This is a genomic window from Tenacibaculum ovolyticum DSM 18103 (genome assembly GCF_000430545.1).
Taxonomy (GTDB): Bacteria; Bacteroidota; Bacteroidia; order Flavobacteriales; family Flavobacteriaceae; genus Polaribacter; species Polaribacter ovolyticus.
In genome coordinates, this window is sequence record NZ_AUMF01000009.1 from 1 (window position 1) to 115,343 (window position 115,343).

Here is a 115,343-nt window from a genome sequence, read left to right on the forward strand (position 1 = left end):
AAAATATAATAACAACCTTTTTAATGAACTTTTGCTAATCTTAAACCTATGTTTTTCCCTTAGCGGGTGCAAATATAGATTCCTTTTCTAACATAGCAATGCTTTATTTTATCTTTTTTTTGAAGTATTTCTCTTTATACTGTTTATGAACACATTAAGCAACCATATTATTTTTTAAAACTTAAGCCTTATCTATTTTTCTAATGCTGCGTGAGGGATTGAACGGCTTGTTTGAGCTCTTTTTGGCATAATTCGCCAAAAAAGCGAGTAGTGAAAGCCCGACATTTTGGAAAAATGGCATGCCATAACATATATTATTCTTTAAAAAACGACTTCCTTCTCTTTTTATTTCTTCTAGATTTCTTCTTTCTTAATCTTTTAAACATCTTTTTGCACTCCTCTACATTAACTTTATCTCCAAATAAGCTTACTAAAATTTAATTATTCTAATATATAATTCATACACTACTCAAAAAGTACATTTATAAAAATGCATTAGATCACAAAGGATTAAGTTATAAAAAACTCTTAGTTATTTAGTAATTGAAATACATTTACTTCTAAAATTATAAATAAAACGACATTTATAAACATAAAAAAACTCCCTATAAGGAGTTTTTTATGTTTATAATATTGAGAAGGATCTATTTAAAGAAACTATCTACAAATTCGAATTTATTAAATACTTGCAAATCGTCTATCCCTTCTCCTACACCAATATATTTTACAGGAATTTTAAATTGATCTGATATACCAATTACAACTCCACCTTTTGCTGTTCCGTCTAATTTAGTTACTGCTAATGACGTTACTTCTGTCGCTTTTGTAAACTGCTTTGCTTGTTCAAAAGCATTTTGTCCTGTAGAACCATCTAAAACCAATAACACATCATGTGGCGCATCTGGTATTACTTTTTGCATTACTCGTTTAATTTTAGTTAATTCATTCATTAAATTAACTTTGTTATGTAAACGACCTGCTGTATCAATAATAATAACATCTGCATTTTGTGTTACTCCTGATTTAATCGTATCAAAAGCAACAGACGCAGGATCTGACCCCATTTCTTGACGAACTATAGGCACCTCTGTTCTATCTGCCCAAACTTGCAATTGATCAATTGCTGCTGCTCTAAATGTATCTGCTGCTCCTAGAACAACTTTTAACCCTTTTTTCTTAAACTGAGAAGCCAATTTACCTATAGTTGTGGTTTTACCAACTCCATTTACTCCTACAACCATTATTACATGTGGCTTATTCTTTTCAGGAATTGTAAACTCGGTATCATTTTCTGTATTTGTTTCAGAAAGTAAGCCTGCTATTTCTTCTCTTAGAATTTGATTTAATTCATCAGTACCAACATATTTATCTTTGGCAACTCTTGCTTCAATTCTTTCAATAATTTTTAATGTTGTATCTACACCAACATCGGAAGAAACCAATATTTCTTCTAGGTTATCTAAAACATCATCATCTACCTTTGTTTTTCCTGCAACGGCTTTAGATAGTTTAGAAAAAAAACTTGATTTTGTTTTTTCTAATCCTTTGTCTAATGTTTCTTTTTTCTCTTTTGAGAAGATTTTCTTAAAAAAACTCATAGTTAAATTTTACAATCATTTATATAGCTTAAAAACTATACCAAACTTATTATATGGTCAAATTGTCATTAATGCGGTTACTATTAATTTAAAACAGGAAACTTTGTCCAAAGTTATTGCAGTAATTAACTTAAGGGTAACGCTCAAAAATACAGATTTTTTAGCACAAAAAAAAAGCTACTCTCTAATGAAAATAGCTTTTATTTATATTGTAAACAAGTATTAATTTTTCGCGATAAAATCTTTTACTTGTGCAGGATCCATAATTGCCTCAACAAATGTATAAGCTCCACTTTTTGGAGATTTAACCATTTTGATAGCTTTAGTTAATCTTTTTGCGCCTGTTTGTAACGATGCTACTGATTTCTTTGCCATGTTCTAAATTATTTAATTTCTTTATGAACTGTCATCTTCTTTAAGATAGAATTAAATTTCTTTAATTCCATTCTATCAGGAGTGTTCTTTTTATTTTTTGTAGTAATATAACGTGAAGTTCCTGGTTTACCAGTTGCTTTATGTTCAGTACATTCTAAAATCACCTGAACTCTATTTCCTTTTTTTGCCATCTCTGTAAAATTTTATCTGGTAAGGAATTACTTAGTTAAAAAACCATTTTCTCTAGCGTTTTTAATCACAGCAGAGATTCCTTTTTTATTAATATTTTTTAACGCAGAAGCAGATACTTTTAAGGTAACCCACTTATCTTCTTCTGGAATATAAAAACGCTTAGTCATTAAATTAGCGTTAAACTTTCTTTTAGTTCTATTTAAAGCGTGAGAAACATTGTTCCCAACCATTGCTTTCTTTCCTGTTAATTCACAAACTCTAGACATCTTCTTGACAGTTATTAGTGTTATTTCTAAACGAGGTGCAAATATACAAACTTTTCATAGAATAAAGCAAAATATTAATAGTTAATTTTTAAAATATTTTCACTTAATAACTCTAATGCTTTTGTAACGGTTCTATTTATTACTTTTTCTCTTGGCTGCCCAAAGTTAAACTCCTCTACTTCAACGTTATCTTTTGTAGCTATTGCAATATAAACCAATCCTACACTTTTATCATTATGATCGGTAGTCGGACCTGCATTTCCAGTAACAGCAATTGCATAATCAGTTTTTAACTTTTTTAAACAACCAATTGCCATTTCTTTCGCTACCTCTTCACTTACAACAGTAAAGGTTTTTATAGTTTCTTCTGAGACTCCTAAAAGTTGCTGTTTTAATTCAGCTGCATATGTAATAAAACCTCCCTTGAAATAAGCTGAAGATCCCGCTACAGAAACAAGTTCAGCCGCTATCTTCCCTCCTGTTAAGCTTTCTGCAACACTTAATGTTTTATTATATTTTTTTAATAAAACACCTGTGCTTTTTTCTATTAATGCATCGTCATCATAGCCTACAATAACATCTGATATTAATTTATTTAATTCTACTATCTTTTCTTCAACTTCCTTTCTTAAAACCTGTTCATCATTTCCTTTTGCTGATATTCTTAATCGAACTTTACCAAATGAAGGTAAATAGGCTAGTTTTATATATTCTGGCAACTTATTTTCCCAATCTTCTATTCGCTCTGCAATAACCGTTTCACCAACACCAACTGTCATTATTGTTTTATGCAGAATAAATGGCAGCTTGAATTCTTCTTGAATTCTTGGCAATACTTCATTTGTCATTAATCCTTTCATCTCATAAGGCACCCCTGGCAGTGAAACGAAAACGGTATTATTTTCATAAAACCACATTCCTGGAGCTGTACCAAATTGATTTACCAACAATGTGGCTTTAGATGGTAATTGAGCTTGGTATTTTTGAACATCATTATAGGGGTGTCCTATTTTTTTAAATAAATTCTTAATTCGTTCAACAACTTCAGGATACTCAACAACTTCATTGTCATTAAAATATTCTGCAATTGTTTTTTTTGTTATATCATCTTTTGTTGGACCAAGCCCTCCTGTTAATATTACAATATCAGCTCTGTTTTCAGCTTCTTTTAAAGCATTTAAAATATGCTGCTTCTCATCTTGAATAGATGATATTTGATATACAGATACCCCTATTTTATTTAGTTCTTGCCCTATCCATTGTGAGTTTGTATCTACAATCTGTCCAATAAGAATTTCATCTCCAATTGTAATTATTTCTGCGTTCATTAATTAAGCGTTTTTATTCTTTTTCTATTTTATTTACTTAAATCATTTTTTTGGCTTCTTTCTTTTTCCTCCATTTAATTATTAAACCGAGAAGAACCAAAATAGACAATGCAAACACAACTATTTCAATTATTAATAAATATAAATTAACATCTCCATAACTATAATAATCAGAAAAACTTCTAATCAAATAATCTATAATCAAAATTGAAAGAAAAAGAAGCCCCCAATAAGATAAAAAACCAATAAAAAAATACAAAATAATGTTTTTCAAATATTTACCAGCAACAACTGAATAAACCACTCCTAGTAAAACACTTAATATTATAATTAATGGTTGCACTTTTAATATTTATTTAATTTTTATATGAAAAGCTTTCTTATCTTCAATAACACCTGTTAAAGTGTCATTCTCTTCAACTTTGCCAACTCCAGCAGGTGTACCCGTAAAAATAACATCTCCTTTTTTTAATGTAAAATATTGTGACACATAACTTATTAACTCATCTATTTTCCATAACATAGAATCAGTGTTTCCATCTTGAACTACTTTATCATTTTTATGCAACTGAAAAGAGATACTATCTAAGTTAAATTCTTCCTTTGGATAAAACTCTCCAATAACAGCACTACCATCAAAAGCTTTTGCTTTTTCCCAAGGCAGCCCTTTTTCTTTACACTTTGCTTGTACATCACGCGCAGTAAAATCTATACCTAAGCCTATTTCATCATAATATTTATGTGCAAACTTTGGTGAAATATGTTTTCCTACTTTATTTATCTTAACTAAAACTTCTACTTCATAGTGAATATCATCAGAAAAAGCAGGTATAAAAAAAGGCATCTTCTTAGGAAGTATTGCTGAATCTGGCTTTAAAAAAACGACAGGACTACCTGGTTTTTCATTTGCTAATTCTTCGATATGTTTTGCGTAATTACGCCCAATACAGATTATTTTCATATTACTCTATTATGGTATCCATGTTTTAGGAAAGTTTGGTTTTCTTTTTTCTAGAAAAGCATCTCTACCTTCTTTTGCTTCTTCAGTCATATATGCCAAACGCGTAACTTCTCCTGCAAATACTTGTTGACCAACCATACCGTCATCAGTTAAATTCATTGCAAACTTTAACATTTTAATCGATGTTGGTGATTTTTCTAAAATTTCTTGTGCCCAATCAAAAGCAGTTTGCTCTAATTCGTCATGAGGTACGACAGCATTTACCATTCCCATGTCATAAGCTTCTTGTGCTGAATAATTTCTCCCTAAAAAGAAAATTTCACGTGCTCTTTTTTGCCCAACCATTTTGGCTAAATATGCTGATCCATATCCAGCATCAAATGAAGTCACATCTGCATCTGTTTGCTTAAAAATAGCATGCTCTTTACTTGCTAAAGTTAAATCACAAGTAACATGTAAACTATGTCCACCTCCTACTGCCCATCCTGGCACTACGCAAATTACTGCTTTTGGCATAAAACGAATTAATCGCTGTACTTCTAATATATTTAATCGGTGATAACCATCCTTACCTACATACCCTTTCTCTCCACGTGCATTTTGATCTCCTCCTGAACAAAAGCTCCAAATCCCATCTTTTGTCGATGGTCCTTCAGCTGATAATAAAACAACACCAATATTAGTATCTTCATGTGCATCTTGAAAAGCATCTAACAATTCAGATGTTGTATGCGGACGAAATGCATTACGTACATTTGGGCGGTTAAACGCTATTCTTGCTACGTTATGTGATTTTTTATAAGTAATATCTTCATACTCTTTGGCAACTTTCCATTGAGGTTGTATCATAATTTTAAAATATTATCGTTAATAAAGTAGCGCAAAAATAACATAATAACTTTGTTTTTCTTTTCTATATTTGAACGATATAATATAATACCTTATGAAACATCTATATTTTTTAATCTCTTTACTAGCAAGTACTAGTCTTTTTTCTCAAAAAATAATTAATGAAACTATTAATTCTACTGAATTTAATAAAGGTAGGGCTATAAAAATTTACATTCCAGAAAACTATGAGCAGGATGAAACTATTAGTTATCCACTAGCTATTGTTTTAGGCGACCAGTATCTTTTTGACATGTATGTTGGTAATGCAAAATTATATGCTAATACTGACAAAGCTCCGAGACAGATAGTGGTTGGAATTAATATGAGAGATACATATTCTAAAGATGTTTCAATTATTCCATCTAATAATGCTTTAACTGTTCATGCCAAAAAATTTCAAGATTTCATAAAGAAAGAATTGATTCCACACATGGAATTAAATTACAGAACTTCACCTTTTATGACTATAACTAGTGAAGGTAAAGGAGCTGATTTTATTACTTACTTCTTAAAAGATGCTGACCCTATTTTTAACTCTTTTATCTGCATAGCTCCTAAATTGACTAAATTCAGTGGTAGCAGAATAGAATCATACTCTTTAAAAAGATTAAGTTCGATTGATAATACTTACTTTATATATGCTAGTAATAACCAAAAGTATATAACAGCTAAACAAAATGATCGTTTTAGTGAAATAGGTACGTATTTATCTTCTTTTGATTCTAAGAACATGCATATAACTTTTGATAAATTCACAAACGCACCTAATCACCTATCTGTTATAGGAGAAACAATACCAAGAGCTTTTGAAAAAATGTTTTACTTGTATGCTAAAATAACCAAAAGTGAATTTGATACAAATATTAAAGATCTAGATCCTTTAAAAGCTATTAAATATGTTGAACAAAAATATTTAGACATTCAGTTTTTATATGGTTCTAATTTAAATGTTCGATTAGATGATATATTTGCTATTGAAGGAATTGTAATTGACAAATTAGATGGTGACTACCTACGTGTTCTTGGTGATTTTGTTTCAATTAAATATCCTGACTCTCATATTGGTGATTTTTATGTTGGTAAGTATCATGAGCTAGGGAAAGATTATGAGAAAGCTGAATTTTATTACAAAGCTGCTTTTGGTAAAATGAATCCTTCTGATCCTAACGCAAACGCCTTTTATGAAAATATTAAACGTGTAAGTGATTTAAAAGGTAGTGAACCTAAAGAAGAAATTATTGAAGATATACCAGAGGAAGAAAATAAAGAAGAGAACGAAGAAGAAGAAGAACAATAAAAATTTCACAAAAAAAATCCGCTACATTAATCAATATAGCGGATTTTTTATTTCAACTTATACAATATCTTTTCTAATTTAAAATAACCATAATAAAACACCCTTTTTTCATTTCTATTTCAACATAAAAAGAAACCATAACTAAGGCTATTCTTTAGTTTTATTATTCATATAAAGAAAAAAATCATCATTTTATTTTACAGTGATTTCAAACAAGGACTGGTATACGTTTTACTTTATTAATTCGATTCTATCTTCTTTTAAAAGTATTTTTTTATCCTTATATAATCCTCCAATAGCCCTCTTAAAAGCTTTCTTACTCATCTGTAATCTAAATTTAATTGACTCAGGAGAGCTTTTATCAGTAAGCATTAAAAACCCTTTTTCATCTAATTTACGTAAAATTACATCTGCATCAGTATCAATTACATTTCTAAAACCTTGTGGTCGTATAGAAACATCTATTTTACCATCTTCCCTAATGTTTTTAACATAACCATAGGTTTCCATACCTTCTTCTATATCTTGGTATACTTCGCTATTAAATAATAAACCATCAAACTCATCATCTATTAAAACATTGTATCCTAATGGAGTTTGCTCAATTATTTTCAAATTTACCTGATCCCCTTCTTGTAATTCCATTTTATAAGTTTTTAAAATAGTTCTTTAAAACTACGTCATTTATTTCTTTTGGAGTAAATATCTCCAATATTTTTGGCTGATTTGAGACTGAATACAAATCATTCAATCCAATATTTAATTCTTCTAAATTTGAAACTGACGTATAATCAAAATTATACATTTTTGCCAAATGCTCAGCCGTTAAGCTATGTGGTGTTTCAAAATAGTTTGTTGCATTTGTTGTTGATGGCCCTGGAATAAATCTAAAAATACCTCCACCAGCATTATTTAAAATAATAATTCTGAAATTTTTTGGTGTATTTTCATTCCACAAAGCATTACTATCATAAAAAAAACTCAAATCACCTGTAATAAAGGTTGTTGTTTTTTTACTTGCAAAAGCTGCTCCAATTGCTGTACTTGTACTACCGTCAATCCCACTTGTTCCTCTATTACAAAAAACACGTAAAGTTGAATTTAAATTAAACAATTGAGAATATCTAATTATAGAACTATTACTTATTTGAACTTGAGAGTTATCGGGTATAAATTTTAAAATTGCTTCAAATGCTTTTAAATCTGAATAAGGTGCTATTTTCAAAAAACTCTCATGCTTTACATCTCTTATTTTTTTTTCTTGAAGCCATTTTGATCGATAATCCCCTTTTAAAGAACAAGAATCTGAACACGACAATAAATTCATTAAAAAATGATAAGGCTCTTCTTGTACATGTTCAGACAAACAAAAAAAAGTATCAAGCTTCGTTAATTCATCTACATGCCAATGGTACTCAGGCGAATACTTCCTTAAAAACTGTTTTATTTTTTTTGAAACAACCATACCCCCCATTGTTATTAAGAGATCGGGTTGTAAATCGTTAAGCTGATCTTCATTTAACGGAGCTATTAATTTATCTATCGAATTAATAATTTTATCTCCATTTATATTTGATGTAGTTTCAGTCATAATCAAAACGGTCTCTTCATCAGAAAACTTGGTAATTATTGACTGTAAATCTTCTGAGGGAAAATTAGCTCCTATTAAAATTATTTTTTTAGAAGCTGAGTTCCAAATAGAGTTTAACTTATCATAACTTATAGATTGTTTCACTTTCTTCGCAATAACGTAATCAAAATTAAAAGTAGTTAACTCTTCAACGGTATCATATAATGGCTCATCAAAAGGAACATTAATATGTATTGGTCCTTTTTTAAAAACCGCTACTTGCAAAGCTTCCTCTAATAACTTTTTATTATTTTTTAATTGATTTTTTGATTCTACTAAATTTACTGAAAATAAAATATGATTTTCGAATACATTTTCTTGTCGAATGGTTTGCCCATCACCAATATCAATTAGATGCTTAGGTCTATCCGCAGAAATTACAACTAAAGGGATATTACTATAAAAGGCTTCTGCTATTGCGGGATAGTAATTTAACAGTGCTGAACCCGAAGAACAAACAACCGCAACAGGTTTTTGATTTTGCTGCGCAATGCCCATAGCAAAAAAAGCAGCACAGCGCTCATCAACAACACTCAACGTTTTTATATTTGGGTGATTTGAAAACCCTATAGTTAAAGGAGCGTTTCGTGATCCTGGAGATATTACAACTGTATCAACATTATATTGATTACATGCTGAGATTACTAATTGTGCTAGTTCTTTTTTTGGGAACATTTTCTTAAATTACAAGGCTGCAAAGTTACAAAGTCAAAAAGTTATAATATAAAAAAAAGTCAGAAAGTAAAACATTTTCTACTTTCTGACTTTTTCTCTCAAAAACCAACGATGTTGATTAATTTCCTTTTTTATAGTCTGCTAAGAATTTAGCTAAACCAATATCTGTTAATGGATGCTTTAATAACCCTTCAATTGCACTTAACGGCCCTGTCATTACATCAGATCCTAATTTAGCACAATCAATAATATGCATTGTATGACGTACAGATGCAGCTAATATTTGTGTATCAAACATATAGTTATCATAAATCTGACGTATTTCTGATATTAAATTTAATCCGTCTGTAGAAATATCATCTAAACGACCAATAAATGGAGAAACATATGTTGCTCCTGCTTTAGCTGCTAATAATGCTTGTCCTGCAGAAAAAACTAACGTTACATTTGTTCTTATTCCTTTATCAGAAAAATATTTACATGCCTTAATACCATCTTTAATCATTGGTAATTTAACAACAATTTGCGGGTTTAATGCTGCTAATACATCCCCTTCTCTTTTCATGCCTTCAAAATCAGTAGAAATAACTTCGGCAGAAACATCACCATCTACAATCTCACAAATAGCTTTGTAATGATTTATAATATTTTCTTCTCCTGTAATTCCTTCTTTTGCCATTAAAGATGGGTTTGTTGTTACTCCATCTAAAATACCTAAAGCTTGTGCTTCTTTAATCTGATCTAAATTTGCTGTATCTATAAAAAATTTCATCTATGTATATGTATTATCTTATTGTATTATTTTTTATTTAAGAACCTGTTTTCTAAAACGTTCCAAATTTACAATTTATAATGATTCATTAATAATTTTTCATAAATTTTATCTGGTAAGATTCGTTTTAAAACTACTGAAAACTTCTCCATAAACCCACCAATTTTATAATGTATTTTGGGATTCTTTTTTTCAATTATTTTATGAATTTCTTTTGCCATCACCACAGGGTTCATTCCTGAACTTACATGACTATCCATCAATGCTAAATTTTCTGTATATTTTTCTTTGTATGCTGACTCTTCAAACACAGGTGTATGATATCTTCCTGAAGCTATATTTGTTTCAAAATCTCCTGGAGCTACATTTATAACTTTAACACCAAAGCTTTTCACCTCCATACTCAATGCTTCTGTCACCAACTCTAAAGCCCCTTTACTAGCTGAGTAAATTCCTCTAAATGGTAACCCCATATATCCCGCTATTGAAGTTACATTTATTATAATTCCTGATTTTTGCTTGCGCATTTGGGGTAATACTGCTTTCGCAACATCAATTACTCCAAAAAAATTTGTATTAAAATTATCACGCATCTCATCGGTTGGAGTATCTTCAATAGAACCAGTTATACCTTTACCCGCATTATTAATCAAGACATCTATTCTCCCTTCTTGCCCAATAACTTCCTTTACTGCTAATTCTATTGTTTTAGAATCTGTAACATCTAAAGCAACCATAGCAAAAGGTAAATTTAATTTATCAGGATTTCTACTTGTTCCATAAACTGTATAATTTTTAGCCTGTAAATAAGTAGCTATTGCTTTTCCTATTCCAGAAGAAGCTCCTGTTATTAATATAACTTTCGACATTGTGATTATTTTATACAAATATCTTAAAGTTACCAACAATAAAAAAAGACTTTAAACACTTATATTAGCAATCCTTTGTAAGAACATAATTATCATGAATAAAACATTAACATTTAGCTCTTTATTTTTTCTTATCAGTTTTAATTTATTAGGGCAATCATCATTATTTGAACACTCTGAAAATTTCACTCGCCAAGATTCTTTGCGAGGCACGATAACTCCTGAAAGAATTTGGTGGAATTTAACTTATTACCATTTAGATATTACTGTAAACCTTGATGAAAAATTTATACATGGAAAAAACACTGTACAATACAAGGTATTAAAACCCCATAACGTACTACAAATTGACCTACAGGCACCTTTAAAAATAACAAAGGTAGTCCAAAATGGACAAAAACTAAGGGTTATCTCTGAAGGTAATGCTCATTTTATTCATTTAAAAGAGACTCAAAAAACTGGAGATTTAAACTCATTAGATGTTTACTATGAAGGTAATCCTAAAATAGCAAAACGCGCTCCTTGGGATGGTGGTTTTTCTTGGAAAAAAGATAGTAATGGTAATCATTTTGCAGCAACTTCTTGCCAAGGATTAGGAGCAAGTGTTTGGTGGCCAAATAAAGATCATATGTACGATGAAGTAGATAGTATGGCAATTAGCGTACGTGTTCCTAAAAACTTAATGAATATTTCTAACGGAAAACTTCGTAAAACAGAACAACACAAAGACAACACAACTACTTATCACTGGTTTGTAAACAACCCTATTAATAACTATGGTATAAATGTAAATATTGGAGATTATGTACATTTTTCAGAAAAATACAATGGTGAAGATGGTGTATTAGATATGGATTATTATGTATTACGAGATAATCTAGAAAAAGCAAAAAAACAATTTAAGGATGCTCCTAAAATGATGAAAGCTTTTGAACATTGGTTTGGTAAATATCCTTTTTACGAAGATGGTTTTAAACTTGTAGAAGCGCCTTATTTAGGAATGGAACACCAAAGCTCTGTTACTTATGGTAACAAATATCAAAATGGCTATTTAGGAAGAGATTTATCAGGAACGGGCTGGGGCTTAAAATTCGATTTCATTATAATTCATGAATCTGGACATGAATGGTTTGCTAATAATATTACGAATAAAGATATTGCTGACATGTGGATTCATGAAAGCTTTACAGCCTATTCTGAAAACTTGTTCTTAGATTATTATTACGGTAAAAAAGCCTCACAAGAATATGTTATAGGAACTCGCAAGAGTATTCAAAATGACATTCCTATCATAGGACAATACGATGTAAACAAAGAAGGTTCTGGAGACATGTACTACAAAGGAGCCAACATGCTACATATAATTAGAACCTTAATTAACAACGATAAAAAATGGCGAAAAATTTTACGTGGATTAAATAGTGAATTCTATCATAAAACAGTAACAACACAACAGGTTGAGGAGTATTTAATAAAAAAATCTGGATTAGATTTAACAAAAATTTTCGATCAATATTTACGTACTATTAAGATACCTAATTTTGAATACAAAATAAAAGACGGAAAACTTTCTTACCGTTGGAAAAATGTTGTTAACGACTTTAACATGCCTTTAAACATTATAGTTAACAAGAAATTACAACAACTTAAACCAACAAAAAGCTGGCAAAAAGCAACAATTAATGCAGACGACATAAAAGTAGATATCAACTTTTATATAACTGTTAATAAAATCTAATAACAGTTTGCTTTAATTATAAATAAACAAAAACTCAAGAAAAGCATAAAAAAACCGTTACTAAATAGATTATAAATCTGTTTAAAAAATAAATATAGATTTTTAATCTATACACATACATAAAAACAGTTTTATATTAATTAGAAAATTACTTTTGACCTCTAAATATTACGATTATGTCAGATGTAAAAAATTTACCTGAAGGGATTCTACAGAAATTAGAAATACTCAAAGAGCAATTAACCACCGCTCGCGACACTTTCTTAGGATACCCAGTATCTAAAGACTTTGATTACTCAGCTTTAAATGAGTTTTTTAAATTTCCTATTAACAATTTAGGAGATCCGTTTGAACAAGGAACGTATCGTGTACAAACACATGAAATGGAACGCGAAGTGGTTGCTTTTTTCGCTAAACTATTTAGAGCGAACCCGAAAGATTTTTGGGGCTACGTAACCAATGGGGGCTCAGAAAGTAATTTGTATGGTTTATACCTTGCTAGAGAATTGTTTCCGAAAGCTATTGTATACTATTCAGAATCGACTCATTATAGTATTCGAAAAAACATTCATTTACTAAACATTCCAAGCATCGTTATAAAGTCTCAAGAAAATGGTGAGATTGATTATGAAGATTTTGAAAATACAGTACGAATGAATCGTCATAAACCTGTAATTGTTTTAGCTACTTTTGGTACTACAATGAAAGAAGCAAAAGATGATGTATCTAAAATAAAGCGAATTTTAAGTGGTTTAGCTATTCAAGACAATTACATTCACTGTGATGCTGCTTTGGCTGGTTCATACGGACCTTTTATGAAACCTAAATTACCTTTCGATTTTATTGACGGAGCTGACAGTATTTCTATTAGTGGTCATAAATTTATAGGTTCACCGATACCAACAGGTGTATTAATGGCTAAACGCTCTAACAGAGATCGTATTGCTAAAGGAATCTCATACATAGGTTCTTCAGATACTACAATTACAGGTTCTCGAAACGGGCATTCACCTTTATTTTTATGGTATGCACTAAAGCAACTAGGTATAAAAGGCTTACAAAAACGTTATCAAAATAGTTTAGAAGTTGCTGAGTACTGTGAAAACGAACTAAAAAACATTGGTATTAAAGCATGGAGAAATCCCAACGCTATTACTGTTGTACTACCAAAAATGCCAAAAAGTATTAAAGATAAATGGCAATTAGCTACTGAAGGTGATATAGCTCACGTGATTTGTATGCCTAACGTAACTAAAAATCAAATAGATAATTTTGTTAACGATGTAAAAAACTGCTCAGAGCCTGTTGTTGAAGATGAGTTCTCTTTCGATTTTTCATTAAGTTAACTCAAAACAAATACGGATATTTCTTATAATAAAAAAGCACACTTTAAAAGTGTGCTTTTTTATTCTTAAGCTACCGCTACAATATTACTAAACGGAACTTCTCTTGTATCTCTAAAAATAATTGTTTTTTCAGAGAGCGTCCAAACAGAAGCCTCTACTTTTTTTAAACCAGTATGGTCAGTGTAAAAAATTTGGAATTTTTCCTTATTCAGGTTTCTTAAAAAAAAGACTTTTCGTTGTCTTATAAATTCGTTTACCTTCTCTATTTCATGCTCTAACACATTAATTTTAGGGAATTTTAATAACTTAACTTTGCCGTCATCGACAAGCATTGCTTTATTTAAAATCATACAAACGGGGAGTTTGGGGTTATACTAATACACATGACATTAATATCAATAGGCAAATATACATTTTTTTATCAACAACTGTTAATAACTTACTTAATTGTTTGTTAATAACTTTTAATTACAAAATAACGTAATTAACAAAACAAATAAAAATCAATAAAAAAACACTCCTTTTTCACCCAAAAAAAACAATTGATTTTATGTGTTTACCCAACACATTCATAGATCACGAATTTATTATTTGTTTTCACTATCTCCACCTCTGCAAAAACTTTCTTTAAATGCGTTTTATAATTTAAATGAGAATTAGCTACCAATAAAAATCGCCCATCCTTCTTTAAACAGTTTCGTACCCCTTTAAAAAGTAACACAGAAACCTCAATATTATTTTCATGCTCAAAATGAAATGGAGGATTTGAAACTACTAAATCAAAACTCTCTCTAGCCACCCCTTCTAAATTATCCCCACAAACAAACTGTGCCCTTTCACCATCTATATTCAGCTCAGAAGAAGCAACTGCTAAATTAAAGTCATCAACCAATGTTACTTTGGCTTCTAAATTTTGACGCAAAACTTCAAACGCTATAATTCCATTACCCGAAGCAACATCTAATACATTTAACTCATTAGACTGTACTTGTATGTTTTCTAATAAAAATCGTGTTCCAATATCCACTTTCCCTGAAGAAAATACTCCATAATATTGCTGAAGAAAATCACCATCCCAATCAACTTTATTCACCAAATCCTTATACTTAATACCTTCTACAGGAGCTTTTAACACAAGTAATCGTGCTTTTTTCCAAGCTTTTGACTGTACAACTTCACCAAAATACTGCTCAGCTACCTTAATAAAAGAAGTAGAGAAATGCTTTGTCATAAACCCGCAAACAATTTCCGTTTCACCATCAGCAGCTTTATGTATTTGCTGTAAAAAAACCTCAAATAACTCTAATGATTTTGGAACTTTCATTAATGCTAAATCAACTTTTCCTAAATCTTGTAAAGGGGTTTTATAAACAACATCAGTGGATAAATTATTCAATTCTAAATTATGAACAATTGCCTTTTGCTGACTCGCATACGTCCAAACAGTCACCGGATTCTTATTACTCAATACAGAATTCCAAATTCCGAATCTATCATTAAATAAATGTATTTTGTTTTGTTTTTTATCTGTAATATAATCTAACACCAATAACTCAGCATTACTCCAAGCACGCAGTGATTTATCTTCTGTTTTTGGATAACGCGCTAATTGATACTCTTTAGAATTGAACAGTAATTTTGTTTCCAATAGTTGTATATTTTATAATTATCTATATTAAAAAATTCTCTTAGAAATGCCTTTAATTTAAATTATATATTTCTTTTAAAGATGTAATATCCCCAGCCTTATTTCTCCTAAAAACATCTTTCGATTTAACATCTGAAATTGACTGCTTCCCCATTGCCGCTACCACTTCTTTTACAGCAGCAATAGTTTTATCATGGTAATTCTTAACCCTAACATTCTTATCTCCAACCACTAAAGCCCCAACTAAATCATCATCTTGCGTTGCCACACCAACAGGACAAGTATCTAAATTACATTCTCGCGCTTGAATACACCCCAAACTAAGCATAAAACTACGTGCCATACCAATAACATCAGCACCTAGAGCTTTATACTTAACAATATCAAAAGCATCAATTGCTTTACCACTAGCAATAATTTTTATTTGCTCTTTTAATTCATACTTTTTCAGCATTTTATTTACAAAAGCCAAACCATCTAATAATGGAGTACCTACATAGTTAGAAAATTCTATAGGAGCAGAACCTGTACCTCCTTCACCACCATCAACTGAAATAAAATCAGGGTAATTATTAGTTTCAGAAAAGATTTTTATCATTTCCTCTATCTCATCGTTATCACCTACACAAAATTTAATCCCCACTGGTTTTCCTTCTGACAGGTCTCTTACTTTTTGAATAAAAGAAATCATTTCTTTAAAATTAGAGAATGCAGCATGGCTAGGTGGAGAGTCCACTCTTGTAAATGGTTCTACTGAACGAATTTTCGCAATCTCTTCTGTATTCTTTTTTGCAGGCAAAATACCTCCATGACCTGGTTTCGCTCCTTGAGAAAATTTAATTTCAACCATCTTTACCTCAGGTCGAATTGCATTTTCTTTAAAAATAGCTTCATCAAAAACACGTTTTCCTTCTACACTTTTTCCCGCACCAAAATAACCTGTTCCTACTTGAAAAATTAAATCACCTCCCTGTAAATGATACGGAGAAATACCACCCTCACCAGTGTTATGTGCAAAATTTGCCATTTTTGCTCCTTGATTTAAAGCTGTTATTGCGTTTTTACTTAGAGAGCCAAACGACATTGCTGAAATATTAATTATTGATGCTTCATATTTTTGAGTGCATTTATCAGAACCAACCAACACCCTTTCTCCTAAGATATGATGATGATCTTTAGGAAACAATGAGTGCTTTACAAATTCATATCCTTTTTCATACACGTTATGCTGTGTACCAAACGGAACTGTTTCTATTTCCTTTTTTGATCGTTGATAAACAAGACTCCTCTTTTCACGGTTAATTGGCGTTCCATTTAAATCATCTTCAATAAAATATTGTTGAATTTTCTCACGTTCTTCTTCAAAAACCCATCGCAAACGAGCAACAACAGGGAAAGACCTCATTAAAGAATGTTTATTTTGTAGAAAAGCATCATATAATGCTAACAAAGTTACAGCTGAAGCAATTGTTAAAAGAATATAATTTCCCATATCAGGAATAAAATAAACCAACACTCCACATAAAACATTAACAACAATAATAACCGTTAAAATAGTATCTCTCATTTTTAAGAATTTAGGTAGCTAAAATACAAGATTTCTTACATAAAAAAAGCTCTAACAATTGTTAGAGCTCTTAGATATCTTAGATACTTGAAATTATTTTTTAAACTTCGAGTATTTATTTTTAAACTTATCAATACGTCCTGCAGTATCTACTAATTTAGATTTACCTGTATAGAAAGGGTGAGAAGTTCTTGAAATTTCTAATTTTATTAATGGGTACTCAGTTCCCTCTACGTCTAAAGTTTCTTTAGTGTTAGCAGTTGAACGTGTTAAAAATACATCTCCGTTAGACATATCTTTAAAAGCTACCATTCTATAATTTTCTGGATGTATTCCTTTACGCATCTTAAATGACTTTTAAATGTTGTTTTATTTTTTTATCAAACACTGTAAAAATGGTAAAGTTTTACACCGAAGAATATTCTTTGGTTGTTTGAGGCTGCAAATTTAACCATATTTTTTAATTTTCAAACAAATAAATTGTTTTAATTTGTAGTGTAAATGAATAAATTAGAATTCAAACTATAAAATATGCGTATTTATACATACTTTGCCTTAGCTTTAACTACAATTATAATTACTTCTTGTGGTCAATCAGAATACAAATTTAAGTTAAACACCTCTAAAAAAACAACTTTAGGACAAAAGGCTGCTATTAAATTTGAACAACTTAAAGGAAAAGAGATTGATTCGGTACATTTATTCGTTAATAATAAACGAGTAAATAAAAATGAAACTAGCTTAGCCATCAATACTTCTAACTTTGGTGTTGGTAAGCACACTGTTACAGCATTGGCTTTTTACCCTGGTAAATCTAAAAAAGTAAGTAATTCAATTGAAGTATTTGCTAAAGACGCTCCTACTCTTTATGGTTTTAAAATTATAAATACCTACCCGCATGATAGTAAAGCATACACACAAGGACTAGAATATAATAATGGGTTTTTATATGAAACAACTGGTCGTAGAGGAGAATCTTCTTTAAGAAAGGTTGATTTAAAAACTGGAGAGGTTTTGCAAAAAATTGATTTAAATAAAAAATATTTTGGTGAAGGAATGTCGATCGTTAACAATAAAATTTATTGGTTAACATGGCAAGCACGTAAAGGTTTTGTATATGACTTAGATACTTTTAAACAAATTAATGAGTTTAACTATAACCGTAGTAATGAAGGTTGGGGCTTAACACATGGCAATGATGAATTAATAAAGTCTGATGGATCAAACAAAATTTGGTTTTTAGATACTAAAGATCAAAAAGAAAAAAGAGCTATACAGGCTTACACAAATAAAGTTTCTTTAAAAAGCTTAAATGAACTAGAGTGGATTAATGGAAAAATTTATGCAAATTATTGGCAAAAACCTTTAATTGCAATTATTAATCCTGATAATGGAATTGTTGAGGGGATTATTAATTTAACTGAATTAGTTAAAGAAATGGAAAAAACGCAAAAGCTAGTTGATCAAGATGATGTTTTAAACGGTATTGCTTTTGATAAAGAAAATAATCGTTTGTTTGTTACGGGAAAACATTGGTCTAAATTATTTGAAATTGAATTAGTTAAGAAATAATATCTTAGCCTTTTAAATATTAATTAAACGAACTAACATTACTTTTTATATGAGATATTCCCTTCAAATTTTATCAATTATTATATTAATTATTGTTAGTTCGTGTAGAAAAGATTTTAATACGGTTCCTAACTTCGGAAAACTTGAATTCTCTAAAGACACAATTTTTTTAGATACTATTTTCAGTAATATTGGTTCCGCTACTTATAATTTAAAGGTATACAATAGAAGCAGTAAAGCTATTACAATTCCTGAAATAAAATTAGAAAACGGAATTAACTCTAATTATCGTTTAAATGTTGATGGTATTTCTGGAAAAACCTTTAAAGACATTGATATTTTAGCAAATGATAGCATTTATGTTTTTGTAGAAACTACCATTAATTTTAGTACTGTTACAGATCCATTACATACAGATAGAGTATTATTTGATAACGGAAATAACCAACAAAATGTAGATTTAGTTACGTTAGTACAAGATGCTAATTTCATTTTTCCTAAAAAAAATAGTTTAGGAATTGAAACCTTAACTATAGACGGTAAAGATTCTAAAATACAAGGTCGTTTTTTAACAGATACAGAGCTTACCTTTACAAATGAAAAGCCTTATGTTATTTATGGATATGCAGCTGTTCCTTCAGATAAAACATTAACGATTAATGCTGGTGCTAAGATTTATTTTCATAAAAACTCTGGCTTAATCGTTAACAAAAAAGCTAGCTTAAAAATTAACGGAACCCTTAACAATAAAGTTACTTTTGAAGGAGACAGGCTAGAACATCGTTTTAGTAAAGTACCTGGACAATGGGGAACTATTTGGATGATTGCAGGTAGTAAAGAAAATGAGATTAACCATACATTAATAAAAAATGGAGTTGTTGGTATTTTAGTCGATAGTATAGGGGCACTCACCTCTCCTACTCTTACGATAAAAAATTCTGAAATTTACAATAGCGCTAACTATGGTATCTTAGGGAGAAATACCAATATTAAAGGTGAAAATGTTGTTATCGGTGACACTGGGCAATCATCTTTAGCTTGTACTTTTGGTGGTACTTACAATTTTACACATTCAACTTTTGCCAATTATTGGAACAATAGTTTACGTCAATTACCAGCTGTTTTAGTTAACAATCATTTTAGTTATACAAATGACAACAATAAAGAAATAACACTAACAAGAGACTTAATTGCTGCAAATTTCACAAATTGTATTATTAATGGAAATAATAATATTGAATTTATTTTAGACAAAGTTGGTAATGAATTATTTAACTACAATATTGAAAATTCAATGATTCAATTTAATGATTTCAATAATTCATTTACTGATAATATTGAAATGAAATTTGATGACACAACGCATTATCAAAATATTATTTTAAACGGTAATCCTCATTTTAAGGATGTTTCTAAAAATGAATTTATTATCGGAGAGGAAAGCGATGCTATTAATAAAGCTAGGGCTTCATCTATATCAGAAGACATATTAGGAGTAAACCGATCTTTAAATCCAGATATAGGTGCATATCAACATGTTATTTTTGATTAAAACTTACACCCTTTATAACTTTCTTAAATTGATGTTTTTCATCTACAAAAAAGGCAATAGAAATGTATGTTTTTTTCATTCCATAAAAACTCTTAAAAACAGCTTTTTTATTTAAATGAAGAATAATATTATGCGTATCTAAATTACCAAAAGGAGAAAAAGGAATAATACTTTTATCAGTTGGTAAATCTTTTTCTGTTAAATCAATACTTTTTATATTTTCGAAAGGAATTACAGCTTCACCAAAAAAGCCATATTTTAAAGTTAATATTTTACTTGTTAAATCAACTTCAATAGGGATTTTCGATAGAGAGCGCATTAAAGAAAACAACTGTAAACATGTGTAAATACTTAAAACAGTTAACAACCAAGCAACAATAACATTCCATCTTAGCACCAATGCGTGAACAGCAATTGTTTCTATTAAAACAACTAACATTAACCCCATAATAATTGATACAGAAGTTCCATTTTTATGATAAGAGAATTCATTTTCTTTTAACGTTCTCTTTTTCCAAGCTAAAAACCCATAATAAACAACAGCTATTTCAGTAGCTAAAAATTCTCCTATTTTATTTGGAAAAACAGTACCAACAGCCTGTTGCACCGAATTATAAAACACTAAATGATTATGCTGTTGTTTTTTTAATTCTTGAATAATTTTTCTTGCTTTAAAAATTAAAAAACTAAATACCCCTAATTCAACAACAGGTAAAACAAACGTTTTTATTTGTGATAAAAATGACTGGTGCTGTTCTGGAATCATTATACTAGCAATAACAATTCCTATTACGAATAAGGTAATAACAGTAATTTTAGGAATTTCCTTTTTTCTGATAATTAAAAAATAAACAAACGGAATTGTTATCAGTAAATCTAACGTAATACCTATTGATAATTCTTTTGGATACTCTATAAAGAAGGATGAGTTTATTACTAAAACCAATGTTGATATTAATAACAATGGAATTCCTAAAACAAAAAAATAATCACGGGAGATAAACAATTTTTTCATACTATTTAACTTTACAATTAATGCCTATCTATTAGATGCTTAACTTATTATTTTGTTACATTTTTCACATCTATTTTTTCTTATAAACAATTCCATTTTTCATAACAAAAACAACATTTTTCATTGTATGTATATTTTTGGTTGGGTCTTCATTAACTGCTATAATATCAGCAAAAAAATCTTTTTTAACCTGGCCTACTTCATTTTCCATTTTTAAAATTTCAGCATTTGTAATAGTTGCCGCCTGTATAGTTTCCATAGCTGGCATGCCCACTTCTACCATATAACCAAATTCTTTTCCGTTATTTCCATGCTTAAAAACTCCTGCATCTGTACCAAAAGCAATACCCACTCCTTTTTTATATGCCCTTGCAAATGTTCCTTGAATTTGTGGACCAACCGCTAATGCTTTTGGTACAACAATATCTGGATAAAATCCTTTTACTTTAGCTTTCTCTTCAACTTCTTTTCCTGCTGTAATGGTAGGGACTAAAAAAGCATTATGCTTTTTCATCAATTCCATTGTCTCATCACTCATATAAGTACCATGTTCAATCGTTTTTACTCCACCAATAATTGCACGTCTCATTCCTTCATCACCATGTGCATGAGCAGCAACATGCATACCATAATCTTTAGCAGTGTTACAAATAGCTTTTATCTCTTCTATAGTAAATTGTGGATTATCACCAGATTTAGCAACACTTAACACTCCTCCTGTAGCAGTAATCTTAATACAATCTGCGCCATTTTTATAACGTTGACGTACTGCTTTTTTAGCATCCTCTACACTATTAACTACCCCTTCTTTTGGTCCAGGATTTCCTACTAACTTTCTACTACTACCATTTGTTGGATCTGCATGACCTCCCGTAGTTGCTAATGATTTTCCTGCTGTAAAAACTCTTGGCCCAGGTATTTTTCCTGAAGCAATTGCCTTTGCTATTGAAATATTTACACCACTCCCACCTAAATCTCTTACTGTTGTAAACCCATTTAACAACGTTGTTTTAGCAAAACCAACAGAATTAAAAGCAATATCTGCTTCATTTAAAGTATATCTATTCAATCTTGTTTTTCTATCAAACTCTTGTTCTATGTGCACATGCATATCAATCAATCCAGGCATCACAACTTTATCTCGTAAATCAATTGTTTTTGACGTTTTATCTCTAGGCATTATATAACCATCAAAAACCTTTTTAATTTTATTTTCTTTAACTACAATGGTTTTTTCAGATTGAATTTTCCCTGACTTTGTATCTATTAACTTTCCACATAAAATATATGTATTCTGACCAAAAGAATAGGTTACAACTAATAAAAAAACAAGTAAAAAATTGATTTTCTTCATTATAAAAAATTTAATTAGAACTATAAATGTATGAAAAAATTGAGTAGATTGCTTCTTTAATTTATCCTATTAAATGAAGAATATTGTAATTACAGGAACCAGTAGAGGTATTGGTTTTGAATTAGCACAACAGTTTGCTAACGAAGGGCATAACGTTTTAGCATTATCGAGAAATACTGAGCCTTTAAAAAAAATAAATCATAAGAATATTACTACAATATCTGTTGACTTATCTAATAATGAAGATTTAAAAAAAGCAACTACTTTCATTAAAAAAGAATGGAAAACTGTAGATATTTTAATAAACAATGCAGGAAAACTAATTAACAAACCTTTTACTGATTTAACAACAATTGATTTTGAAGAAGTATATAAAGTAAATGTTTTTGCTGTTGCTGAATTAACAAGACAATTAATTCCGTTTTTTACAAAAGGAAGTCATGTAGTTACCGTTAGTTCTATGGGAGGAATTCAAGGAAGTATGAAATTTCCTGGTTTAGCTGCTTACAGTTCTGCTAAAGGAGCTGTTATAACATTATCTGAATTATTAGCTGAAGAATACAAAGAGCAACAAATAGCATTCAACGTTTTAGCTTTAGGTGCTGTGCAAACCGAAATGCTAGAAGAAGCTTTCCCTGGTTATGTAGCTCCTTTATCTGCTAAAGAAATGGCTAATTACATTTTTGAATTTTCATTAACAGGAAACAAATTTTATAACGGAAAAGTATTACAAGTATCTAGTTCTACTCCATAAAACAATCTATATTTTTCTTTGTACAAAACACTTATAAAATATATTCCAGAAAAAGCAATTCCATTAGTTGAGTATTTAATTAATGAGCATAAGATTAATCTTAAAATTGTAAATCAACGGCAAACCAAACATGGTGATTTTCGGACTTTTCCGAACGGACAAACACAAATTACGGTTAACAATAATCTAAATGAATATCAGTTCTTATTAACTCTAGTTCATGAAATCGCGCACCATGTTACGCATAAAAAATTTGGAAGAGTACAACCCCATGGTAAACATTGGAAAACAGTTTTTCAACACTTAATGCTACCTTTTTTACGACCAGACATTTACCCTAATGAAATTCTTCCTTACCTAGCTAATTATTTTAAAAATCCTAAAGCAAGTACTGATACCGATGTTAATTTATCTTTAGCTTTACGAGGTGGAAAAGCTGAAAGTGGAAAAAGCTTTATATTTGAGATACCAAACGGAACTGTATTTCAATTTAAAGATACATTATATAAAAGAGGTAATAAACGTAGAACTCGTTATGAATGTTTAAATTTAATGAACAATCAAGTGTATCTTTTTAATCAAAATGCAGAAGTGAAGCTAGCAGCTTCAAACATATAAATAAAACTCCTAACTTTTAGGAATTATAATTAACTATTATGAATAAGAACTATTACGCAGTAATTATGGCAGGTGGTGTTGGTTCAAGATTTTGGCCAGTAAGTACCGAAGAATACCCTAAACAATTTCATGATATGTTAGGTACAGGTGAATCACTAATTCAACGTACTTTTAACAGAATTAATCAATTAATACCATCAGAAAACATATTAATTGCCACTAATGAACGTTATGAAAAGTTAGTCTTAGAGCAACTTCCAAAAACCACAAGAAAGCAATTATTATTAGAACCTACAATGCGTAACACCGCCCCTTGTATTTTATATGCTGCTTTAAAAATTCATAATCAGAATTCAGATGCTGTAATGCTAGTTGCTCCATCTGATCATTGGATTGAAAACGAAACTGAATTTTTAAAAAATATTAAAACGTCTTTTGAGGCATCTGCTAATAATGATAATTTAATGACTTTAGGTATTCAACCCAATTCACCTAATACAGGTTATGGATACATTAAATTTGAAGAAAACTCTTCAGATATAAAAAAGGTTAAGAATTTTACTGAAAAACCTAATCTTGAAACTGCTAAACAATTTTTAACTAGTGGTGATTACTTATGGAATGCGGGTATTTTTATTTGGTCAACTAAAAGTATATTAAATGCTTTTGAAAAACATTTACCTAAAATGTTAAACGTTTTAGATGACGGAAACAATGTTTACAATACTGACTTTGAAGACGATTTTATAAAAAATAATTATGCCAAATGTGAAAACATTTCTATTGATTACGGAATTATGGAACGTTCTAACAACGTACATATTTTACCTGTAGATTTTGGGTGGAATGATTTAGGAACCTGGGGATCTTTGTATAATAAATTAAATAAAGACTCACAAGAAAATGCCGTTGTTGGTGCTGAAACTATTTTTAGGGATGCTAACGGAAATATGATTCGTACTGAAAGCGGTAAAAAAGTAATCGTTCAAGGTTTGAATGATTATATTATTGTAGAAAAAGGTGATACACTTTTAATTTGTCCTCGAAAAGATGAGCAAGATATTAAACAAATTAGTGCAGCAGCTAAAAAAACATTTTAGAGATCAGTATAATTACTTATATTTTAATTGAAACATTTTAAGGAATGTCTGGCTGAGCGCAGTCGAAATCTATTTTTAACAGGTTAATAGTTCTCGAAACTACGTTTGCGACTTTCAATCAAATTGTTATTTGATTTCAGTAATACTCGAACTGACAACAAGAATTACGATACTCTGGTTAAATAAGCTTTATTTACAACCATTTTATATCTGAATTGGTATTAAAAAGAAAACGAAGCTAAAAGGCTTCGTTTTCTTTTTAATACTTCTTTATAATAGCTTCAAAGAAAGTATAATAATCCTTTGGCATATAAGCCCCCTTTTTCTTCCCTAAAACATCTCCGGCAGTGTTTATCATAACCACTGTAGGAAAAGCATATACTCTATACTTATGTTGCAATTTACTATTTACCTTTTTTGCTTCTGAAGAAACAAGATATCTACTTCTAGGAAAATCGGCTTTATAAAGTACTAAATTTGCCGCTGAAAAATCTTTAAATTTATCAGCATGAAATAATGTTCTATCTACTTGCTTACATGGTGGGCACCAATCTGAGCCTGTAAAGAAAATTAAAATAGGTTTATTCTCATTTTTAGCCTTTTCAATAGCTACATCAAAAGATGTTTCCCATTTTACACTTTCTTTCTCTTTAGCCATATTCGTTTCTTGTGAAAAAGAAACACTACATACTAGACACAAGATTAAATTTAAAACAAAATTTCTCATTATATTTATTTTTTTTCAATTTATGTTATTCAAAAATAATACCAATATAATAGCACTACCTATTTATACTATTGACTATTAATTCATCAAATAATTCTCCTTTATGCAAAAACTCACTTTTAATTGAGATATATGATACATCTTCAACCTTACCTTCTAAACGCATATAATCTTTTTCAGTAGTCACTATTATTTTATTCGATTGTGGTAGTTCTTGAAATTCTTTTTCAATTTTCTTTATATCACTTTCAGTAAAATCATAATGATCTGGATACTTTAAGTGCTTATAATTAATTTCGTTTTTATCCAAATACTGTAATAATGAATTTGGGTTTGCAATTCCTGTAACCAACAACACTTCTTTTTCTTTTAAATCAGAAACTGTAAGTTCTGAATCTATTCCTTTTAAATTCTCATCATAAGAAATTGTAGTAAAAAATAATTGTTGATTTGTTTTAAGCTGCATCTTATCTCTTACTTCTTCTTTTCCTATTTCTGATAAATCTTCAGGACATTTAGTAACTACTATTATATTTGCACGGTCAGCCCCTCTTTTACTCTCTCTTAAATTACCTACAGGCAAAATAAAATCATTTGTATACAAATCATCGTACTTTGTTAATAAAATATAATGACTCGCCTTAACTTTTCTATGCTGATAAGCATCATCTAATAAAACTATTTGTGGTGCTACTTTTCTTTTTAATAACTCTTCAATTCCGTTGGTTCTATTTGCATCAACAGCAACCGTAACTACCTTTTTAAATTTTTTATAAAATTGCAAAGGCTCATCACCAACATCTGTGGCAGAATGATTATCGTTTACAACTTGAAACCCTTTTGTTTTTCGTTTATAACCACGACTTAAAACTGCAACTTTGTAATCGTCTTTTAATAATCTAATTAAATATTCTATTTGTGGTGATTTTCCTGTTCCTCCTACACTTAAATTTCCAACTGCAATAACAGGAATATTAAAAGAGGTTGATTTTAAAATACCTGTATCAAAAAACTTATTACGAACTGTAGTTATAATATCGTATACAATAGCAAACGGAAACAATAAAAATCGAAGTAATTTCATTGTATCAAAAGTAAAAATTATTTCGATAACGCAACCTAAATCAAGCAATCTTTAAAACTTAATAGATTTTATTGTCATTTTTCGTCGTAATAACAAGTTTTAGTAACTTTGAAGTATCTTTATAAACTATAAAAATGCAAATAAAAGACGTTACAAATTATATTGAAAAACTAGCTCCGCTATCTTATGCTGAAGATTTTGATAATGTAGGATTACTTATAGGAAGTTATACTACAGAAATAACTGGAGTTTTAGTTACTCTTGATACTTTAGAAGAAACAATTGATGAAGCTATTGCCAAAAAGTGTAATTTAATTGTAAGTTTTCACCCGATTGTTTTTAGTGGTTTAAAAAAAATAAATGGAAACAACTATGTTGAAAGAGTTGTATTAAAAGCTATCCAAAATAATATTGCAATTTACGCTACTCATACAGCTTTAGATAATGTGAATAATGGGGTTTCTGCTAAAATGTGTGAAGTTTTAGGTTTACAAAATTGTAAAACATTAATTCCTAAAAAAGGAATTATAAAAAAACTCACCACCTATGTTCCATTAGCCAACGCTGATAATTTACGAACAAACCTTTTTGAAGCTGGTGCTGGTAATATTGGTAATTATAGTAATTGCTCGTTTAATGTTTCTGGAAAAGGGAGTTATTTAGGCAATGAAAAATCGAATCCGACAATAGGAGAAAAAGGAAAGTTCATGTTTGAAGAAGAAACATGTATATCAGTAACTTTTAATAGTTATTTGGAAGGAAAGATACTTAAAACATTATTTGAATCTCACCCATATGAAGAAGTCGCTTATGAAATAGTTACTCTTGATAATAGCAATCAAAATATAGGTATGGGAATGATTGGTGAGTTTACAACACCAATGAAAGAAAAAGATTTTTTAACTTTCGTAAAGAAAACATTTAAAACTGACTGTGTTAGATATTCTGAATTATTAGATAAACCTATTAAAAATGTTGCTGTTTTAGGTGGCTCTGGTAGCTTTGCTATAAAAAACGCTATAAATATGAATGCAGATGCTTATATTAGTGCTGATTTTAAATATCATGAGTTTTTTAAAGCTGAAAAAAGAATATTACTTACAGATGTTGGACATTATGAAAGTGAACAGTTTACAAAAAATCTTTTGATTGATTATCTTCGTAAAAAATTTAGTACTTTTGCAATTATTTTAAGTGAAAAAAGTACAAATCCAATACACTATATATAACAGATGGCAAAAAAAGAAGTAACGGTAGAAGAAAAATTAAGAGCGTTATACGATTTACAGTTAATCGATTCTAGAATTGACGAAATCAGAAACGTTCGTGGTGAATTACCTTTAGAAGTTGAAGATTTAGAAGATGAAGTTGCCGGATTAAACACAAGACTTTCTAAGTTAAAAGAAGAATCTAGTAGTTTAGATACTGATATTAGTAATAAAAAATTAGCAATTACAGAATCTAAAACATTAATTGCTAAATACGAAGAACAACAAAAAAATGTTCGTAACAATCGTGAATTTGACTCTTTAACAAAAGAAATTGAATTTCAAGAATTAGAAATTGAATTATCTGAAAAGAGAATTAAAGAATTTAAAGTTAAAATAGCTCAGAAGAACGAAGTTATTGACGGTAGTAAAAATAAATTGAAAAAGCAAGAAAGTCATTTAACTCACAAGAAGAATGAGCTTGATGCTATTTTAAAAGAAACTGAAAAAGAAGAAAAGTTACTAAAAGAAAAATCAGTAGAGTATGCAGAATCTATTGACGATCATTTATTAGCTGCTTATAATAGAATTCGTTCTAAAGTAAGAAATGGTTTAGCTGTTGTTGCTATTGAACGTGGTGCTGCTGGTGGTTCTTTCTTTACAATTCCACCTCAAGTACAGTTAGAAATTGCTAACCGTAAGAAAATTACAATAGATGAGCATAGTGGTCGTATATTAATTGACGCTGCTTTAGCACAAGAAGAAAAAGAAAAGATAGACAACTTATTTGTATAGTACTCTTTTCATTTCAAGATATAAAAAAAGCTCTCGTTTTCGAGAGCTTTTTTATTGCCATATTTTTTTTATCAACTATTCTTTTTTAGAACTAAGAAATCCTACTGCAATAAATCTATTATCTTCAAATTTAGTTGAACTAGACTGCACTTTGGTTACTCCATGAACTGTTTCTGAGGCAAAAGCTAACAACAAATTATCTTCGAAATCAATTGTAAAAACAGGTTCAGTATCAGGGTTACTTGATGAATTCTTTCCGTCAAACACTTCAAGATCTCCACCCAAAAACACCTTAGGAACGCTATTAAAATAATATAGAATTGAAATATCGTATAACCCATTCGTTGAATCTGAATGTGGGTTTCCATAATGACCATCTGGACAGTTAACAAATGTTAATTGAATATCTGAAGTAGTAAACGATTTAATATTTAATGCTTCCAATAAAGATGGAAGTTGTTTAATAATGCTTTTACTCAATTTTTTATATGCTTTTTGAGTAAGACTAGTTTTTACCTTATTAACTTTATCTGAACTTAAATCTAAAAATCTTGTAGCTTTAATATCTGGTAAAAGTGGGTTATAATTTTTAAACTCATCTTGCTCTACACATACAGCTTTATACAAAGCATCTCTTTCATTTACAGGTAAGAAATTTGGAACAGAGACTACTTTTATAGACTTTGATACAAACACTCTTAAATCCCCTTGTTTCTCTTCTTTAAATTGATTATCATTATTTAATGATTCCATAGTAAGTTCTTTTATTGCAAAATATATTTTATGCTCTTTTCAGTAAGTCATAAAGTAAATCTCAAAGACAAAAAAACTCGAACCATATGATTCGAGTTTTTTTATTTTTAATAATTAAATTAATAATTTAACTTTTTAATATAGCTCAACTTTGTTTTCCAAACGTCTAACTGATCTTTAAATTCTTGAATTCCTTTACGAACGTTTATAACTAAAGGGTTATCATCTTTAGCGTTTGAGAAAAAACCTAGGTTGTTTTCTAATTGCTGCATATCTTTAACCGTTTCATCTATTTTTTTACGAATAAAATACTGTTCGTTATCTAGTTTTTTATGGTCTTCTTGTGCTAAGTATGATTCTACAACATTTTTAAACTTCATCATTTCAATGTCGCTTTTACTCATGTTTAAGTTTCCTAAATGGGCATCAACAGCTTTATTAAATTTCTCTTCTAAATGACGTCCGTTTCTTGGCAATACTCCTATTGCTCTCCACTTAGTAATACGTTCTTTAATATCCTCTAAAGTTAAGTTTTCAGAAACCTTCATTTCTTCTACAAACTCTTTTTTTGCCTCTACAATTGCTAATTGTTCTTTATTCTGCTCATTTTTCTGAGCATGTAATCTATCAAAGTAGTAATTACAAGCACTTTTAAAACGCTTCCAAATATCATCAGAAAATTTTCTTGGCACATGTCCTATCTTTTTCCAATCAGATTGTATACGTTTCATTGTATTCGTTGCCTCTTGCCAATCTTCGCTATCCTTTATACTTTCGGCAAGCTCAATCAATGCAATTTTACTTTTTAAATTGTCATTCTGCGTACTTTTTTCTCCTTTATAAAAAACATTTTTTGAGCTGTTAAACTTTTTAGTTGCACTTTTAAATTGCTGCCAAACTGCTTCGCTTTTATTATATGGTAACTTACCTATGTCAAAATATTTTTTACGTAATTTTTCTAACTCTACAATACTATTTTGCCAGTCGTTATGTGATTTATTATTTGATGTATCAAATGCATTAATTTCAGCGACTACAGCCAACTTAGCTTCAATCATTTCTTGATACTTAGATTTTAACTCTTTAAAGTACTGATGACGTTTATCATGTATTTTTTTTGTAGCTTCACTAAACTTATCCCATACATCTTCTCTGTGCTCTTTACCTACAGGTCCAATTTCTTCTTTCCATAAACGGTGTAAGTCTTGTAAATCTTTAAATGCTATATTTACATCAGTAACTTCATTTAAAGCTTCTGCACGGCTAATAAGTTTTAACTTTTCTTCTAAATTATGTTTAAAGTCTAGTTCTCTAAAATCTTTATTTAAATGTAATAAATCATAAAAACGCTCTACATGATGATGGTATATTTTCCATGTATCATTATATTTCGTTTTTGGTACCGCCCCAATTGTTCTCCACTTTTTTTGAATTTCTTGAAACTCATTATACATGGTTTTAGGATCAGCATTTATAATTAATGCTTTTAACTCATCAATTAATCCATTTCTTTTATCTAAATTTTCTTTTAACTGCTTTTCTAACTGACCATAATAAGCATCTCTTTTTGCTTTATACTCACCTAATAACTTATTGTATTCTGATTTTATAGGGCTAGAAAATTGAAAATCGATAGAATTTCCTCCTTCTGCTAAAAATGCTTCTTTTTTTTCGGCTAATAATGCTCCGAATTTGGTATTAAATGCATTCTTAAGAGAATCTACATTCGCTTTTAATTGTTGTATTTGGTGATTTCCTAATAACTTTCTTAATTCATCTACCAATGTTTCCAACTCCATAGCAGCATAATCAAGCATTTTAATTTCATGCTTTTCATCTACCTTTTCAGCTTCATTAGCTACTTCATTCTCTACTTCACTCACTGCTTTATAAGTTTCTTTACTTACTACAGCAGTTTCTTCAGTAATTGGTTGTTGTAATTTTTCTTCGTTATTTTCTAACATATCTACAATGTTTAAGTTCCTATTTAGTTTAGTTATAGTTTATAAAGATACGGATTCTTATAGAATACCAAATTTTATTTTTAAATTACATTTACTATTTATCATTCCATATTTTCCAAGCTTTTTCTGCTTGTTGTTCTAACATCTCTAGCCCATTTTTTACTGTCGCTCCATTTTCTTTTCCTTTTCTTAAAAAAGAGGTTTCAGCTGGGTTATATATTAAATCGAATAATAAATGTTTTTTTGATATAAATTGATAAGGTATATCAGGACAGTCATTAATATTAGGGTGTGTACCTAAAGGAGTACAATTAATTATTACATGATGAGATGCTATAAGCTCATTATTTAAATCTTTGTATGAGATTTGTTTCTTATCTACTGGGGTTCTCGAAACAAATTTATATTTAATCTTCATTTTTTTTAACACAAAGGCTACTGCTTTTGAAGCACCACCTGTACCTAAAATTAAGGCTCTTTTATGATGTTCTTTTAATAATGGTTTTAAGGATTTTTTAAAGCCATAAACATCAGTATTAAATCCTTTTAACTTTCCTTTTTTAGATATTTTTATAGTGTTTACAGCTCCTACTTTTTGTGCTGTTTTATCTATCTTATCTAAATAATTAAAGACGTCTAATTTATAAGGGATAGTTACATTTATTCCTTTTAAATCTTTTTTGTAATCTTCGATCTTTAAAGAAAGTTCTTTTATTGATTGAATATCGAAGTTAATATACTCGCTATTTTCAAGTTCTAATTCTTTAAATTTTTCAGTAAAATATCCCTTTGAAAATGAATAGGAAATATTTTTTCCTACTAAAGCATAAACATGTTTATTTTCTTTTTTTCCCATAAAAATCTATTATTAAAATTAAAACAATACCAAAAACAATAAAACCAATAGAAATCCAAGTTTCTCTCAATGAAAAATCAGGAATAAATCGTTCATAATTTTCAACAATTTTATTTCCTTTTTGATCAAATAAAAACGACTCGTTGTTTACTTTATAAATTGTTTTTTTCCAAGGCCAAACAATCCCCAAAGAACCTGTAATAAAACCAATTATAAGGGCTGTAACTATTTGATTCCATCTTTTTAAAACATAACCTAGAACATGTGACATAGATACTAATCCAAAGGCCGATCCTAAAGTAAAAATTGTTATAATTTTTAAATACCTAATTTTCACTTGATCTTTTAACACCTCAAAATCACCAGATAAAAGACTGGTTACAACACTACCCAATACATTAACACTATCAACGAGTAATAGCACATAATTCCCTAATAATATTAAAATAAAGGAACCTGAAAAACCAGGTAAGGTCATTCCTGAAACTCCAATAATACCACAAATAAAAACAAACCATAGGTTATCGTTTTCTTTTGCAGGCGTCATAAAACTAATCATTACTCCTAAAGAAACTCCAATTATTAAAGCCATCATATTCTTAGGCCTCCAATCATTAAAATCTTTTGATATGTAATAAATTGAACCGATAATCATTCCAAAAAACCACGCCCAAACATATAATTCATAATTTTTTAAAAAATAGTCTAAAATTAAAGAAATACTAAAGTAACTAAACATACTCCCTAACATGACTAGGACTAAGAAAGGTAGATTAATATATTCAGCAAAACTTTTAAACCGTCCTTTAAAAAGTAACTTAAAGGCTTTTCTATTTATTCTTTGAAAAGAAAAAATAAGTTCTTTGTAAAACCCCATTACAAATGCAACCATACCACCAGAAACTCCTGGTACTTTATTCGCTGCCCCCATAACTAACCCCTTAAAGAAAAGAGTTGTTTTTTGTAATGGTGTACGCTTGTTATACATTTTATTAAATAATTATGAGTCTTAAAATATGCTGTTTTATTTTTTTACAGCCAATTTTTCGAGCACTAAAATTAATGCAAATCCAGCAACTATTAATAAAGAAGCATAAATAAATTTTGGATCACCTTCATACGCAAAAGGCGACACTGATAACTCATTAAAAGGTACCTGCTCTCCATGAGAATTTGTTCTAAATGTTAATACTTTTTTCCATGGCCATATTTTGTTTAATGAACCAATAATAAAGCCTGTTAAAACAGCTAGGGTATAATTTTTATAATTTGCAAACAAGTATTTTAAAATTCGAGAAAAAGATAACAAACCTAAAATCGCACCTAAACCTACTGCAGCTATCGTAGTAAAATCTCTATTATTTATTGCAGCTAATACAGGTTTGTAAGCTCCTAAAAGCACTAAAATAAAAGAGCCTGAAATGCCTGGTAAAATCATTGCACATATAGCTATTGCACCAGCAAAAAACATAAAGAGTGTTGATGAATTTTCTGATACCATAGGATTTAAGGTAGTTATATAATACGCTAAAACGGCTCCAAAAAAGAGTAATACCAAAGCTATATAGTTCCATCGTGTAATTTGTTTCGCTATATAAATAACACTCGCTAAAACTAAACCAAAGAAAAAAGACCACAATAATATCGGGTGACTTACTAATAGCCATGAAATTACTTTTGCTAAAGAAACAATACTTATAAAAATCCCGATAAAAAGTGATGCTAAAAAATTACCGTTTAATTGTTTCCAAGCAGCTTTTAATCCATCCTTTTTTAAAGTTTTAAACAAACTTAAATTAACATTACTAATTGAACTTAGCAATTCTTCATAAATACCCGAAATAAAAGCGATCGTTCCTCCAGAAACACCAGGAACTACATCGGCAGCTCCCATTGCCATTCCTTTTAGCATGATTACTGCATATTCTTTATTTGTTCTGTTCATCTAATTCTTTTTTTGCTTTTGTTTTAAACTTTATTAACTTATTTTTTTTAAGTTTTAAAGTGTCTTTTTTTATTTTTTTACTTTTTTTCTTCAGACCTATTTTTTTACCAAGCTCAGATAAATTATTAAAATTAACTTGATATGAAAGACCAATACCTTGTGTATATCCTTCTTCTTCTGTTGAATATTGCACCTCATTTTGTCGGTTAAAGACATTAGCTCTTAGGTTACCTTCTTCATTTAATAACACCTCTACCTTTAGCTCACCAACAACACTTGTTTGTGTATTTGCACCTACAGGCACCCCTAATTTACCATTTACTAGCACTCTATCACCAAATTGTGTTGAAACAGAAAAATCTACTTGGTCATCAGACCTTAAATCATTCACATCTCCATTATCCCCTTGCGTATATCCTAATCCAAGTTGAAATTTATTCCCTTTACTATTTAACATGTTAGTTAAAATACTTGATGCTATTTCTGATGCTGTACCTGTTAAACCTGATGCTGCACTATTACCAATAGCATCTTCATTATAAAAAGTACCAAAAGCTAGTAAAAACGAGAAGTGTTGCATTTTCGTATTCAAATCATTTCCGTTTAAAATAAATTCTAATTCTGAAGCAACTGTTGAGTTTGCATTCGGAATTTTTATATCAAACTCTTGTTTTGAATTAAATAAACCTCCTGTAATCTTTGTATATAAATCAATTGGAATTTTTCGATTCGAATTAATATTATCTAGTAATTGTGCTGGATTTGCTTTTGTTCTATATATTGCTGTTAAAGCTAATTCTGCATTATATGGATCTCCGTTCCAAGAAATTGAACCTCCTTTTTGAACAATAAATGGTTTAGATATTCCTGCATATTTAAAATTGTATAATCCTTTGTCAATTTCAAAATCACCGTACATTTTAAACTTTCCAAGTGTGTTTATATCTATTCGTAAATTTCCTTCTCCACTTCCTTTTAACTCACTTCCTGAAACTTTATCAATTACCACTTGGGCTACTGCATCTTTTGTTACTTCTAAATTTATTTTTAAATCTAAACCTTTAATATCTTTTACGTATTTATTTAACTCTTCATCTTCTGGTTTACCTGTTTTAAAACGTATTAACTTGTAATTATCTATTGTTTTTACATCATTTAAAGGTATTACAAACACAGTTCCTTTATTTGTTTTACCTTCAATGACAATATCTAAATTATTGGTAAGCCCCCTAATTTCTGCATTTCCATCTAAAAAGCCAGTTCCATAATACGATGACTCCTCTGATTCTTTAGTATCTAAAACCAATAAATTTTCGGTATCAATATCTAATTTAAGATACCATTCTTTAAAGTTTTGATGTGCTATATAACCTGATAAAACTCCTTGCGTATTATGTTTTGTATCTTCTAAAAGAATATTACCTAACTTAAACTGTTGTTTATCTAAAACGATACTTGTATTACCTTTTAAATCAAAATCAATATTTAAATACGGAAAAGTTAAACCTGCTTCTTCAAAATTTAATACTCCTTGAAAATCAGGATTATTTAAAAATCCTTTTGCAGTAAAACTTCCTGTAACCTTACCTCTAAGTTTATTTAAAACATTTTCTCCTAATGGGCTAAATGCTGCGATTTCATATTCCTTCAAAAACACGTTCAAATCAACCGTTGGTCTCTTTCCTGAAAAATCTACTCCACCTGTCGCAGAAATATTTTTCGCTTTTTCACTAATTAAAGAAAGGTTAACATCATATTTTTTATAAGAGTTATCCCCTGTAATATTTAATGCTAAATCTCCTTGAGAAAAATCGTTTATTTGAAATTCTTCAATTAATAAATTTCCTTTTGGCTCTAATTTTACACCTTCTTGTTTAAAATCTACAACCCCACTTAAATCTCCTTTTAAATTTAAATTATCTATAAGAGGTAAAAAACTTTCTAATTTTACTTTATTAAAATTAGCTTGTAAATCTTTATAAGTACTGTCTCTAACAATTCCTTTGAATTTAATTTTTTGCTTTCCTGATTCAAATACAAATGGACTTATTGCAAAATTATTTTTCTTTAAATCAAGTACTACTTTATGATTCTTGTCTTGTTTTTTATTTATAACCCAATCAAATCCTTTATAATTAAGTGTTGACTTTTGAATACCTACAACCGATTTTTGTAATTCGTTAATTGTATAATAAAAATCTAAATTAAAGCTTTCTGAATAGTCTTTACCTCCTTTAAAAACCGATTTAAAATACAGTGTATCATTTTGGGTTCTGTTTAATAGGTTTAACTTTTCTATATTATAATACTTCGTATTAATTTTACTTGCTGTTAAATGCGTATTATATAATGGATTCTTAGTATCCATCCTTAACACTACATTTTCTATAACATTTTTATACGCTTCTACTTCTGGAGATGTAAAAGTTAATTTTAATGCTTTTTTATCTGAATTAATTCTTCCTTTTAATCTTGTGCTATTACCAATAGATATTTCTGGTAAGAAAACATCTATAATTTTATTATAGATAGAAAAATCAAATTCTAAGAACTGATTTGGAGCTACCTCATGTGGTCGATAATTTGTATAAACGCTTCCTAATGCGTTTTGCGTAATTGGTATTAATTCATTAAAACTAAACTTACCTTTTAATTCTCCTTTAACAATGTCTTCTGAATTAACTTCTATTGTCTTTATACTGTCTTTTACTGATGATTTTATCTCAAATTTTTTAAATAAATAATCTTGTTTTTGATTTGTATATACTAAGTTTTTAAATGTTGCTTTACCTACAATATCATCAAACGTATTTCCTGAAATGTTTAAATTAATATTCCCTTTTAATTCAGCAATACTGTCACGAGTAAAAAGATTCGTCTTTTTTAAATCAACCTTAGCAATATTTGCTATAAAATCAAATTTATTTACTGCTGATGAGAAATCGGCTAAACCTTCAAACTTCAATTTAAAGTTATCATCTTCCGAAATTAATAAGCCATCAAATTTTTTGTTCTGAAACTGACCATTAACGTTTAAATCCTTGTAATCATATTTATTAAAACCTAAGCTACTAACTTTTCCTATAATAACTGTATTTACATTATTCACATTAAATCCACTACCATTTACATCAGCTTTTAATGAAATTTTTCCTAAAAGCGGATCGTTTGCAAATATTCCTAAATCAAAGTTTTTAAACTCAACTTCTCCTGTATAAGTCGCTTCATCAATAGTATCAATATTTGTTAACTGAAGATCAGAAATTGTAGTACCAATTTCTGAATTTACTGAAACAGTAGCATCCATCTGCTCAGGCGTTACTCTTACAATTCCTTGAAGCGTAAAATTACCCAATCGCTGAAATTCTGACGGTAATGTTCTACCCAATAAATTTGGAAATACATTTTTTAATTGAAAATAATTTGCCGTAACATTATCTAAATCTGCATCAAAAACAAAACCTCTACTTGTTTTAATAGCATTAACAAACCCCATGTTTCCAATAATCTTCATTCCTTTTTTAGAATGAATTTTAATATTATCAGCACTAAAATTATTTAAAACACCATTAATATTTCCTGTAAAGTATAAAATATCGTTTCCACTTAATTCCTTGTAAAGCTTTGTTAAATCTTTTATTGAGAGTGCGCTTTTTAAAAACGAAGCCTTAATATTTACTTTATCATTAAAATGAATTAGGTCTTTTCGTTTATATGTTAACTTTATATCACCTTCTACTTTCGAATCATTATCTGTTTCTAATGTTGTTTTATAAAATTGCATATATTTTTTGGTATACACAAAGTTTGTAGATAAATTAGTTACATGAATACCTCTATTCTCTGTAAAAGACATTTCTCTTAATTTAAGAGCAACATCGGGTCCTTTTATTGAAAAATCGAGTAAAGTTCCACTTGCACTATATGCTGCAAATTGCAATGGTTCTTTTTTATTTTCATCAAGTAATTTATATGTTAAATTAGTAAGTGTAATCTTATCACTGTTTAAAAGAAAAGGTACTGACAAACTATCTTTTGGTTTATCGCTATTAAAACTCTCAATAAAAATAGATAAATTATCATTCTTCTCTCCTTTATAAGTTTTCATATTAAAATAAGTTCCGGCTAAGGAAGCCTCTCCCAAATTAACATTATTATCTAATACACGTTTTGCATTTAATAGAGAAGTACTTAAGTTTTGAACAAAAATAAGCGTATCGTTATGATGGTCTCTAATTTCAATTTCTTTTAATTGAACACTTAATAACCAAGATAAATCGACTCTCTTTACAACAATGTTAGTGTTGTATTCTTTATTTAGCCAATTAGTTGCTTGTTCTGCTAGTTTACTTTGAACAACAGGTAGTGATAATAAAATAATAAGCAAGAGTAAAAAAAGCAGCAAGTACTTTAACCATTTCCATATTATTTTAACTATTTTTCTGATGATCTCCTTTATCTTTACTGACTAACAAATGTAATCAGCTAACTGCAAAAATGTTGCCTTATTTTAAAGAAATATCAATTTTAACGAAATTCTAACGCAATATCAATATTTTTGCAACTTAAGACCATATATTTTGAGTAAAAAAAACAGTTATATATTAGGAATAGAAAGCTCTTGTGATGATACAAGTGCTTCGGTAATTTATAATGGTAAAGTATTAAGTAATGTTGTTGCGAACCAAGAGATACATGCTAAATACGGTGGTGTTGTACCAGAATTAGCTTCACGAGCACATCAACAAAACATTGTTCCTGTAGTACAGCAGGCTATTGAACAAGCAAACATTACTAAACACGATTTAAATGCTATTGCATTTACACGTGGCCCTGGTTTAATGGGCTCGTTATTAGTAGGTACTTCTTTTGCTAAATCTTTAGCTTTAGGGTTAAACATTCCGCTAATAGATATAAATCATATGCAAGCGCATATTTTAGCTCATTTTATTGATGAAGAAGACTCTAAAAAACCTCCTTTTCCATTTGTATGTTTAACCATTAGCGGAGGACACACTCAAATTGTTAAGGTTACCAATCATTTTGAAATGGAAATCTTAGGAGAGACCATTGATGATGCCGTTGGTGAAGCTTTTGATAAATCTGCCAAAATATTAGGTTTACCTTATCCTGGTGGTCCTTTAATTGATAAGTATGCACAATTAGGAAATCCTAAAGCATTTCAATTTACAAAACCAAAAGTAGGTGATTTACAATTTAGTTTTAGTGGCTTAAAAACAGGTATTTTACGTTTTATACAGCGTAATGTAAAAGAAAACCCTGATTTCATTAAAGAAAATCTACATGATATTTGTGCTTCTATTCAGCATACTATTGTTGAAATATTAATGGAAAAATTAAAAAATACCGTTAAACAAACCAATATAAAACATATAGCTATTGCTGGTGGAGTTTCTGCAAATTCTGAGATTAGAAAACGTTTAGCTCTAGCTGAAAAGCACTGGGGATGGACAACCTATGTTCCAAAATTTGAATACACCACCGATAACGCTGCAATGATTGCCATTTCTGGTTATTTAAAATATTTAATTAATGATTATTCTAACATTTCAGTTACTGCTAAAGCACGATTAAAAGTTACTGAATAACGCTTTATAAAACCACCCTAATGAACAGTTTTAAAAACAGATTACTATTTAATATCACGTACTACTTTTTGTGGGTTGCTTATTTTTTATTCGCACGTTTTTTATTTTTATCTTATTATTTTGATAAGACCTCCGAGTTAGGTTTTATTACAACACTTAAAACTTTTTTATATGGAATTCAGTTAGATTTTTCTTTTGCAGCTTACTTAGCCGCAATTCCATTTCTAATTATTCTTTTTTCAATATGGATTCCAAAAAAAATTATTATTAACTTAATAAAAGGATATACTTTCCTCGTTATTTTTGGTGTTAATCTATTTATGTTAATTGATATCGTTCTATACAAATCATGGGGGGTTCGTATAGATTCTACATTAGTAAGCTACATTAACAATCCTAAAATAATGTTAGCTTCAGTTTCTACAACGCAACTTATTGGAGGGGTTTTAATTTGGATTATTATTTCTCTCTTTGTGATATATTTTTTTAATAAAATTTTAAATAAAATTAACGCTCATCTAACTAAAGGTAAATTTTTAGAAGCTCCCATTTTTCTTATAATAATTGGAGCTTTAATTATTCCGATTAGAGGTGGTTTTGGGAATATCCCTATTAACCAAAGTAATGTATATTTTTCTACTAAAATGTTTGCTAATCATGCTGCTGTAAACTTTATCTGGAATTTCGCCAACACTTTAGCCCACAAAATAGACGACAAAAACCCATATGTACATTACAAAACTGATACTGCGCAAAGTATTATCAATAAAACTAGAAATCAACTTTTAATCGGTTCAGATTCAATTTTAAAAACGAAAAAACCTAATGTTATTTTAATTGTTTGGGAAAGTCTTTCCGCTAAGTCTGTTGGTGTTTTGGGAGGCAAACCAAATGTTACTGAAAATCTAAATAGGCTCGCTAAAGAGGGAATTTTATTTACTAATTTTTATGGTAATGGCGATAGAACCGACAAAGGAGTACCTGCTATTTTAAGTGGTTATTATCCGCAACCAACTAAGAGTATCATGAAAATGCCTAATAAATCTAAATCACTACCTATGCTTACCCGAGAAATGAAAAAATTGGGCTATTACACTGGTTTTTATTATGGTGGTGATAGTAATTTTGGGAATATGATTACTTATTTACGAAATGGTGATATTGATAGAATTGTTGACGGAACTGAGTTTGATAAAGAAAATTGGAATTCTAAATGGGGAGCTCACGATCATATTTTTTTAGATCGCTTTATGAAAGATTTATCTGAACCAACTTTAAAACAGCCTTTTTTCGAAATCGGATTAACACTTACAAGTCATGAACCTTACGAGTTTCCTGATGAGTATAAATTTGGAAAAGACTCTCAAGAAAACTTATACATGAGTGCCCAAGCATATACCGACAAAGCTATTGGTAAATTTATTGAAGATGCTAAAAAACAACCTTGGTGGAATAATACCTTAATCGTAATTATGTCTGACCATGGTCATCCGCTACCAAAACACAAAGGATATTTTAATTCTCCTAAAAAATTTCAGATTCCAATGGTTTGGCTGGGTGGTGCATTAGCTAAAACAGGTATTACAGTAAATAATTTTAGTGCGCAAAGTGATTTTGCTTATACTTTAACCAATATGTTAGGTGGTAACTCAAAGCAGTTCGAAAATGGTAAACATATTTTTAATGCTTCTAACAGTCAATATGTACATTTTGTTTTTAATAAAGGTTTTGGTACCATTTCTAAAAACGGAACATTTGTATATGATTATGTAAGTAATAAACCAGTGATAAAAGAAGGTAACTATCAAGAATTAGATACACTAGGAAAAGCAATAAGTCAAGAGGCTTATCAAGATTTTTTAGGTAGATAATCTGGTATAACTCTATTAATAACTCAACATAACTAGTAGAAAAAATATTAAACGCAATTGAATCAAACCACATGAAATATACCTATATTCTAATTTTAATCATTATAGTTTTCAGCTGTAAAACAAAAAACAAACAGGAATCTGAAAATCAAAATATTAAAATTGATAACCCTGAATTAATTGAAATTTGTAAAAATGATCAAAACGATAGAAAAAATTATAATATAACTTGGTTAGAAATCGTTAAGAAAGACAGTCTTAGAAGAAAAAGAGTTGATATTATTTTAAACTCTAATAAAATTAAAACTGCGAAGGACTATATGAATGCAGCAATGGTTTTTAAACGTGGGAACGACTCTATTAATTTTCTAAAAACAATAACTTTAATGAAAGAGGCTATTAAATTAGATAGTACAATTAATAAATTGCCTTTAGCTGAAATAACAGACAGATATTTATTGAGCATAGGAGATCCTCAAATTTATGGAACCCAATTTTATAAAGAAGCATATAATAAACCTTGGGTTCTTGCTAAAATTGACACAACCAAAATCACAGATAAGGAAAGAGTTCAATTTGGTGTAGAAACATTAGAAAAATTAAGAGACAAGCTTAAACATATGAATGGTGTAGATCACAAGCATGATCACTAAAAAATACAATAATATATATTTCTGATTTAGAAACTATACAACCAATAGAAATAGAGATTTATTAAGTGTAACTAAAACCTTAAAAATAGATACAAAAGCAAAACTATTCCCTTTTTTTATTCTTAAGTGTCAATAAGTTATTTTTTATACAAAATAACATTGTTATTCATTACCATGTTATTTTGTATAAAAAATGAAAAAGATTGAAATAACAAAAGAAACCCAATCAACAAGAAAACAAATATCATTTATATACTTTTGTTATATATCTGTACTATTGCTAATCATTACAAGTATTTTAAATTTGTGGACAGCTTTAACTTCATTAGGAGCATTTTTCTTATTTTTAATTTGTCCGTTTTTAACAGGGATAATAGCTTATAAAAATTATAAAAAAACACAAAGTTCGAAAACTCATAAAAAGCTATTCTACTTAGCTTTTTTCTATTCAATGGGGATTTTCATCACAATAATAATTGCTAAAATATTTTAACTACATAGTTATCTAGTTGAAACTCTTTACAATTCTCAGGTATTTTGAAGATAAAAAATTCTCAATTCTAAATAGCATCATCATCATCAATAATACACTCTCTAATTAAAAATGCAACTTCATTATACACTTCACTGAAGGCATTATTAATAATTTATCCTGGAAGCTATAGTATTCCTGACAAAAAATACACAATGAAGTTCAACAACTTTAATCACCTAATTGTTAACCAAGTAAGCATATGTATTGAATTACATCAAGATGCTATTAAATAAAAAAAGCATAAGGCTATGCCAGATAAAAGGATATAACACGGATTAAAATCTTATTCAGTTCAGAGTGTTAATATTATCTTAAAGTAAAAAAAAACACAATATCCTTCTTAATAATACGTTTTTCTTAATTCTTATTGATATTTAATCTAAATAAAAATAATATTAAAATGAAAAAACCCTTCGAATTTAAAAAAATGACTTTAATTAAGTCACTAGTAATTATGTTATCACTAATAACTTTTGGTTCTTGCCAAGTAGAAGAAGATAACGATATTGTTGAACCTTTAAACACAAGTGCAAGACAACAAAATAAAACAGTTAATTTAAAAGTAATGAGCTACAATGTTTTTCAATTACCAGCTTCTGCTATTTTCTTCGGAAGAAGCGGAACTGGTTATGCAGAAGAGGATAGAGCGCGAGCTTTAAATCGCGCACTTATTGACCTAGAACAAAAAGGAGACGCTCCAGATGTTCTTGCTATTCAAGAAGGATTTAATCAGAGCATAGAAACCTATCTCTTTAATACTGTAGAATTCCAGAAATTATACCCGCATAGAACTAGACTCTTAGGACTAGTTTGTGACGATAAGATCTCAGGAGATTGTGGAACTCTCGCTACCAGTCCTCTCTATACTAATGGTGGACTTGTAATTTTTAGTAAATACCCTATTGAAAAAAAAGCTGAACATGCTTGGAATTCGAAAATAATAGATACATATGAAGGATACGCTAATAAAGGAGTTACCTATGCAGCAATAAGAAAAGATGGAGAATTATTTCATTTTTTTAACACACATACAAATTCAGAACAAGTAGGCTATCCTGCATCAGCTGTTAGAACAAACCAGTTTCTTGAAATGAGAGAATTTAAATCGGGTTTAAAAATACCAATATCTGAGCCTGTTATATATCTTGGAGACATGAATGTTGAAACCCAGCTTGAAAAAAGGACCATGGAGAGGTTTTTAGATGCACAATCAAATTTCGAATTGCAACCAGGGGCAGATGGTACTTATTCATTTAACAACACAGTAGTTAAAAATACGTACCATACACATGCTGACGCTGATCATACTTATAATAAAGTATTAGATTACATATTATATAGTAAAGTTCATAAGCTACCTAACGGAAATCCCGTAATGAGAATATCTTCTCTTCAAGCGCGTGGACCAGCATACACAGGAGATATTTCAGATCATAATCCAGTAATTACAGATTTTACATATCATTACTAATAAACATAATTTATAAAATAACATTTTAATATTAATAAGTTTAAATCCCCCAAAAATGAATTCATTTTTGGGGGATTTTTAATATAGAGAGAAAGGTCAATAAATAATTACCTATATTTTAATTAAAACTCCTTGAGGAGTATCTGATTGAGCGCAGTCGAAACCTTTTTTTAACAGACTAATAGTTCTCATAAACTTCGTTCGTTAGTTTCTGCCATTTTAATATCAGAAATGCTTAAACTTATAATAAAAATTGCGCCACTATACTTAAAAAAAGCTAGCTAATTATGTCTATTTTTACTACTGACTTCTATAGAATAAATATTTAAAAAAGTTGGTTAAACTTCTATTTCAACTTTGCTTACATTTTTCAAATCTAACATCTACTATAATTTGAAATGGTATAAATATTAACACCACCTTTTTCATATCTGTATCTTCAAAAATATTATTGGCTAAACCTGCTATAAAACCAGCATATAATTTTTCATTGGCTAACGAAAAAAATAACAATACCTTATTTTTTTTTTAGTTTTTAATACATCAAAAACGTTTTTTAAGATTCTAAACAGTTTTTACTTAACAACAAAGTCAAATTGATTTTTTTAAAACTGTTTTTTAATTAAAGTTGTTTTAAAAAATTCAAAAAAGCATTTTAAAAACCAAACAAACATAAAAAACCTATTTTAAAAGTAAATTTCATCTTTTTTAATCAAAAAAACAATTAAATTCATTTATTTCGTAGTAAAATTAAATACAGTATGTCTTCAAAAAATATAGCAACTAATTTTAATGAGTCTACAAAAGCATTTGTATCTCCTGAATATATTCGTAATCGTTTTTCTACGGTTATGTCTAATATGTACAAAAACGAAGTACCTCTTTATGGTGAATTGCTTGATTTGGTTCATGATATTAACGACAATGTTCTTACAAATTCTAAAGAAATTAAAGAGCAATTAACAAATACAGGAGAAATTACTCGACTAAATATGGAGCGTCATGGCGCAATTCGTTTAGGTAAACCACATGAACTATTTACAATAAGACGTCTATTTAAAGTTATGGGAATGTTTCCTGTTGGTTACTATGATTTAGCACCTGCTGGTGTTCCTGTACACTCTACTGCATTTAGAGCTATTGAAAACACAGCGCTTAATCAAGCTCCTTTTAGAGTTTTCACCTCTTTATTACGTTTAGACTTAATTGATGATGATCAGCTTCGTGATAACGTTGATACTATTTTAGAAAATCGTACTATTTTTACAGAAAAAGCATTACAATTAATTGAAAAATCTGAAAAAGAAGGTGGATTAAATAAAGAAAATGCTGAGACTTTTGTTCAAGAGGCATTAGAAACTTTTCGATGGCATGATACTGCTACGGTAGATAATCAAGTATACGAAGCTTTATTAACTCAACACAGATTAATTGCTGATGTAGTTGCTTTTAAAGGCCCTCACATAAACCACCTAACACCTAGATCTCTAGATATAGATAAAGTACAAACAAGTATGGAAGCTCGTAGTATTCCTCCAAAAGATAATATAGAAGGCCCACCTACAAGAAAATGTCCAATTTTATTACGCCAGACTAGTTTTAAAGCGTTAACTGAAAAAGTAACTTTTAAAAATAGTCTTGAAAATGGAAAAACAGGAGAACACAAAGCCCGTTTTGGTGAAATTGAACAACGTGGAGTAGCAGTAACCCAAAAAGGACTAGATTTATATAATGAATTATTAAGTAAAACACGTAAAGCAATTGGTGGATCACCAACTGCTGAAAATGCCGCTGAATACAACGAATTATTAAAAGAAAATTTTAAAGCTTTTCCTGACAATTACAATGAATTACAATTAGAAAAACTTGCCTATTTTCATTATTTCACTAGCAATAAAATAAAAAGTATAGCTAAAGATAAAACGTATACTACAGCAGATGTAAATCAATTATTAAAAGACGGATATTTAACTATAGAACCTATGGTTTATGAAGATTTTTTACCCGTAAGTGCTGCAGGAATTTTTGCTTCAAATTTAGGTACAGATGATGCAAAACGTGAATACGATGGTTCTTCAAATCAATCTTTATTTGAAAAAGATTTAGGAGAGCCTGTTTATAAATTAATGAAATGGTATGATGACATGCAAGATGAAACCATTCAAAAATGTTTAGTACAAATAAATGCTTAATATTAAATTATATAGCCGAATATCTACATGTTCGGCTATTTTTTTTGCAAAAGAGATTATCTTTACGTTAAATTAGGCTCATTTCTGACAAAAACATAACAAAACTATTCTTTTGAAAAATCAATTTGATTATATAGACCAGCAAATTTTATCAAAACTACGTTCTGATGCACGAAAGGCTTATTCGCAAATTGCTGAAGAACTAAAAGTATCTAATTCGCTTGTACATCAACGAATAAAGAAACTTACCGAAGCAGGGGTTATTCAAAATGCTGAGTTTATTTTAGATGAAAATAAACTAGGCTATAAAACAAAATCATACACTGGTATTCGTTTACGTGAAGCACGATTTGCAAAAGATGTTATGAAAAAACTAGAAGAAATACCTGAAATTACTGAATGTAATTTTGTGTCTGGTAACTATGCTATTTTCATATTAATTTATGCCAGAGATAATGAGCATTTACAAAAAATATTATACGATAACGTCCATTTAATAAACGGTGTAGCAGGTACCGATACTTTTATTTGTTTTGACACCTGCTTTAAAAGGAATATCCCTATTGAATAATAGAAAAATGATACAACACACACAATTATCAGCATTAGAAAAAAAACTAAAAGGTGAATTGTTTTTTGATGATTTACATAAAACTTTATACGCTACTGATGCTTCGGTTTATCGTAAGATTCCATTAGCAGTTGCCTACCCTAAAAATGCGAAAGACATTAAGCTATTAATTACTTTTGCAGCTAAAAACAACATTACTTTAATTCCAAGAACAGCTGGGACTTCATTAGCAGGACAATGTGTTGGTGATGGAATTGTAGTAGACGTTTCTAAATACTTTACTGATATATTAGCTTTTGATGAGCAAAATAAAACCATTACTGTTGCCCCAGGTATTATTCGTGATGACTTAAATAGGTTTTTAAAACCTTTCGGATTATTTTTTGGCCCTAATACCTCAACCTCTAACCGTTGTATGATTGGTGGAATGGTTGGTAATAATTCATCTGGAAGTACCTCAATTCGTTATGGTGTTACACGTGATAAAGTAATAACGATTGAAGGGCTATTATCTGACGGAAGTGATGTTACCTTTTCTGAAATCACTTCGCAAGAATTCAAACAAAAAAAGATAGAAAACTCTTTAGAAGGAAACATTTATAAAGCAATTTATAAAGAACTTTCTCAAGAAACTATACGACAAGAAATAATAAACGAATTTCCAAAACCTGAAATTCATAGAAGAAATACAGGGTATGCTGTAGATGAGTTTTTAACATCTGATTTATTTGGTGGAAACGAAACTACAATTAACCCTGCCAAATTCTTATCAGGTAGTGAAGGTACTTTAGTTTTTTCAACAGCAATTACAATACAGTTAGACGATCTACCTCCTACGCACAGTATTATGGTTTGTCCGCATTTTACAAGTGTTAACGAAAGTTTAAAAGCAACGGTTACTGCTATGAATCACAAACTATATGCTTGTGAATTAATGGATAAAGTAATATTAGATTGTACCAAAAATAATCGTGAACAAGCTAAAAACAGATTCTTTTTACAAGGTGATCCAGAAGCTGTATTAATGTTAGAAGTTTCTGCTAATACTATTGAAGAGGCAGAAATACAAGCTGATAAATTAATAGAAGACTTAAAAATTAATAATTTCGGATATCACTACCCAAAAGTTTACGGAGAAGATATTGCTAAAGTACATTATTTACGAAAAGCTGGTTTAGGTTTATTAGGTAATATTGTAGGCGATATGAAAGCCGTTGCATGTATTGAAGATACCGCTGTTGCGCTAGAAGATTTACCAGAATATATTGAGGAGTTTACTCAAATTATGGATAAATACCAACAAGATGCTGTGTATTATGCGCATGCTGGTGCTGGTGAATTACACTTACGTCCTATTTTAAATTTAAAGAAACAAGAAGATGTTGTGTTGTTTAGGAAAATAACAACAGAAACAGCTGAATTAGTTAAAAAATATAAAGGTTCGTTTAGTGGTGAGCACGGAGACGGAATTGTACGTGCAGAATTTATTCCATTAATGATAGGTGATAAAAACTATCAATTATTACGTAGGATAAAAAAAGCTTTCGATCCTAACAATATATTCAATAAAGGAAAAATTACAGATGCTTTTCCGATGGATAAAAGTTTACGTTATGAAGTAGACAGAAACGAACCTATTATAAAAACCATTCAAGATTTCTCTAATAGTGAAGGTATTTTAAAACTTGCTGAAAAATGTAACGGTTCTGGTGATTGTAGAAAATCTCCTGAGGCAGGCGGAACTTTATGTCCGAGTTATAGAGCAACACGAAACGAGAAAGAAACAACGCGTGCAAGAGCAAACATGCTACGTGAAGTATTAACAAATAATACTGCTGAAAATAAATTTGATTCTAAAGAATTAAAACAAGTTTTAGACTTATGTTTAAGTTGTAAAGCTTGCGCTACTGAATGCCCAAGTAATGTAGATATTGCTGCGATGAAAGCAGAATTTTTATATCAGTATCAAGAAACTAATGGTTATTCTTTTAGAAGTAAGTTATTTGCTAACAACGCAAAATATAACAAACTAGGAAGCAAAGTTCCTACAATTACAAACTTCTTCACGAACACACTTATAGCTAAAAAAGTAATGGGTGTTGCTACAGAACGTACGGTTCCTAAATTAGCTAAACAAACTTTAGCTGCTTGGTTAAAAAACAAAAACATTACTTCGAATACTAACGATAGTTCTTCTAAAAAAATAGTTTATTTATTTAATGATGAATTTACCAATTTTTATGATGCTGAAATAGGAAAAGACGCTGTAATTGTTTTAGAAAAACTAGGTTACGAAGTAAAATATATCGATCATGAAGAAAGTGGACGTAGTTATATTTCAAAAGGTTTTTTAAAAGAAGCAAAAGAAATTGCAAACAAGAACGTTACTATTTTTAAAGATTTAATTACTGATAGTTCTCCCCTTATAGGTATAGAACCTTCAGCAATTTTAACTTTTAGAGATGAATATATTCGTTTGGCCGATGATAAAGTTACAGCAAAAAAGATAGCTAAAAATGCAGTTACTTTTGAAGAATTTTTAGCTACTGAACATAAAAAAGAAAATATAAACACCGCATTATTTACAACTAATTCTAAAACACTTAAAATTCACGGACATTGTCATCAAAAAGCATTATCAAGCACACATGCTTCATTTGCTATTTTAAATATTCCAACTAATTACAAGGTTACTATTCTAAATACAGGGTGCTGTGGAATGGCAGGCTCTTTTGGTTATGAAAAAGAGCATTATAAAGTAAGTATGCAAGTTGGAGAAGACACCTTATTTCCTAAAATTAGAAATTGTACTAATGATACCGAAATTGTAGCAGCAGGTACAAGTTGTCGTCATCAAATTTACGATGGTACAAAACGTATTGCTAAACACCCTATTAGTATTTTAAAAGAAGCTATAACATAAAGTATTGATTATTAGCTTATTATTTCATATATTTAAGAAGTAACTTAAAATAATAATAATTATGAATAGTAATAAAATAATAATTAGCAATGCTTTATTAATTTTTGGAGGAATCGTAAGTTTTTTTTTATTAATGAAAATTTTTGGCCTCGATAATATTTCTGAGCTAAGATTTTTAAATTTTGCCTTTATTCTTTGGGGAATAAATAACGCCATACGAACAAATATGAATAAAAATGAAGCATCCTTGTACATTCATAACTTTTCTGTAGGAATAGGAACTTCTGTAATTGCAGTCGGATTATCGGTTATTGGCCTGATTATCTATGTGAATTTTATAGACCCTAACTTTATGTCTATATTAGAAAACTCTGCCTTTTGGGGGCAAAATTTGAGTTTAAGTTTAGTTGTTTTTGCATTAGCTATTGAAGGAATAGCTTCTTCAGTAATTTGTTCATTTATATTAATGCAGTATTATAAAAACTATAAAAAGGCAATTACAATCGCATAATTTAAACTAAAAAAGGTATTATAATTACTCCATAAAAAAGCCTCAGATTAATAATCTGAGGCTTTTTTTTATTATTCTTTGTTTTATATACTATGGCTGAATCACTTGCTCTTCAGCTAATAATCCAAAAAACTTATCTAAATTAGGTAGAATAACGATTTTTGTTCTTCTATTTCTAGCTCTATTAGCCCAAGTTTTATTGTCAACTAATGGTAAAGAAGATCCTCTACCTGATGCTATTAATCTACTTGCATCAATACCATATCTTTTTTCTAAAATTCTAACTATAGATGTAGCTCTTTTTACACTTAAATCCCAGTTATCTTGTATTACTTCATTGTGAATTTTTCTAGAATCAGTATGTCCTTCAATCATTACATCCATACTTGGTTCAGATTTAATGATATCTGCTAACTTTTTAAGTGTTTTGTATGCCTTACTGTTTACATTATAACTAGCTGTTTTAAATAGCATTTTATCTGAAATAGATATCATTACAACAGTCTTGTCAATATTTACATTAATATCATCTGAGTTTTCTAAATCAGCAACGTTTATTGACTTTTTTAACTTATAAGAAACTGCAATATTCATAGAGTCTTTTAAAGTCTTAGCTTTTGCTAATTCAGCTGGATCTACGTTTGCTAAAGTTTTACGCATTTTTACTTTCATAGAGTTAGATATCACTGCCCCTTCGACCATATCTAATTTTACATCATTCTCTTTTTGTAAACCTGAATTGATTCCTTTTAAAGAATTTATTTTTTGATTATAATTATCAACTCTTTTTTCGATTTTCGAAAACTTAGCTTCCAATTGTTCTTTTTCTAAAGCTGTTCTTTGAAGCGCTCCTTTTGTAGATTTATACTGTTGTTCTAATTGAACATACTTTTTTTTAGAGACACAAGAAGTTGCTAATACTACAACTAATAATAGAAGGAAATTTTTTTTCATTACTGTTAATTTAATTTATTTGTAATTGTTAAACATATTTTTATTTATTTTAGTATAAAAAGCTTCTTATTTTTTATTTAAAAATATCTCAGCCATCATACAACGTGCACTTCCACCACCACAAGTTTCAATGGTATCTAGTGATGAATGAATAATTTGATTGTGTTTTTTTATTTTTTGCAATTGATCTTTTGTTAATGAATTATATGCTGATGAGCTCATTATTAAAAAACGCTGCTCCTCTTCTCCCTTTACTTGTAGCATATTTCCAGCAAACTGTACTACCTGCTTTTCAGTAATAGCAATAACTTCTTTTTTATCACTTTTTAATTGTTTTATTAATTCTTTCTTCTCTTTTTTATCATCTATTGCCTCTAAACAAACGATTGCAAAAGTTTCGGCAATACACATCATTACATTTGTATGATAAATTGCTTCTCTTTTTTCATTTACAGTCTGATTCGCAATAAAAATTATTGGAGTATACTCAAAGTCTTCACAAAACTCAATAAATAACTCTTCCGCTGCTCTAGGAGATAAAGCGCAATATGCTTTTCTATTTGCACGATCTAAAATCATACTTCCAGTGCCTTCTAAGAAAAAACCTTCCTCCTCTGCTTCAGAGTAATCTATTACATTTTTTATTTCAAAGCCGTTTCCTTCTAAAGTTTCTAATACATCTTCACGTTTTTCTAAACGTCTATTTTCAGCAAACATCGGATAAATAGCTACATCGCCATTTTCATGAAAAGAAATCCAATTATTAGGAAACAATGCATCTGGTGTATCTGGTTCTTTGGTATCATTAACAACAACAACACAAACACCTACCTCTCTTAATTTAATTACAAAAGCATCAAATTCTTGCTGTGCTTTTGCATTAATTGTAGTAGGTAATGTGTTTAACAATTCTTGCTGATAATAATTATTAACGGCTGTTTGTTCGTTCATTCTAAAACTAGCTGGACGAACCATTAAAATGGTATTTGTAGTTTGTTGCATCTTATTAGAAATATTTTATTTTTTCTTACTTATTATATCTGCTAAATAACTAGCATCTTTAGACACTCCTCCTAAGGTTGCAGATCCTCTGGTAAACATCCATGGTAAACCAATAAAATACAAACCTTCAATATTACTTACTCCTCTGTAATTTTTAGGATAACTATTTCCATCTAACTCTAAACCTTCAATCCATTTAAAATCTGGACGGTACCCTGTTGACCAAATAATATTTTTTATAGTAGCTATTTTACTTTTCTCAAAAGTAATATCATTATTTAATGCATCTTTTGTTCTACCTACACAAATCACATTTTCTCTAGAAAGAATTTCTTTAACATCTGTTCCAATAACAGGCTGTGAAAAAGAACTGATTTTTTTCCCGATCCAACTATACTTACTATAACTTAAAAAACCGATTATTGTAAACCACCACCATAATGTTTTACCTAAAAACTGCTGTGGTAGTGATTTTACGGTAGTATCTCCAGAAAAATAAACAGTTCTAGAACTGTCTTTAGATATCTCATTTAAAATTTGATAACCAGAATCACCACCACCAACAACTAACGTATCTCCTTCTTTTAACTGCGATACTCTTTTATAGTAATTGCTATGCATTTGAAGTATATCTGCTGATATTTTAGTATGACAAGGAGGCGTATATGGAATATGAAAAGGTCCTGTAGCAATAATTACATTTTTCGCTTCAATTTTACCATCTTTATAGATTACCTGAAAACCTTTTTCTGTTTTACGAACAGATGTTACTAAGGTTTCAAATTGTACAGGAATATTAAATTTCTCAACATATGTTTTAAAATAATTACTAACATCAAATTTAGTAGGATAATGTCCTTTTGGAGCATCAAATTTTAAACCTGGTAAATGATTATACTCTGTTGGAGTGAATAATTTTAAAGAATCCCATCGATTTAACCAAGAAGCTCCAATTTCCTTTTCTCCATCAAGAATTAAAAATTCCTTATCCATTTTTTTTAAATGATAAGCCATAGATAATCCCGACTGTGCCCCTCCAATTATTATATAATCTAACATTCAGTCTCTTTATTATTACTTTTTCAAAGGTAAAACTATAAAATCTTACTTATTAAGTATAATTGTAATATTTTATTATAAAAGCCTCATTTCTTACAATACTTTATAAATTAGATACCTATTTATTACTAAATAGTATTTTACTTTTAATAATTTTATTGCTTGAAAAAAAAGGTTAATCTTTTTAATATAAAATCATATAGAAATGGAAAAATTATCTGGTAAAAAAGCTATAATTACAGGAGGTAGTAGAGGTTTAGGTAAAGCTACTGCAATTGCTTTTGCTAAACAAGGTATAGATGTTGCTATTACTGGGCGAAACGAAGAACGCTTACTTAGTACTGTTACAGAATTAAAAACATACGGTGTACAAGCTACTTATGCTACTTTTGATGTTAGTAATTATAATGAAGTAAAAAAAGGAATACATGATATCATAACTACACTTGGTACTGTTGATATCTTAGTCAATAACGCTGGTATTGCTGCTTTTGGTACTTTTAACGACATGAAAGTAGAAGATTGGACACAGATTATACAAACCAACTTAATGGGAATGTATTACGTTACCAAGGAGGTTTTACCTTATTTAATTGAAAAAAATGAAGGTGATATTATTAATATTTCTTCTACTGCTGGTTTAAGTGGTAATCCTACTACCTCAGCTTATTCTGCTTCAAAATTTGCTGTAATGGGTATGTCTGAATCATTAATGAAAGAGGTTCGTAAAAACAATATTAGAGTTTGTACGCTTACGCCAAGTACTATTGCTTCAGATATGTCTTTAGAATTAGGAATTACAGATGGTAATCCTGAAAAAGTATTACAGCCTGATGATTTTGCTGAATTAATTGTAGCAGGTTTAAATTTACCTAGAAGAGCTATGCTTAAAGGTGCCTCTTTATGGTCTACCAATCCATAAACATTAAAACGATGCGTTTCCCTTTTTTTATTACTAAAAAGGAAACGCATCGTTTTTAATTCTTATTTTTTAAAAAAAGAAATTATCTTTTTAAAGAAGCTAGGTACTTTGTGTTCATTTGCAGCTTCTGTACTATTACTTGCGTATTTTGCTACATGATTTTCTTTATAAGAATGTGCTTTTAAAATAGCGCTCACTTGACTTTTATACTTAACTCCCTTTATTTTATCTACTTGATAAATATAGTTTGCGTAACCATCAATTTCAGCTAATACATTAAGCCCACCATTCCATGTTTTTCCTTGTATTCCTTCTTTTTCTATTTGAAACAATAAAGCTCTAAAACGTTTTAATGATTTCTTATTTATATTCAGTTTTTCATTAACTACAATACCTGTTACCTCTTGTCTTTCATTACGTTTCATAATTCGTAATTTATCAGGATGCAACTTAAAATTTTCTTCTTTAATAATTTTTTTAGAATATTTTAATATCGCTGTAATATATTTAAACTGTTCTTGATTCCCCGAAAAAGTAGTATCATCAACATAACGAGAATACGTAAAACCATATTTAGTAGCCAAACCATCTAATCGGTAATCCATTTTACGACATAAAATATTTGTTATCGCCGGACTACATGGAGATCCTTGTGGTAAAAACCGATCGCCTCTTTGTGTAAAATAGTTTTCTCCTAATAAAGAAAGATCTAAAATTTTAGATTCGGAACATAATAATGAAAAGATTACTGCTAATTGCTCTGAATATCCTAACGATTTAAAAACTCCCTTTATTCTTTTATAAGTTACTGATGGGAAAAAGTTTTGTAAATCTTGATTAATAACTACCGCTTTATTTACATGAATTTCAGCATTACTAACAATAGATCGTTCTTTTACACAACCATGCGCCTTTTTGTGAACCGTTACTTTATTTAAAATATTTTCTAAAATAAAATGTTGTGCTCTTTTTAATCGAGGCATTGGAGCAGAAATTAATCGGTATCCTCCTGATTTCTTTGCTACTTTAAATCGTTTATAATGATGAATCTTTGAATTTTTTCTAGAAAAGGCTAAAAATCGGAGTTCATTCACCGTTATTTTCATAGCTTCAGCTAACTCTTTTGCTGACTCATAAATTGGTAAATCGTTTTCTTTAAGTCTTGCAACATTCGTTTCTGTATCATTTAATTGATGAGAATATCCATCACCTATATAAACAATCTCTTCTTTTTTGGTTTGCTGCCACTTTGCTGCTTTTTCCTTACGGATTAACGCTCTCTTTAACGCAGTCTCTTTTTGTTTTTCTTTTGATAGCTTCTTTCTTTCTTTATGCTTATTTGCTATAAAAGCTTCTGTATCTTCTATAGCCCTCTCTTTTTTAACAAGTGCTGTTAAATTATTTGAAAGTTCTCTTTCTTCTTTTAAAAATGCGTTTGCTTTTTCAAAATCTACTTCATTATCACCCCAAAAACCTAATCGTTTCATTTCTGAAAGAATAAATTCATCTTTAGATGATTCTTTAATTTTATCGTAAATTTCTTGTCTTCTCGTAGCTGAATTATCCATAACAAAAAAAGTAGCAATAAGATGTATATTTTTTCCCTTCGTACAACTCTAAAGACTGAATTGAACAACTCCAGTGAAATTAGCACTATAGCATTATTTCACTTCGAAGAAGTATAACCGGAAATAGTGCTATAGTGCTAATTTCACAAGTTAAGTTCGAGTCAGTGACGCGTTCGGTGTCTGTAAGCTAGATTGGCGATACACCAATCAAATTGCAAGGTTTTTATCTTATTACTACCAAGGTTTAAATATATTAATTATTTTTATCAAAAGTGATTCTTGTTGCTAAAATATGCTCACAAGGTCCTTTTGTCATTTTATTCTGATGATAGTAACTGCAAGTACACTTAGCGTCAATGATTTGCAAATCATTATTTATATGTACACTCGTTTTATAATTGCCACTTACTATCGCTTCTATCTTTATATTATTGGTATCACCATCTATTTTTAACTCTGAAACAGCTCCTGACTCCATTAATTGGTACGCTGTTTTATCTATTTCATTCGAAAAACGTAACGATTCTAAATCAATTCCATCTTTCTTTAATTCTCTAATTCTATATACGTTGTTCTTTAAATCGTAGACTACCTTTCCTGCTTGTGTAAAAGTTTGTAACGATTGCTGTACAACCTTTTTATCTAAAGCCAAATTCTTTGCTAAACTTTCTTCCGTATTAAACCAATCTTTACGCAACGCTAAATAAATACTCTGCATGGTGGTTGCAGGTACTTGCCCTCTTGGAGAAAGCAAATCTAAATTTGTAGTTTGCGTCCAATCATTAGCTGTCCAACCAGACAAGCCTAATGTAAAATACATATCGTTTGCCAAATGTGCTATATAAAAAGACGGCATACCACTACCCAATAAATGAACTGTAAACTTATTCGTAATTGGCAATAGTCTTTCTAGAATGGTTATTCGTCTTCTTCCCCAAACTCTAATTTCATGTGCTTCATTACCTTTATATATAGATTTCAAACATGCAATTTCTATATTCCAAGGCTCAAAAACAGCTACAATAGGTTGCCCAGGTTTTAATATATATTTTATAGCTCTTGGTCCTTTTTTCTCTTTGTGCCTTTTTAATACAGCTATAAAATTAGCAATATCAACAGCATCTAAATCAAATGATACTTTATCACTTGTCATAGCGGTACTTACTTGTAAAAAACCGCGCACCCAACTATCTGGTAAATCAATTTTAACCTCTCTATATATATCTTCTCCTGTTGTTTTTACATCAAAACCTTTAGGATCTATTTTAAATTCTGTCTCTTTATAACTACGTATCTTTTGAAACTCATTATACAATGTCTTTGAATAATCAATATTTGTAGTACCACATTCAAACTCACTTATGTTGTTAAAAACATCATAACCACAAGATAATTTTCCATAAACAGATTCATCTTTACTAAAGCATTCAAAAAATACCTGATCAGGATGTACTGTAATCACAGGATCTAGCACTAACCAAGCTGCATAATCTCTTGTATATAAATACTTAAAATATTTTCGTTGTGCTTCGTAAAAAGGCTTTGTAACTTCTTCTCTCTTAGATCGCAATTTTTTTAATTGCTCCTGAATATTTTTTACGTCTGTTTTTACACCAGCTAATGCTGCTGTTGCTTCTGCTACCCAAATATCTTCTTGGCTCTTTAACCAAGCTAAATATTCTGTATTGTCTTTAGGTTTAAAATTAAAATCTGCTGTAACAACGCTATGCAAAGTTGAAATAGCTTCTCTAAAAGGAATTTTTTTATCTAAAACTCCTACAAAATAAGTAGGTTCTCTTAATACATCTGGCGCAAAACTAACCCCTGTAGAAGACATACTGTTATTGACACTACTGCTACCACTATATTTAAAATTAAATTTCATTCTTCTTCTTAACTTTATTTAATTAATAATGGTATTGCTACATCTGAGTGCTTTTCAGAAATAGTTAATAATATATCTATAATTTTATCTTTATCAGTAACCGTTTTGGTATCTAAAATGGTATTTAAAATTCGTACTGTCATTAAAGCTACTTCTTTATGTTTTTCAGATTCTTTTTCTAAAAAGGAATACACTCTGGTTTTTGTAGCTCTGTTTGAGTTTATATAAAACAAGGTCGTTTTAAAGTAATCTTCTAATTTTAAAATTACCGCTACATTATCCGAAGCGTAAGTGTTTAAATAATTGGTTGTAAAAAATTGCATGCTCTTTGCAGGATGTTCTTGTAAGCTAACAAGTAAAGGCAGTCCTTTTTCTTCTGAAAAATGTTTTACCGCCATACTTCGTCCTAAATGTTGCACTTGCTCTTTTACGTGATCACATACATATAATAACATTTGTACAGTCCAATTTTTGGCATCTATATGTTCACTAAAATAATCACACCCCCAGTCAATAACATCTTGCCAATTAGTATTAAAAATAGGCAATGCTTCTTCTAATTCGTAATTTACCCTAGCTACGTTATTTTTAAAGTAAGTTTCTAGTCTTGTTCTTATAGAAAACACATCACTATGAGCTAAACGTATTAAATCTGACATACTTAAGGCACTCATGCTTATGTTACTTTCAAAAATCGGAGTTCCTAGTTTTTGTGCAAATTCATATTTTGACAGCACTAATGTTATTATTCCTTCTTTTGATAACTCTTTTAAATCAGCTCCGTATAATTGTATTAGAGTTTCATAACAATTCTCATGCAAGCCTTCATAACTTTCAGCTTCTGTTATATATGCTAATAATTGTTTTAATAAACTATCTTTAAACTCGCTATCTAATTTTGTTAATTTATCAACCGTAGGTCGAATTGCTTTTCTTACTTCTGAATATTCAGAAAAACAGAAACTAACGATGTCTTCTTTGTTTTTTATTAAATATTTGTCAGGAAAGTGTGCTAAAAGTTCGATACCCGCACTTCTTAACACTTCTTCTTCTGACGTTATATATTCTTTATAATTTTCTTTAAATAAATCGTAAGCGGGCGTAGCGTTATGTTTTGCTAAATTAATTGCGAATAATTTATTTGTTACAGAATTTGAAGCTGCTAATTCCACTATTTTTTTAACAGGGGTATCACTTAATAACTTACCAAATAAAGTATTCCCTATTAAATTGCTTACAGCTATTAAAAAGCTAAATGAGTAAGTAGACGCTTCTTTAAATAGTTCTTGCAAATAATCTATTGCTATAATCGTATCATAGGCTACACTATTTTTATATACTTCTGTTAAATATTTTATTACCAAAATCTCATCGGTAAGTAGTAACTCTGTAACTAATGAAGTATTTATTAAATAAGATGCTTCGTATTTTTGTAACCATTTTAAACCTAAGGCAACTGCTTTATCATTTTTAGATGCTAAAAGCGTTATTAAAATAATTTTTTCTGGTTGACTTGTTGCATATTTTGCTTCTAACAATGCTGTTACTAACTCTAATACCTTTGGATGTTTATGAGCTAGTAATTTTGAAAATATTTCGTCAGATAGGTTTTCTAAAAAATGAGCGTTATCTTTTATTATACGTAAACAAAAATCTACTGCAATTGTACTTTTAGCATTTGCTAGTATGTATAATACTTCAGTTGGTTTTTGATTCCAAACACTAGACAACATTTCTTCTCTTACAACTTCGTTAGTTGTACTTTCTATATAATACCACTTATTCTTTTGCTCTTTAAACCTACTAGAACTACCATACAAAATATACATTAAAGCAGAAAATTGATGGTATTTAGGATAACACTTTTTTTCTATATCGTAATTTCTTGTTGCAGGATTATAAACATAATCATGCTCTACACGCTCAGTTACTTGATCTCCATCATCATCTAAAACACATAGTATATCAGTGGCATATTGAATATAGGCTTCTTGATTTTCAACACTTAAGTTGTATATATTTTTATAACTGTTTTTAGTAAAATAATCTTTTGTTTTACCAGAAAAAGCTATTCCTGGGTTTTGTTTTTTCTTTTCTTCAAAAGCATAAACCCATTCTCCTTTTACACTTGGGTAATCAGAAGTATAACCTGCTTTACCAATTGCTATTTGTTTAGCTAATAACGCAAAAAATCGAGTATCATTTATTACGCAAGCTGCTCTATATATATAACGTATCGATTTAAATGTATTTACTTTTAAAGGAACTTTTTCTAATAATTTAAATAATTCATCTCTTAAACTATCATTATCATACGCATATAAGTATGCATAAAATAAGAACATTGGGTTTCCTTTATTATTTCCTACAAACTGTAACGCTAAAGATGTTATTTCTTCTTCCGAAATATGTTTCCTAACCTCAGCATGTATTATTTGTTTATCCTTAACACTTCCGTATCGTAATATATAAGCACAAGCTACTCTACCTACAATTGTTTTTAAGTTATGATCTTTAAAAACAGTTAAAATTTCTGTTACGTAATTGGCTTGGTTAAATTCTGCTAGTACATTAATTGTATTGTACTGCTCAAATTCATCTGATGAGTGGATAAATTGAGCTATTTGTGGTATTGCTTCTCTAATTTTTAAAACGCCTACCCTCGCAATAATTTTAGATACTTTCCAATTTCTTGTATAGGTACCTTTAATTGATTGATTTAAGTATTTTAAAATTGTTTCTTTTCTTGCAGTATTTTCGTCTTTATGTAAACTTTCAGTTACTTTAATTGCTTCTTGCAAGATTTCTGAATAGCCTTTCTTTTCCTTACTTTCTACTAAACTATTAAAAGTTTTTTGGGCTTCTTCATAAGATACAGGAAAAACAGTTTTTGTGCCTTCTCTTAAATTTGCACCTCTTCTACCATACCTAAAGTTTACAACAAATAAATCTTGACTCTCGCATAAATCTACTTCATAAACTTTGTCTGATTTTTCGTCTGAAAAATATAATTTTTTCTGTTTAATTAATTTCAAGCTTTATCTTTTTTTACACTCTAAATATATAACTTATTTAGAACAAGATAAATTTCTTTATATATCTTTTTACAAAAAAATAATTACATCAAACCTCCTTTTAAGTTTACGAAACTCATCCCTAAATTTTCATCTTCTAAAAACACTATAGCTCTTTTACTTCGCATACCTGATTTACAATATACTACGAGTGGTTTATCTGTTTTCAACTCTTTAAAACGTTGTTGTAATTCTCCTAAAGGAATATGTTCTCCGTTAATATGATTTTGTTCACGTTCCCAATTTTCACGTACGTCTAATAAATTATACTTAGCTATATTATTTTGTAAATCATCAAGAGTAATTTCATTAGCTACATTTACTCCAAAAACAAACGGAATGGTAGAGAAAGCCAATGATATTATTAAAAACAAAACCATAAAATAACCACTTACACCTATTTAGAACAAATAAACAAAGATCTTATGAGTTTTTTAGAGCATTTCAATCTATACAGAAGACATGGTAGTCTAAGAGGGTAACTTAATGTAAAAACACCTTTTAACGCAGTAGAAGAATGGTATAGATTAGGCCCTTAAACATTTAAAAAAGACACTAAAAATTTAAAATAAATGTATTAAATTTGAATCAATAAACTCGATAAGTTGTAACGAACAACCTTGTGAAAATTAACACATAAGTTTTTAATATTTATTATCTAAAAACAAAATTTATTTATGGAACTTAGAACCGAAATCCTAAATTTTTCACTAAAAATGGAAGAATCTATTAATACTCTTCTTCTTGTTTACTTAGGGATAGATGACAAATCTAAAACTAAAAATTTTGGCAATAAAGCAGGTATAAGTTTCAAAAGTAAAATAGATTTACTTTATGATATTAATGTTTTATCTCCGGAGGAACGCTTAAATATTGAATTACAAATGAATTTTAGAAATAAGTTTCTACACGATATTAATTGCGATACTTTTGTTGTAACGTTACAACATTTTGATAATGGAATAAAGAACAGGTTCTTTAAATTTTTAGACAATAAAGAGGCTTCTCAAGATGAAAATTCTTACAGAAAAGCTTATCAAAAATTATTTGAGAATAACACTAAGGTTACTGAAAAGAAATTTAAAGAAAAAAGAGGTCAGATTATTAAAAATGGTGAGGTCATTAATTCTCTTATAGGAATAAGTAAACGCTTATTTATATTATCTAATAAACCAATTCAGGAAGTAATTTTGGTGTTAGACAAAAGTGATTTAGAAAAACCTAAACAAGATGACACTTTAATTAAAATAAGAAAAATCTGTGAAGACTACCCAAATAAGGTTCATTCAGATTCTGAATTAAAAATATTTAAAGATATAGTAGGAGATGCAATCAATAACAAAATTAATCTAAAAAATTTATTGAGTTAATTTGAAATTTATGCATTCTAATAAAAACGAAAAATACTTTTCTGTCTTGTAATAAGGCCTATAAAGAATGAATAAAAGAACTTCACATCCCTCCTTTTAAGTTTACGAAACTCATCCCTAAATTTTCGTCTTCTAAAAATGCTATAGCTCTCTTACTTCGCACACCTGATTTACAATATACTACGAGTGGTTTATCTGTTTTCAACTCTTTAAAACGTTGTTGTAATTCTCCTAAAGGAATATGTTGTCCGTTAATATGATTTTGTTCACGTTCCCAATTTTCACGTACGTCTAATAAATTATACTTAGCTATATTATTTTGTAAATCATCAAGAGTAATTTCACTAGCTACAGCTTTTATACCACAGAAAAAGTCGTAATCTTTTTCTAATTCAGTGATCTCTATATTTGCTGATTTTTCAAATTTCAATAGCATTTGACGCATACTTAAGGTATCATACATCAATAATTTATTTGCTAACACCTCACCTATTTCTAAAATAATTTTAATCGCTTCGTTTGCTTGCAAGCTTCCTATAATTCCTGGTAACACACCTAAAACACCAATTTGTGAACAGTTTGGTGATTCATCTGATTTTGGTGGTGTTGGGTATAAACATCTGTACGTAGCACTTCCTTTATAATTAAAAACACTTACTTGTCCTTCAAATTTAAAGATGGCACCATACACCAATGGTTTGTTTGTTATTACCGCAGCATCATTTGTTAAGTATCTTGTGGAAAAATTATCACTTCCATCTACAATTACATCATATTTATTGAATAATGAAATGGCATTTTTTCTCGTCAATTTTTCTTTATAAATAGAAAAATCTACAAACGGATTTAATTTTGATAAGCGTTTTGCTGCTGTTGCTGCTTTTGAAACGCCAATATCATCAATTGTGTATAAAATTTGACGTTGTAAGTTACTTTGATCAACTACATCATCATCTATAATTCCGATGTTTCCAATACCTGCTGCTGTTAAATATTGCAATACAGGGCAACCCAATCCACCAGCTCCTATAACCAAAACCTTCGCTTGTTTTAATTTTAATTGCCCTTTTTCTCCTATTTTATCTAAAATAAGATGACGGTTGTATTGTTTTTGTTCTTCGTTTGTTAACATCTATAGAATAGTTTACTCTTTGTCTTTAAACTTAAATGTTTTTAATGTTTTCTCTAAAATTTCTTTTTGATTATCATCTACAAAAGACATGATTAGATTAATACTAAAACCATTACGAATGGTTGTAAAATATTTTTGCTTGATATTAACCCCTGCATATTCTATACTAAGACTCATTACGTAAAAATTTTGTTTATTAATTTCTACTTCTTCAATTTCATTATCATAACCTTGGTATTCGATTTTCGATTGTTTTAATAGCTTTTTTGCATTAAATAAATAATCAGCCCCTGTTTTTATACCTGGGGCAAAATCTAAATTTTCTACCAATAACATAAAACCAGGATTATATTCAACCGCTGCACCAACTTCATGTTGAAATACTGTTAATAAATAAGCAGAATTAACTTCAGATGCCTTTACTATTGCTTCTAAATTTTTATCTTCTCCAATAACCACTTTTTTACCTATCTCTCTAATCTTATCTGTTTGCTCCTTTGTTTGAACAATCCAACCTGATGGTACTTCCATTTTAAAATCAAAGAAAGAATTGCTGTAGACATTATTTTCAACTTTTCCATAATCAAAATCTTTTTTATCTACTAGTTTAGTACATTGAGTACTTATTAAGCATGCCAATAATACTGTAATTAAGATGATTTTCTTTTTCATAATTCTTTTTTTATTTTAATTCACTAATTCTTAAAGGTTTCCCAATCCTTCCAAACCACTTCTAAACCTTGGTTTTTCAACATTTTAACAACTTCCTCTGTACTTCGTTCATCAGATATTTCAAATTGTTCTAACGATTGTGGTTCTACAACGTAACCTCCTGGATTTGTTTTAGATTCCGCACTAATTGATGTGGCTCCTAAATTAACAATATTATTTCTAAAAACCTCGCTTTCTCTAGTTGACATTGACAATTCTACATCTTCATCAAATAAGCGAAAAGCACAAATTAATTGTACTAAATCAGCATCAGTCATTTCAACCTTTGGTTCTAGTCCACCTGAATGTGGTCGTAACCTTGGAAATGAAATAGAATACTTTGTTTTCCAATATGTTTTTTGTAAATATTTTAAATGCAATGCTGTAAAAAAACTATCGGCGCGCCAATCTTCTAATCCGAATAAAGCACCCAATCCTATTTTATGAATTCCTGCTTTCCCTAACCTATCTGGTGTATCTAAACGATAATTAAAATTAGATTTTTTTCCCTTCGGATGATGTTTCTTATACTCTTCTCTATGATACGTTTCTTGATATACCAATACTGCATACAACCCTGCTTCAATTAATGATTCGTATTCATCCTGATCTAAAGGTTGCACTTCAATCGTAACATTTGAAAATTGAGAACGAATTAATTCGATTGCATTTTTTATATATGCAACACCAACTGTTCTATTAGCTTCACCTGTGACTAACAAAATATGATCATACCCTTTTTCTTTTAAAAAAGCGACTTCTTTTAATATTTCAGTATCAGTTAAAGTACGTCTAGGTATTTTATTCGTCATACTAAAACCACAATATGTACAGATATTCTGGCATTCATTACTTAAATACATTGGCGCATACATTTGTATGGTATTACCAAATCGTTTTTTAGTAAGCAAACTGCTCTTCTGTGCCATTTGCTCGATATATGGTCGAGCTGCTGGAGATATTAATGCCTTAAAATCTTCTAAATCAAGTTTATCTTTTGATAAAGCAAGCTCAACCTGAACAGTAGTTTTGTGAAAAATACTTTTTAAGGTATCATCCCAATTATAAGTATCAAAAAAATCTTTAAAATTACTCATTGTTTAATTTAAAAACGATGTTAACGGACTACTTGCTTCTGCCTCTTGTCTTATCGGTGCTAGTTTTGCTTCATACGCCATTCTACCAGCTTCTACTGCCATTTTAAACGCTTTTGCCATTGCTACTGGATTTTGAGATACTGCAATAGCAGTATTTACCAATACAGCATCGGCTCCTAACTCCATTGCATAAGCTGCATGAGATGGTGCTCCAATACCTGCATCTACAATTACAGGAACATTAGATTGTTCTATAATTATTTCTAAAAAATCTTGTGTTTTTAATCCTTTATTACTTCCTATTGGCGCACCTAATGGCATTACACATTGTATTCCTACCTCTTCTAATCGCTTACATAAAACAGGGTCGGCATGAATATAAGGCATTACTACAAATCCTAATTTCACCAATTCTTCTGCCGCTTTTAAAGTTTCAATAGGATCGGGTAATAAATACCTAGGATCGGGATGTATTTCTAATTTTACCCAATTAGTTTCCAATGCTTCTCTTGATAATTCTGCTGCAAAAATTGCTTCTTTTGCTGTTCGAACACCCGATGTATTGGGTAATAAATTAATATGAGCATGATTTAAATGTGTTAAAATATCATCTTCTTTATTTTGAACATCTACTCTTTTTAAAGCTACAGTTATTAATTCACTTTCTGAAACTAGGAGTGCTTCTTTCATTAAAATTGAAGAACTAAATTTTCCTGTTCCTGTGAATAAACGCGATGTAAATTCTTTATCTGCTATTTTTAATATATTATTCATCTTATTTCTTGTTAGGTTGATCGTAGTCGAGTCTTTTTAAATAATTTATGAAGCTAAAAAACCTTTCGACTGCGCTCGAGGAGACACAAAAAACTACTTGTCATCCATTTTGTATACTTGCTCTTGCATACTTGGTGTATTTAAAATTTTATGAAAAACAGGAATACTAGTAAAATCTTTTGTTATTACACCCGATGCAGCTACACCGTAAACCTTTGTTTTTAAAACATCTGTAACATTATCTAAAGTAATACCTCCAATAGCTATTATTGGCGTTTCTGTTTGTAATTCTTTAACAATCTGCTGGTATCCTTCAACTCCTAAAACTGGACTTAAATTCTTTTTAGTTTCAGTAAATTGAAAAGGGCCTAAACCAATATAATCAACTTTCTTTTCTAGTAATTTTTTACAATCTTCTAAAGTATTGGCTGTTCCCCCAACTGAATAGAATTTACCTAAATAAGCACGTACTTTTATGGGACAAGCATCACTTTTTCCTAAATGAACGCCGTCTGCATTTACTTCTTTAGCTACTTTATAGTAATCGTTTATAATTAAACGGGTTTGAAAGTGCCCTGTTATTTCTCTTGCTTTTTTTGCCGTTTCTAAAATCGTTTTAGGATCAAAACCTTTTAATCGTAATTGTACCCATTCGGCTCCAGATGCACAAGCATTTTGAATATTATCTAAATGTTCTTGTGCTGTTTTACCTTGTGTTATATAATGTAATTTACTTATCATTTTATTTATAATTATGGGTTCCTAAAAGTGATTCGTTTGAATTTAAAAATTGTTCGGTATACCTTTTTGTATTTTTACAAGCATCTTCTAAAGAAAGCTCTAATGCTAAATTAGCTGCCAATGTTGATGATAAAACACATCCACTACCATGTTTCTCAAAAACAGTATCGGATATAGGCGGAATATTCATTTTTACTATCTTACTATAGTATACTTCATCCCATCCTTTTTTATCTGTTCTATGACCTCCTTTTAAATAAACATTTGTTTTTTCTGAAATAAAGGCTATAGTTTCTTCTATATCCTTATCTGGAAATAACGCTTTTATTTCGTTGTAATTTGGTGTTATAAAATCACAATTATCTAATACTTGTTCGAGTGTTTTTAAATTTTGATTTGTATGAAATTCAAATCCTGCACTTGCTTTTAAAATTGGATCTACTACAATTTGTATTGTTGGATTTAATTTTCTCAACGTTTGAATTATAGCTAACAAAACATTCCAAGATTGAATAATTCCTATTTTTACTACTGAGATAGGAAAACGTTCAAACAATGTTTCAATTTGTGCTATAATTATTTGTTCATCTATCCAAACACAATTTTTAAAATCAACATCATTTTGAACAGTAACCGCAGTACATACCGACACACCGTATAAACCATGTGCCTCAAATGTTTTAATATCTGAAGTAATTCCTGCTCCGCTTGACGGATCTAAACCTGCAATGGTTAGTATGTAATTTTTAGTATTCAAATTATTTTTATTTAGTTCTCGACTGCGCTTAAACTGATAATTACATTTTAATTTTCTGAATAACTTAGTTTTATAAACATATTCTCGATACATTTTTATTCCGTTATCATTTCATAAAAACACTCGAACTGACAGCTAGAATTTTCTTTTAATCAAACTAAGGAATCAAACTTATCTTTTATCTTCTTAAAACTCTCTACAGGATTTTCTGTATTCCAAACACCTCCTAATACTCCAATACCTTTATAACCTAGTTGAATGGTTTCAGCTATGGTTTCTATATTAATTCCTCCCATTCCAACAATTGGTTTATCAATATTTGTTACATTAAAACCTCTTCCTTCATATCCTTCTTTTGAAATAGATGAAAAAACTGGACTTAATAAATGATAATCAAATTCGATATCGCAAGCGGCTAATTCTTCTGGTTCATGAAAAGAACTACTCATTGTTTTTCCTAACATATTTAATCCTATAAAATATCGACTTCCGTTTTCTAAAGCATCTCGTCTTTTTTGTTCTTGAAAATGGATTCCTTTTAAATTGAATTCATTTGTTAATTCATGAAAATAATGAACAACTATTTTAGTGTGATGTTTCTCTGATATTTGATTTAAATAAGATACATGTTCTTCATAACTCTTAAATGGTTTTCTAAGATGATAATATGCTAATCCTGCTTCAAATAATTGGTGTAGAATTACAATTTCGTTTTCTACATCTTTTTCTGGGGCAATAAGTACAATCATATTAGTTTGATTTTAATAGCTATTAATTTTATACAAAAATAATCTAATTTATTATTGAAATGCTAGATTACTTCGTCGTTTCCTCCTCGTAATAACAGGTGTTTTTTTAGGTTAGGGATTGTAGTGGCATCCTTTTGCTGTCTGTTCGAGTGAATTTATGTAGTAAAACGAAATAAATTTATATCGAGAACAAGCAAAAGATATAACGGAAAGCTCGACTACGCCTTTTTTTTAAAGGCGTAGGAACCTCCTAATTATTTTATAAATATACTTCTGATCCTTTCTCTTTAAATTCTTTCGATTTCTCTTCCATACCTTTCGCAATTACTTCGTTATCTACAATGTCATTAACAGCTGCAAAATCACGCACTTCTTGAGATATTTTCATTGAACAAAATTTTGGACCACACATAGAACAAAAGTGTGCAATTTTTGCACCGGCAGCAGGCAAAGTTTCATCATGATATTCACGAGCACGTTCTGGATCTAATCCTAAATTAAACTGATCTTCCCAACGAAACTCAAAACGAGCCATACTTAATGCATTATCTCTATGCTGAGAACCAGGATGTCCTTTTGCTAAATCGGCAGCATGGGCTGCTAACTTATAAGTTATAACTCCTACTCGTACATCTTCTTTATTTGGTAAACCTAAATGTTCTTTTGGCGTTACATAACATAACATTGCGCATCCGTACCAACCAATCATAGCGGCACCAATTCCTGATGTTATATGATCATAACCAGGTGCAATATCAGTTGTTAAAGGCCCTAAAGTATAAAAAGGAGCTTCGTCGCAAAGTTCTATTTGCTTCTCCATATTTTCTTTAATCATGTGCATTGGTACATGCCCTGGCCCTTCGATAAAACACTGTACTTCGTGCTTACGTGCTATTTGTGTTAATTCTCCTAAGGTTTCTAACTCAGCAAATTGTGCTTCATCATTAGCATCGGCTACAGAACCTGGACGTAACCCATCACCTAATGAAAAGGCAACATCATACTGTTTTAATATTTCGCAAATGTCTTCGAAATGTGTATACAAGAAACTTTCTTTATGATGTGCTAAACACCATTTTGCCATAATTGATCCTCCACGAGATACAATTCCTGTAACACGTTTTGCTGTCATTGGTACGTAACGTAACAAAACTCCTGCATGAATAGTAAAGTAATCTACTCCTTGCTCGGCTTGTTCTATTAACGTGTCACGAAAAATCTCCCATGTTAAATCTTCTGCAACTCCGTTTACTTTTTCTAATGCTTGATAAATTGGTACTGTTCCTACTGGTACTGGTGAATTACGAATAATCCATTCGCGGGTTTCATGAATATTTTCTCCTGTAGATAAATCCATAATATTATCTGCTCCCCAACGGCAAGCCCATACAGCTTTTTCTACTTCTTCTTCAATTGATGATGTTACAGCAGAGTTACCAATATTTGCATTGATTTTCACCAAGAAATTTCTTCCTAAAATCATAGGTTCAGCTTCTGGGTGATTTATGTTTGATGGTATGATTGCTCGACCTCTAGCTACTTCTGATCGTACAAATTCTGGAGTAATTTTATCTGGAATATTAGCTCCAAAATGTTCTCCTTTGTGTTGTTTTCTTATTTCGGTCATTTCATCTATTCGCTGATTTTCACGAATAGCAATGTATTCCATTTCTGGAGTAATGATTCCTTTTTTAGCGTAATGTAATTGTGTTACGTTTTGTCCTTTTTTAGCTCTTAAAGGATTTTTTAATAACTTAAAACGCATATGATCTAAACTAGCATCGTTTAAGCGTTCGTTACAGTATTCTGAAGAAAACTCAGTTAACTGCTCAACATCACCACGGTCTTTAATCCAAGATTCACGAATTCTTTCAATTCCACTATGCACGTCAATTTCTTTAGTAGGATCAGTATAAGGTCCTGAAGTATCATAAACTGTTACAGGTTCGTTTGGCGTTTTCTTTTTTGTCATAGAATCAACCGTGTCACTTAACGAAATTTCACGCATTGCTACTTTAATTTGCGGGTGAATTTTTCCGTTTACATAAATCTTCTTAGAATTCGGAAATGGTTTTCTTGTAATTCCGTTTTGCTTTGGTGCTGTGTCTTTGTTCTTCATTTGATAAAGTAGTTTGCTTTTAAAATAAAAATCATCCTCCTTGAGTAGATCTTATAATTAAAATATCATCATTATTTTGAAGTAACTTTAAAGACCAATCTGTTCTTTTTACCACAGTACTATTTATAGCAATAGCAATTCCGTTTGTTTGAATTTTTAAATATTCAACAAACTCTTGTAGAGTTAGGTTTTCTAAAACTTGATGGTCTTTTTGGTTTACTTTTATAGTAATCATATTTATATAATATTACTGTAAACCGAATGGTAGTAACTCGATATAATTTTATCGAAGATAACTTTTCCCTACGCTGGTATTAACCAAATCAGGTTCTAAGGATTTTTCTCAAACTAATTTAATAGCTACTCCTAAAGTTTACGAGACAAATGTATTCTTATTTTTTAAAAAACAAGTTTTTTATTCTTATTTTTTAATATTCCTTCTCAATTATCAATCGCTTATACCTGAAAAACAAACGATTAAAACCTTTTTATCTAAACAACTATTTTTTAATTATACATTTAACATATAAAGTGAAGACATATAAATGGTGGAATGAAATCCACTTATAAACGTTTTTCTATAAGTTAAATTATAGAATACGCGAACCAAAAAGCCTTATGAGTAGGTAAACTAACCAAACTTATTATAAATACTGAAACATAAGCAAAAAAGAAACATTTGAAGATGGATTGACTGCTTACCTCTCTAATAGCAGAAAGTCGTAAAGTATTTAATGAAGCATTAAACGGATTGTAAACGTGATTTACACATCAAGTATAAGTTACCGTTTTAAGTGCGTTGCTTCAACATCTCCTTCTAAGGTTACTTGGTAAGCATCTTTTGAGATTTATCTTCCCTAAAATGATAAGTCTCAAATTAATTATACTAAATATATTTAGTGTAATTAATAAAGCCTGTCCTTTTGACTAAAAGAACAGGCTTTATTTATATAAAAATATTTTTTTATAATTCTTTAATAGTTTTTGCAACTTCTTGAAGTACGTCAAAAGCTGTTTCTGCCATTTTATTTCCTTTAAAATCTAATAATGGATTTACTTCTACAAATTCAACACAGACTACCTTTTTACTTTCTAGTAAGCCATTTATAATTTTAACAATTTCTTTATCATCAAAACCTTTAGGAACTGGTGTACCTGTACCATAAGAAATCATGTCACAATCCATTGCATCAACATCAAAAGACACATAAATAATATCACAATCAGATAATTTATCCAATGCTTCATTTACACATACTTCTAACCCACGATAACGAACTTCTGCAACCATATAGTTTTTAATACCATATTTTTCCATTTGTTTTTCTTCAGGTTCTTCTGTATCACGAACTCCAAAAAAAACGATATCTTCAGGTAAAGCTTTTTGCCCAGGAACTCCAATATTTTTCATTCGGTCCCACAACTCTGCTGTTTCTCTATTAACATCATTTACCTGACAATCTAAATTATCATCAGAAATAACGGCCCCTAATGGCATACCATGTATGTTTCCAGAAGGAGAGGTATAAGGCGTGTGTAAATCTCCATGAGCATCAATCCAAACAACACCAACTCTTTTTGTTGGATTTGCTGCTTTAACACCACTTATAGTACCTAAAGCTGATGAATGATCTCCAGAAATAACTATAGGAAACTTACCTTCTTGTAAGTTTACTTTTACATGGTTACTTACTCTTTTACATTGATTAAAAACACTTCTTATTTGCTTACCAAACGAATTGTTTTTTTTGTTATAAACAGATTCATTTTCTGTAATAACATCTTCAAATTCAAAACGATTAAAAAAATCGTTATTTTGATTGATTGCAGCTATTTCAATAGCATCTATACCCATATCAGAACCACGTGTTCCTGCTCCGATATCTGACCTATTTTTGATAATTTTAATTTCTTTCATCATCAATTATATTTAATAAAAAATGCCATCTAAATTTTAAATGACATTTTTTGTTTATTTTATCTTTTACTTACTTTTACGAATGGTCTCTGGTTTTCTCCTGTATAAACTTGACGTGGACGTCCGATAGGCTCTTTTCCTAATCTCATTTCTTTCCATTGCGCAATCCAACCTGGTAAACGACCTAATGCAAACATTACTGTAAACATTTCTACTGGAATACCCATAGCACGATAAATAATTCCTGAGTAAAAATCTACATTCGGATATAATTTACGTTTAACGAAATACTCATCATTTAAAGCTTCTTGTTCTAATGATTTTGCAATTTCTAAAATTGGATCATCAATACCTAAATCAGCTAAAACTTCATCAGCAGCAACTTTAATAATTTTTGCTCTTGGATCAAAGTTCTTATAAACACGGTGTCCGAATCCCATTAAACGGAAAGGATCGTTTTTATCTTTTGCTTTTGCCATGTATTTTTTAGTATCTCCACCATCTTGTCTAATAGCTTCTAACATTTCTAATACAGCTTGGTTTGCTCCACCATGTAATGGTCCCCATAGTGCAGAAATCCCAGCAGAAAGCGATGCAAATAATCCAGCGTGAGAAGAACCTACAATTCTTACTGTAGATGTAGAACAATTTTGTTCGTGATCGGCATGTAATATTAATAATTTATCAAGAGCGTCTTTTACTATTGGGTTTATTACGTACTCTTCTGTTGGCTTTTCAAACATCATTTTCATAACATTCTCTACATAACCTAAATTATTACTTCCATAATTTAAAGGTAAACCTTGCTTCTTACGCATTGTCCAAGCTACTAAAACAGGAAATTTCGCTAATATTTTAACAATAGCATTGTACATCTCTTCTTCAGAATCTACATTTACAGAAGTAGGATTAAATGCTACTAATGCACTTGTTAAAGATGATAAAACACCCATCGGATGGGCCGTTCTAGGAAATGCTTCTATAATTTTTTTTATATCTTCATCTACAATCGCTTTTTCTCTAATATCATTATGAAATTTCTCTAACTCAACTTTTGTAGGTAATTCTCCAAAAATCAACAAATAAGCAACTTCTAAAAAATCAGCTTTTTCTGCTAATTCTTCAATAGAATAACCTCTATATCTTAAAATTCCTTCTTCTCCATTTAAAAATGTAATAGCACTCTGGCAAGAGCCTGTATTCTTATATCCTGGATCAATAGTTATAACACCTTCGGTTGCACCTCTTAATGTTTTAATATCAATCGCAGTTTCATTTTCTGTTCCTTTTATTAATGGAAACTCATACGTGTTATCACCAATTTGTAGTTTTGCTATATCTGACATTTTTATCTCTTAAATTTTAATGATTGTAGTTGATTGCGAAGATACCATTTTTTGTAGTATTTTGAAAGTTGGTTTTGATAGAATTTCATCATTAAAAGCGTAAAAAGGCAAAGCCTATTAATTAATTCTTATAAACATAAAAAACCTTGTTAGTAATTCTAACAAGGTTTTTATAACATACTTAAAGTATATGCTTATTTTATTTTAAATGCTTTTGCTTGCGGATAAAATGCTACACCATCTAATTCTTCTTCTATACGTAATAATTGATTGTACTTTGCCATACGGTCTGAACGAGAAGCCGAACCTGTTTTTATTTGACCACAGTTTAATGCAACTGCTAAATCTGCAATTGTATTATCTTCTGTTTCTCCTGAACGGTGACTCATAACTGATGTATACCCTGCATTATGTGCCATATTTACAGCTGCAATCGTTTCTGTTAAGGTTCCTATTTGATTTACTTTAATTAAAATTGAATTTGCAATTCCATTTTCAATTCCTCTAGATAAACGCTCTACATTAGTTACAAATAAATCGTCACCAACTAATTGAACTTTATTTCCAGAAATTTCGGTTAAATACTTCCAACCTTCCCAGTCATTTTCATCCATACCATCTTCAATAGAGATAATTGGATATTTATCTGCTAATTCAACTAAATAATCTGCTTGTTCTTTACTTGTTCTGATTTTTCCTTTAGCTCCTTCAAACTTAGTATAATCATATTTACCATCAACAAAAAATTCAGCAGCAGCACAATCTAAAGCAATCATTACTTCTTCTCCAAATTTGTATCCTGCATTTTCAGTCGCTAAAGCTATTGTTTCAATCGCATCTTCTGTTCCTTCTAAAGTTGGAGCAAAACCACCTTCATCACCAACTGCCGTTGATAAATTACGATCATGTAAAACCTTTTTTAGGTTATGAAAAATCTCAGATCCTACTTGCATTGCTTCTGTAAAATTATTCGCTTTTACAGGTACAATCATAAATTCTTGAAATGCAATCGGAGCATCAGAATGAGAACCTCCATTGATAATATTCATCATTGGAACTGGTAAAGTATTTGCTGAAACACCACCTACATATCTATACAAAGGCAATCCTAACTCATTAGCTGCTGCTTTTGCAACTGCTAAAGAAACTCCTAAAATTGCATTTGCTCCTAAAACAGATTTATTTGGAGTTCCATCTAAATCAATCATTATTTGATCAATCATGTTTTGCTCAAATATAGATACTCCTAATAACTCTTGAGCAATTAGTGTATTCACATTTTTTACAGCATTTAAGACTCCTTTACCCATATAATCTTTTCCGCCATCACGTAACTCAACAGCTTCATGTTCTCCTGTAGAAGCTCCTGAAGGAACTGCTGCTCTTCCCATAACTCCGTTATCTGTAGTAACATCTACTTCTACAGTTGGATTACCTCTTGAGTCAAAAATTTGACGTGCGTGAATGTTGATTATAATACTCATAGTTTTATATTTTTAATATAGATTCCCGTGATTTTTTAAGCCACGGGAATGTTATTTTTATAATTGCTAATTTACAAATAGTAGTTGTTTTTTAATTAGTTAGAAAAAACTAATTACGAAAACGTTTACGCTTTTACTTTTGCTTTTTTGATATTTTCAATAAATTCATCAAACAAATATTCTGCGTCATGTGGTCCAGGACTTGCTTCTGGATGGTATTGAACAGAGAATACATTTTTTGATTTCATTCTAATTCCAGCAACTGTATGGTCATTTAAATGTACATGAGTTATTTCAACATCAGTATGCGCTTCAGCTTCTTCTCTATTAATAGCAAATCCATGATTCTGAGAAGTTATTTCACCTTTTCCTGTAATTAGATTTTTTACAGGGTGATTAATTCCTCTATGTCCATTATGCATTTTGTAAGTAGAAATACCATTGGCTAATGCAATTACTTGATGTCCTAAACAAATACCAAATAAAGGTAAATCTTTTTTGATTATTTCTTTAGCTGTATTTTGGGCATCAACTAAAGGCTCAGGATCTCCAGGTCCATTAGATATGAAATAACCATCTGGATTAAAATCACTCATTTGGTCGAAAGTTGCGTTATAAGGGTAAACTTTTATATATGCGCCTCTTTTAACAAAATTTCTCAAAATATTCTTTTTAATACCGATATCTAAAGCTGATATTTTTATTGATGAATTTTCATCACCTACATAATAAGGCTCTTTAGTTGACACTTTAGAAGCTAACTCTAAACCAACCATATTTGGTGTATCAGCTAATTGTTTCTTTAGTGCATCAATATTATCTACATCAGTAGAAATAATTGCATTCATAGCTCCATTGTCTCTTATGTATGCAACTAGTGCTCTTGTATCTACATCAGAAATGGCTACTAAATTATGCTCTTTAAACCAATCAAATAAATTTCCATCTGAATCTACTCGAGAATGCGTAAAACTGAAATTACGACAAATTAACCCTGAAATTTTAATACCTTCAGATTCAACTTCTTCATTGTTAATTCCATAATTACCAATATGAGCATTGGTTGTTACCATTAATTGACCAAAGTAAGAAGGATCTGTAAATACTTCTTGATAACCAGTCATTCCAGTATTGAAACAAATTTCTCCTGTTGAAGTTCCCTCAATTCCAATAGATTTCCCGTAGAAAATGGTTCCATCTGCTAAAAGAACTAATGCTTTTTTACGTTGTTGATATTTCATTTAGTGTATGTTGTGTCTTTTGAGTGCAAAAATATAAAAAAAAAGGGATAAACATTAAATGTTTATCCCTTTGATATAATTTATAAAAATTTTCATTTTTATTCTTCTTCTTGTGAAGTTTGAGTTTCAACAGCTGCATCAGCAGTCTTTGCTCCACCACGACGACTACGACGAGTGTTCTTCTTAGCTTTGTTTCCTTTTGGATTGTATAATTCGTTATAATCAACTAATTCTACCATTGCCATAGGAGCATTATCTCCCTGACGGTTTCCTAATTTGATGATACGTACATATCCTCCTGGTCTATCAGCTACTTTTACAGATATTTCTTTGAATAATTCGGTTACAGCTTCTTTGCTACGTAAATAACTGAATACTGTACGACGATTATGAGTCGTATCTGTTTTAGACTTAGTAATTATAGGCTCAATAAACGTACGAAAAGCTTTTGCTTTAGCTACTGTTGTATTAATACGTTTATGTTCGATTAAAGAACATCCCATATTTGCTAACATTGCTTTTCTGTGCGCTGTTTGTCTTCCTAAATGATTAAATTTCTTTCCGTGTCTCATGACATTTGGTTTTGGCTTTCATCTTGCATCAACCCTCTTTGGGGAGCAAAATATGAAAGGTTAATCTCTATCTAATTTGTATTTGCTTAAGTCCATTCCAAAATTAAGGCTTTTATTTGCCACTAACTCATCTAATTCAGTTAATGATTTTTTACCAAAATTTCTAAATTTCATTAAATCGCTTTTGTTGAAAGATACTAAATCTCCTAAAGTATCTACTTCTGCAGCTTTTAAACAGTTTAAAGCACGAACTGATAAATCCATATCAACTAATTTCGTCTTTAATAACTGACGCATATGTAATGATTCCTCATCATATGTTTCAGTTTGAGCAATTTCATCTGCCTCTAAAGTGATACGCTCATCAGAGAATAACATAAAGTGGTGGATTAAAATTTTAGCTGCTTCTGTTAAGGCATCTTTAGGGTTTATAGAACCGTCAGTATCGATATCGAAAACTAATTTTTCGTAATCTGTCTTTTGCTCTACACGATAATTTTCAACAGCATATTTTACATTCTTTATTGGAGTGTAAATAGAATCTGTAAAAATTGTTCCTAATGGTGCACCTGCTCTTTTGTTTTCTTCTGCTGGTACGAAACCTCTACCTTTTTCGATAGTAATTTCAGCATTGAAATTTACAGATTTATCCATGTTACAAATTACTAAATCTGGATTTAGTACTTGAAAACCTGAAGTAAATTTTTGTAAATCTCCAGCAGTTAATTGCTCTTGACCTGATACTGCAATAGATACTGTTTCTCTATCAGTCTCTTCAATTTGTTTCTTAAAACGAACTTGTTTTAAGTTTAAGATGATTTCTGTTGCATCTTCTACTACTCCTTGAATTGTTGAGAACTCATGATCTACACTGTCTACGCGTAATGATGTGATAGCAAACCCTTCTAATGAAGATAATAAAACTCTTCTTAAAGCGTTTCCAACCGTTAATCCAAAACCTGGTTCAAGAGGTCTGAATTCAAATCTACCTGTAAAGTCAGTAGATTCAATCATAATTACCTTGTCAGGCTTTTGAAAATTTAAAATTGCCATTTTTCTTCGTTTTAATTGTTACTTAGTTGCGCGGTTTGTTAGTTTGAAGAAATACAAACAGACCCTTTGGCTAAGTAACAATATAAATAATTTATTATTTAGAATATAATTCTACGATTAATTGTTCCTTGATATTTTCAGGGATCTGTAATCTCTCTGGAGCTTTAATGAAAGTTCCTGATTTTAAATCAGAATTCCAGCTTAACCATTCGAATACGTTACTATTGTTTGCTAATGCACTTTCAATAGCTACTAATGATTTAGATTTTTCTCTAACAGCAACAACATCACCAGCTTGTAAACTATAAGAAGGAATATTAACAATTTCTCCATTTACAGTAATGTGACGGTGAGATACTAATTGACGAGCTCCACTACGAGAGTTAGAAACTCCTAATCTGTACACTACATTGTCTAAACGAGACTCACATAATTGTAATAAAACCTCACCTGTAATTCCTTTAGAAGCAGAAGCGCTTTTAAATAAATTAGAGAATTGACGTTCTAAAATACCATACATGTATTTCGCTTTTTGCTTCTCCATTAACTGAGTAGAATACTCAGATTTTTTACCTCTTCTTCTAGCATTTCCATGCTGTCCTGGTGGGTAGTTTCTTTTTTCGAAGTTTTTATCATCTCCAAAAATTGCTTCACCAAATTTACGAGAAATTTTAGTTTTTGGTCCTGTATATCTTGCCATTTCTTATTGTTTTAGTAGGGATTATGAATTAAGGCTTACTCCTTCGATAATCTTGTTCCTACCTTAGTTAAAATATTTTTAATTGCGCACAAAAGTACGCTAAATAAAATATAAGTTGAAGTTAATTCAACTTATACTCTTCTTCTTTTAGGAGGACGACATCCGTTGTGAGGAATAGGAGTAACATCAATGATTTCAGTTACTTCAATTCCAGCATTATGGATAGATCTGATTGCAGATTCTCTACCGTTACCTGGTCCTTTAACGTACACTTTTACTTTACGTAATCCTGCTTCTTTTGCAACGTTTGCACAATCTTCTGCTGCTAATTGAGCTGCGTATGGAGTATTCTTTTTAGAACCTCTAAAACCCATTTTACCTGCAGATGACCAAGAAATAACGTCACCTTTTTTGTTTGTTAAAGAAATAATAATGTTGTTGAATGATGCAGTTACGTGAGCTTCACCTACTGATTCTATTACAACTTTACGTTTTTTTGTTATTTTAGACTTTGCCATGATTATTATAGTTTTAGTAATTTAGTTTTCTAACTTTATAGTTTTACAGCTATTATTAGATCTTGATTACTTATCTAACTTATTTTTTCTTGTTAGCTACAGTTTTTCTCTTACCTTTTCTTGTACGAGAATTATTCTTAGTTCTTTGACCTCTTAATGGAAGACCTAGTCTGTGACGAATACCTCTTTGACATCCGATGTCCATTAAACGTTTAATACTAATTTGAACTTCTGAACGTAACTCTCCCTCAATAGTAAAAGTTCCTACTTGCTCACGAATCGCTGCAATTTGATCATCGTTCCAATCTTGAACTTTGATACTTTCGTCAATTTTTGTTGCTGCTAAAACTTCTTTAGCTCTGCTGTTTCCTATACCAAAGATGTAAGTTAAAGCGATAACACCTCTTTTATTCTTTGGAATATCAATACCTGCTATTCTTGCCATTACCCTTGTCTTTGTTTAAATCTAGGATTCTTTTTGTTTATTACGTATAATCTGCCTTTTCTTCGTACAATCTTGCACTCGGCACTTCTTTTCTTTAATGATGCTCTTACTTTCATCAGTGTGTGTTTTTAGTATCTGTAAGTAATTCTTGCCTTTGATAAATCATACGGACTCATTTCTAATTTTACCTTATCTCCTGGTAATAGTTTGATATAATGCATACGCATTTTACCTGAAATGTGAGCCGTAACAACATGTCCGTTTTCTAATTCTACACGAAACATTGCATTTGATAATGCTTCTGTAATCGTTCCGTCTTGTTGAATTGCTGGTTGTTTAGCCATATTATTTTAATGATTTTCTGTTACTGTTACCTGTTTTCATTAAACCATCATAACGACTATTTAATAAATACGAGTTTATTTGCTGAATAGTATCTATCGCAACTCCAACCATAATGATTAAAGATGTTCCTCCAAAAAACATTGCCCAGTTTTGAGTAACTCCAAACTTTACAATGATAGCAGGTAAAATTGATAAAGCTGCTAAAAATAGAGACCCTGGGAAAGTTATCTTAGATAACACAGCGTCTAAATAATTTGCAGTTTCTTCTCCTGGCTTATATCCTGGAACGAAACCATTACTTCTTTTTAAATCTTCAGCCATTTTATTAGTTGGGATCGTAATCGCCGTATAAAAATAACTAAAAATAATAATTAAGACTGCAAATATAACGTTATACCACAATCCGAAGTTGTCGGTTAAACTGTTTAATGCTGGGAATTTTTGTCCTAAAGCTACAGGTAAAAACATAATAGCTTGTGCAAAAATAATTGGCATTACTCCAGATGCATTCAATTTTAAAGGAATGTACTGGCGTGCACCGTCAACATCTTTAATATCTGTAACGGCTGTACGACGTGCGTATTGAACTGCAACTTTACGTACTGCTGTAACTAATAATACGGTTAACAAAATTACTACAAACCAAACTATTAGTTCGATTAGAATCATCATAATACCTCCTGCTCCTGCTGAATTCTTAGAAACTAGTTCTTGAATAAAAGCCGCTGGGAAGTTAGCTATAATACCTACAGTAATTAATAATGATATTCCATTACCAACTCCTTTATCTGTAATACGCTCTCCTAACCACATTGCAAAAATTGTTCCTGCAGCTAAAAGTATTATAGATGATACCCAAAATGTAGCTCCTGTTACTAAAAATGCTTCAGGTCCTAATCCCATTTGGTTTTGGATAATTCCAATATAGGTCGGTGCTTGAAACAAAGTAATAGCAATTGTAAGCCATCTTGTTATTTGTGTAATCTTCTTACGTCCACTTTCTCCATCTTTTTGTAACTTCTGTAAATATGGTACCGCGATACCCATTAACTGAACCACAATTGATGCAGAAATATAAGGCATTATACCAAGAGCCATTACTGACGCTCTAGCAAATGCCCCACCTGTAAATGCGTTTAATAAACCTAAAAGTCCACCAGAAGTACTGTCTTGTAAAGCTGATAACTGAGTTGGGTCAATTCCAGGTAATGGAACTGCCGCCATAAAACGGTAAACAGCAATTAAACCTAAAGTTAAAAGTAATTTCTCCTTTAACTCTTCTATCTTCCAAATGTCCTTTAATGTATTTATAAAATTCATCATTTACAGTGATTATAATGTAACTACTTCACCTCCTGCCGCTTCGATAGCCGCTTTTGCTGTTGCAGTAAATTTATGTACAGTTACGTTTAATTTAGCTTTTAACTCACCACCACCTAGTATTTTTACTAAATCGGTTTTACGAGCTAAACGGTTTTCTACTAAAACCTCTAAAGTAATTGTATCTGTAACTTTTCCGTTCTCTACTAATCCTTGTAACTTATCTAAATTAACACCAACATACTCTTTACGATTAATGTTTGTGAAACCAAATTTAGGTACACGTCTTTGAAGTGGCATTTGACCTCCTTCAAATCCTATTTTACGAGAATAACCAGAACGAGATTTCTGACCGTTATGACCTCTTGTAGAGGTACCTCCATGTCCAGAACCTTCTCCACGGGCGATTCTTTTACCGCTCTTTGTAGATCCTGCTGCAGGTTTTAAGTTGTGTAAACTCATCTTATATTGTCTTATTTAATTTCTTCAACAGAAACTAAGTGTGAAACTGTTTTTACCATACCCAAAATTGTAGCTGTTGCATTGTGCTCTACAGTTTGGTTTAATTTACGTAAACCTAATGCCTCTAACGTTGCTTTTTGACTTTTAAGGCGACCGATTTTACTTCTTACTTGTGTAACTTTAATTTTACTCATCGTCTTAAATTTTAACCGTTAAAAACTTTCTCTAAAGAAATACCTCTTTGCTTTGCAATAGTTGCTGCATTACGTAATTGTAATAAAGCATCAAAAGTTGCTTTAACTACGTTGTGAGGGTTTGATGATCCTTGAGATTTAGATAATACGTCTTTAATACCAACAGATTCAAGTACTGAACGTACTGCTCCACCGGCGATAACTCCCGTACCATGTGAGGCTGGCTTGATAAATACTTTCGCACCACCAAACTTACCTTTTTGTTCGTGAGGTAAAGTTCCGTCTAAAATAGGAATACGTACTAAACTTTTCTTAGCATCTTCTATTGCTTTAGCAATTGCAGAAGCTACATCTTTAGATTTTCCTAATCCATGACCTACAACTCCATTACCATCTCCAACTATTACGATTGCAGAGAAACCAAATGCTCTACCCCCTTTAGTTACTTTGGTAACACGCTGTACACCTACTAATTTATCTACAAGCTCTAATCCGCTTGGTTTTACTCTTTCTACGTTTTTATATCCTAACATAATATAATTTCTTAAAATTTTAAACCAGCTTCTCTAGCAGCTTCAGCTAATACCTTTACTCTACCGTGATATAAAAACCCATTTCTATCAAAAGAAACAGTTTCAACACCATTTTTAGTAGCTCTTTCAGCTATTGCTTTACCTACTGCAACTGCAGCTTCTGATTTAGAACCAGATGTAATTTCTTTATCTCTAGATGATGCAGATGCTAATGTTACACCAGCAACGTCATCAATTAATTGAGCATAGATTTCTTTATTACTTCTAAAAACTGATAACCTAGGTTTTGCAGCTGTTCCTGTAACTATTTTTCTAATTCTATACTTAATTCGTTGTCTTCTTTCAAGCTTTGATAATGCCATAATAATTTCTCTTATTTATTATGCAGATTTACCTGCTTTTCTTCTTAATACTTCACCTACAAACTTAATTCCTTTTCCTTTATATGGCTCTGGAGCACGGAAAGAACGGATTTTAGCTGCAACTTGACCAACTAATTGCTTATCAAATGAAGATAACTTAATTATTGGGTTTTTACCTTTATCAGATACTGTTTCAACCTTTACTTCAGGAGCTAAGTTTAAAACAATGTTATGAGAGAAACCTAAAGCTAAATCTAATTTTTGCCCTTGATTAGATGCTCTATAACCTACACCCACTAATTCTAATTCCTTAGTATAACCTTTAGAAACTCCTTCAATCATGTTATTGATTAAAGCACGATATAAACCGTGTGCTGCTCTATGATCTTTACTATCTGATGTTCTTTTAACTGTTAAAACACCATCTTCGATTTCTGCAGTAATTTCAGATTTTAACTCTTGAGTTAATTCTCCTAATTTACCTTTTACTGTAACCACATTTCCGTCTACTTTAACTTCAACACCTTGTGGTAATGCGATTGGATTTTTCCCTATTCTACTCATTGTACAAAGTGATTAATAAACGTAACATAATACTTCACCACCAACGTTTTCTTGTTTAGCTTTCTTGTTTGTCATTACACCTTTAGATGTAGAAACAATAGCAATACCTAAACCGTTTAATACTCTTGGCATCTCTTTAGAGCCAACGTATTTACGTAAACCTGGTGTTGAAATTCTTTGAATCTTTCTGATTACTGATTCTTTCGTGTCTCTGTCGTATTTTAAAGCTATCTTGATTGTTCCTTGAACTTTATCGTCATTGAACTGATAACTTAAAACATAACCTTGATCGAACAAAATTTTCGTCATTTCCTTCTTCAGTTTTGAAGCAGGAATCTCAACTACTCGGTGATTTGCTGCAATAGCATTTCTCACTCGAGTAAGAAAATCCGCAATTGGATCTGTATACATAATTAATTAAATTTCGGTTTTGGTTTTCAATAATTCTTATTCCACTATGAAAATCGTAATTAATGAACCTGAAACCAGTTAATATTCATTTTTTGCTTTTTCTGATAAATCTCATAGGCATTATACTATTTACTAGTATTTACCCACAAGGCATAATTTACCCCATAAAAACAGAATGCAAATATACATAAACTTTTGTAAAATAAAACCTTTTTAAGACTTATCATTTTGAGTCTTAAATTATTGGCTCTTTTAAGTCTTATTTTCATAATTTTATATATAAAAAAAACAGGTAATTAAAATCACCTGTTTCTTTTTAAATACTTTTAAATCTACTTTATATCTAAGAATATATGATTTTTGAATATTATTATAATTTTATTATTTTAGTTTTTCTGAAATGTATACAGCTTTATTAGCATCATAATACTCATAAGGTACCCCATAAAAAGTCGCCCAACATTTATTGTTCTGGTCAATGGTATAAATATAAGGTGTAAACCTAGGTAATTTTTGGTTCCCATTTTCATCACAAATATATCTTCTCTCTTCTTCATGACCAATAACAACATTAAATTTTTTTGTTCTAATTTTATTAGCGACTTCAGTTACTGTGCTTCCTTTAACTAAAAAAGCTCGATCTACAACATATTTTGTTTTTATTTTTAATAAGGCAAGGCTAGGTGATTTTAAACCTATATTCGCACCTAATAATGTTTTATATTGAGTATTATCATTATATACTTTTCTCCCTATTGCATTATTGTGGTAATCCATTTCATGCGCATCTTCTTTATTATCTGTACTACATAACTCCCAAGCATCTGTAACTGCTTTAGCATACGCTAACTTAGGCGACTTAGATGAAACAGTAAGGTAATTATTACACAAAAGCGCACTCCAAAGAATATGTCTATAAGCATCTAGCTTAGTGTCTGACTCATCTAAACTTGAAAAAACTTGCTTTGCAATATTCTTAGCTATAGCCGCTTTTTTAAATGCATATAATGCCATAGCTTTTGACCCTAAATCACCTCCATAATTTTTAAAAACACCATGCTTTTTATTAATACAATTAACTTGCTCATTACCATAGTCAGCACCTTTATAAGACTGACTACTTCCCCTTTGTTTTTTATCCAATAACCTGATGTAAACTAAATAGTCCAAGCTTTTATAATAATAATTTTCAATGATAGTTATATTCTCATCAATTTCTTCAGTAGACAATGTTGGAAAATCATTCATTAAAAATTTTCTTTTATCATCAGCTATACTTTTATCTGTAATAAAAGGAAATTTTACTAGTTCTTCTTTAACAGCCAACGCTATTTCGTCTAAGCTAAATTCATCAAAACTTATCGGTTGCTCTTTTCTTTTTAATTCTGTTGTCTTTTTATAATCTACAATTGGTGTATTTAACCTGTTTAATACGGGTAATCCTTTATAAGTTGACAAGTTTTCACTTATACTTTGTTTCTCTTCATTTTCATTAGAAACTAAGGTTTCTTTATCTGAACAATTAAATAATAATAAAATAATTGGTAGCAATAAATAATTAATTTTTCTCATAGTAATATAATTTAATAATTAGCATTTTTAAAACGGCAAAAATAAAAAAAAGGTTCATACCACAATGGGTATAAACCTTTTTTTAAAAATAAAACTAGTTTTTGTTTACCAACTAGCTTTCTTAACTCCTGGAATTAATCCTTGGTTAGCCATTTCACGGAAAGTAACACGTGAAACACCGAACTGACGCATATATCCTTTCGGACGACCTGTTAATTTACAACGATTGTGCATTCTAACTGGTGATGCATTTTTAGGTAACTTTTGTAACGCTTCGTAGTCTCCAGCTTCTTTTAAAGCTTTTCTCTTTTCAGCATACTTAGCAACCGTTTTAGCTCTTTTGCGCTCACGCGCTTTCATTGATTCTTTAGCCATCTTTTAGTTCTTTTTAAATGGTAAACCTAATTCTCCTAATAATGATTTAGCTTCTTTATCAGTGTTTGCAGATGTTACAAAAGTAATATCCATACCACTAATTTTTTTAACTTGATCAATATTAATTTCAGGGTAGATGATTTGTTCAGTAATTCCTAAGTTATAATTACCTCTACCATCAAAACCGTTCGCTTTAATTCCGTTAAAATCTCTTACACGTGGTAAAGAAGCTGTAACTAATCTGTCTAAAAACTCGTACATTTTAACTCCTCTTAACGTAACCTTCACACCAATTGGCATTCCTTTACGTAATTTAAAGTTTGCAACATCTTTCTTAGATATAGTTGAAACTGCTTTTTGACCTGTAATAGTAGTTAACTCGTCAATAGCGTATTCTATTAATTTCTTATCTGCTATAGCTGCACCAACACCTTTACTTACAACAATCTTTTGTAATTTAGGTACTTGCATTACATTACTATAACCGAACTCATCAGTAAGAGCTTTGATAACTCTGCTCTTGTACTCCTCTTTTAATCTTGGTACGTAACTCATTGCTATATTGCTTTATCTGATTTTTTTGAAAATCTAATTTTCTTATCTCCTTCTACTTTATAACCAACTTTTACTGCTTCACCGTTTTCGATTAATGCAAGGTTAGATATATGTAATGAAGCTTCTTTCTTTACAATTCCTCCTTGAGGATTAGCAGCACTTGGTTTAGTGTGTTTAGACACCATATTAACACCTTCTACTAATACTCTATCTTTATCCTTAAAGATTTGTAAAACCTTCCCTTCCGATCCTTTGTGATCTCCTGCCAATACTTTAACAGTATCTCCTGATTTTATTTTGAACTTCTTCATCTTAATGTCGATTTAAAGCACTTCAGGTGCTAATGATACTATCTTCATAAATTGCTTATCACGTAATTCACGGGCAACAGGACCAAATACACGTGTTCCTCTCATTTCCTCTGTAGGATTTAAAAGTACACAAGCATTATCATCAAATCTGATATATGATCCGTCTTTACGTCTAATTTCCTTTTTAGTACGAACAACAACTGCACGAGATACTTGACCTTTTTTTACACTTCCGTTTGGAGTTGCAGACTTTACAGTTACTACAATTTTATCTCCAACGCTAGCATAACGCTTTCTTGTTCCTCCTAAAACTCTTATCACTAAAACTTCTTTTGCTCCAGTGTTATCTGCGACTCTTAATCTTGATTCTGTCTGTAACATATTATTTAGCTCTTTCTAGGATTTCTACTAATCTCCAACGTTTAGATTTACTCATAGGACGTGTTTCCATTATCCTTACAGTATCACCTTCGTTGCAATCGTTATTCTCGTCATGTGCAACGTACTTTTTCGTTTTTAATACGAATTTACCGTACATTGGGTGCTTGGTTCTTTTTACCTCATTAACAACAATAGATTTCTCCATTTTGTTACTAGATACTACACCTATTCTCTCTTTTCTAAGATTTCTTTTTTCCATCTTTAAAACTGACTAGAATTATTGTAATTCTCTTTTAGTTAACTCTGTAGCAATTCTTGCTACAGTTTTTCTTAAGCTTTTAATCTGCATTGGGTTTTCCAATGGAGTTATGGCGTGAGCCATCTTAAGATCCGTATAATTTTTCTTTAACGTCACTAACCTTCCTTGTAAGTCAGTAGTTGTTAATTCTTTAATTTCTGATTGTTTCATTGTATATAGAATTAAGCGTTAAAATCAAAATCTCTTGCAATAACAAACTTCGTTTTTACTGGAAGTTTTTGTGCTGCTAAACGTAAAGCTTCTTTTGCAACATCCATTGGTACTCCACCAACTTCAAACAAAATTCTTCCTGGTTTAATAACTGACACGAAATGATCAGGTGCACCTTTACCTTTACCCATACGTACTTCTAATGGCTTCTTTGTAATAGGCTTGTCTGGAAATATCTTAATCCAAAGCTGACCTTCTCTTTTCATATGACGAGTTGCCGCAATACGAGCTGCCTCTATTTGACGAGAAGTTAGTAAGTTCTGATCTAATGATTTGATACCAAACATTCCGTTAGAAAGTTGAGCACCTCTACCAGAGTTACCTTTCATATTTCCTTTCGCCTTCTGTACCTTACGGTATTTTACTCTTTTTGGCTGTAACATTTTTAATTTCTAATTTTAAAAATTATTTTCTTCTGCGAGGTTGTTGTGGACGTTTATTACCACCACCTTTATTAGCACCACCTTTTTGTTTAGATAATCCTACTAATGGAGATAATTCGCGTTTTCCATAAACCTCACCTTTCATGATCCATACCTTAATACCTAATCTTCCGTATTGTGTATGTGCCTCAACAAGTGCGTAATCAATGTCTGCTCTAAAAGTAGAAAGAGGAATTCTTCCTTCTTTATAATGCTCAGAACGTGCCATTTCAGCTCCATTTAAACGACCAGAAATTTGAATTTTAATTCCTTCTGAATTCATTCTCATTGCAGCAGTAATAGCCATTTTAGTAGCTCTCTTGTAAGAAATTCTATTTTCAATTTGACGTGCAACACTTGCTGCAACTAACTTAGCATCTAATTCTGGACGCTTAATTTCAAAAATGTTAATTTGAACTTCTTTTCCTGTAATTTTCTTAAGCTCTTCTTTTAACTTGTCTACCTCTTGACCTCCTTTACCAATAATGATACCTGGACGTGCAGTAGTGATAGTAACGGTTACAAGTTTAAGTGTGCGCTCAATAATTACTCTTGATACACTTGCTTTAAATAATCTAGCATTAATATACTTTCTTATTTTGTCATCTTCAGCTAATTTATCTCCGTAGTCATTTCCACCATACCAGTTAGATTCCCATCCTCTGATAATTCCTAAACGATTTCCTATTGGATTTGTTTTTTGTCCCATTTCTACTTTGATTAATTACTTTTATTTTTAGCTCCTAACTCTAAAGTAACGTGATTAGAACGCTTACGAATTCTATGTGCACGACCTTGTGGAGCTGGTCTTAACCTTTTTAACATACCTGCGCTATCTACACAAATTGTTTTAACAAATAATCCAGCATCTTCGATACTAGCATCTTCATTCTTAGCTTGCCAGTTTGCAATTGCAGACATTAACAATTTCTCTAAGTTTCTTGATGCTTCTTTTGGACTAAATTTTAAAATTTGTAAAGCTTTTTCAACCTCTACTCCTCTTACTAAATCTGCTACCAAGCGCATTTTTCTCGGTGATGTAGGACAATTAGTTATTTTAGCAAAAGCTCTTGACTTTCTTGCTTCTTTTAACTGTAATGCCATGTTATGTTTACGACTTCCCATAATTTCCTACTATTTTTTTCCTTTATTTTTTGCACCAGCGTGCCCTCTAAAAGAACGTGTTGGTGAAAATTCGCCTAATTTATGACCTACCATGTTTTCTGTAACGTAAACTGGTACAAACTGACGTCCATTATGAACAGCAATTGTTTGCCCTACGAAATCTGGAGTAATCATACTTGCTCTTGACCAAGTTTTGATAACTGATTTACTCTCAGTTTCAACGTTAGTTAACACTTTTTTCTCTAATTTATAGTGAACGAAAGGTCCTTTTTTTAATGATCTTGCCATGGTTTATTTCTTTCTACGTTCTATAATATACTTATTACTAGCTTTAGTTTTAGATCTAGTCTTAAACCCTTTAGCTGGAATACCGTTTCTTGATCTTGGATGTCCTCCTGAAGAACGTCCTTCACCACCACCCATTGGGTGATCAACTGGATTCATACGAACAGCATTAGTTCTTGGTCTCTTACCTAACCATCTAGATCTACCTGCTTTACCAGAAACTAGTAATTGGTGATCTGAATTAGATACTACTCCAATAGTTGCCATACAAGTCAACAAAATTAATCTTGTTTCACCTGATGGTAACTTTACCGTTGCATATTTACCATCTCTTGCCATTAATTGAGCAAATGAACCTGCAGAACGAGCCATAACAGCTCCTTGACCTGGGTGTAACTCAATACAAGAAATAGTAGTTCCTAAAGGAATTTCGCTTAAGTACATAGCATTTCCAATTTCTGGAGCTAAGTTCTTACCTGAAACGATTACCTGACCTACTGTTAAACCGTTTTGTGCAATTACATAACGCTTTTCACCATCAGCATAACTAAGTAAAGCAATAAATGCAGTACGATTCGGATCGTACTCTATAGTTTTAACTGTTGCAGGGATACCTTGTTTATCTCTTTTAAAATCGATAATACGGTATTTTTGTTTATGACCTCCACCGATGTTACGTGTAGTCATTCTACCCTGATTGTTTCGACCTCCAGATCGTTTTTTCGGAGCAAGTAAACTTTTCTCCGGCTTATCAGTTGTTATGGTGTCGAACCCATTTACAACTCTAAAACGCTGACCTGGTGTTATTGGTTTTAATTTTCTAACTGACATTTTGTCTTTTCTTAAAGATTGTTATAAAAATCAATAGTTTCTCCTTCAGATACCTGAACGATAGCTTTTTTGTATCCACTTGTTATTCCAGTAACTAAACCTTTCTTAGTGTGTTTAGTTTTTCTTTTAAGAGGATAATTCATTGTCTTAACAGACTTTATTGCTACACCATAAGCCGCTTCAACAGCACTTCTGATTTCCAATTTATTTGCCTGACTGTTTACAACAAATGCATAACGATTATTAACTTCGCTATCGTTTGTTGCTTTTTCCGTAATAATAGGTTTTATTAAAATGCTCATTTCTATGCCTATTTACTTAAGTTAGATTGAATTCCTTCTAAAGTGCTTTCAGAAATAATTACTTTATTAGCGTTTAAAACACTATATGTATTAATTCCTGTAGCATTTACTACTTTAGTTCCTTTTAAATTACGAGATGATAAGTAAACATTATTACTTTCTTCTCCTAAAACAAATAAAGACTTCTTAGAGTCTAATTCTAAAGCTTTTAAAACATTGATAAATTCTTTAGTTTTTGGAGACTCAAAATTAAAGTCTTCAACGATTACTAAATTACTATCTTTTGCTTGAATACTTAAAGCTGACTTACGTGCTAAACGCTTTAAGTTCTTATTTAACTTGAAAGAATAACTTCTTGGTCTTGGTCCAAACATACGTCCACCTCCTCTGAAAACTCCAGATTTAATAGATCCTGCACGTGCTGTACCAGTTCCTTTTTGTTTCTTAATCTTTCTTGTACTTCCAGTAATCTCAGCTCTTTCTTTAGCTTTGTGAGTTCCTTGTCTTTGATTAGCCAAGTACTGCTTAACATCTAAATAAATTGCATGATCATTTGGTTCAATACCGAATACCTCGTTAGAAAGTTCAACTTTTCTACCGGTATCTTTTCCTGTAATATCTAAAACTGCTACTTTCATTATTTTTCGATAGTTACAAAAGTATTTTTGTGACCAGGAATTGCTCCTTTTACTACGATAAGATTCTTATCAGCAACCACTTTTAATACTTTTAAATTCTGAACTTTTACTTTGTCTCCACCCATACGACCTGCCATGCGCATTCCTTTGAATACTCTTGCAGGATAAGATGCAGCACCAATCGAACCTGGGGCTCTTAAACGGTTATGTTGACCGTGAGTTGCTTGACCAACACCGGCAAACCCATGACGTTTAACAACACCTTGAAATCCTTTACCTTTAGAAACTCCAGAAACATCTACGAATTCTCCTTCAGTAAAGTGCTCAACAGTAATTGAATCACCTAATTTATACTCTCCTTCAAACCCTTGAAATTCAATAACTTTTTTCTTAGCAGATGTACCAGCTTTTTTAAAGTGTCCATCTAAAGCTTTATTAGAGCTTTTTGCTTTTTTGTCATCGAAACCAAGTTGTAACGCACTATAGCCGTCAACCTCTTCGGTTCTGACTTGGGTAACCACGCATGGCCCTGCTTCGATAACAGTACAAGGAATATTCTTCCCGTTCTCATCGAATAAGCTGGTCATACCTACTTTTCTACCTATTAACCCAGACATATTTGTTAATTTTAAGACGATAGATTATTTTTTATCCAGCGCGTCTATTAATAATAAATTGTTTGAAACAAATGTTTCAGTTTACTACCTTAAGTTTTCACATAAAAAAAGAGCGAAAAACATCTCCACTCTTGAATTTGTTTTTACCATTTTTCCCTTGCGAAACCCTCAGGACATGTTAAATTCTGATTAAAATCAGAGTTTTTACACCACGAAACCTAAATTTCGGTGTGCAAAAATATAAAAAACTTTCGGTTTAACAAAATTAAACCGAAAGTTAGTGTTTTACTTATACTTTAATCTCAACTTCAACTCCACTAGGTAACTCAAGTTTCATTAAAGCATCAATAGTTTTAGAAGAAGAACTATAAATGTCTAATAATCTTTTGTAAGCAGATAATTGAAATTGCTCTCTAGATTTTTTATTTACGTGTGGTGAACGTAATACAGTAAAAATCTTTTTATTTGTTGGTAAAGGAATTGGACCGTTTACTACAGCACCAGTTGACTTTACTGTCTTTACGATTTTTTCAGCAGATTTATCTACTAAGTTATAATCGTAAGATTTTAATTTAATTCTAATTTTTTGGCTCATCTTAATATCTTATTAACCTTTAGATTTTGCTATTACATCCTCAGAAACGTTCGATGGAGTTTCAGCATAGTGAGAAAATTCCATTGTAGAAGTTGCTCTACCAGAAGACATAGTTCTTAAAGCTGTAACATACCCGAACATTTCAGATAGTGGTACCAATGCTTTTACAACTTTAGCTCCGTTACGATCACTCATATCGTTAACCTGACCTCTTCTTCTATTTAAATCACCAACGATATCACCCATGTTCTCCTCTGGAGTTAACACTTCTAATTTCATTAATGGCTCCATAATTTTAGATTTAGCAGCTTTAGAAGCAGCTTTGAATCCCATTTTTGCAGCTAACTCAAAAGATAACTGATCAGAATCCACAGGGTGGAAAGATCCATCTTTTAAAGTTACTTTCATAGAATCCATTTCGTAACCTGCTAAAGGTCCGTTCTTCATAGCTTCTTTGAATCCTTTCTCTACAGAAGGGACGAATTCCTTAGGAACGTTTCCACCTTTAATCGTAGAAGAAAACTGTAAACCTTGAACTCCTTCATCTGCAGGTTCCATAGTGAATACAATATCTGCAAATTTTCCACGACCACCTGATTGCTTCTTATAAACTTCTCTATGATCTGCAACAGCAGTAATAGCTTCTTTATATTCCACTTGAGGTTGACCTTCGTTAACTTCTACTTTGAATTCACGCTTTAAACGATCAACAATAATATCTAAGTGTAACTCACCCATTCCAGAAATAATAGTCTGTCCTGAAGCTTCGTCTGTTCTAACTGTAAATGTAGGGTCTTCTTCTGCTAACTTAGCTAAAGACATTCCTAATTTATCAACATCTGCTTTAGTTTTAGGCTCAACCGCAATACCAATTACTGGGTCTGGGAAATCCATAGATTCTAAAACAATAGGATGTTTTTCATCAGATAAAGTATCTCCAGTTTTAATAGATTTAAAACCTACTGCTGCACCAATATCTCCAGCTTCGATATAATCGATAGCATTTTGCTTATTTGCATGCATTTGATAAATTCTAGAAATACGTTCTTTTTTACCTGAACGGTTATTTAAAACGTAAGATCCAGCATCTAATCTACCTGAATAAGATCTAAAGAATGCTAAACGACCTACGAAAGGATCAGTAGCAATTTTAAAAGCTAATGCTGCGAAAGGCTCCTTAACATCTGGTTTACGAGAAATTTCTTCACCGTTATCAGGATTAGTTCCAATAATAGCTTCTTTATCTAAAGGAGATGGTAAATAACGACATACAGCATCTAATAAGAACTGAACACCTTTATTTTTAAATGCAGATCCACAAATCATAGGAATAATAGACATATCCATTACCGCAGCACGAAGTGCAGCATGCACCTCTTCTTCAGTAATTGAATCTTCATCTTCCATATATTTTTCTAAAAGATTTTCGTCATAAGCAGCAACCTCTTCAATAAGTTTCCCTCTTAACTCGGCAGCTTCTTCTTTTAAATCTTCTGGAATATCGATGATATCGAATGTTGCTCCTTGTGTAGCATCATGCCATACAATAGCACGATTCTTAACTAAATCAACAATACCTTTAAATTCATCCTCATCTCCAATATTCATTACAATTGGCACTGCATTAGATTTTAACATATCCTTTACCTGCTGACACACAGCCATAAAGTTAGACCCTTGACGGTCCATTTTGTTAACAAATCCAATACGAGGTACTTTATAGTTATCAGCAAGTCTCCAGTTAGTTTCTGATTGAGGCTCTACACCATCAACAGCACTAAATAAGAAAACTAAACCATCAAGAACTCTTAATGAACGATTTACTTCTACTGTAAAATCAACGTGACCTGGAGTATCAATAATATTAAAGTGATATCCTTTAGTTTCATCAGTAGCTTCTCCATTATTTAATGGGAATTTCCATTCACAAGTTGTAGCAGCAGAAGTAATTGTAATACCTCTTTCTTGCTCTTGCTCCATCCAGTCCATAGTTGCGGCACCATCATGCACCTCACCTATTTTATGACTCACACCTGTATAATACAATACACGTTCTGTCGTAGTAGTTTTACCAGCATCAATATGTGCGGCAATACCAATATTTCTAGTAAATTTTAAATTTCTAGCCATTTCTTAGAATCTAAAGTGTGAGAATGCTTTGTTTGCTTCAGCCATTTTATGCGTATCTGTACGCTTTTTAACAGCTGCTCCTTCTTCTTTAGCTGCTGCTAAGATTTCAGCTGCTAAACGCTGAGCCATTGTTTTTTCATTACGCTTACGTGTGTAAGTGATCATCCATTTAATTGCCATAGACACTTTACGGTCTGGGCGAATTTGCATTGGAATTTGAAATGTTGCTCCACCTACACGACGAGAACGAACCTCTACATGTGGCATCACATTTGACAAACCATCTTTCCAAACTTCTAAGGCTGATTTTTCTTCGTCAGTCTTCTTTTCGTTTACGATATCCATTGCATCGTAAAATACTTTAAAAGCTACAGATTTTTTACCGTCCCACATTAAATTATTAACAAAACGTGTTACTAATTGGTCATTAAACCTTGGATCTGGTAAAAGAACTCTTTTTTTCGCTTTTCTTTTTCTCATGTCTTTACATTAAAAAAGTTAATTGATTAATTTTACTTCTTTGGGCGTTTTGCACCGTACTTAGACCTACGTTGAGTTCTACCCTCAACTCCTGCAGTATCTAACGCACCACGTACTACGTGATACTTAACTCCTGGCAAATCTTTTACCCTTCCACCTCTAACTAATACTATCGAGTGCTCTTGCAAGTTATGTCCTTCACCTGGGATATACGCGTTAATTTCGTTACCATTTGTTAATCTTACCCTTGCTACCTTACGCATTGCTGAGTTAGGTTTCTTAGGTGTAGTGGTATACACACGCGTACAAACTCCACGTCTCTGAGGACAAGCTTGTAATGCAGCCGATTTACTCTTCTTAGTTATTTTGGTTCTTCCTTTACGAACTAATTGTTGAATAGTTGGCATACTATTATTACTTGTTTTTAATTTGTACTAAAAATTACTCTCTTCAAAAGAGTGTGCAAATGTACAATTTATTTCTAATTATTCAAATATCAGTTGATTATTTTAAAAATAGCTTAAATATAATTAATTCAATAACGCTTTTTATGAGCAAACTACTTTTCACCTCCATTAATTAACTAAGTACACATCTCTAAAAACAGACTAAATATACAAGCTTTATTGACACTTTACTTACTCTATAAAAGACAATACAAAACTTAAAACATTCTTAACATATTAAGTTAATTACATTTTTTACGTTAAAAAGTTGTCATTTTAATATAATTTTATGAATTTAGCAACCAATTAATTCAAATAATTACATAATGAAAACAAAGTTTAATGGGATTTTAACGCTATTCCTAGCGTTATTTATGCAAATTTCCTTTGCACAAGACAGAGCGATTTCAGGAACCGTTACTGATGAATCAGGAGCACTACCAGGAGTTACTGTATTAAAAAAAGGAACCACAAACGGTACAGAAACGGATTTTGATGGTAAATACACCATAAATGCTAAAACTGGCGACATACTTATTTTTAGTTTTGTAGGTATGAAGACTATCCAAAAAACAATTACCGTTTCAAAAACGATTAATGTGACTATGTCTAGCGACAATGTTTTAGATGAAGTCGTAATTACAGCACTAGGTATTAAAAGAGATAAAAAATCTTTAGGTTACGCTCAACAAACGGTAAAAGGTGAAGCAGTTAGCAGAACTCTAGAATCTGATGTTTCTAATGCATTAGCAGGAAAAGTAGCAGGTATTCAACTTGTTGGTGCTCCTGGCGCAGGGTTTAAAGCTGCTAAGGTTAGACTTAGGGGAAGCACCAATGTACTATATATCGTTGACAATATCAAAATGAACGATTTAAGCAGTATAAATACTGAAGATATCCAAGAGATATCAACTCTTAAAGGGTTAGCAGCAACAGCTTTATATGGTCCTGATGGACAAAATGGTGTTGTCCTTGTTACTACGAAAAAAGCAAAAAATGGTCAAGCGCAAATCACTGTTAACTCAGGTTACGCAATGGACCAGGTAACAAATTTAATGAAGACCCAAAACGAATATGGTGGTGGTTATTCTCAAGAATGGGATACTTTTAATTATAATCCTGCAATACATCCAGCTTCTTGGGCTAGTTTTAATGGGCAAAAAACTCCTTATTATGCAGCTGATGAATCTTGGGGCCCTAAATTAGACGGCACCCCGGTTAGACACTGGGACAGTTGGATTGAAGGAGACCCTGAATTTGGTAAATTAAGACCTTGGTCTGCTCAGCCTGATAACATTAAAAATTTCTTTAGAATAGGAACTACTCAAAGAACAAGCATAACCGCTTTAAAAGGAGGTGAAGACTATAATGTAAAAGCTCAAATTACACATACTAATAGAAAAAGTGTAATGCCAAATGCTGATAGAAAAACAACTCAAGCTGCATTTAATGTTGATTTCAATATTTCTGAAAAGCTAAATGTTTTTGGTAATTTTAATTACCAAAACAGAAAAACTAATAATGAATTAGCAGAGAACTATGGAAATGTTTTCTCTAACATTAACCAATGGTGGCAAAGACAAATTGATATTGACAGAGTAAGAGACTACAAACGTAATGGTAAATTTATTTCATGGAATATTAATGGACCTACTGACCCATCTCCAAAATATTGGGATTCTCCTTTCTTTGACGTATATGAAAACACCAATGCAAATGACAGAAATACCGCATTTGGAAAAATAGGCTTCAATTATAAAATTACTAATGACCTTTCAATTGTAGCAGAAGGTAGAACTCATTACACCTCATTTAAATCACACACACAAACAGGGTGGGGTAACCTTGATGGCCAGGCTGCATACGGAGAATATGAATATACAAGATCAAAAGATGAATACTTTGCTATGTTAAATTATCAAAAGAAAATTAATGATGATTTTGATGTTACAGCTAATCTTGGTACAGAAATTTCTAATTACAAACTTGAAAGTTTAGATGTATCAAGTGTTGGTGGGTTAACAACTAAAGACTTCTATAGTCTAAATACATCTGTTGATAAACCTACAATTGAAAACGTAAAGAATTTAACAAAAAACAAAGCTCTTTTCTTAAAAGGATCAGTAGGGTATAAAAACACACTTTATTTAGACAGTAGCTATAGACTTGATTGGAATTCTACAGCTAACCCAAACCTCAATGTTGTTAAAACTTTCTCTTTATCATCAAGTTTTATATTCTCTAAAATAATTCCAAAAAACGATATTTTATCTTTTGGTAAACTTAGAGTTGGTTATTCTGAGGCTCCTGCATTTCCAAACGTATATAGCTTAGGGCAAACATATGATACTGGAATTAGTTACGGTAGTACTGGTACACAAGAAATACCTAATGCTTTAAACAACCCAATCTTAAATGGAGGTGTTAAAAATGAATTTGAAATTGGTACAGAATTACAATTCTTAAATAATAGAATAGGATTAGATGTATCATATTTTAGTAAAACAGATAAAGGTTTACCTGTTGAATTAGATTTAGATGCATCTACAGGTAATACTTCTGTTTATGCTAACAGCGGTAAACAAACATATAAAGGTCTAGAAATAGCATTAAATGCGACTCCAATAACTAATGACTCTTTTACATGGAACACTAGTATTAATTTTGCTACTCTAGAAAGGAGAGTTGAAGCATTAGCTTTAGGTATAGATAATAAATACTTAGCTGCGTATAGTTTTAGAGAGAATTACTGGGGTAATGAATCTATGATTAACTTACAAGAACGTGTTGGTGAAGAATGGGGTGCTATATATGGTAGACGCATAAAAACAAATGCTGATGGTAAAAAAGTTATTAATACTGACGGAACATATGTTACAGAAGAAAACCAATATTTAGGAAATTACTTACCTGACTTTACAGGTGGTTTTACAAATACATTTACTTACAAAAATTTTGATTTGTCTTTAGGTATAGACTTCCAAAAAGGGGGGAAATACTTTTCTATGACACAAATGTTTGGTAAAGCTTCAGGTAATCATATAAGCACAATTGGGAACAATGCCTTAGGAAACCCAGTAAGAGACCCTCTTTTAGATAGCGCAGGTAATGCTCCAACAGGAAATGTGCTTTTAAATAACAATACTAATTCAGTTTCTGGTGGACGATTAATTGACGGCGTAGATGCTACAACAGGTAATCCTGTATCATATTATAAAGACTTAAATTCAGATGGATGGGATAAATTTGCCATTGGTGACGAATTTCTTCACGATGCCTCATATATTAAACTTAGAAGTATTTCATTCTCTTATAACCTACCTAAATTAGCTCTAGATAAACTAGGTTTTTCAAATGCGAAAATTGGTGTTTATGCCAATAATGTTTGGTTAATTTATTCTGATGTAGATTATATTGACCCTTCAGAATTAGAATCTCCTAATTCTACGGGTAATAACGGTTTTAGTTTCATTGAAGGAGGTCAAGCTCCAAGTTCAAGATCTATAGGTCTTAATTTCCAATTTTCTTTCTAAATAATAAAAAAACTAAAAATGAAAAAAATTTTAAAAACAATAATTATAACTACAATAGTCGTAGCTATTACATCATGTAATAGTGTAGATTTTGAAGATATAAATAACGACCCTACTAAAGCTTCTGTTGCATCAACATCTGCCTTATTAACAAGTGCAGAAAAGTACATAGGCACTTACACAACAGCTACGACACCAAACCTTTATGTACAATATTTGGCAAATGGTGATTATAATGATGAATCGAGGTACTTAGGTTTAAATTTCAGTTACAACACTGAATATGCTGATGTTTTAACTAATTTAAATAAGATTATTGAACTATGTAATGATGCTTCAACAAGTACAGATGCTAGCGCTAATGGCTCATTAAATAATCAAAAAGCTGTTTCAATGTTAATGAGATCATTTATGTTTTGGAGTATGACAGATAGATGGGGTATGCTACCATATACTGAATCTTTGAAAGGTATCAATAATAGCTTTCCTAAATATGACACTCAAGAAGAAATATACAAAGGATGTTTTTCTGAAATAGACCAAGCATTATCTCTTATCGACTCAGGAAATGGACCTACAGGAGATATATTACTTGGTGGTGATATGAATAAATGGAGAAAATTTGCTAACACACTTAGAGTTATAATGTCTTTAAGAATATCAAAACAAGTTCCTTCTTCAACTGGATATGCCGCTGCAGAATTTAACAAAGGAATTTCAGGTGCTATTTCATCTAACAATGAAAATATTTATTATACATTCCTTACTGAAGATAGTAATGATAATCCATGGCAAGATAGATTTCAAAGTAGAAAAGACTATGTTTTAGCAGATACTTTTGTCAACTCTTTAATTGGCTCTGGAACTTCTACAGCTCCAGAAGACCCTAGACTAGAAAAATATGCTGAAAAATCAACAAATAATTTAGAATATGCCGGTGGTATTTATAGTGCTAAAAACATCACAGCTAACTTTTCTTTTATAACTGATGATATAATTAATAATAGTGAAGCTCCTGGTATGCTTTTTACATATTCTCAAATTGAATTTGCAAAAGCAGAAGCAGTTACACTATCATGGTATAGCGGAAGCGCAAGTGCATTTTACAAAAATGCTATACAAGCTTCAATGAATCAATGGGGAGTAGTTACTACTGATGCGACAACATATATAGACAATCACCCTTACACAGGTTTATCTGACATTGCAGCTCAAAAACAAATTGCTCTTTATATGCAAGGTTATGAATCTTGGGCAGAATGGAGACGTTATAAATCTATTGGTGTAGCACCAATTTTAACAACCATATCTAATGCAATCAATGGTTCAGATATACCTCAAAGACATGCTTATCCAGGAAGTGCACCAACCCTAAATGAAACTCAGTATAATGCTGCTGTTACAGCACAAGGAGCAGATAATTTAGACACAAAAATATGGTGGGCTAAATAAAATAATATTTTAATCTTTAAAGGTGCTGCAGAAAGAAAATCTGCAGCACCTTTTTTTTTTGCAAAAACCATAAATCTTCTGTATATATTCTTTTGTTTCTTTAAACGGAATTAAAAATTATCAACTACTTTATGTTAAAAAATTGTTTTTTTAATATAAAATTAGGACTTTAGCGATTAATTAATTCAAATAATTACACAATGAGAACAAAGTTTAATGGAATTTTAACGCTACTACTGGCGTTATTTGTGCAAGTATCCTTTGCACAAGACAAAACAGTCTCAGGTACTGTTTCGGACGAATCAGGTCCCTTGCCTGGAGTTACTATATTAAAGAAAGGTACCACAAGTGGTACAGAAACAGATTTTGATGGTAGATATTCTATCAAATCAAAAACAGGTGATGTACTTGTTTTTAGTTTTGTGGGTATGAAAACAATAGAAAAAACTGTTGGTCTTTCTAATCAAATAAATTTAGTCTTAGAAAACGATAATTTACTAGATGAGATAGTTGTTGTTGGTTATGGTACAACAACAAAAAAATCTTATGCTGGTACTGCCTCTGTAGTAAAAGCTGAGAATTTAGAGGCTAAATCTTTTTCAAACATATCACAAGCTTTAGCTGGTGAAGTTGCTGGTGTGACAGTAATTAATACTTCTGGACAACCAGGATCTATAGGTACTGTTCGTATTAGAGGTTACGGTTCTCCTCTTGGAAACCGATCTCCTTTATATGTGGTTGATGGAATACCTTTTGCAGGTAATTTTGATATCAATTCAATAAACCCGTCTGACGTAAAAAATACTACCATATTAAAAGATGCAACTGCAACTGCTATATATGGTTCTAGAGGTGCGAATGGTGTTATACTAATTACAACCAAAACTGGTAGTAAATCTTCTGACAATACATATGTAGAAGTAGATTTTAAAACAGGGGTTAACATGCAAGTTATCCCTAGGTATGAAGTACTTACTTCTCCTGAAGAGTATATTGGATATACTTGGGAAGGATTATATAATGAAGCTGTTATTGGTGGTAGTGCTAATCCTGAAACTGATGCTAATGCTAATTTATTTACATCTGTTGGTGCGGGTAACGGCTATAATTTATGGAATGTACCTAACTCTGCTGCTTTAATAGATCCAGCAACAAAATCTGTAAGAGCAGGTGTTCAACGTCTTTTTACTCCTGAGAAATATTCTGATTTTGCTTTTGGTAAAGGTATAAGACATGAAGCTAATTTACGTATGGGAGGCGGTTCTGAAAAATCTAAATATTTTGCTTCTTTTGGTTATCTTAATGATAGTGGATATTCTTTAAATTCAGATTATAAAAGATATACTACAAGACTTAACCTTAATTCTGACATTAAAGATTGGTTAACTGTAGGTGTAAATGTTGGTTATGCTTATTCTGAAAGCACTAACAATGGTCAAATAGTTGGAGCTGAAAATGTTTTTGAATTTGCTGATAAAATGGCGCCTATTTACCCTGTTTATGCAAGATTCCCAAATACAGGTGATTTAATTCCTGACCCTATTTTTGGAGGCTCACAATATGATTATGGTGCTCCAACGGGTACAACAAATGGTTTTACAAGAGATAGACCTATTTCAAACTTATTAAACCCAATTGCTTCTGCTTTACTTGATTCTAATCTTTTTGATACACATTCATTAAATGGAAGTTTTTCAGCTAATTTTAAATTAACTGATGAGTTAAGTTTTGAAACTCGATTTGGAGGACAGTATTCAATAGAGCAAAGAAACAATATTACAAACCACGCATATGGTACTGCTGCAGGTACTAATGGAAACATTTTTGTTAGAAACCGTCTTAGATGGTCTCAAACTTTTAATCAAATTTTACGTTATAAAAAAACGTTTGGTATTCATAATGTAGAAGCACTAGCAGGACACGAAACGTTTGAAAGAAGGTTTGAGCAAGATGCTGTAACTAAACAAAATGTTATTATTCCTGGTTTAGTTAATTTAAATAACTACTTAGAAGCTAGTGGAGCGGCTAGTGGTTATGCTAATGGTTCTGGAATAGAATCTTATTTTGGTCAATTAAATTATAACTATGACGGAAAATACTTTTTTACAGGATCTTTAAGAACTGATGGTTCTTCTCGTTTTGTTAATGAAAAATGGGGTACTTTTGGGTCTCTTGGTGCTGCTTGGATATTAAGTGAAGAAGACTTTTTACAAGATAGTTTTATTACTTATTTAAAAGCTAAAGCTTCTTGGGGTGTTACTGGAGATCAAGATGGAGCTACAACTACTTCAGGTGTTGATGCTTTTAACACAAACTTTGTTGGTGGTTTGGCTATTGATTTAAGTTTAGCTGGTGACCCTAATTTAACTTGGGAATCTACAACAATGATGCAAGCAGGTATCGAATTAAGTATTGGAAAGTACCTTGATGCTAATTTTGATTATTACCAAAGAAATACTGATAACTTATTTTTTAATCAACGATTAGGGCCTTCATCTGGACTTTCTTCTATTCGAGTAAACGATGGAGAAGTTAAGTATAATGGTTTTGAATTTGACTTTACAGGTCATTTAATTAATAAAGAGAACTTTAAATTAGATTTAACTTTAAACGGAGAGGCATTAAGCAACGAAATGGTAACAATGCCTTTTGATTCTACTACTGGTTTACAAAAAGTTCTTGATTCAAACTCAAGTACAGATGGTGGATATGCTTTTGCGAAAGGACGTTCTATGTTCGATTTTTATATGCAAGAATGGGCTGGTGTAGACCCTGCTGATGGTTCTCCTTTATGGAACCAATATTATAATGATGCAAACAATAATGATGTATTAGATGCTGGAGAAGAAGATTTTTCTACTTTAGAAAATGGAGATGCTAGTAGTACAAGTTCATTATATGAATATCAACAAAGTGCTTCTAATGCTAATATTAAAAAAACTGTTACAAAAACATATTCTGATGCTACTCAAGTTTTTCTTAATAAATCATTAATACCTGATTTAAGAGGTGCTTTTAGATTATCTGGTAAATTAAGTAATTTTGATTTTTCTACTCAATTTACATATAGTGTAGGTGGTTATGCTTATGATAATACATACGCTGAATTAATGTCTGGTAATAATAACTACCATGTAGATATTAGAAATAGATGGCAAAAACCTGGTGATATCACAAATGTCCCTGTTTTAGCTAATAATGATCCACTTGTAGCAAATATTGCATCTGCTTCTTCTCGTTTCATAACAAGTACTGATTTTATAGCATTAAACAATGCAAGAATTGGTTATACTGTACCAAAAAACTTTATGTCTGGATCAGGAATTAATACATTAAGTTTTTGGATGTCTGGAGATAACCTTTTCAGTAATACAAAAAGAAATGGTTTTAATCCTGCTACTACAGAAACAGGTAGTTCTGCTCGTAGAATATACGCTCCAGCTACAACGGTAACATTAGGAGTAAGAGTTAAATTTTAAATTTTATTAAATTAAATTAATCATGAAAAAAATAATAAAAATTTCATTAGCACTAAGTGCTATGGCTTTATCTTATAGCTGTGCTGATGAATTATTAGATAATAGTGGTACTACAGGAGAAAGTCAACCTACTCAGTTTGTTACTGCTTCTCAGTTGGCATTCGGTGCAAATACAAACTCAGATATACCTACCGCATTTGTTAATGGTATGTATGCACAAATGATACAAGTAGGTAGTGGTGGTTCTGATTCACAAGCCGATTTCGGGCAAAAATCTCATGATATTTATGGAGATATTACATCTGGAGATATGGCTTTGACAGCTTCAAATTTTCGTTGGTATAATCGTATAGCACAACTTGATGCAACACAAAATTTCATTCGTGGTGAAAATAGAATAATATGGAGATATTATTATAGAATCATTAGATCTGCAAATACAATAATTGAAAGTTTAGGTGGTAACGATATCGTTCCTGAAAAAGCAGCTGATAAATATGCTATGGGGCAGGCTAAAGCAATGAGAGCACATTCATTCTTTTACTTAGCTCAATACTACCAAAAAGAATACAATGCTGCTGAAGCTATTTTACCGATGCCAACCGCACCTGGTAAAAACTTACCAAAATCTACTGCTGCTGAAGTTTATGACTTGATGGAGAAAGATTTAACTGATGCAATTAGCTTACTAGATGGTTTTAATCGCACAGCTAAGAACCAAGTAAATAAAGACATTGCACAAACTATTTATGCATATGTATTAGGAGCTAGAGGTACTGATTACCCTAAGATGGCTACAATGTCACAAAATGCTATTAATTCAGGAAATCATGCAATTAAACCTATTTCTGATCTTACAGATGGTTTTAATGATGTTACTGATAACAGCTGGATGTGGGGAATTGATATTGTCGCTGAAAATAGCTTAGGATTAGTTTCTTGGTGGGGACAAATTGATGCTTTCTCATTCAGTTATGGATGGGCTGGTGATTTCAAAGCTATGGACCTAAGTTTATATAATAAAATAGCTGCTAATGACGCAAGAAAAGGTCAGTTTCATGGTGATGCTACAAGTGGTAGATACTTACAACCATTAAGAAAATTTTATTGGGATATTGATGCTGCCAATGCTTTCGCCTATGGCTCTGGTCCTTCAACTGGTCTTACAGCAGATTATGTATACATGCGTATTGAAGAGGCATATTTATTAAATGCTGAAGCAAATGCAAAATCAGGAAATGATGGAGCTGCAAGAACTAGTTTAAAAGCAGTAATGCAAAACAGAATACCGGATGCATCTTATATCGATGCGTTATCTGGTCAAGCATTACAAGATGAAATTTACTTACAAACTCGTATTGAATTATGGGGTGAAGGAAAAAGTTATTTAGCTTTAAAACGTAATAAAGCTAATGTAAATAGAGGCTCTAACCATTTATTTTTAGCTAATGAATCGATGATGTATAATGAAGAAAAAATGACTTTTGAAATTCCACAAGATGAAATTCAGAACAATCCTTTCTTAAATGATCAAAATCAATAAATTCACTTTGTTTGTACCGTCCTGAAATAATAACACTGTATTAGGAAGGACAATTTTAAATAAAGTAAACCACCTCTAACGAGGTGGTTTTTTTATATCATAATTTCAACTACATTTGCAGCATGGAAGAAAACACGACTATTTTTGGTATTAGAGCAATAATTGAAGCTATTGAAAGTGATGCTTCACTTAATAAAGTATATTTACAAAAAGGACTTAGAGGAGATTTATTTTTTGAACTAGATAAATTATTAAAGAAAAATAAAATATCAACAAGTGTTGTACCTACTGAAAAATTAGATCGTTTATCTAAACATAGTAATCACCAAGGTGCGGTAGCTAAAATTTCTCCAATAAACTTTCATGATTTAGAAACATTAATTGAAACTACTTTAGAATCTGATAAAACACCTTTATTTTTATTATTAGATCAAGTATCAGACGTAAGAAACTTTGGTGCTATTATTAGAACAGCAGAATGTACTGGTGTAGATGGTATAATTATTCAAAAAAGTGGTAGTGCTCCTGTAAATGCAGAAACAATAAAAACTTCTGCTGGTGCAGCTTTTAAAATGCCTATTTGCAAGGTAGATCATATTAAAGATGCTATGTTTCAATTGCAAGCTGCAGGTGTTAAATTTGTTGCTGCTACTGAGAAAACCGAAGACAATGTGTATGATGTAGATTTTAATCAACCTATCGCTATTATAATGGGTTCTGAACATAAAGGAGTAAGTAACTCTGTCTTAAAAATGGCCGACTATAAAGCTAAACTTCCTTTATTAGGAGAAATTGAATCTTTAAATGTTTCGGTTGCTTGTGGTGTATTTTTATATGAGACAATAAGACAAAGACAATAATATCTAAAATAAAATCCTGCTTTACGCAGGATTTTTTATTACTCTTCTTTATAAAAATATTTATAATTTAATTCAGGTAATTCATCTTCTTCCAATATTACTGGAGGCATATAATTACCGTTCTCATCAAACATTTCATCGAATTCTGTTTTTGAAAATTCATATTTCTCTTTTACAATTCCGTTTTTTCTATACAAGAAGGATAAAATAATACCTGTAATTAATCCTGACAAATGTCCCTCCCACGACATTCCCTCTTTTATTGGTAAAACATACCAAATCATACTTCCGTATAAAAATATTGTAATTAAAGAAACGGAAACTAATCTATAATGTTTTTTAATCAAACCACTAAAAAAAACAAAACTAAAAAGCAAATATACAATTCCACTTGCACCAATATGATAAGACTCTCTTGCTATACACCAAGTTAAAACACCAGTAAGTAAACCACCGTATACCAAAACTTTAACTGCTACCTTTTTATAAAAATAAAAAAGGCAAGTAGATAGTACAAATAAAGGGATAGAATTATTAAATAAATGATTTGTATCACCATGTATAAACGGCGAGCTAAACACTCCAAATATTCCACTTACTTTCCTCGGGGAAATCCCAAACTTATTAAAGTTAAATCCAAACTTAATTTCTACCCAATAAATAAACCATATTAGGAAGACAGCAATGAATGGAAATAGAAAAATACTGTTCGAAAATTTTAATTGATTATTTGTTTTCATCAATCATAAAATAACAAAAATAAATCCAAACAATATTTTCGGAACATCTGTCATAAATCTTTTCTATTTTTACGGCATGAATCAACCTTTGGCAGAAAGAATACGTCCTCTACATTTATCAGACTACATTAGTCAACAACACTTAGTGGGTGAAAACGGAATTTTAACGAATCACATAAAACAAGGAATAATTCCTTCTTTAATACTTTGGGGACCTCCAGGAATCGGAAAAACTACTTTAGCTAATATTATTGCTAATGAATCTGGCCGTCCATTTTATACTTTAAGCGCTATAAGTTCTGGGGTAAAAGATGTTCGTGAAGTAATTGAAAAAGCCAAGAAGAGTGGTGGATTGTTCACTCAAAAAAACCCAATTTTGTTTATTGATGAAATTCATCGTTTTAGCAAGTCGCAACAAGACTCCTTGTTAGGTGCAGTAGAAAAAGGTTGGGTAACTTTAATTGGTGCAACTACTGAAAACCCGAGTTTTGAGGTTATACCTGCCCTACTCTCTCGCTGTCAAGTGTACATTTTAAATTCTTTTGATAAAAATGATTTAATAGCATTGTTACATAGAGCGATGAAGAAAGATGAGTTTATTTCAAAAAAAGAAATTAAATTAAAAGAAACTGATGCCTTACTACAAGTATCCGGTGGCGATGCTCGTAAACTATTAAACATTTTTGAACTTTTAGTAGCTGCGGATAATAAAATTGAAGTTACAAATGAGCTTGTACTATCAAAAATTCAGAATAACACAGTTCGTTATGATAAAACTGGAGAACAACACTATGATATTGTATCAGCTTTTATAAAATCAATTAGAGGTAGTGATCCCAATGCCGCAGTATACTGGTTAGCAAGAATGATTGAAGGTGGTGAAGATGTAAAATTTATTGCCAGGAGGATGCTTATTGCCGCTTCTGAAGATATAGGTAATGCAAACCCTACTGCTCTTATAATGGCTAATACTACATTTCAGTCAGTTGCTGTAATAGGAAATCCTGAATCTAGGATTATATTAAGTCAATGTGCTATTTATTTAGCCAATTCTGCAAAAAGTAATGCTTCTTATATGGCTATTGGTGAAGCTCAAAATTTAGTAAGAACAACTGGTGATTTGTCAATACCATTGCACTTGAGGAATGCTCCAACAAAATTAATGAAAGATTTAGATTACGGTAAAGATTACCAATATTCACATAATTACAAAGGTAATTTTGTGAATCAAGAATTTTTACCTGATGAAATTAAAAACACGAAATTATATGAGCCTGGTAACAATGCTCGTGAAAATCAGTTTAGAGATTTATTAAAACAACGTTGGAAGGATAAATATAATTACTAAAAAAGAGGGCTTATCACCCTCTTTTTAAATCTACTTTTTAAAATTTAATTTGATATTTTTCGATGAACTTAATACCTTTTGAATAAAATTCTACAACCCAAATATTATTATCTTTATATAATATTCCTTTTTTATTTTTTAAAATAAAAACATCTTCAACACTCGTTTTTAATATTTGAAAAACAACTTCTGGTTTTGTATTTACTAATTGAAATCCGTTTACAGTTGGCTGTGCATATAAACTAATTACATTTGCATCTTTTTTATTTTTAGTTATCTTTTTACGATCACTAATAACCTTTAATTTTACAGCTTTATTTATGTTTTTAATCTCTTTTTTAATAGAAGTCCCCACAACAGGTTGATACTTATATTTTATTTTTTTTATAGACTCAAATGAGTTTCGGATTGCTTCATGATATGCTTTTTTGTAATCTTTTTCTTTACTCTTACCTTCTTTAGATGAGTATATTATTTTACCTGAACAGTTACGTAACTCTACAATTGTTTTTGTTGTAAATAAACTTGAATTATTCTTTACCGTTCCAAATAAAGCTAAACATTTATTGTTTACTAAATCTACAGGTAAATTTTCATCTGCCAGAAAAGTATTAAAGCCATATTTATTAAATAAAAATTTGGTTAATGAACTTGTTTGATATTTATCTTTTTCTTTAACAAAATCAAATTTATTAGGTACAATAACGTATTTATATTTATTCACCTGTTTTTGTGAAAATATTGATGTTGTTAACATCAATAAGACAAAAAATATTTTCTTCATTTTAATTATATATTAAATTTATTCCAAATTGAAAAGACACACTGTTTGAGTTAGCAATATCGTTTATTTTAAGTAAATTATCTAACATGCCATAAACATTCACTTTCCCTATTCTTGTTGATACCCCCACTCCAATATTAGCATATGAGAAATCATCTATAGTATACGTAAATTTTGTACTGAATTTATCTGATAATTTTCTTTCGTAAAAACTGGTTAAAGCCATTTTAGGTCCTGTAGGTCTAAAAACAGAAAACAATTGTACACCTAAAGCGTTATTATAAAAACTTTTATAACTCATATCGCTACAACTCTCTTCATTTCTACTCTTCCCCCAACTATATTTATATGAACTATTAAGTTTTATTGGCCGCATAACACTATAAGATTCTCTGTTTTTAGTAGATGGTACTTTACTTTTAAAATCATCATTTAAATTTTGCCAATAATCATTAGTTACTCCATCATATTGAAAATCAATTCCAGAAAAAGTATAATCTCCATTTATTTCTGAATTTAAAACATCTTTAGAATAATTTATAAAACCAATATCTAATAAACTCGCTGTAATTTCAGTTTTACTATCTAATTTATATGTAAACCCTATATCAAAACCCAAACCCAAATTACCTCCTAAGAATGATCTCCCAATTAAATCGCTTCCCTTTAGTATTTTATCATTTTCATCATAAAATCCAGAACTTTGTATAGCTGCATTAATATTATTTAGATGATGAGTGTATTCATTATTATCATTTAAGGTTGTTCTAAAAGAACCTGTATTTTCTGTAAATGTGGCATTAACGATTCCTGAATAGATTTTTATCCTAGCCCCTATTGTAAATTTTTCATTTATTGTTCTAGATATTCCTGCATGTAGAACACCAATAGCTTCAGTTTTAAGATTTGTTTCAGATAACAAAAAATTCCTATTTAAATGAGCACTATTACCATCTCTCAGTAAAATTAAAACATCCTTTGGCATACTCATAAAAGCATCTAACTCTGTGTAAAAACCAAAACTTAAATAATCTCTTTTATTTAACTGATATCCTGCATTTAAAACTTCTATTTGTGAATGCACTTGTATATAATCATCTGTACTGGTTTTATCGATTATATTAAAAAGTTTTGTTGTAAAATCAATATTGTTATCTCTAAATAAATCTGCTATTGTAAACCCTGTAGCTCCCGCTTGAAAAGAAAGACCTGACAAAACAGGAATTCCGATATGAAATTTTTGATTCATATTTACACCTGGGTTTAACAACAAAGTTTGAGGTATTTCATCAAACCCATATAAAATTTGTTTATTTTGAGAAAAGCAGGTTTTTGGCAGAAAAAAACCTATAATAAATAAAAATGTAAAGTATTTTTTCATTAATTAATTTTAAAATAAAAAATCCCTGAAGAGTTAATTTTAAATGTTTTATTATCATTTATATCAATTATTGTCCCATCTATACTTGGCAATAACTTTATTGTTGAATTCAATTTCTTTGAACTTAATATCGATGATGAATTTGCTATAATGATTTCATGTGAAAACTCATAATTAGTAACATCTTTAGGTATTGTTATTAACGGAAATTGATAAGTAACAGCATCATTATCATCATAAAAAGTTAATAATAATGTGAAATTTCTATTAAATGGATTTGTAATATCAAAATTAACAACCATTCTTTCTACTTTTTCAAATACTGAGTTAGAAAAAATATCAAACCTTGATACATCAACAAATTCAGTATTCTCAACACCAATAGCATTAACAATAGACGATTGCTTAATATCTATATTTACTAATGCTGATAACATAGTAGGTGTTAATTCGATATCTTCAACTTGATTAAAATCAAGATCTTTAACACAAGAAACACATAAAAAAACACTTAAAAATAATATAAAAAAATGTTTATTGACCATAAATATCCGAACGTTTAAATTTTACAAAAATTGCTTTAACTCTAGTAGTGATTGAATACTTAATACACCTGATTGAGCTTTTACTTCATTTGAAAAATGAATTGCTAACATATTAGCATTTAATGCCCCTATAATGTCTGCTTCATAACTATCTCCTATCATTATAGAATTTTGTGGTATTGCTTTTGCCTTCATTAAAGCAAATTCAAAAATTTCTGGATTTGGTTTTTTACTCCCTAAAGATTCTGAAGTAATTATTTCGTTAAAATATGTATCTATTCCTGAATTTTTAATCTTTAATTTTTGAACTTCCTCAAAACCATTTGTAATAATATGCAATTGATATTTATCTTTTAAATACCCTAAAACTTCAATAGTCCCTTCAAACAAATAGTTATATTTTGGTAAATATTTAATATAATCTTCAGAAATTTTAATAATTAAATCATCAGATGCATTATAATTTAAAGCTACAAAAACCTCTTTTAATCTATTAAATCTTAAATCGGATTTAGAGATTTTATCTTCTCTAAATAATCTCCAGTATTTAAGATTGATAGGCATGTAAACTTTTAAAAACTTATTTATTTCTAATTGAATTTTTTGTTCTTCGAAAATTTCTTGAAAAGTTAATTTCGAATTTTTGTCAAAATCCCAAAGAGTATGGTCTAAATCAAAAAACACGTGTTTTATATTCATTTTCTTATAATTTTATTAGTTTAAAAGAATTAATTTCTAACAATTTTCAACATAGAACTATACACTCGCTTCCACCCTTTCCATCGTTGATAATTACTTAAACTTTCGTTGTGAAAAACGGTTATAAAGGCTCCATTTACAGCCTTAACTTCGTTTCTTAAATCCCTAATTTTACCTAAAGATTGCTTAGGTGTTAGTTTCATATAATCATTTAAAGTAGTATCAACTAATGCAAATGGAAATATCTTTAAAGGGGTTTGAATTTCAAAATCTAAATCATAAAAATAAAAAGGAGAACAAGTACTTGCTCTAAAACCTGTATGACTAGCATATCCCATAGAATAATCTTCTTCTATTTCTAAATCAATTAAATTCTGATATGTTTCAGGTAATGAAAATCTTAAATAGTGCTGCCTAGAACGTCTTATCGGCATATTAATAATATTCTCTAAACGTTCTTTTTCTTTTTTTAATAATAAATTATTATGCATTGTATAGTATGACGGATGTAAACCTACTCGAGCATAATCTACCATATCTTTTATTAGTAGTTTAAACTTACTTTTAGAAGCAGACACATTCGTATCAAAAGTAGTATAATCACCTATTAAAAAGAAAAAAATAGTTCTAACTTCATATATTTTTTTTAATTCAATAATAGATTTAAAAGTATTAAAAGGGTCTTTCTTTATATTAAAAAGCACTGCAAATCGATCCCAAACCGTTACTATTTTTAAATGCATTATATCTTTTAAAAAACCACCAATAGTTCGCACAAAACTTTTGTATTTATAAGCAAAAGCATTGTCTACATCAATTGTAGAAATATATTGATATTTTCTTGTAGAATGCTCATAAGTCGGAAACTTAATTTTTAACGTTTCTAAAAACTTATATGCCCAAATATCAACTACTGGTTTCTCTAAAAAACCATTTTTAAAAGCAACACTTTCAGTAGCTGAGAATCGCTCATGACTATCTTTTTTTTGCTGTAAATATTCCTCATATCTAGAGATCAAATAAAAACTTGCAGCAAAAATATCAAAAGGAATTTCTGATTGTTCTTCTATTTCAAAAAAACAAGGAACGCCATCCCACTTTTTAACATCAATCTGAAAGTCTTTAACCCCTTGCTCAAATAACAACTCATTACTTTTAACAAAGAATTCTTTTCCTAAAGCTACATTTGTATATGAAAACTTAGGCCCGTTATAAGCTACAAAGTCTTCAACTTTACCTGTAAATTTTATCTGAATTTGTAATATTCGTGTAAACATATGTTTAAAAACATAACGAATACGAGGTGTAACTTTATGGGTGTAAATAAGTATCATAGGCTAAATAGTAGTTGCAAAATATAAACGACTATAAAATGCCTTTATCTGCAAAGCTAAAATACGATTTTTCGGTAATTATTAAATGATCTAGAAGTTTTATATCAAGTGTAACACCTGCTTTTTTTATTTTTTTTGTTAACTCGATATCTGAAGTGCTGGGTTCTAGTTTGCCAGATGGATGGTTATGGCACACTACAATACCTATTGCTGATAATTTTAAAGCTTCTTTATATAATAATCTTATATCAACTACTGTTGCTGTAAAACCTCCTTTACTTAATTGTCGTTTTGCTAATACTTTATTCGAATTATTTAAATAGAGTACCCAAAACTCTTCATGTTGCAAATCACCAATTAATGGTTGTATAATTTGTGAGACATCTAACGAGCTTTTTATTTTCGAAATTGCATTTCTTTCTTCATACTGCCTTCTTTTACCAAATTCTAAAGCTGTAACTATCGAAATTGCTTTTGCTTCACCTATTCCTTTAAATTTCATTAACTCTTCTATAGATAATTTGGCTAGTTCATTCAAATCATTATTTACTGATAATAAAACTCTCTTAGACAGGGCTACAGCACTTTCTTCTCTATTACCTGAACTAATAAGTATTGCTACTAATTCAGCATCAGACAAAGCTGTATTACCTTTAAGCATTAGTTTTTCTCGCGGTCTATCATCTAACGCCCACGTTTTAATTGATATCTTTTTCATAGCTTTTGTATCAAATTTTTAGATAAATATAATTCATTTTTTGCACATCCCAAAGAAGGATAGTATCTTTGTACTCTATCATTTCCAACTTTAAACATGAAGATTATTATAGCCGGTGCTGGAGACGTAGGTTTTCATTTGGCTAAACTCCTTTCTTACGAGTCACAAGATACTTATGTGATCGATTTCGATGGCGAAAAGCTAAATTACATTAACAATCACTTAGACGTTATTACTAAAAAAGGTGATGCTACTTCTATAAACTTGTTAAAAGAAATAGGTGTTGATTCTGCTGATTTATTATTAGCTGTTACTGAAAGTCAAAATACAAATTTCACAATATCAGTAATAGGAAAAGCTTTAGGTGTAAAAAAAACCATCGCAAGAATTAATAATCCAGAGTTTTTAAAGAATGATTGTATTAATTTTAAAGATTTTGGAGTAGATTTCATGATTTCTCCTGAAGCCTTAGCTGCAGAAGAAATAAAATTACTTTTAAATCAATCTTCTTTTAATGATACTGTTGCTTTCGAAAACGGTGTATTTAATATTATGGGAACAACTCTCGGGTATAAATCTCCAATATTAGATTTAACAGTTAAGGAAGCTAAAGAAAAATTTAGTCTAGTCGATTTTATTACGATTGCAATAAAACGTGAAGGAATTGCTCAAACTATTATTCCTCGTGGAGACACAACCTATAAAATAAACGACCAAGTTTATTTCTCTGTACCAAGTTATAGTATAGATAAATTACACCCCATTATTGGGAAAGAACAAGTAGAAATTAAGAATGTAATGATTCTTGGAGGTAGTAGTATTGGTCGAAAAACATCTAGAAGTCTTTGCAAAGATAATTTTAAAGTAAAATTAATTGAACGTAAAAGAGAAAAAGCATTAAATCTTGCTGAAGACCTAATAGATACTTTAGTCATTCATGGCGATGGTAGAAACTTAGAGCTCTTAGAGGAAGAAAACATTAGAGAGATGGATGCCTTTATTGCTGTTACTGGCGATTCTGAAACAAATATTATGTCTTGTTTAGTTGCAAAATCGAAGGGTGTTAAAAAAACGGTTGCTTTAGTTGAAAATATGGATTACATTAATATTTCTCAAACTATTGGTATTGATACACTTATTAATAAAAAATTAATCGCTGCTAGTA

The 115,343-nt window shown here is 30.4% G+C and carries 115 protein-coding genes and 1 riboswitch (1 of these 116 running past the window's edge); of the genes, 28 read left to right on the top strand and 87 right to left on the bottom strand.

Annotation, left to right across the window (positions count from 1 at the left end; all coding sequences use genetic code 11):
- Positions 1-644: 644 nt before the first annotated feature.
- The 8 genes from ftsY to H518_RS0101280 all read right to left on the bottom strand — a co-directional run bounded on the left by ftsY (position 645) and on the right by H518_RS0101280 (position 5,569).
- Entirely contained in the window at positions 645-1,598 is a 954-nt protein-coding gene (gene ftsY / locus H518_RS0101240; RefSeq protein ID WP_028887389.1) for a signal recognition particle-docking protein FtsY, read from the bottom strand.
- Between the two features lie 222 nt (positions 1,599-1,820).
- Entirely contained in the window at positions 1,821-1,973 is a 153-nt protein-coding gene (locus tag H518_RS20715; protein ID WP_064966084.1) for a DUF4295 domain-containing protein, read from the bottom strand.
- 8 nt (positions 1,974-1,981) lie between these two features.
- Entirely contained in the window at positions 1,982-2,164 is a 183-nt protein-coding gene (gene rpmG / locus H518_RS0101255) for a 50S ribosomal protein L33 (RefSeq protein ID WP_028887391.1), read from the bottom strand.
- Between the two features lie 27 nt (positions 2,165-2,191).
- On the bottom strand, positions 2,192-2,431 hold the full coding sequence (gene rpmB, locus H518_RS0101260; RefSeq protein ID WP_028887392.1) for a 50S ribosomal protein L28: 240 nt from the start codon (positions 2,429-2,431) through the stop codon (positions 2,192-2,194).
- 74 nt (positions 2,432-2,505) lie between these two features.
- On the bottom strand, positions 2,506-3,759 hold the full coding sequence (locus tag H518_RS0101265) for a competence/damage-inducible protein A (RefSeq protein ID WP_028887393.1): 1,254 nt from the start codon (positions 3,757-3,759) through the stop codon (positions 2,506-2,508).
- A gap of 37 nt (positions 3,760-3,796) precedes the next feature.
- Positions 3,797-4,102 (bottom strand): hypothetical protein, encoded by a 306-nt coding sequence (locus tag H518_RS0101270; RefSeq protein ID WP_028887394.1) that lies wholly within the window; start codon positions 4,100-4,102, stop codon positions 3,797-3,799.
- Positions 4,103-4,111: 9 nt separating this feature from the next.
- Complete coding sequence (locus H518_RS0101275) at positions 4,112-4,720, bottom strand: fumarylacetoacetate hydrolase family protein (protein ID WP_028887395.1); 609 nt, start codon at positions 4,718-4,720, stop codon at positions 4,112-4,114.
- Positions 4,721-4,729: 9 nt separating this feature from the next.
- Positions 4,730-5,569 (bottom strand): 1,4-dihydroxy-2-naphthoyl-CoA synthase, encoded by an 840-nt coding sequence (locus H518_RS0101280; protein WP_028887396.1) that lies wholly within the window; start codon positions 5,567-5,569, stop codon positions 4,730-4,732.
- A gap of 94 nt (positions 5,570-5,663) precedes the next feature.
- On the opposite strand from H518_RS0101280, the gene H518_RS18985 reads away from it, so the two are divergent.
- The gene (locus H518_RS18985) at positions 5,664-6,908 is read left to right on the top strand and encodes a hypothetical protein (RefSeq protein ID WP_051263621.1); all 1,245 of its coding nucleotides are present in this window, start codon (positions 5,664-5,666) and stop codon (positions 6,906-6,908) included.
- Between the two features lie 231 nt (positions 6,909-7,139).
- Here the strand turns inward: H518_RS18985 and H518_RS0101290 are convergent, their stop codons facing one another.
- From H518_RS0101290 to H518_RS0101305, 4 genes are all read right to left on the bottom strand, one after another.
- A complete protein-coding gene (locus tag H518_RS0101290; protein ID WP_028887397.1) occupies positions 7,140-7,553 on the bottom strand; it encodes a S1 RNA-binding domain-containing protein in 414 nt (137 codons plus the stop codon).
- 1 nt (position 7,554) lies between these two features.
- Positions 7,555-9,213, bottom strand: a complete 1,659-nt coding sequence (menD, locus tag H518_RS0101295) for a 2-succinyl-5-enolpyruvyl-6-hydroxy-3-cyclohexene-1-carboxylic-acid synthase (RefSeq protein WP_028887398.1) — start codon at positions 9,211-9,213, stop codon at positions 7,555-7,557.
- 118 nt (positions 9,214-9,331) lie between these two features.
- Positions 9,332-9,985, bottom strand: coding sequence for a fructose-6-phosphate aldolase (gene fsa, locus H518_RS0101300; protein WP_028887399.1), 654 nt, complete (start codon positions 9,983-9,985; stop codon positions 9,332-9,334).
- Positions 9,986-10,053: 68 nt separating this feature from the next.
- Positions 10,054-10,854: an SDR family oxidoreductase gene (locus H518_RS0101305; RefSeq protein ID WP_028887400.1), complete on the bottom strand. Its 801-nt coding sequence runs from the start codon at positions 10,852-10,854 to the stop codon at positions 10,054-10,056.
- A 94-nt stretch (positions 10,855-10,948) separates the two neighbouring features.
- Here H518_RS0101305 and H518_RS0101310 point away from each other — a divergent pair, with 94 nt between their 5' ends.
- Both H518_RS0101310 and H518_RS18990 read left to right on the top strand, forming a co-directional pair.
- Complete coding sequence (locus tag H518_RS0101310; RefSeq protein ID WP_043706341.1) at positions 10,949-12,592, top strand: M1 family metallopeptidase; 1,644 nt, start codon at positions 10,949-10,951, stop codon at positions 12,590-12,592.
- Between the two features lie 176 nt (positions 12,593-12,768).
- Positions 12,769-13,938 (top strand): histidine decarboxylase, encoded by a 1,170-nt coding sequence (locus H518_RS18990; RefSeq protein WP_051263622.1) that lies wholly within the window; start codon positions 12,769-12,771, stop codon positions 13,936-13,938.
- Positions 13,939-14,003: 65 nt separating this feature from the next.
- Here the strand turns inward: H518_RS18990 and H518_RS0101320 are convergent, their stop codons facing one another.
- The 4 genes from H518_RS0101320 to H518_RS0101335 form a co-directional block, all read right to left on the bottom strand.
- Entirely contained in the window at positions 14,004-14,288 is a 285-nt protein-coding gene (locus H518_RS0101320; RefSeq protein ID WP_028887402.1) for a hypothetical protein, read from the bottom strand.
- Positions 14,289-14,494: 206 nt separating this feature from the next.
- Positions 14,495-15,586, bottom strand: a complete 1,092-nt coding sequence (locus H518_RS18995; protein ID WP_051263623.1) for a class I SAM-dependent methyltransferase — start codon at positions 15,584-15,586, stop codon at positions 14,495-14,497.
- Between the two features lie 52 nt (positions 15,587-15,638).
- Complete coding sequence (locus H518_RS19000) at positions 15,639-17,153, bottom strand: FMN-binding glutamate synthase family protein (RefSeq protein WP_043706342.1); 1,515 nt, start codon at positions 17,151-17,153, stop codon at positions 15,639-15,641.
- 93 nt (positions 17,154-17,246) lie between these two features.
- Positions 17,247-17,498 carry a type B 50S ribosomal protein L31 gene (locus H518_RS0101335; RefSeq protein ID WP_028887403.1) on the bottom strand — a complete coding sequence of 84 codons (252 nt, stop codon included), beginning with the start codon at positions 17,496-17,498 and terminating at the stop codon, positions 17,247-17,249.
- 186 nt (positions 17,499-17,684) lie between these two features.
- On the opposite strand from H518_RS0101335, the gene H518_RS0101340 reads away from it, so the two are divergent.
- A complete protein-coding gene (locus H518_RS0101340) occupies positions 17,685-18,725 on the top strand; it encodes a glutaminyl-peptide cyclotransferase (protein ID WP_028887404.1) in 1,041 nt (346 codons plus the stop codon).
- 49 nt (positions 18,726-18,774) lie between these two features.
- On the top strand, positions 18,775-20,277 hold the full coding sequence (locus tag H518_RS0101345; RefSeq protein WP_028887405.1) for a hypothetical protein: 1,503 nt from the start codon (positions 18,775-18,777) through the stop codon (positions 20,275-20,277).
- Here H518_RS0101345 and H518_RS0101350 read toward each other — a convergent pair.
- Complete coding sequence (locus H518_RS0101350) at positions 20,264-21,292, bottom strand: hypothetical protein (RefSeq protein WP_051263624.1); 1,029 nt, start codon at positions 21,290-21,292, stop codon at positions 20,264-20,266. The two genes, H518_RS0101345 and H518_RS0101350, sit on opposite strands and share 14 nt — an antisense overlap.
- Positions 21,293-21,362: 70 nt before the next feature.
- Positions 21,363-22,646, bottom strand: a complete 1,284-nt coding sequence (locus tag H518_RS0101355) for a metal-dependent hydrolase family protein (protein WP_028887407.1) — start codon at positions 22,644-22,646, stop codon at positions 21,363-21,365.
- A gap of 73 nt (positions 22,647-22,719) precedes the next feature.
- Here H518_RS0101355 and H518_RS0101360 point away from each other — a divergent pair, with 73 nt between their 5' ends.
- Genes H518_RS0101360 through H518_RS0101370 form a run of 3 tightly spaced genes read left to right on the top strand, consistent with a single transcriptional unit; the run spans position 22,720 to position 25,118 of the window.
- Positions 22,720-23,400: an SDR family NAD(P)-dependent oxidoreductase gene (locus H518_RS0101360; RefSeq protein WP_028887408.1), complete on the top strand. Its 681-nt coding sequence runs from the start codon at positions 22,720-22,722 to the stop codon at positions 23,398-23,400.
- An 18-nt stretch (positions 23,401-23,418) separates the two neighbouring features.
- The gene (locus H518_RS0101365; protein ID WP_028887409.1) at positions 23,419-24,018 is read left to right on the top strand and encodes a SprT-like domain-containing protein; all 600 of its coding nucleotides are present in this window, start codon (positions 23,419-23,421) and stop codon (positions 24,016-24,018) included.
- Positions 24,019-24,056: 38 nt separating this feature from the next.
- Positions 24,057-25,118, top strand: coding sequence for a mannose-1-phosphate guanylyltransferase (locus H518_RS0101370; protein ID WP_028887410.1), 1,062 nt, complete (start codon positions 24,057-24,059; stop codon positions 25,116-25,118).
- Between the two features lie 259 nt (positions 25,119-25,377).
- On the opposite strand, the gene H518_RS19005 is transcribed toward H518_RS0101370, so the two are convergent.
- Entirely contained in the window at positions 25,378-25,776 is a 399-nt protein-coding gene (locus H518_RS19005) for a thioredoxin family protein (protein ID WP_051263625.1), read from the bottom strand.
- Positions 25,777-25,900: 124 nt separating this feature from the next.
- Positions 25,901-26,929: a tetraacyldisaccharide 4'-kinase gene (gene lpxK / locus H518_RS0101380; protein ID WP_028887411.1), complete on the bottom strand. Its 1,029-nt coding sequence runs from the start codon at positions 26,927-26,929 to the stop codon at positions 25,901-25,903.
- Positions 26,930-27,063: 134 nt separating this feature from the next.
- Here lpxK and H518_RS0101385 point away from each other — a divergent pair, with 134 nt between their 5' ends.
- Positions 27,064-28,158 (top strand): Nif3-like dinuclear metal center hexameric protein, encoded by a 1,095-nt coding sequence (locus tag H518_RS0101385; RefSeq protein WP_028887412.1) that lies wholly within the window; start codon positions 27,064-27,066, stop codon positions 28,156-28,158.
- Positions 28,159-28,161: 3 nt separating this feature from the next.
- A complete protein-coding gene (locus H518_RS0101390; RefSeq protein WP_028887413.1) occupies positions 28,162-28,932 on the top strand; it encodes a zinc ribbon domain-containing protein in 771 nt (256 codons plus the stop codon).
- Between the two features lie 75 nt (positions 28,933-29,007).
- On the opposite strand, the gene H518_RS0101395 is transcribed toward H518_RS0101390, so the two are convergent.
- The 6 genes from H518_RS0101395 to H518_RS0101420 all read right to left on the bottom strand — a co-directional run bounded on the left by H518_RS0101395 (position 29,008) and on the right by H518_RS0101420 (position 38,837).
- Positions 29,008-29,685, bottom strand: a complete 678-nt coding sequence (locus H518_RS0101395) for a 2OG-Fe(II) oxygenase (protein ID WP_028887414.1) — start codon at positions 29,683-29,685, stop codon at positions 29,008-29,010.
- A gap of 119 nt (positions 29,686-29,804) precedes the next feature.
- Positions 29,805-31,649 carry a DUF349 domain-containing protein gene (locus H518_RS0101400; protein WP_028887415.1) on the bottom strand — a complete coding sequence of 615 codons (1,845 nt, stop codon included), beginning with the start codon at positions 31,647-31,649 and terminating at the stop codon, positions 29,805-29,807.
- Between the two features lie 94 nt (positions 31,650-31,743).
- A complete protein-coding gene (locus H518_RS0101405; protein ID WP_028887416.1) occupies positions 31,744-32,505 on the bottom strand; it encodes a shikimate dehydrogenase family protein in 762 nt (253 codons plus the stop codon).
- Entirely contained in the window at positions 32,486-33,493 is a 1,008-nt protein-coding gene (locus H518_RS0101410; protein WP_028887417.1) for a DUF368 domain-containing protein, read from the bottom strand. Before H518_RS0101410 ends, H518_RS0101405 begins: the two co-directional genes overlap by 20 nt.
- A 36-nt stretch (positions 33,494-33,529) precedes the next feature.
- Positions 33,530-34,450, bottom strand: coding sequence for a DUF368 domain-containing protein (locus H518_RS0101415; RefSeq protein WP_028887418.1), 921 nt, complete (start codon positions 34,448-34,450; stop codon positions 33,530-33,532).
- The gene (locus H518_RS0101420) at positions 34,434-38,837 is read right to left on the bottom strand and encodes a translocation/assembly module TamB domain-containing protein (protein WP_240472482.1); all 4,404 of its coding nucleotides are present in this window, start codon (positions 38,835-38,837) and stop codon (positions 34,434-34,436) included. The genes H518_RS0101415 and H518_RS0101420 overlap by 17 nt, the downstream gene beginning before the upstream one ends.
- 193 nt (positions 38,838-39,030) lie before the next feature.
- Between H518_RS0101420 and tsaD the strand changes: the two genes are divergently transcribed.
- From tsaD to H518_RS0101445, 5 genes are all read left to right on the top strand, one after another.
- Complete coding sequence (gene tsaD, locus H518_RS0101425) at positions 39,031-40,059, top strand: tRNA (adenosine(37)-N6)-threonylcarbamoyltransferase complex transferase subunit TsaD (RefSeq protein ID WP_028887420.1); 1,029 nt, start codon at positions 39,031-39,033, stop codon at positions 40,057-40,059.
- Between the two features lie 20 nt (positions 40,060-40,079).
- Positions 40,080-41,930 (top strand): LTA synthase family protein, encoded by a 1,851-nt coding sequence (locus tag H518_RS0101430; RefSeq protein ID WP_205618001.1) that lies wholly within the window; start codon positions 40,080-40,082, stop codon positions 41,928-41,930.
- A 71-nt stretch (positions 41,931-42,001) separates the two neighbouring features.
- Entirely contained in the window at positions 42,002-42,583 is a 582-nt protein-coding gene (locus tag H518_RS19010; RefSeq protein ID WP_028887422.1) for a hypothetical protein, read from the top strand.
- A 193-nt stretch (positions 42,584-42,776) separates the two neighbouring features.
- Complete coding sequence (locus H518_RS0101440) at positions 42,777-43,076, top strand: hypothetical protein (protein ID WP_028887423.1); 300 nt, start codon at positions 42,777-42,779, stop codon at positions 43,074-43,076.
- 442 nt (positions 43,077-43,518) lie between these two features.
- The gene (locus H518_RS0101445; RefSeq protein WP_028887424.1) at positions 43,519-44,589 is read left to right on the top strand and encodes a sphingomyelin phosphodiesterase; all 1,071 of its coding nucleotides are present in this window, start codon (positions 43,519-43,521) and stop codon (positions 44,587-44,589) included.
- A 351-nt stretch (positions 44,590-44,940) separates the two neighbouring features.
- On the opposite strand, the gene H518_RS20955 is transcribed toward H518_RS0101445, so the two are convergent.
- Positions 44,941-45,102: a hypothetical protein gene (locus tag H518_RS20955; RefSeq protein ID WP_155995102.1), complete on the bottom strand. Its 162-nt coding sequence runs from the start codon at positions 45,100-45,102 to the stop codon at positions 44,941-44,943.
- A gap of 248 nt (positions 45,103-45,350) precedes the next feature.
- Between H518_RS20955 and hglS the strand changes: the two genes are divergently transcribed.
- The 4 genes from hglS to H518_RS0101470 all read left to right on the top strand — a co-directional run bounded on the left by hglS (position 45,351) and on the right by H518_RS0101470 (position 50,786).
- Positions 45,351-46,781 (top strand): 2-oxoadipate dioxygenase/decarboxylase HglS, encoded by a 1,431-nt coding sequence (gene hglS, locus H518_RS0101455; RefSeq protein WP_051263626.1) that lies wholly within the window; start codon positions 45,351-45,353, stop codon positions 46,779-46,781.
- Positions 46,782-46,893: 112 nt separating this feature from the next.
- On the top strand, positions 46,894-47,352 hold the full coding sequence (locus H518_RS0101460) for an Lrp/AsnC family transcriptional regulator (RefSeq protein ID WP_028887426.1): 459 nt from the start codon (positions 46,894-46,896) through the stop codon (positions 47,350-47,352).
- Between the two features lie 7 nt (positions 47,353-47,359).
- Complete coding sequence (locus tag H518_RS0101465) at positions 47,360-50,275, top strand: FAD-binding and (Fe-S)-binding domain-containing protein (RefSeq protein WP_028887427.1); 2,916 nt, start codon at positions 47,360-47,362, stop codon at positions 50,273-50,275.
- A gap of 61 nt (positions 50,276-50,336) precedes the next feature.
- Positions 50,337-50,786: a hypothetical protein gene (locus H518_RS0101470; protein WP_028887428.1), complete on the top strand. Its 450-nt coding sequence runs from the start codon at positions 50,337-50,339 to the stop codon at positions 50,784-50,786.
- 90 nt (positions 50,787-50,876) lie between these two features.
- On the opposite strand, the gene H518_RS0101475 is transcribed toward H518_RS0101470, so the two are convergent.
- The 3 genes from H518_RS0101475 to H518_RS0101485 all read right to left on the bottom strand — a co-directional run bounded on the left by H518_RS0101475 (position 50,877) and on the right by H518_RS0101485 (position 53,801).
- Positions 50,877-51,740: an OmpA/MotB family protein gene (locus H518_RS0101475; RefSeq protein ID WP_028887429.1), complete on the bottom strand. Its 864-nt coding sequence runs from the start codon at positions 51,738-51,740 to the stop codon at positions 50,877-50,879.
- Between the two features lie 66 nt (positions 51,741-51,806).
- The gene (gene ctlX, locus H518_RS0101480) at positions 51,807-52,742 is read right to left on the bottom strand and encodes a citrulline utilization hydrolase CtlX (protein ID WP_028887430.1); all 936 of its coding nucleotides are present in this window, start codon (positions 52,740-52,742) and stop codon (positions 51,807-51,809) included.
- A 15-nt stretch (positions 52,743-52,757) separates the two neighbouring features.
- Positions 52,758-53,801: a flavin-containing monooxygenase gene (locus tag H518_RS0101485; RefSeq protein ID WP_028887431.1), complete on the bottom strand. Its 1,044-nt coding sequence runs from the start codon at positions 53,799-53,801 to the stop codon at positions 52,758-52,760.
- A gap of 205 nt (positions 53,802-54,006) precedes the next feature.
- Here H518_RS0101485 and H518_RS0101490 point away from each other — a divergent pair, with 205 nt between their 5' ends.
- Entirely contained in the window at positions 54,007-54,723 is a 717-nt protein-coding gene (locus H518_RS0101490; protein ID WP_028887432.1) for a 3-ketoacyl-ACP reductase, read from the top strand.
- A 62-nt stretch (positions 54,724-54,785) separates the two neighbouring features.
- Here the strand turns inward: H518_RS0101490 and H518_RS19015 are convergent, their stop codons facing one another.
- The 4 genes from H518_RS19015 to H518_RS19020 all read right to left on the bottom strand — a co-directional run bounded on the left by H518_RS19015 (position 54,786) and on the right by H518_RS19020 (position 61,630).
- Complete coding sequence (locus H518_RS19015) at positions 54,786-56,291, bottom strand: reverse transcriptase family protein (RefSeq protein ID WP_051263628.1); 1,506 nt, start codon at positions 56,289-56,291, stop codon at positions 54,786-54,788.
- A gap of 253 nt (positions 56,292-56,544) precedes the next feature.
- Positions 56,545-58,176 (bottom strand): SWIM zinc finger family protein, encoded by a 1,632-nt coding sequence (locus H518_RS0101500; protein WP_028887433.1) that lies wholly within the window; start codon positions 58,174-58,176, stop codon positions 56,545-56,547.
- Between the two features lie 14 nt (positions 58,177-58,190).
- Positions 58,191-61,211, bottom strand: a complete 3,021-nt coding sequence (locus H518_RS0101505) for a WGR domain-containing protein (protein ID WP_028887434.1) — start codon at positions 61,209-61,211, stop codon at positions 58,191-58,193.
- Positions 61,212-61,294: 83 nt separating this feature from the next.
- Positions 61,295-61,630: a rhodanese-like domain-containing protein gene (locus H518_RS19020; protein ID WP_081411135.1), complete on the bottom strand. Its 336-nt coding sequence runs from the start codon at positions 61,628-61,630 to the stop codon at positions 61,295-61,297.
- A 336-nt stretch (positions 61,631-61,966) separates the two neighbouring features.
- On the opposite strand from H518_RS19020, the gene H518_RS0101515 reads away from it, so the two are divergent.
- Entirely contained in the window at positions 61,967-62,620 is a 654-nt protein-coding gene (locus tag H518_RS0101515) for a hypothetical protein (protein WP_155995103.1), read from the top strand.
- 82 nt (positions 62,621-62,702) lie between these two features.
- Here the strand turns inward: H518_RS0101515 and moeB are convergent, their stop codons facing one another.
- The 46 genes from moeB to rpsL all read right to left on the bottom strand — a co-directional run bounded on the left by moeB (position 62,703) and on the right by rpsL (position 95,723).
- A complete protein-coding gene (gene moeB, locus H518_RS0101520; RefSeq protein WP_028887436.1) occupies positions 62,703-63,752 on the bottom strand; it encodes a molybdopterin-synthase adenylyltransferase MoeB in 1,050 nt (349 codons plus the stop codon).
- A 12-nt stretch (positions 63,753-63,764) separates the two neighbouring features.
- The gene (locus tag H518_RS0101525) at positions 63,765-64,424 is read right to left on the bottom strand and encodes a hypothetical protein (protein WP_028887437.1); all 660 of its coding nucleotides are present in this window, start codon (positions 64,422-64,424) and stop codon (positions 63,765-63,767) included.
- A 23-nt stretch (positions 64,425-64,447) separates the two neighbouring features.
- Positions 64,448-65,560, bottom strand: coding sequence for a 2-iminoacetate synthase ThiH (thiH, locus tag H518_RS0101530; protein WP_028887438.1), 1,113 nt, complete (start codon positions 65,558-65,560; stop codon positions 64,448-64,450).
- Positions 65,561-65,563: 3 nt separating this feature from the next.
- Positions 65,564-66,334, bottom strand: a complete 771-nt coding sequence (locus tag H518_RS0101535) for a thiazole synthase (RefSeq protein WP_028887439.1) — start codon at positions 66,332-66,334, stop codon at positions 65,564-65,566.
- A 93-nt stretch (positions 66,335-66,427) separates the two neighbouring features.
- Positions 66,428-67,075, bottom strand: a complete 648-nt coding sequence (thiE, locus tag H518_RS0101540) for a thiamine phosphate synthase (RefSeq protein WP_028887440.1) — start codon at positions 67,073-67,075, stop codon at positions 66,428-66,430.
- A 1-nt stretch (position 67,076) separates the two neighbouring features.
- Positions 67,077-67,832: a hydroxymethylpyrimidine/phosphomethylpyrimidine kinase gene (locus tag H518_RS0101545; protein WP_028887441.1), complete on the bottom strand. Its 756-nt coding sequence runs from the start codon at positions 67,830-67,832 to the stop codon at positions 67,077-67,079.
- Positions 67,833-67,984: 152 nt separating this feature from the next.
- Positions 67,985-68,581, bottom strand: a complete 597-nt coding sequence (locus H518_RS0101550; protein WP_028887442.1) for a thiamine phosphate synthase — start codon at positions 68,579-68,581, stop codon at positions 67,985-67,987.
- A gap of 259 nt (positions 68,582-68,840) precedes the next feature.
- Positions 68,841-70,700, bottom strand: coding sequence for a phosphomethylpyrimidine synthase ThiC (thiC, locus tag H518_RS0101555; RefSeq protein WP_028887443.1), 1,860 nt, complete (start codon positions 70,698-70,700; stop codon positions 68,841-68,843).
- A gap of 31 nt (positions 70,701-70,731) precedes the next feature.
- The gene (gene thiS, locus H518_RS0101560; RefSeq protein ID WP_028887444.1) at positions 70,732-70,935 is read right to left on the bottom strand and encodes a sulfur carrier protein ThiS; all 204 of its coding nucleotides are present in this window, start codon (positions 70,933-70,935) and stop codon (positions 70,732-70,734) included.
- Between the two features lie 48 nt (positions 70,936-70,983).
- A riboswitch (TPP riboswitch) is annotated at positions 70,984-71,078 on the bottom strand.
- Between the two features lie 586 nt (positions 71,079-71,664).
- The gene (locus H518_RS0101565) at positions 71,665-72,621 is read right to left on the bottom strand and encodes an arginase (RefSeq protein ID WP_028887445.1); all 957 of its coding nucleotides are present in this window, start codon (positions 72,619-72,621) and stop codon (positions 71,665-71,667) included.
- 56 nt (positions 72,622-72,677) lie between these two features.
- Entirely contained in the window at positions 72,678-73,964 is a 1,287-nt protein-coding gene (locus tag H518_RS0101570) for a citrate synthase (protein WP_028887446.1), read from the bottom strand.
- 194 nt (positions 73,965-74,158) lie between these two features.
- Complete coding sequence (gene eno / locus H518_RS0101575; protein ID WP_028887447.1) at positions 74,159-75,448, bottom strand: phosphopyruvate hydratase; 1,290 nt, start codon at positions 75,446-75,448, stop codon at positions 74,159-74,161.
- 125 nt (positions 75,449-75,573) lie between these two features.
- Positions 75,574-76,689: a glutamine-hydrolyzing carbamoyl-phosphate synthase small subunit gene (gene carA, locus H518_RS0101580; protein WP_028887448.1), complete on the bottom strand. Its 1,116-nt coding sequence runs from the start codon at positions 76,687-76,689 to the stop codon at positions 75,574-75,576.
- A gap of 98 nt (positions 76,690-76,787) precedes the next feature.
- Positions 76,788-77,261 (bottom strand): 50S ribosomal protein L17, encoded by a 474-nt coding sequence (gene rplQ / locus H518_RS0101585; protein WP_028887449.1) that lies wholly within the window; start codon positions 77,259-77,261, stop codon positions 76,788-76,790.
- Positions 77,262-77,321: 60 nt separating this feature from the next.
- Positions 77,322-78,314, bottom strand: coding sequence for a DNA-directed RNA polymerase subunit alpha (locus H518_RS0101590; protein WP_028887450.1), 993 nt, complete (start codon positions 78,312-78,314; stop codon positions 77,322-77,324).
- A 94-nt stretch (positions 78,315-78,408) separates the two neighbouring features.
- On the bottom strand, positions 78,409-79,014 hold the full coding sequence (gene rpsD, locus H518_RS0101595) for a 30S ribosomal protein S4 (RefSeq protein WP_028887451.1): 606 nt from the start codon (positions 79,012-79,014) through the stop codon (positions 78,409-78,411).
- Positions 79,015-79,145: 131 nt separating this feature from the next.
- On the bottom strand, positions 79,146-79,532 hold the full coding sequence (gene rpsK, locus H518_RS0101600; protein WP_028887452.1) for a 30S ribosomal protein S11: 387 nt from the start codon (positions 79,530-79,532) through the stop codon (positions 79,146-79,148).
- A 79-nt stretch (positions 79,533-79,611) separates the two neighbouring features.
- Positions 79,612-79,977 (bottom strand): 30S ribosomal protein S13, encoded by a 366-nt coding sequence (gene rpsM / locus H518_RS0101605; protein ID WP_028887453.1) that lies wholly within the window; start codon positions 79,975-79,977, stop codon positions 79,612-79,614.
- Complete coding sequence (ykgO, locus tag H518_RS20720) at positions 79,977-80,093, bottom strand: type B 50S ribosomal protein L36 (RefSeq protein WP_073316873.1); 117 nt, start codon at positions 80,091-80,093, stop codon at positions 79,977-79,979. Before ykgO ends, rpsM begins: the two co-directional genes overlap by 1 nt.
- Before the next feature lie 12 nt (positions 80,094-80,105).
- Complete coding sequence (gene infA, locus H518_RS0101610) at positions 80,106-80,321, bottom strand: translation initiation factor IF-1 (RefSeq protein WP_028887454.1); 216 nt, start codon at positions 80,319-80,321, stop codon at positions 80,106-80,108.
- Position 80,322: 1 nt separating this feature from the next.
- Positions 80,323-81,642, bottom strand: coding sequence for a preprotein translocase subunit SecY (gene secY, locus H518_RS0101615; RefSeq protein WP_028887455.1), 1,320 nt, complete (start codon positions 81,640-81,642; stop codon positions 80,323-80,325).
- Positions 81,643-81,654: 12 nt separating this feature from the next.
- Positions 81,655-82,104 carry a 50S ribosomal protein L15 gene (gene rplO, locus H518_RS0101620; protein ID WP_028887456.1) on the bottom strand — a complete coding sequence of 150 codons (450 nt, stop codon included), beginning with the start codon at positions 82,102-82,104 and terminating at the stop codon, positions 81,655-81,657.
- A gap of 11 nt (positions 82,105-82,115) precedes the next feature.
- The gene (rpmD, locus tag H518_RS0101625; protein ID WP_028887457.1) at positions 82,116-82,298 is read right to left on the bottom strand and encodes a 50S ribosomal protein L30; all 183 of its coding nucleotides are present in this window, start codon (positions 82,296-82,298) and stop codon (positions 82,116-82,118) included.
- Positions 82,299-82,309: 11 nt separating this feature from the next.
- The gene (gene rpsE / locus H518_RS0101630; RefSeq protein WP_155995104.1) at positions 82,310-82,834 is read right to left on the bottom strand and encodes a 30S ribosomal protein S5; all 525 of its coding nucleotides are present in this window, start codon (positions 82,832-82,834) and stop codon (positions 82,310-82,312) included.
- An 8-nt stretch (positions 82,835-82,842) separates the two neighbouring features.
- A complete protein-coding gene (gene rplR / locus H518_RS0101635) occupies positions 82,843-83,193 on the bottom strand; it encodes a 50S ribosomal protein L18 (RefSeq protein ID WP_028887459.1) in 351 nt (116 codons plus the stop codon).
- An 18-nt stretch (positions 83,194-83,211) separates the two neighbouring features.
- Entirely contained in the window at positions 83,212-83,757 is a 546-nt protein-coding gene (rplF, locus tag H518_RS0101640) for a 50S ribosomal protein L6 (RefSeq protein WP_028887460.1), read from the bottom strand.
- 12 nt (positions 83,758-83,769) lie between these two features.
- Positions 83,770-84,168, bottom strand: coding sequence for a 30S ribosomal protein S8 (rpsH, locus tag H518_RS0101645; protein ID WP_028887461.1), 399 nt, complete (start codon positions 84,166-84,168; stop codon positions 83,770-83,772).
- A 381-nt stretch (positions 84,169-84,549) separates the two neighbouring features.
- A complete protein-coding gene (locus H518_RS0101650) occupies positions 84,550-85,740 on the bottom strand; it encodes a DUF6973 domain-containing protein (RefSeq protein ID WP_028887462.1) in 1,191 nt (396 codons plus the stop codon).
- Between the two features lie 105 nt (positions 85,741-85,845).
- A complete protein-coding gene (rpsN, locus tag H518_RS0101655) occupies positions 85,846-86,115 on the bottom strand; it encodes a 30S ribosomal protein S14 (RefSeq protein ID WP_028887463.1) in 270 nt (89 codons plus the stop codon).
- A 3-nt stretch (positions 86,116-86,118) separates the two neighbouring features.
- Entirely contained in the window at positions 86,119-86,670 is a 552-nt protein-coding gene (gene rplE, locus H518_RS0101660; RefSeq protein WP_028887464.1) for a 50S ribosomal protein L5, read from the bottom strand.
- 2 nt (positions 86,671-86,672) lie between these two features.
- Positions 86,673-86,981 (bottom strand): 50S ribosomal protein L24, encoded by a 309-nt coding sequence (gene rplX, locus H518_RS0101665; RefSeq protein WP_028887465.1) that lies wholly within the window; start codon positions 86,979-86,981, stop codon positions 86,673-86,675.
- A 12-nt stretch (positions 86,982-86,993) separates the two neighbouring features.
- Positions 86,994-87,362 (bottom strand): 50S ribosomal protein L14, encoded by a 369-nt coding sequence (rplN, locus tag H518_RS0101670; protein ID WP_028887466.1) that lies wholly within the window; start codon positions 87,360-87,362, stop codon positions 86,994-86,996.
- Position 87,363: 1 nt separating this feature from the next.
- A complete protein-coding gene (rpsQ, locus tag H518_RS0101675; protein ID WP_028887467.1) occupies positions 87,364-87,621 on the bottom strand; it encodes a 30S ribosomal protein S17 in 258 nt (85 codons plus the stop codon).
- An 18-nt stretch (positions 87,622-87,639) separates the two neighbouring features.
- Positions 87,640-87,831 (bottom strand): 50S ribosomal protein L29, encoded by a 192-nt coding sequence (gene rpmC / locus H518_RS0101680; RefSeq protein WP_028887468.1) that lies wholly within the window; start codon positions 87,829-87,831, stop codon positions 87,640-87,642.
- 11 nt (positions 87,832-87,842) lie between these two features.
- Positions 87,843-88,274, bottom strand: a complete 432-nt coding sequence (gene rplP / locus H518_RS0101685; RefSeq protein WP_028887469.1) for a 50S ribosomal protein L16 — start codon at positions 88,272-88,274, stop codon at positions 87,843-87,845.
- Between the two features lie 22 nt (positions 88,275-88,296).
- On the bottom strand, positions 88,297-89,022 hold the full coding sequence (gene rpsC, locus H518_RS0101690) for a 30S ribosomal protein S3 (protein ID WP_028887470.1): 726 nt from the start codon (positions 89,020-89,022) through the stop codon (positions 88,297-88,299).
- A gap of 11 nt (positions 89,023-89,033) precedes the next feature.
- Entirely contained in the window at positions 89,034-89,438 is a 405-nt protein-coding gene (gene rplV, locus H518_RS0101695) for a 50S ribosomal protein L22 (RefSeq protein ID WP_028887471.1), read from the bottom strand.
- A gap of 9 nt (positions 89,439-89,447) precedes the next feature.
- A complete protein-coding gene (gene rpsS / locus H518_RS0101700) occupies positions 89,448-89,726 on the bottom strand; it encodes a 30S ribosomal protein S19 (RefSeq protein WP_028887472.1) in 279 nt (92 codons plus the stop codon).
- Between the two features lie 3 nt (positions 89,727-89,729).
- On the bottom strand, positions 89,730-90,554 hold the full coding sequence (gene rplB / locus H518_RS0101705; RefSeq protein WP_028887473.1) for a 50S ribosomal protein L2: 825 nt from the start codon (positions 90,552-90,554) through the stop codon (positions 89,730-89,732).
- An 11-nt stretch (positions 90,555-90,565) separates the two neighbouring features.
- A complete protein-coding gene (rplW, locus tag H518_RS0101710; protein ID WP_028887474.1) occupies positions 90,566-90,856 on the bottom strand; it encodes a 50S ribosomal protein L23 in 291 nt (96 codons plus the stop codon).
- Positions 90,857-90,864: 8 nt separating this feature from the next.
- The gene (rplD, locus tag H518_RS0101715) at positions 90,865-91,494 is read right to left on the bottom strand and encodes a 50S ribosomal protein L4 (protein ID WP_028887475.1); all 630 of its coding nucleotides are present in this window, start codon (positions 91,492-91,494) and stop codon (positions 90,865-90,867) included.
- Positions 91,494-92,111, bottom strand: coding sequence for a 50S ribosomal protein L3 (gene rplC, locus H518_RS0101720; RefSeq protein WP_028887476.1), 618 nt, complete (start codon positions 92,109-92,111; stop codon positions 91,494-91,496). The genes rplD and rplC overlap by 1 nt, the downstream gene beginning before the upstream one ends.
- Before the next feature lie 289 nt (positions 92,112-92,400).
- A complete protein-coding gene (gene rpsJ / locus H518_RS20960) occupies positions 92,401-92,706 on the bottom strand; it encodes a 30S ribosomal protein S10 (RefSeq protein WP_024740605.1) in 306 nt (101 codons plus the stop codon).
- 12 nt (positions 92,707-92,718) lie between these two features.
- Complete coding sequence (gene fusA / locus H518_RS0101730; protein WP_028887477.1) at positions 92,719-94,836, bottom strand: elongation factor G; 2,118 nt, start codon at positions 94,834-94,836, stop codon at positions 92,719-92,721.
- 3 nt (positions 94,837-94,839) lie between these two features.
- On the bottom strand, positions 94,840-95,316 hold the full coding sequence (rpsG, locus tag H518_RS0101735; protein ID WP_028887478.1) for a 30S ribosomal protein S7: 477 nt from the start codon (positions 95,314-95,316) through the stop codon (positions 94,840-94,842).
- Between the two features lie 32 nt (positions 95,317-95,348).
- Positions 95,349-95,723, bottom strand: coding sequence for a 30S ribosomal protein S12 (gene rpsL / locus H518_RS0101740; RefSeq protein WP_028887479.1), 375 nt, complete (start codon positions 95,721-95,723; stop codon positions 95,349-95,351).
- A 365-nt stretch (positions 95,724-96,088) separates the two neighbouring features.
- Between rpsL and H518_RS0101745 the strand changes: the two genes are divergently transcribed.
- From H518_RS0101745 to rlmB, 5 genes are all read left to right on the top strand, one after another.
- Positions 96,089-99,295, top strand: a complete 3,207-nt coding sequence (locus H518_RS0101745; protein ID WP_028887480.1) for a SusC/RagA family TonB-linked outer membrane protein — start codon at positions 96,089-96,091, stop codon at positions 99,293-99,295.
- An 18-nt stretch (positions 99,296-99,313) separates the two neighbouring features.
- Positions 99,314-100,747 carry a SusD/RagB family nutrient-binding outer membrane lipoprotein gene (locus H518_RS0101750; RefSeq protein ID WP_028887481.1) on the top strand — a complete coding sequence of 478 codons (1,434 nt, stop codon included), beginning with the start codon at positions 99,314-99,316 and terminating at the stop codon, positions 100,745-100,747.
- Between the two features lie 200 nt (positions 100,748-100,947).
- A complete protein-coding gene (locus H518_RS0101755; RefSeq protein WP_028887482.1) occupies positions 100,948-104,226 on the top strand; it encodes a SusC/RagA family TonB-linked outer membrane protein in 3,279 nt (1,092 codons plus the stop codon).
- Positions 104,227-104,248: 22 nt separating this feature from the next.
- Positions 104,249-105,769, top strand: coding sequence for a RagB/SusD family nutrient uptake outer membrane protein (locus H518_RS0101760; RefSeq protein WP_043706347.1), 1,521 nt, complete (start codon positions 104,249-104,251; stop codon positions 105,767-105,769).
- Between the two features lie 122 nt (positions 105,770-105,891).
- The gene (rlmB, locus tag H518_RS0101765) at positions 105,892-106,629 is read left to right on the top strand and encodes a 23S rRNA (guanosine(2251)-2'-O)-methyltransferase RlmB (protein WP_028887484.1); all 738 of its coding nucleotides are present in this window, start codon (positions 105,892-105,894) and stop codon (positions 106,627-106,629) included.
- A 38-nt stretch (positions 106,630-106,667) separates the two neighbouring features.
- On the opposite strand, the gene H518_RS0101770 is transcribed toward rlmB, so the two are convergent.
- Positions 106,668-107,369, bottom strand: coding sequence for a rhomboid family intramembrane serine protease (locus H518_RS0101770; RefSeq protein ID WP_028887485.1), 702 nt, complete (start codon positions 107,367-107,369; stop codon positions 106,668-106,670).
- 76 nt (positions 107,370-107,445) lie between these two features.
- Here H518_RS0101770 and H518_RS0101775 point away from each other — a divergent pair, with 76 nt between their 5' ends.
- Positions 107,446-108,717: a replication-associated recombination protein A gene (locus tag H518_RS0101775; protein ID WP_028887486.1), complete on the top strand. Its 1,272-nt coding sequence runs from the start codon at positions 107,446-107,448 to the stop codon at positions 108,715-108,717.
- Positions 108,718-108,754: 37 nt separating this feature from the next.
- Here the strand turns inward: H518_RS0101775 and H518_RS19025 are convergent, their stop codons facing one another.
- The 6 genes from H518_RS19025 to radC form a co-directional block, all read right to left on the bottom strand.
- Positions 108,755-109,501 (bottom strand): hypothetical protein, encoded by a 747-nt coding sequence (locus H518_RS19025; protein ID WP_051263629.1) that lies wholly within the window; start codon positions 109,499-109,501, stop codon positions 108,755-108,757.
- A gap of 1 nt (position 109,502) precedes the next feature.
- Positions 109,503-110,882, bottom strand: coding sequence for a DUF5723 family protein (locus H518_RS0101785; protein ID WP_028887487.1), 1,380 nt, complete (start codon positions 110,880-110,882; stop codon positions 109,503-109,505).
- Complete coding sequence (locus H518_RS0101790; RefSeq protein ID WP_028887488.1) at positions 110,882-111,427, bottom strand: hypothetical protein; 546 nt, start codon at positions 111,425-111,427, stop codon at positions 110,882-110,884. Before H518_RS0101790 ends, H518_RS0101785 begins: the two co-directional genes overlap by 1 nt.
- Before the next feature lie 21 nt (positions 111,428-111,448).
- Positions 111,449-112,126, bottom strand: coding sequence for a YjjG family noncanonical pyrimidine nucleotidase (locus H518_RS0101795; RefSeq protein WP_028887489.1), 678 nt, complete (start codon positions 112,124-112,126; stop codon positions 111,449-111,451).
- 29 nt (positions 112,127-112,155) lie between these two features.
- Complete coding sequence (locus H518_RS0101800) at positions 112,156-113,403, bottom strand: polysaccharide deacetylase family protein (protein WP_240472483.1); 1,248 nt, start codon at positions 113,401-113,403, stop codon at positions 112,156-112,158.
- 88 nt (positions 113,404-113,491) lie between these two features.
- A complete protein-coding gene (radC, locus tag H518_RS0101805) occupies positions 113,492-114,178 on the bottom strand; it encodes a RadC family protein (RefSeq protein WP_028887491.1) in 687 nt (228 codons plus the stop codon).
- Positions 114,179-114,274: 96 nt separating this feature from the next.
- On the opposite strand from radC, the gene trkA reads away from it, so the two are divergent.
- A protein-coding gene (gene trkA / locus H518_RS0101810) for a Trk system potassium transporter TrkA (protein WP_028887492.1) crosses the window boundary here: on the top strand, positions 114,275-115,343 show its 5' portion. Its footprint extends 278 nt past the window's final position; only the first 1,069 of its 1,347 coding nucleotides appear in the window; the start codon lies at positions 114,275-114,277; the stop codon falls past the right edge of the window.

What these genes read in the sequence shown, in the direction of transcription:
- ftsY (WP_028887389.1), bottom strand. Translation starts at nt 1,598, where the DNA reads ATGAGTTTTTTTAAGAAAATCTTCTCAAAAGAGAAAAAAGAAACATTA.
- H518_RS20715 (WP_064966084.1), bottom strand. Translation starts at nt 1,973, where the DNA reads ATGGCAAAGAAATCAGTAGCATCGTTACAAACAGGCGCAAAAAGATTA.
- rpmG (WP_028887391.1), bottom strand. Translation starts at nt 2,164, where the DNA reads ATGGCAAAAAAAGGAAATAGAGTTCAGGTGATTTTAGAATGTACTGAA.
- rpmB (WP_028887392.1), bottom strand. Translation starts at nt 2,431, where the DNA reads ATGTCTAGAGTTTGTGAATTAACAGGAAAGAAAGCAATGGTTGGGAAC.
- H518_RS0101265 (WP_028887393.1), bottom strand. Translation starts at nt 3,759, where the DNA reads ATGAACGCAGAAATAATTACAATTGGAGATGAAATTCTTATTGGACAG.
- H518_RS0101275 (WP_028887395.1), bottom strand. Translation starts at nt 4,720, where the DNA reads ATGAAAATAATCTGTATTGGGCGTAATTACGCAAAACATATCGAAGAA.
- H518_RS0101280 (WP_028887396.1), bottom strand. Translation starts at nt 5,569, where the DNA reads ATGATACAACCTCAATGGAAAGTTGCCAAAGAGTATGAAGATATTACT.
- H518_RS18985 (WP_051263621.1), top strand. Translation starts at nt 5,664, where the DNA reads ATGAAACATCTATATTTTTTAATCTCTTTACTAGCAAGTACTAGTCTT.
- H518_RS0101290 (WP_028887397.1), bottom strand. Translation starts at nt 7,553, where the DNA reads ATGGAATTACAAGAAGGGGATCAGGTAAATTTGAAAATAATTGAGCAA.
- menD (WP_028887398.1), bottom strand. Translation starts at nt 9,213, where the DNA reads ATGTTCCCAAAAAAAGAACTAGCACAATTAGTAATCTCAGCATGTAAT.
- fsa (WP_028887399.1), bottom strand. Translation starts at nt 9,985, where the DNA reads ATGAAATTTTTTATAGATACAGCAAATTTAGATCAGATTAAAGAAGCA.
- H518_RS0101305 (WP_028887400.1), bottom strand. Translation starts at nt 10,854, where the DNA reads ATGTCGAAAGTTATATTAATAACAGGAGCTTCTTCTGGAATAGGAAAA.
- H518_RS0101310 (WP_043706341.1), top strand. Translation starts at nt 10,949, where the DNA reads ATGAATAAAACATTAACATTTAGCTCTTTATTTTTTCTTATCAGTTTT.
- H518_RS18990 (WP_051263622.1), top strand. Translation starts at nt 12,769, where the DNA reads ATGTCAGATGTAAAAAATTTACCTGAAGGGATTCTACAGAAATTAGAA.
- H518_RS0101320 (WP_028887402.1), bottom strand. Translation starts at nt 14,288, where the DNA reads ATGATTTTAAATAAAGCAATGCTTGTCGATGACGGCAAAGTTAAGTTA.
- H518_RS19000 (WP_043706342.1), bottom strand. Translation starts at nt 17,153, where the DNA reads ATGAGAGATACTATTTTAACGGTTATTATTGTTGTTAATGTTTTATGT.
- H518_RS0101335 (WP_028887403.1), bottom strand. Translation starts at nt 17,498, where the DNA reads ATGCGTAAAGGAATACATCCAGAAAATTATAGAATGGTAGCTTTTAAA.
- H518_RS0101340 (WP_028887404.1), top strand. Translation starts at nt 17,685, where the DNA reads ATGCGTATTTATACATACTTTGCCTTAGCTTTAACTACAATTATAATT.
- H518_RS0101345 (WP_028887405.1), top strand. Translation starts at nt 18,775, where the DNA reads ATGAGATATTCCCTTCAAATTTTATCAATTATTATATTAATTATTGTT.
- H518_RS0101350 (WP_051263624.1), bottom strand. Translation starts at nt 21,292, where the DNA reads ATGAAAAAATTGTTTATCTCCCGTGATTATTTTTTTGTTTTAGGAATT.
- H518_RS0101355 (WP_028887407.1), bottom strand. Translation starts at nt 22,646, where the DNA reads ATGAAGAAAATCAATTTTTTACTTGTTTTTTTATTAGTTGTAACCTAT.
- H518_RS0101360 (WP_028887408.1), top strand. Translation starts at nt 22,720, where the DNA reads ATGAAGAATATTGTAATTACAGGAACCAGTAGAGGTATTGGTTTTGAA.
- H518_RS0101370 (WP_028887410.1), top strand. Translation starts at nt 24,057, where the DNA reads ATGAATAAGAACTATTACGCAGTAATTATGGCAGGTGGTGTTGGTTCA.
- H518_RS19005 (WP_051263625.1), bottom strand. Translation starts at nt 25,776, where the DNA reads ATGGCTAAAGAGAAAGAAAGTGTAAAATGGGAAACATCTTTTGATGTA.
- lpxK (WP_028887411.1), bottom strand. Translation starts at nt 26,929, where the DNA reads ATGAAATTACTTCGATTTTTATTGTTTCCGTTTGCTATTGTATACGAT.
- H518_RS0101385 (WP_028887412.1), top strand. Translation starts at nt 27,064, where the DNA reads ATGCAAATAAAAGACGTTACAAATTATATTGAAAAACTAGCTCCGCTA.
- H518_RS0101390 (WP_028887413.1), top strand. Translation starts at nt 28,162, where the DNA reads ATGGCAAAAAAAGAAGTAACGGTAGAAGAAAAATTAAGAGCGTTATAC.
- H518_RS0101395 (WP_028887414.1), bottom strand. Translation starts at nt 29,685, where the DNA reads ATGGAATCATTAAATAATGATAATCAATTTAAAGAAGAGAAACAAGGG.
- H518_RS0101400 (WP_028887415.1), bottom strand. Translation starts at nt 31,649, where the DNA reads ATGTTAGAAAATAACGAAGAAAAATTACAACAACCAATTACTGAAGAA.
- H518_RS0101405 (WP_028887416.1), bottom strand. Translation starts at nt 32,505, where the DNA reads ATGGGAAAAAAAGAAAATAAACATGTTTATGCTTTAGTAGGAAAAAAT.
- H518_RS0101410 (WP_028887417.1), bottom strand. Translation starts at nt 33,493, where the DNA reads ATGTATAACAAGCGTACACCATTACAAAAAACAACTCTTTTCTTTAAG.
- H518_RS0101415 (WP_028887418.1), bottom strand. Translation starts at nt 34,450, where the DNA reads ATGAACAGAACAAATAAAGAATATGCAGTAATCATGCTAAAAGGAATG.
- H518_RS0101430 (WP_205618001.1), top strand. Translation starts at nt 40,080, where the DNA reads ATGAACAGTTTTAAAAACAGATTACTATTTAATATCACGTACTACTTT.
- H518_RS19010 (WP_028887422.1), top strand. Translation starts at nt 42,002, where the DNA reads ATGAAATATACCTATATTCTAATTTTAATCATTATAGTTTTCAGCTGT.
- H518_RS0101440 (WP_028887423.1), top strand. Translation starts at nt 42,777, where the DNA reads ATGAAAAAGATTGAAATAACAAAAGAAACCCAATCAACAAGAAAACAA.
- H518_RS0101445 (WP_028887424.1), top strand. Translation starts at nt 43,519, where the DNA reads ATGAAAAAACCCTTCGAATTTAAAAAAATGACTTTAATTAAGTCACTA.
- hglS (WP_051263626.1), top strand. Translation starts at nt 45,351, where the DNA reads ATGTCTTCAAAAAATATAGCAACTAATTTTAATGAGTCTACAAAAGCA.
- H518_RS0101465 (WP_028887427.1), top strand. Translation starts at nt 47,360, where the DNA reads ATGATACAACACACACAATTATCAGCATTAGAAAAAAAACTAAAAGGT.
- H518_RS0101470 (WP_028887428.1), top strand. Translation starts at nt 50,337, where the DNA reads ATGAATAGTAATAAAATAATAATTAGCAATGCTTTATTAATTTTTGGA.
- H518_RS0101475 (WP_028887429.1), bottom strand. Translation starts at nt 51,740, where the DNA reads ATGAAAAAAAATTTCCTTCTATTATTAGTTGTAGTATTAGCAACTTCT.
- ctlX (WP_028887430.1), bottom strand. Translation starts at nt 52,742, where the DNA reads ATGCAACAAACTACAAATACCATTTTAATGGTTCGTCCAGCTAGTTTT.
- H518_RS0101485 (WP_028887431.1), bottom strand. Translation starts at nt 53,801, where the DNA reads ATGTTAGATTATATAATAATTGGAGGGGCACAGTCGGGATTATCTATG.
- H518_RS0101490 (WP_028887432.1), top strand. Translation starts at nt 54,007, where the DNA reads ATGGAAAAATTATCTGGTAAAAAAGCTATAATTACAGGAGGTAGTAGA.
- H518_RS19015 (WP_051263628.1), bottom strand. Translation starts at nt 56,291, where the DNA reads ATGGATAATTCAGCTACGAGAAGACAAGAAATTTACGATAAAATTAAA.
- H518_RS0101500 (WP_028887433.1), bottom strand. Translation starts at nt 58,176, where the DNA reads ATGAAATTTAATTTTAAATATAGTGGTAGCAGTAGTGTCAATAACAGT.
- H518_RS19020 (WP_081411135.1), bottom strand. Translation starts at nt 61,630, where the DNA reads ATGGTTTTGTTTTTAATAATATCATTGGCTTTCTCTACCATTCCGTTT.
- H518_RS0101515 (WP_155995103.1), top strand. Translation starts at nt 61,967, where the DNA reads ATGGAAGAATCTATTAATACTCTTCTTCTTGTTTACTTAGGGATAGAT.
- moeB (WP_028887436.1), bottom strand. Translation starts at nt 63,752, where the DNA reads ATGTTAACAAACGAAGAACAAAAACAATACAACCGTCATCTTATTTTA.
- H518_RS0101525 (WP_028887437.1), bottom strand. Translation starts at nt 64,424, where the DNA reads ATGAAAAAGAAAATCATCTTAATTACAGTATTATTGGCATGCTTAATA.
- thiH (WP_028887438.1), bottom strand. Translation starts at nt 65,560, where the DNA reads ATGAGTAATTTTAAAGATTTTTTTGATACTTATAATTGGGATGATACC.
- H518_RS0101535 (WP_028887439.1), bottom strand. Translation starts at nt 66,334, where the DNA reads ATGAATAATATATTAAAAATAGCAGATAAAGAATTTACATCGCGTTTA.
- thiE (WP_028887440.1), bottom strand. Translation starts at nt 67,075, where the DNA reads ATGATAAGTAAATTACATTATATAACACAAGGTAAAACAGCACAAGAA.
- H518_RS0101550 (WP_028887442.1), bottom strand. Translation starts at nt 68,581, where the DNA reads ATGATTGTACTTATTGCCCCAGAAAAAGATGTAGAAAACGAAATTGTA.
- thiC (WP_028887443.1), bottom strand. Translation starts at nt 70,700, where the DNA reads ATGAAGAACAAAGACACAGCACCAAAGCAAAACGGAATTACAAGAAAA.
- thiS (WP_028887444.1), bottom strand. Translation starts at nt 70,935, where the DNA reads ATGATTACTATAAAAGTAAACCAAAAAGACCATCAAGTTTTAGAAAAC.
- H518_RS0101565 (WP_028887445.1), bottom strand. Translation starts at nt 72,621, where the DNA reads ATGATGAAAGAAATTAAAATTATCAAAAATAGGTCAGATATCGGAGCA.
- H518_RS0101570 (WP_028887446.1), bottom strand. Translation starts at nt 73,964, where the DNA reads ATGTCAGATATAGCAAAACTACAAATTGGTGATAACACGTATGAGTTT.
- eno (WP_028887447.1), bottom strand. Translation starts at nt 75,448, where the DNA reads ATGAGTATTATAATCAACATTCACGCACGTCAAATTTTTGACTCAAGA.
- carA (WP_028887448.1), bottom strand. Translation starts at nt 76,689, where the DNA reads ATGAAATATCAACAACGTAAAAAAGCATTAGTTCTTTTAGCAGATGGA.
- rplQ (WP_028887449.1), bottom strand. Translation starts at nt 77,261, where the DNA reads ATGAGACACGGAAAGAAATTTAATCATTTAGGAAGACAAACAGCGCAC.
- H518_RS0101590 (WP_028887450.1), bottom strand. Translation starts at nt 78,314, where the DNA reads ATGGCAATTTTAAATTTTCAAAAGCCTGACAAGGTAATTATGATTGAA.
- rpsD (WP_028887451.1), bottom strand. Translation starts at nt 79,014, where the DNA reads ATGGCAAGATATACAGGACCAAAAACTAAAATTTCTCGTAAATTTGGT.
- rpsK (WP_028887452.1), bottom strand. Translation starts at nt 79,532, where the DNA reads ATGGCAAAGTCTAAAATAACAAAAAAACGTAAAGTTGTAATAGAATCA.
- rpsM (WP_028887453.1), bottom strand. Translation starts at nt 79,977, where the DNA reads ATGGCAAGAATAGCAGGTATTGATATTCCAAAGAATAAAAGAGGTGTT.
- ykgO (WP_073316873.1), bottom strand. Translation starts at nt 80,093, where the DNA reads ATGAAAGTAAGAGCATCATTAAAGAAAAGAAGTGCCGAGTGCAAGATT.
- infA (WP_028887454.1), bottom strand. Translation starts at nt 80,321, where the DNA reads ATGGCTAAACAACCAGCAATTCAACAAGACGGAACGATTACAGAAGCA.
- secY (WP_028887455.1), bottom strand. Translation starts at nt 81,642, where the DNA reads ATGAATTTTATAAATACATTAAAGGACATTTGGAAGATAGAAGAGTTA.
- rplO (WP_028887456.1), bottom strand. Translation starts at nt 82,104, where the DNA reads ATGAGTTTACACAACTTAAAACCTGCAGCAGGATCTACAAAGAGCGGT.
- rpmD (WP_028887457.1), bottom strand. Translation starts at nt 82,298, where the DNA reads ATGAGTAAAATTAAAGTTACACAAGTAAGAAGTAAAATCGGTCGCCTT.
- rplR (WP_028887459.1), bottom strand. Translation starts at nt 83,193, where the DNA reads ATGGCATTATCAAAGCTTGAAAGAAGACAACGAATTAAGTATAGAATT.
- rplF (WP_028887460.1), bottom strand. Translation starts at nt 83,757, where the DNA reads ATGAGTAGAATAGGGAAAAATCCAATCGCATTACCACAAGGTGTTGAA.
- rpsH (WP_028887461.1), bottom strand. Translation starts at nt 84,168, where the DNA reads ATGTATACAGATCCAATTGCGGATTTTCTTACTCGAGTGAGAAATGCT.
- H518_RS0101650 (WP_028887462.1), bottom strand. Translation starts at nt 85,740, where the DNA reads ATGAGAAAAATTAATTATTTATTGCTACCAATTATTTTATTATTATTT.
- rpsN (WP_028887463.1), bottom strand. Translation starts at nt 86,115, where the DNA reads ATGGCTAAAGAATCAATGAAAGCGCGTGAGCGCAAAAGAGCTAAAACG.
- rplE (WP_028887464.1), bottom strand. Translation starts at nt 86,670, where the DNA reads ATGAGTTACGTACCAAGATTAAAAGAGGAGTACAAGAGCAGAGTTATC.
- rplX (WP_028887465.1), bottom strand. Translation starts at nt 86,981, where the DNA reads ATGAAGAAGTTCAAAATAAAATCAGGAGATACTGTTAAAGTATTGGCA.
- rplN (WP_028887466.1), bottom strand. Translation starts at nt 87,362, where the DNA reads ATGTTACAGACAGAATCAAGATTAAGAGTCGCAGATAACACTGGAGCA.
- rpsQ (WP_028887467.1), bottom strand. Translation starts at nt 87,621, where the DNA reads ATGGAAAAAAGAAATCTTAGAAAAGAGAGAATAGGTGTAGTATCTAGT.
- rpmC (WP_028887468.1), bottom strand. Translation starts at nt 87,831, where the DNA reads ATGAAACAATCAGAAATTAAAGAATTAACAACTACTGACTTACAAGGA.
- rplP (WP_028887469.1), bottom strand. Translation starts at nt 88,274, where the DNA reads ATGTTACAGCCAAAAAGAGTAAAATACCGTAAGGTACAGAAGGCGAAA.
- rpsC (WP_028887470.1), bottom strand. Translation starts at nt 89,022, where the DNA reads ATGGGACAAAAAACAAATCCAATAGGAAATCGTTTAGGAATTATCAGA.
- rplV (WP_028887471.1), bottom strand. Translation starts at nt 89,438, where the DNA reads ATGGGAAGTCGTAAACATAACATGGCATTACAGTTAAAAGAAGCAAGA.
- rpsS (WP_028887472.1), bottom strand. Translation starts at nt 89,726, where the DNA reads ATGGCAAGATCATTAAAAAAAGGACCTTTCGTTCACTATAAATTAGAG.
- rplB (WP_028887473.1), bottom strand. Translation starts at nt 90,554, where the DNA reads ATGTCAGTTAGAAAATTAAAACCAATAACACCAGGTCAGCGTTTTAGA.
- rplW (WP_028887474.1), bottom strand. Translation starts at nt 90,856, where the DNA reads ATGAGCATTTTAATAAAACCTATTATTACGGAAAAAGCAACAAACGAT.
- rplD (WP_028887475.1), bottom strand. Translation starts at nt 91,494, where the DNA reads ATGAAAGTAGCAGTTTTAGATATTACAGGAAAAGATACCGGTAGAAAA.
- rplC (WP_028887476.1), bottom strand. Translation starts at nt 92,111, where the DNA reads ATGTCTGGGTTAATAGGTAGAAAAGTAGGTATGACCAGCTTATTCGAT.
- rpsJ (WP_024740605.1), bottom strand. Translation starts at nt 92,706, where the DNA reads ATGAGCCAAAAAATTAGAATTAAATTAAAATCTTACGATTATAACTTA.
- fusA (WP_028887477.1), bottom strand. Translation starts at nt 94,836, where the DNA reads ATGGCTAGAAATTTAAAATTTACTAGAAATATTGGTATTGCCGCACAT.
- rpsG (WP_028887478.1), bottom strand. Translation starts at nt 95,316, where the DNA reads ATGAGAAAAAGAAAAGCGAAAAAAAGAGTTCTTTTACCAGATCCAAGG.
- rpsL (WP_028887479.1), bottom strand. Translation starts at nt 95,723, where the DNA reads ATGCCAACTATTCAACAATTAGTTCGTAAAGGAAGAACCAAAATAACT.
- H518_RS0101745 (WP_028887480.1), top strand. Translation starts at nt 96,089, where the DNA reads ATGAAAACAAAGTTTAATGGGATTTTAACGCTATTCCTAGCGTTATTT.
- H518_RS0101750 (WP_028887481.1), top strand. Translation starts at nt 99,314, where the DNA reads ATGAAAAAAATTTTAAAAACAATAATTATAACTACAATAGTCGTAGCT.
- H518_RS0101755 (WP_028887482.1), top strand. Translation starts at nt 100,948, where the DNA reads ATGAGAACAAAGTTTAATGGAATTTTAACGCTACTACTGGCGTTATTT.
- H518_RS0101760 (WP_043706347.1), top strand. Translation starts at nt 104,249, where the DNA reads ATGAAAAAAATAATAAAAATTTCATTAGCACTAAGTGCTATGGCTTTA.
- rlmB (WP_028887484.1), top strand. Translation starts at nt 105,892, where the DNA reads ATGGAAGAAAACACGACTATTTTTGGTATTAGAGCAATAATTGAAGCT.
- H518_RS0101770 (WP_028887485.1), bottom strand. Translation starts at nt 107,369, where the DNA reads ATGAAAACAAATAATCAATTAAAATTTTCGAACAGTATTTTTCTATTT.
- H518_RS0101775 (WP_028887486.1), top strand. Translation starts at nt 107,446, where the DNA reads ATGAATCAACCTTTGGCAGAAAGAATACGTCCTCTACATTTATCAGAC.
- H518_RS19025 (WP_051263629.1), bottom strand. Translation starts at nt 109,501, where the DNA reads ATGAAGAAAATATTTTTTGTCTTATTGATGTTAACAACATCAATATTT.
- H518_RS0101785 (WP_028887487.1), bottom strand. Translation starts at nt 110,882, where the DNA reads ATGAAAAAATACTTTACATTTTTATTTATTATAGGTTTTTTTCTGCCA.
- H518_RS0101790 (WP_028887488.1), bottom strand. Translation starts at nt 111,427, where the DNA reads ATGGTCAATAAACATTTTTTTATATTATTTTTAAGTGTTTTTTTATGT.
- H518_RS0101795 (WP_028887489.1), bottom strand. Translation starts at nt 112,126, where the DNA reads ATGAATATAAAACACGTGTTTTTTGATTTAGACCATACTCTTTGGGAT.
- H518_RS0101800 (WP_240472483.1), bottom strand. Translation starts at nt 113,403, where the DNA reads ATGTTTACACGAATATTACAAATTCAGATAAAATTTACAGGTAAAGTT.
- radC (WP_028887491.1), bottom strand. Translation starts at nt 114,178, where the DNA reads ATGAAAAAGATATCAATTAAAACGTGGGCGTTAGATGATAGACCGCGA.